Here is a 111,166-nt window from a genome sequence, read left to right on the forward strand (position 1 = left end):
AGGCCGCTGGTTCGAGTCCAGTCGCTCCGACCATTTTACAGGACGCCATAATGGCGTCTTTTATTTTTCACTTCTTAAGATATAGCCGTTAACTGGTAAAAAAAGTAACGATACAATGTAATGCAGTGGTGAGCTTTAAGTAAGAAAGGCGGGGAACATGGTGCTGGATGATATTAGTACCATGCGAAAGGCCTGGCAGCGGCGGGCTGAAATAGAAAAGCAGGCTACCATAAACCGCCGCCAGGAAGCGCTAACAAAAGCTCGCCTGGCTGCCAGCTGGTTAAAAGAGAAATACAAGGTTAGAAAAGTCTACCTTTATGGTTCCCTGGTCTGGAGTGAGTATTTTACCCCCTCATTCCGATATTGATTTATTGATAGAAGGCTTTACAGCTAAAGACCACTACTGGCGCATGTGGCTGGAGGTAGAGGCTATCACAGCACCCTTTCCGCCCAGCATAGTTCTGGCCGAAGACGCTGTAGCAGGTTTATTGTTAGAAGTCAGGCAAAAGGGATTGGAGCTATGACCGGAGAGCAATTCCTTATCTTAGAAGGCCGCATACGCCAGGAACTGGAGAATATGGCCCGCCTGGAGGCTGAACTAGCCTCCTAAAGGTTTAATAGCCAGAGGCCAGAATAACAGGATAGCTTTTCCCGCTGGCGATTCTTTTTTCCTGCGGGCAATTGGCTCGATTCTGCATGACTTTTATGTGGCGGCAGAAAATATTTTTAAAACCATTTATCCGGAAAGAAACGGCGGCTTTGTTGGACGAATACCGCGGCTTCCGCCATGTTTTTCTTAACGTTTACGGTTTCAACCTGGCAGCCGAACGGTTGGAAAGATTGGTACAGAAGCTACCGGAAACGCTGATATCCTTGCGTAAAGATATTCAGATCTTTTTAGATCGTATGCGCGAGATTATAGCCAATTGAAAAACATCCAGGGTGAGGTTATCTGAGACTAGGCTGTTTGTATATTCCATATAAATATACCTGAGGAGGTTTTATTTTGCAAATCGGCTTAATAGGCTTAGGCAAAATGGGCCTCAACCTGGCCCTCAATATGCTGGATCATGGTCACGAAGTGATAGGGTACGCCCGCACGAGGTCGACAGTGGAAAAGGCCGCCGCCCGTGGGATTAAAGGTGCTTTCAGCCTGGAAGAGCTGGTAGGCGAGTTGGTATCTCCCCGCCTTATCTGGTTAATGATCCCTGCCGGCAAAGCCGTGGACGAGGTTATTGAACAGCTATTACCCCTGCTTGCTCCCGGCGATATTATCATCGACGGGGGTAATTCTCATTACCGGGATACTTTACACCGTTATCAATTTTTAAAGGAAAAGGGTATTCGCTTCGCTGATTCCGGTACTAGCGGCGGTATAGAGGGAGCTCGCTATGGCGCCTGCTGTATGGTGGGAGCCGAAGATGAGCTCTTTACCTATCTGGAGCCTTTGTTTAAGGATATAACCGTTCCCGGGGGCTACCTGCACACCGGCCCCCCCGGCAGCGGCCACTATGTTAAAATGGTCCATAACGGCATCGAATACGGCATGATGCAGGCCATCGGCGAGGGGATGGAAGTCCTGGCAAAAGGGCCCTTTAAACTGGATCTCAGGGCGGTGGCCGGGGTCTGGCGCCACGGTTCGGTAATCCGCGGCTGGCTAATGGACCTCATGGAAAGTGCCCTTAGCAAAGACGCTACTCTGGAAAGCATAAAAGATATCGCTTATTCATCCGGTGAGGGCCTCTGGACAGTGGAGGAAGCCCTGCAACTGAAGGTACCGGCGCCGGTAATCACGGCAGCCTTGCTGATGCGCTACCGCTCCGAGCAGGAGGAAAGCTTCGCCACCAAGGTGGTGGCCGCCCTGCGCCACGAGTTCGGCGGCCACGAGGTGGCCCGGAAATATTGAAGGGCTAAAAGGCTAAGAAGCGGCATGGTTTGGTACCAGGCCGCTTCTTATAGCCTCTAAAGACAAGCCCTCAACTTTATCCGACATCTGCTGCGATTTTTAGTTGACAATAAGGGGGAGTGGGGTTACAATTGGATTTGATTGATGTCATGCTCCACTTTTATTCTGGAGGAGGAATGATAATTGCGCGCATTGGGCCGTCATGTTTTAGCTGAGGTTTATGGATGCAGCTTCGAGATCTTAAACGACATCAAAAAGGTCGAAGAAATCATGGTTAAAGCTGCTTTGGAGGCCGGTGCCGAAATCCGGGAAGTCTGCTTCCATAAATTCAGCCCTCAGGGTGTCAGCGGCGTGGTGGTCATCTCCGAATCGCACCTGGCAATCCACACGTGGCCGGAGTTAGGGTATGCTGCCGTTGATGTTTTTACCTGTGGTGAAAGGGTAAATCCCTGGGATGCCTGCAGGTACTTAACCGAGCAGTTCCAAGCAGGCGAAGTCCACGCCACCGAAATTGAACGGGGCGTAATGGAACCTCCTCGGGCGGCAGCGGTAAATCTGTAGGAGGGATATTTATTTTATTACCTACATGTAAAGGTAGTAGTGAGGGTAGGAGCTGACAGGCCTTGCAGGGAGAAAACTTGCAGGGCCTGTGGCGTTTTTGCGTTCAAATAACCAGCAGGAATATGCTTTAAAGAATAGAATATCAAATGGAATACTTATTTTTATATTTAGGAGGGCTGGATGTTGACCGCCCTGTTTAAACTATTACAACCAGAGCTAGAAATGGTTCGCCATCGCTTGCTAAGGGAAACTCGCTTGCAAGGGCGAAGGTTACCCGGGGTCACCTGGCCTGTTTTGAACCATTTAGATCAAGATTTTCTACCTGCTCTAGTTCTTTTGAGCGCCCATACCCAGGGTTACTCTGGCTCCAGGGCGCTTTCTCTGGCTGCCGTATTTCAATTTATTTTCCTGGCCTCATTGATTCATAACAATGTTAAGGATGAGGTAGCTCTGGAAACCCTGGTAGGAGATTATTTCTACACCCGTTTTTTTGATCTCCTCTGTCGCGATGGTAATCTGCAATTTTTGGCACCCCTTTCCCAATTGATTTGCCAGATACACCTGGATGCGGCCCGGCAACACGAAAAACCATCTTCATCCAAAAGTTTTCGCATGCGGGAATACCTGGCTGCCGCGGCGACTTCCCTGGGTAGCCAGTTAGGTCGGGCCGAACCCTGGTTGGCTCAGGCGTGGCAGGAGATAGGCTTACTTTTAGGCAAGCTGTGGAATGGCCAACCAGTAACCGTAAAAGCCAGCCAGGCCGTAGAAAAACTTGCTCCCGGAACAGTAAGGGAGCTCCTTGGTGAACTGGTTATTCAATTAAGCGAAGAGCTGCCTGTCGAACGGGTGATGGCCCTGTGACCAAAGAGGAATATGTACGTGGCATTTTTAACAACATTGCTCCCCGCTACGACCTGTTAAATACGATTCTAAGTTTTAATTGCGACCGGGGGTGGCGCCGCTTTACCGTAGCCCGGGCAGGTCTTGCACCTGGGAACAAGGCCCTGGATGTCTGCTGTGGCACCGGTATGCTCTCTTTAGAACTGGCCCGGGCCGTAGCCCCGGGCGGCCAGGTAGTGGGGCTAGATTTTGCTCCGGGCATGCTTGAGGTCGCCCGTCGCCGCCTGGCAGCCAGTCCCTACGGCCATTTGGTACAGCTGGTAGAAGGTAATGCCATGGATCTTCCCTTCCCGGATAATACTTTTGATTGCGCCACCATTGCCTTTGGCCTGCGCAACCTCCCTGATATCAAACGGGGCCTGGCGGAAATGAGGCGGGTGGTACGGCCGGGAGGACGGGTGGTTTCCCTGGAATTAGCCAAACCTTCTCGAACCATTTTTAAGCATATTTACTACCTGTACTTTGACCACCTGGTGCCTTTAATAGGACGCCTTGGGGTGGGAATGGATGGCCCCTATAGTTATCTGCCCCTTTCCCTTAAGGGCTATCCCCACCAGGAAGAAATATTGCAATACTTCCGTGACCTGGGCCTGGACAGGGCAAGTTATCACGAGCTGACGGGCGGCATTGTAGCCGTCCATGTGGGTATAAAGAAATAATGTTGCCCTGCTATGATAACGGCAGTATAATGAAACTAACCATAAAAGGGTTAAAAGGAGGTGGAGCGGTGGAAGATAAGTCTATGACCCTGACGGAACACCTGGAAGCTTTGCGCAGGGTACTGCTGGTGTCTATTATTGCTTTAGTGATCGCAACTATCGCTGTTTATTTTGGCTTCCGGGGCCAGCTGCTGGTTTTAATCTTGCGACCAATTAAGGAGCTAGGCATAAACCCGGTCTTTATCACTCCCTGGGAGGCCTTTTTCACGACGATTAAAATTTCCTTCGTGGCAGCTATCTTCCTAGCTCTACCGGTGATTCTCTGGGAAGTGTGGAGCTTTGTCCTGCCAGCCCTGCACAGCCATGAACGGCGGCTGATTTATATGTTAATGCCGGCATCAATAGTGCTCTTTGCCGGGGGAATAGTTTTTGGTTACCTGGTAGTTTTCCCGGCAGCCATTCATTTTTTACTAGTAAGTGCCAGTGAAGGCTTTACGCCACTGATTTCCATCTCCCGATATTTTAGTTTCTTGACCATGTTTATTTTACCCTTCGGGGCCGTCTTCCAGTTGCCCCTGGTTATTATGCTTCTCACCCATCTAGGCTTGATAACACCCCGATTTCTGGCTAAAAACCGTAAATATGCTGTCTTAATTATCTTTATACTGGCGGCCATTCTTACCCCTACGCCGGATATGATTTCCCAAACGCTAATGGCTTTACCGGTAATTGCCCTTTATGAAGTTAGCATCTGGATTTCTTACCTGGTACGACGAAGGCGGGAAGAAAAGGCCAAGGAAGAAGGTATTTAAATTTAAAAGAAACAGGTGTACAATAATCTTAACAGGAGGTGAGAAGGATGTTCGGTTTGGGAGCTCCTGAATTAATCTTGATTTTAGTGCTGGCGTTGATTATTTTTGGCCCCGGCAAGCTGCCCGAGGTAGGTCGCGCCCTGGGGAAGGGTATCAGGGAATTTAAGAATGCTACCAATTCCGTAACTGAGGAAATCAAAGAAGCGGTCAAAATAGACGAAGGCGACAGCAATGCCAGTAAAGAGAAAGCCACTAAACAGATCAGTTAAAAAAGTGGTAAGCTACGGGAGATAAACTCCCGTTTTTTACTGGGAAAATTTCCGGGGCCAGCACCAGTAAAGCGTTTTTTGTTGGAGCGAAGCTTTGCTTTACGTGGAGGTGAAGCAGCTGTGGAAGCAACACCAAGGGGGAACCGCCTGCATATTGCTATCTTTGGCCGCCGCAACGCCGGCAAGTCCAGTTTAATCAACGCCCTGACCAACCAGGAACTGGCTGTAGTCTCCAGCATTCCAGGCACAACAACAGACCCAGTCCTTAAATCCATGGAAATTTTACCCCTGGGTCCCGTCGTGCTCATCGACACGGCCGGGATTGACGACGTGGGCGAACTGGGTGCTTTAAGGATCAAAAAGACCATGGAAGTCCTGCGGCGCACTGATTTGGCCATCCTGGTCCTGGACCCGGCAGCCGGAGTTGGACCTTACGAACTGGAACTCTTGCAGCGACTAAAGGAACAAAACCTGCCCCTGGTGATAGTTTTAAATAAAATCGACCAGGGCGGCCGGGAACTATTGCCGGACCTGGAAAAAACCCTGGGACAGCGGGTCCTGCCGGTCAGCGCCCTGACCCGCCAGGGGATCGAAGAGTTGAAAGGGGAGCTGATTAAAGCCGCTCCTGCCGACTTTGAGGAGCCTTATATTGTTGCCGACCTGGTGGGGCCCGGAGAAATGGCCGTCCTGGTGGTACCCATCGACCTGGCGGCACCGAAAGGGCGGCTGATTCTGCCCCAGGTACAGACACTGCGGGACTTGCTGGATCATGACGCCATGGGCCTGGTGGTCAAGGAGCGGGAACTGAAGCTGGCTCTGGCGAAGATCCCGCCCCCCAAGATTGTTATTACCGATTCCCAGGCCTTCCTGAAGGTAGCGGCCGACACGCCGCCCGGCATCTGGATGACTTCCTTTTCCATTTTATTTGCCCGCTATAAAGGGGACCTGGTGGAGTTGGTGCGGGGCGCGAAGGCTGTTAAAAATTTGCAGGCCGGAGACAGGGTTCTCATCGCCGAGGCCTGCACCCATCACCGCCAGGCTGATGACATCGGTAAAGTGCAGATACCCCGCTGGCTGCGCCAGTACGTGGGTGGTGATTTGCAGTTTTCCTGGTATTCCGGTACTGGCTACCCGGAAGATGTGGCCAGTTACAAGGTGATAATTCACTGCGGCGGCTGCATGATCAACCGCCGGGAAATGCTCTACCGCATCCAGCTGGCCAAGGAAGCCGGCGTACCAATAGTTAATTACGGCGTCCTCCTGGCCTTTATCCACGGCGTCCTGGAACGGGCCCTGGAACCCTTCCCCCTGGCCCTGATGGCATGGCGGGAAGAAGAGTAAAATATAATTGGCAGGAGGTTGTCATTTGCTCGCAAGGCAAGAACAGAACCCCGTCCAGGTGCGTTACTGGCAGGTCAATGGCAAGCTAGGGTATGATCTCCGGGTTTTATCTCCTGAGGCCAACATAGCTGATTATATTACCGCCGTGGAAGGACTTGACCCATCCCTCCTTTACCGCCCCTATACTAACGGCGATTGTCTGGGTTGTGATCATTGCTGTGGCGGGCGTCTGCCCCTGACCAGCATTGATCTGCAGGTATTGCAACAGGGACTGGAGGAGCTTACTGGTAAAATATTCTCCCTGCCAGAAATATTGGAGGAGTACTGCCAGGTCCGGGTGAAAGGGCGGGTGGTAGATATTACTTTGCGGACTGACGCCGAAGGTTACTGTATTTTTTTAGAACCTTACCGTCGTCGGTGCCGCCTGTACAAATACCGGCCCCTTATTTGTCGTACCTATTTTTGCTGCCCCCTCACCCGTCGGGCCAGGATTTTACGGGAAACCATTGTCAACCGCGGGGAAGATGAACTGGTGCGTTACTGGCTTTCTTTGCAACCGGCGGTACCGACAGGGGTACACCGCCATGACTGGGAACCAACTCCTTTCGCCGGCTGCTTGAGTTATGCCGAAGTTCCTATAAAATCCCTTTGTCCACCGGAACTATGGCAGCAGCTTCACCAATAGAAATACAAAGCAAAATATTTGTATAGCAACAGGGAAAAATACATTTTTAGCGAATATATTTATCTAACTTCCCGAAAAACTGTAAACGGAGGATAATTGATGCGCATCGCCCTCATAGCCCACGACCGCATGAAAGACGATCTGGTCAATTTTGTCGACCAGCATAAACATATCTTTGCCAACCACCGGCTGGTAGCCACGGGAACTACAGGTGCCAGGATCATGGAACGCACCGGCCTCAAGGTCCACCGTCTTATGTCCGGGCCCCTGGGGGGAGACCAGCAAATGGGTTCCCTGGTGGCCAAAAAACGCCTGGACCTGGTAATTTTCCTGCGGGACCCGCTGACGCCCCAGCCCCATGAACCGGATATCAGCGCTCTTTTGCGCATTTGTGACGTCCACAACGTGCCGGCGGCCACCAATCTGGCCACAGCAACAATCTTTCTCGAGTATTTAAAAAGCAGGACAAAAGAGTAACATAAAAGCCGTCTCAGACGCTTTTTAACAATTTCTGCAAAGAAAGGAATTCTCCCATGGCTAAAGTAACTGTTGAATCCGGTATCTGTGGTTTTACCACCGACATTCTGGCTGAAGCACCGGATATGTTTTCCTGCAACCTGACCATCAACACTACCTGTCCCAACATCCAGAAGATTGCCGCTGAACTGAGCACCCTCAATCCCCTGGACGAGATTGGCTTCAAAGGCAACAGCCGCCTGCGGGAATTATTCTTTCAACATTGCCCCCATGCTGCCTGCCCGGTACTCCCCGGCATGGTTAAGGCCGTCGAAGTAGCTGCCGGTCTGGCCCTGCCTCGGGATGCCCATATCTATGTCCAGAAATAATTTTGTACCTCAGGAAGACACATCCAGCAAAAAGTACTAGTCGATAGGTGCTCGTTACCCTTTCATGGCGACCGGCAATTTCGATAGCCGGTCGCTCTTTACTTGTCCGTATTTCCTGACCGTCCCCGGTCTGCTACAATAGAGTCCAAAGGAAGGGATGAGCTATGTCTACCCGCCAGGAACATGATCTCCTGGGTACCAGGGAAGTGCCCGCCAGCGCCTACTACGGCATCCACACCTTAAGGGCAGCGGAGAATTTCCGCGTCAGCCGGCATCAAGTCCATCCAGAGCTAATTAAAGCCCTGGCTACCGTCAAAGAAGCGGCCGCCCGGGCCAACCTCGACCTGGGCTACCTGCCCCGGGAAAAGGGAGAGGCCATTATCGCCGCCTGCCAGGAAGTAGCCCGGGGTGAACTGGCCGACCAATTTTTTCTCGACGCCTTCCAGGGCGGGGCCGGTACTTCGACTAATATGAACGTTAATGAAGTAATCGCCAACCGCGCCCTGGAAATCCTGGGCCTTCCCAGGGGTGATTATGCCACCATCCACCCCAATGACCACGTTAACCTGCACCAGTCCACCAACGATGTCTACCCTACCGCCATGCGTATAGCGGCCATCCGCCTTTTACTACCCCTGGCCGAGGAACTGGCCAGGCTCCAGGAGGCCCTTCAGGAAAAGGAGGCTGCCTTTGCCGGGATACTTAAAATCGGCCGTACTGAATTCCAGGATGCCGTTCCGGTAACGCTGGGACAGGAATTCGGTGCCTATGCCCAGGCCGTGGCCCGGGACCGCTGGCGGCTGTACAAGGTTGAGGAGCGCCTGCGCCAGGTGAACCTGGGCGGCACGGCCACCGGCACCGGCCTCAATGCCCCCCTGAAATATATTTACCTGGTTAATGATTATTTAAGGCGCCTGACGGGGCTGGGCCTGGCCCGGGCGGAAAACATGATCGATGGCACCCAGAATATGGACGTCTTTGTGGAAGTTTCCGGTCTCGTGAAGGCCGCCGCCGTAACCATGCATAAAATTGCTGGCGACCTGCGTTTCCTTTCTGCCGGTCCCAGGGGCGGGCCGGCAGAAATCAACCTCCCCCCTCGCCAGGCCGGCTCTTCCATCATGCCCGGCAAGGTCAATCCGGTGATCCCGGAAATGGTCAACCAGGTGGCCATACAGGTCATGGCCAACGATATGGTAATCGCCATGGCCGCCAGCCAGGGCCACCTGGAGCTCAATGCCTTCGCGCCCCTCATCGCCCACGCCCTGCTGGAATCCCTGGAAATGCTGGCGGCAGCGGCCAGGATTTTCCGCACGGAATGTATCAGCGGTATAACAGCCAACGCCGGGCGCTGCCGGGAAGTGCTGGAGCAGAGTCCCGTACTGGCCACAGCTTTACTGCCCTATCTCGGTTACGAAAAAGCAACAGAGGTGGTACGGGAAGCAGAAGCTTCCGGCCGCTCGATTAGAGAAATCCTGTTAGAAAAAGGTTTTTTGACGCAGGACGAACTGGAAAGCATCTTAACCCCGGCCGCTATGACGAAACCCGGTACAGTTAAGACCATAAATAGGCTGCAACAGGGCCAGAGCTTGTGTAATTAGCAATTTACGCCATTAGCCATGGTCACCCCCGGAGCTTAAGATCAACTTAAAGCATATCTTAAAACGGGGGTGGTTTTAATGCCAAAAGTAGGTATTGATCCCGGCCACGGCGGCAGCGACCCCGGTGCCGTTGCCGCCGGCGGCCTCCAGGAAAAGGCCGTTACCCTGGCCGTGGGCCTGGCGCTGCAGCAGCTGCTTCAAGGAGCAGGCATAGAAGTTGTAATGTCCCGTACCGTTGACCAGGATGTCTTCCTGGCCGATCGGGCGGCCCTCTTCAACCGAGAAAAGGTAGACCTCGTCATCAGCCTGCACGTCAACAGTGCCGGCACTCCGGATCCCAACTATGTCAGCACCTTTATCCTGGCCCCCGGAGGCCAGGCTGAAAAGATCGCCCGCTTGATCCAGGCCGAAGTGGTGGCGGCCACCGGCTGGCCGGACGGGGGCGTCCGCCAGGCAAATTTTTACATTCTGCGGGAAACCGACGCTCCTGCAGTCCTCGTAGAAATGGGTTTTCTCAGCAACCCGGAGACGGCAGCTAAACTAGCTACGCCAGCAGTACAACAAGCCCTGGCCCGGGCCATCTTTTGCGGCCTGGCCGCCTACCTGGGCCTAAAGCCAAGCGAGCCCCGCGATATCCAGGGTCACTGGGCCGAGGCGGCCATTCGCCAGGTCATGGCGGCCGGGATTATGAGCGGCTACCCGGACGGCACCTTCCGGCCCGACCAGAATGCCACCCGGGCTGAAGTGGCTACCGCTTTGGCCAATCTTTTAGCCAGGTTAAATTTAATACCGTGTAATTTTTCATTTTAGCATGCCTGAGTACCCGGAACTAGATACCCAAACATGCTTCTATGGTATAATCAAGCCATGGAAAAAAAACAAACTACACCTCATCGTCCTGGAAGCCCGCTTTAATGCTGAAATAAGTCATTAAATTTAACCGGGTTTGCCCGGTTGACTGGGGGCACTTGGCTTGGCTTTACTTATCAAAAATGCCGAATGGATAATCACCCTTGATAGGGAGGGCCGTCGCTACCGGCAAGCCGATCTTTTAATAGAAGGCCCGGCAATCAAGACAATCGGCCGCAACTTGCCCGTCGACGAAGGTACGGAAACTATCGATGCCCGGGGCAAAGTCGTCCTCCCCGGCCTGATTAACACCCATCATCACCTCTACCAGACCCTGACCCGCAATATCCCGGCAACCCAGGATATACCCCTGTTCCCCTGGTTGGTGACCCTTTACGAAATCTGGCGTGAACTGACGCCGGAAGCAGTTCGCCTGGGAGCTATGGTGGGGTTGGGGGAATTGCTGAAGACAGGCTGTACCTGCTCCAGCGACCATCACTACGTCTTTCCCCGGGGCCAGGGAAATGAACTTATTGATATTGAAGTTCAGGCGGCCCGGGAACTGGGGATCCGCTTTCATGCCACCCGGGGCAGCATGTCCCTGGGCAAAAGCCAGGGTGGCCTGCCACCGGATGAAGTAGTTCAAAAAGAAGACGAGATATTAGCTGATAGTGAGCGCTTGATCCAAAAGTACCATGAGGCTGACCCCTTCGCCATGTGCCGTATTGCCCTGGCTCCCTGTTCACCTTTTTCTGTAACTCCCGAACTGATGCGAGATAGTGCCGCTCTGGCGCGCCGGTACGGTGTCATGCTCCATACCCATCTGGCCGAAACCCTGGATGAAGAACGCTTCTGTAAAGAAAAATTTGGCAGGCGGCCCGTGGAGTACATGGCTGACCTGGGCTGGCTGGGACCCGATGTATGGTTTGCCCATGCCATACATTTAAACGACGCCGAGGTGGCCCTGCTGGGCGAGACGAAAAGCGGGGTATCCCATTGCCCGGCTTCCAATATGAAGCTGGCTTCCGGCGTCTGCCGGGTGAAGGACCTGCTGGCTGCCGGGGCCCGGGTGGGTCTGGCCGTGGATGGCAGCGCCAGTAATGATTCCTCTAATATGTGGAGTGAAATGCGTATTGCCTATCTCTTACAAAAACTGGCTTACAGTAATGACGGCCTGACAGCAGAAGAAGTTTTGCGTCTGGCAACTGTCGGCAGCGCTGAAGTTTTGGGCCGCGATGACATTGGCTACCTGGCTCCGGGAATGGCAGCAGACCTGATCCTGATAAACTTTGAGGAACTGGGGTTTGCCGGGGGGCAGCATGACCCGGTAGCGGCTATTATCACCTGTGGTGATAGCCAGCTGGTGGATACCACCATTGTTAACGGTGAGGTCGTAGTCCGGGAAGGGCGGCTGGTGAAGGTTGATGAAACTGAAATCGTTCGCCGGGCCAACCGGATATCAGGTGAAATGCTGACCAGGGCCGGGAGGCGTACAGGTACCGATTATTATGCTTACCCCAAACGGCAGTAGCTGTTATAAGGACGGCGAAAAAAAAGAATTTGCTGGTGATAAGATAAACAGTAGCCACCCACGGATGGCGGAGCGAAGCCGCCGTTGAGTGAGGCCCTCATACCAGAACAAGTAATTTAGCGCACCCGTAGGGGCGCTTTTTTAGTCACCAAGAACTGGCCGGTTTCATACCCTATACTAGCAAATCATGCCTGCAAGGAAAGGAGACCGGCCTTATGAGTGAAGAAAGCAGGAAAGCTGAGGCAACTGTAAGTGAGGCGGCAGCCCAGCATGTCGTGCCCCCGTGTCCCCATGGCTTCCATTATACCGTTAAAAGCGGGGACACCATGTTTCTTATTGCCCAGCATTTTGGTATACCCCTGGAGGAGCTTATTGCTGCCAACCCCCAGGTAAGAGATCCCGACCTCATTTATCCCGGCCAGGTACTGTGCATTCCCAGGAAAATGCCTGTACCTTGCCCCGGCGGCTTCTATTATACTGTCCAACCAGGCGATTCCATGTACTCCATTGCCCAAAAATTTAATGTCAGCCTGGATGCCTTGATAGCCGCCAACCCCCAGGTCCAGGATCCCAACCTGATTTATCCCGGGCAGGTGCTCTGCATTCCAACCAGGCCCGCCATGCCCTGCCCCAACGGGTTTATCTATGTCGTCAAGCCCGGAGATACTTTAAGCAGCATCGCCCGCAAGTTCGGTACTACAGTGGACCAGATCCTGGCGGCCAACCCGCAAATTACAGATCCCAATTTGATTTATCCCGGCCAGCGCATCTGCATTCCCATCATGCCACCAGTAATGCCCCGGCGCCACTGTTTTATGATGCATCCCACCCATCATTGCCCCGGTGCCATGGGTATGGGTATCATTGATATAGAAAAACGGGAGCTGCTGGTTGTTGCCCGCGGGATTCCTGATCCCAGGCATTTCGGTATGGAGCATGTCGTTTTAATGGTTCGCTACCGGGAAATGGAGGAATTTAGGGTAGTTGAAATGAGGCCCATGGCCGATGGGATGATGATGAGCCATCATATGATGGATGCTGAGATGGATAAAGACCCTGTTTTGTTAATCGGCGCTGCCCGCAGGTTCCCCTTTGTCTTTGGGCCTTTATTCCTGGGTGTTGTGGTGCCAATCATTATCTAAAATCATTGCTTAAAAGGAGTATTCCTGCTGCTGGGATTTACAACGACCGCCCTGCACAAAGAAAAAAGAGGCTCAAAATTGATTACCAGCGGCCAGTCCGGCTCCAGACCGCTGATCTTGGTGAAAACCACCTGCCTGGTGGAGGGGCCCTCTGGCCCCTCTACAGCTTTAATCCGGGCCGGAAAAAAGAAATAGGCGCTCTGGGGTGGTGACCAGGTACTGCCGCCATCCTGGGAGAAGCAAAAGGCCAGGCGGTTGCTGGATGTCCAGAGGAAAAGTAAGGTTTTTTCCTTAGCCAGGAGTACCGGCCGGTCATCGGGAAGATCAACCATTGTTCCCGGGCAGAGCCTCAGCGAGGTGTTTTTTTCCGGTTCAACTACGTGTAAAAAAAGCAAGGAGTCCTTTTCCTGCCTGTGCCAGGACAAGAGGTAAAGATACCCCTGAAACCAGTAAGCATAAATTTTATTACCAGGTTCTACGCCGGTAAGGGGACGGGGCATCTGCCAGCCCGTGGCAGGATCATAAACTGTTAAAAATAAAAGCTGCCTTCCCCTGGATGCATCCTGACCGGCAAAGAAGAGCCGACCCCGGGGCAGGGGTTTAAATAGTAAGGGAGGAGCCGTAAGGTTAAAGGGTAAAAACTGCCTTTGCCAGCGGTTACCGGCCAGGTAGAGATGGACAATTTCCGGTCTATAGGATTCCTCTAATAAGAGGTGCGGTTGCCCGCGGGAATCGAGGACAAAGGCCAGGACGGAACCATTTGCCGGCAACTCCCTGCTCTCCCAGCGATGACCCTGCCAGCGGGCATAAATTAAACGCTTATTAAGCAACGTTGCCACTATATGCAAGCGACCGGCAGGGTCAATAACGGCAGTAGAGGCGCTCAGGCCAGCCATGGGCTCACCGGTAGCAGTATAACTATAGCGTAATATACCCTGGCGCAAAACTAACTGCCAGCTATCACCTGGTGTAGCTAAATAATTTACCATGGCCATCACCTTCCTGGACCAGGGCTACCTAACTAATGCATATGCTATACTGGCAGGAAAAATATAATTTTGATTGCCGGCAATAAATTATGTTTTCCCGGTAACATCCACCCGTTGAGGTCAATATTATATACCAGACATTAACCAGAAAAATTTGCTCCAAGGAGGTAGGTTTAAGCATGGCTGACGAAGCGAGCGCCAAGCAGGCCGTCGTTGCTCCCGGCCAGTGCCCGCCGGAAGGGTGTCCACCACCTACCCGTATCGAGTGTATTAAGGTTGACAAGGTTTATGATAGTTGTTTCCAGGTAGAAAGCCGTAGCCGGGATACTACTGTAACTACTGGTGTAGGTGGTGAGTTTGCTACCGGTACTTTTACCGTCGGGCAGGCCATCCCCTGTGCCCTGGCCGGGCCTATTACCTGCAACGTCATTAACCGCGTCCCGACCACCGGTAATTTTGCCACCCTGACCATTGTCATTTCCGTACCCGTCACCCTTACCAACCCCAATGCTCCCGCTGAAACTACCGACCGCGTCTTTACCTTTACCAAAATCGTTACTCTCTGCGCTCCCGAGGGAGTAACCGTCGATTGCGAAAACGACAGTACCCTGCTTTTCTGCAACTGTGTGGTTTCCGCCGTCGGTGTCGGTACTATCACCGTCACCTGCGACTTCCAGGTGTGCCTGGTCATTAAGACCATCCTTACCGTCCAGCTCCTGGTGCCCAGTTACGGCTTCTGCGTGCCGGCACCCTGCGTTGTGGCTCCCGGCGTCTGCCCGCCGGCGCCACCGGCCCAGTGTTTCTAAGAAAGCAGGAAGTACGAAGCACCGTCAAATTGACGGTGCTTCGCCGTTTAGTGGTTCTCCGGGCTGTTCCGGGGCCAGGATGGCGGCACTTAAATTTTTTAGCTCCACCAGGGTGCTATCATTATTTCCGGTCTCCGGGGCTATCGTATCCGTCGTGAGCATATCGGTCCTGATTGGGTCAAAGTTAAGTGCTGACGGTTTTGCTGCTCCTGGCTGAGGCTCCTGCCGGGCAGCGAGGCTGGCCACGTCAATATCCGCTCCGGTAGAGGACAGGTAATTACGCCATTGTTCCCCTGTCAGAAAAGTGCTCTGGAGGGGCAGCTGTGCCATACTTTCCAGTACTCCCTGGGGGAAAAAGACAGGAGCAAGGCTGGCTCCGAGCGGCCGCTTAAAGATAAACACCGGCTCGTCACCGGGAGGGGAAAATGGGTTGCCCCGGTGACGGCCTTTACCCTGCCGGGCATTCTGGATCTGCCCGGAAGGTGCCGGCGGAGAAGCCTGGCTGCTGGAAACTGTATCCTTTGCCGGCGTTGACCCTTGGTTTACGTCCCCTTCTGTTGCCAGGAGCTCATTTTGGGGTGGTATCTTTGCTTGTTCCGCTGCCTCGTCTCGCCCCTGTATTTTACCCTGCACCGGCAGTCCATCTTGCACCTGCATTGCGCTTCTGCCGGGTATGGCTGCCTCATCCCTGACCTTTGTACCTCCTGCCTCCGTTTCATCTCCAGGGTCCGTTATAGCCCTCGAGGCTGTTTTCTCCCCCATCGTCTCTCCCCGGGCCGCGACCCCTGTGGCTTCTGTTCCTGCGTCCCTCTTTTCTCCGGTCTGAATAGGGCTCTCTCCCGGCCCGGCCGGCGTCATAGCTGCCGGTTCCTCTTCCGGAGGCGCAGTTTCCTTCTTTACCTGGTTTGTTGCGGAAACCCGGTACTTCGGTTCACTTAAACAGGCATCCCGGAAGCGCTGCAACAGGGATTGAAGCTTAAAAACCGTTTCTTCCGTAAGCGGTTTCTGGAAATACCAGGTTAACCCGCCAACCAGCCACATCGTAATGTTGTGAATAAATTCCGGCTCCAGGTGAACCTGGCAAAATTCAATTAAGACCGATGGCACTTCTGCATTATTTAAAAGGCGGCGGTAGCGGAAGTTTTTAAAATACTCCCAGGCTCCGGGGATGGTATAACTAAGGGGTCTTCCTGAACGGAGCATAGCCTGTACCAGGGCGGCAATTAGACCCAGGCTTTCCTCGCGCTTTTTGGGTGCGTAAAAAAAGCGTAAAGCTGGTTCTGGAGCGGCACCATCCTTTTGCGAGAAGGCAAAAAGGACCTGGGTCTGCCATAGCCGGAAAAGCTGCCCGTCGCTGGCGGTAGCCGGAACAATTAAAACATTGGCCCCCTGTCCCTGGAGCTCCTGGCTTAAGGTAGTTAGCAGGGCCGTCAAGGTTTGATCCTGGTCGGCCAGCGGGCGTAAAACAATCGTCTTATTAGCCAGGGGCGGATTCAGGATAAAGTTTCCTTCACCATCTTCTAAGAAACTTACACCCAAACTGCGGCACAGGATTGGAAACAAGTCTTTGCTGAAAGCATCAAGCTCCCATGATGATAAGGCAATATCTCCCAAAAGGATTTTAGCCATCTTTCACCCCTCATTTCATAAAATCACTATTACAGCATATGTTGATGAAAGGTGGAATGGACCTAAACAGGCGGCAAAAAGCGAGTTGATGCATAGAATATAGGGCAGGGCTCTGGAGGTGGCAAGGACATGGAACCGAAGGTAAGAATGTGGATTGACGCCCGCCAGGAAAAATTTCAACCTGGACGGCACCAGGAAGTTACCTACATTATACCCAACCTTGAAACGCCGGTCATCCGGGAAACAGTCTATTATACCCTGGCAGCCCTGGTAAAGGAGATCCAGCTACCCCGGGAGGGCCAGGCCAATATGGTCAAAATAATCTATGACCCGGAAAGGATTACACCTTCTTTTATGGACTATTTGTTACTGCAAAAGGGGGTTGAGTTCCGGCGTCTGAGTCCCTGAGGAGAAAACGGGTGAGCAGGATGCTCATCAGTAATTTATAGTTAAAATGGTAAAAGGAGGTTAAATAGATGAGCTGGTACAGCCAGCGGGCCGCAGAAATTCTGGCCGGTTACCCCCCTGGCCTCCGGCAGGTAACCATGACCCTGATTGTAACCGATATGCGCACCGGGGAAGATGCCAAGAAAATTAGTAATGCCCTGGGCAGTCTACCCGGTGTAACTAGCGTCAATGTCGTCCTCGAACGTCGCTGGGTAGTGATTACCTATTATTTGCCCCAGATAAGCCTGGAAATCATTGGCGAGCATATCACCAAACTCGGTTACCATTATATCCATAAATCATGAAGGAGTTGTTCTTAGGGCCGGTCAGGCCCTTTTGACATTCACCTGTTACAAAGGAGGAATGACAGGGATGCGGGTTTACATATCCGCCGATATGGAGGGCGTGGCCGGGATAACTGCCTGGGAACAGGTGGAAACCATAGGAGGGGTGGAATACGCACGCTCCCAGAGACTAATGACGGCTGAAGTCAATGCCGCCATCCGTGGCGCCCTTGAAGCCGGGGCTACCAGCGTAACCGTCAATGACGCCCACGGCAGGATGCGTAACATCCCGCCGGAAGACCTGCACCCCGGGGCCCAGCTTATCAGCGGCGCACCGAAAAAACTGGGCATGATGGAGGGGATAGACAGGGGCTTTGCTGTAGCCTGTTTCATAGGTTATCATGCCCGGGCCGGCAGCCCGGGCGTCCTGGCCCACACCTACAGCGACGTAGTCCACCGCCTGGAGGTTAATGGACAGGAAATGGGGGAACTGGGCCTGAATGCCCTGCTGGCCGGTTATTTCGGTGTCACGGTGGTCCTGGTGAGCGGCGACCAGGTCCTGGCCGGTGAAGCAAGGCAAATCCTTGAAGGAGTAGAAGCCGTTATTGTTAAAGAAGCAGTTAATTTCCACGCCGCCAGGTCGCTCCCGCCCCGGCTGGCCAGGGAAAAAATCCGCCAGGGACTGGTCCGGGCCCTCAGCAGGAAAAGCTTTCAACCCCTTGCGGCACCGGCCCCGGCAACGGTAACGATTAAATTTAACGACCCGGCCCGGGCGGCGGCAGCAGCCATCTTGCCCCGCAGCCGGTTCCTCGATGCCGTTACCGTAACTTACACGGGAGCCGATTACCTGGAAGCCTACCAGGCAGCAAGGAGCCTCATTGCCCTGGCAAAAAGCAGCTAATACCGGGACAGGGTTTTCCCGGCGTTCCGAAAACGGAGTAAATTAAGGGTTCATCGGGTTATTATTCGCCATATATATTGACAGCGAATTATGATAGTAGTATTATAAAAAAGTCGAAAAGCATTTATAAAACTCAACAATGAAAGCCAGACTTACTACAGGCCAACAAGTGAAGGAGGCATTTGGCATGGATTACCAAGACATCAGCTACACCGTGACAACTGAAAAAAATTTTGACGCCGCCGTGACTGCCGTGGAAGAAGCTACTGCCGCGCAAGGCATGAAGGTCCAGCATATCCATGATGTCCAGGCCACCCTGAAAAGCAAAGGCTATGATTCTGAACCACTGAAAATTATTGAAATCTGCAATGCCCGCTACGCCCACGAAGTCCTGGCAAAAGACGTCCTTATCAGCTTGATGATGCCCTGTAAAATAAATGTCTACACCCGTGACGGCAAGACTTACATCAGCGCCCTGCGGCCCACCATGCTGGCCAAGTTTTATCCCGAAACCGGCCTGGAAGAAATAGCCTCACAGGTGGACGCTAAAATCAGGGCCATTGTGGATGCAGCCCGGTGATCAGTAAGCCTCTATCCCTCAAACACATCGTCCGCCAGGGAGCGGACTTCTTTTTTGCGCCGGGCAGTGGCTTCCGGATCCAGGACGACGGCGAGTTTAATCACGTCACCCTCTTTGGCAGACCGGGGCAGGAGGGAGCGGGGCAGGGTAAAAGTGCAGCGGCCGTATTCAATTACAGCCATGTCTTCTTCAAAGCGATCAATGACCAGCAATTCCCGGCGGGGCATTATTCTACTCCTTTCACTTTTACTTTGCATCAGGTAGGTATAAACAACAGGAATGCCTTCGGCCTAGCCGTACAATGCTAGTGTATAGTCACCTTCTGACCGTCGGAGACGGCCGTTATGGTACCATCCCGGTCGGTGCGGTAGATTTTAACCCCGGCTTTTTGTAGGCGTTGCAGGGTCTGGGCATGGGGATGGCCATAGTCATTACCTTTACCCACAGAGATAACAGCATACCTGGGAGCCACAGCTTTGAGAAAAGCAGTGCTGGTAGAATAACGGGAACCGTGGTGGGCTATTTTCAGTACATCAGCCTTAAGAGACCTGCCGCCGGCCAGCATTTCCTCCTCGGCGGTATTACCGGCGTCACCGGTAAAGAGAAAAGCCGTTTGCCCGTAGGTGAGGTGCAGGACGGCGCTATAATCGTTTAGATCCTCATAATTACTTTTCGCCGGGCTGACAAAAAGGGCCTGGAGGCCCCCTTCCATGGGCAGTGCAACACCGGCTTTTGCCTCCGTGGCCTTGAGGCCCTTATTTTTTATAGCTAGCAAGAGATCCCTGTAGGCGTCGGTATTATGGGTCGCCCGGGGTAGGTAAACCTTGCCTACCTGGAAACTATTTATTACCATATCCAGGCCGCCGATATGGTCTTCATGGGGATGGGTGCCTATTACAAAATCCAGTTTCTTAACGCTGTACTGCTTCAATTCCCGGACCACCCCCGGCCCGGCTTCACCGGTGCCACCGTCGATTAAAATGTTCTTGCCATCAGGCAACTGCACCAGGATGGCATCCCCCTGGCCGACATCCAGGTAATGGACGCGTAGCTTGCCGGTTTCAGCCGGTGGGGTTGAGGAGTCCGGAGGCTTTTCTTGAGATGTTGAGGTACCAGGCGCTTCTCCTGGTGCAGGGGAAGCTGTTTGCGCTACCGGCGGCCGCGACTGGTTGGCCGGAGAAGGGGGCTGTTCTCCGGTAAGGTTACCACAGGCAGTAGCCAAGGAGAGGGTAAAAGCGAGGACGGCATAGATGGCCAGGCGTTTGGCCTTTTTCCCGGCCCGGCGCAAAGCAAGCCACCTGGTACCAACCGCGCGGAGAACGGCAGTTAAAAATGCCAGGATGCTAATGGTTGCTATCATTATAATCACTCGCTGTTCGAAAAGTCTTCCATGTTTACCATTCCTTCTTTAGGATAACACCTTAAGACCTTATCGTCAAAAAGATCGCGCCAAAGCCTTGTGATAGAGTTACGATACCCGGCATTTTCGCTTGCGCGGCTATCTTTTTATTTTAGCAGGAAAAGGATAGGGAAGCGGCGAATGAATTTAGGTAGACATGACTTGAAAGGGGTCTGGCCATGGCACGGAGTAAAAGAAAGACAGGGGCAGCATATATAAAAAAAGCACATAGAAAAGGCAAAGTAATCCCCTTAACAAGTGCCATTAAAGGCGGAAAAAATCAAACGGTAAATAACGCTGAAAATAACCCTGATACTAATACGCGAGTAACCCCATGGCGCCGCGCCAGGGAAAAAAACAGCAGCGGGGAGCCCTTCTGGCCGGCCGGGGGCAACCAGACTTTATTTCTTCTGGCCTTTGCCGGCCTGTTGTTGCTCCTCTTTTACCCGCCTTTTTTTCGTGGCCTCTTTTTCCCGGTAGAGCAGCGCTGGACCTTACTGTTTGCCGCCGTCCTGTTTTTCCTTACTTACCTGTGGAAGTTGTCCCGCCGGGAAGTATCCTTCCTTAACCGGCCCCTGGATTTTGCAGCCGCGGCCCTGGTAGTAGTTTATATCCTGGCCGCCATCAAGCCGGCCAGTCGCAGCCTGGCCGTAGCTGAAGTAGCTAAGGTCCTCCTTTACTTTTTAACCTTCTGGCTGACTTCCCGCCTTGGCGGCCAGCGCCGTACCCTCTATCTGCTCCATGCCCTTTACCTGGCCGCAGTTGGAGCCGCTCTGGCGGCTTTGCTTACGGCTACGGAGCTTGTTTATATTAAAGATGGTTTCGTGGGCGGGCGTTTCTACTCCACTTTACAGTACCCCAATGCCCTGGCCAGTTACGTCGGTGCCGGTAGTATCATCGGTTTTTACCTCTGGGCCCAATCCGGCAGTCGCCAGCGGTATTTATACGCAGCGGCCAACTACCTGTTGCTCATGGTTTTCCTGGGGACAGGCTCCCGGGGCGCTTACCTCGTTTTCCCCCTGGTTATCTTCCTCTACTGGCTGCTGGCGCCAAAAGGCTACCGCCTGAATACCCTGGCCCACCTGGTGACCAGCGGCGCCGCCGCCCTGGTAGGCAATGCCCGGTTTATTCCCCTGGCTGTAGCCAAAGCCTATGGCCCGGCCTGGAGCTGGTTTGCCCTGGGCTTACTGGTGGCCCTTGCCGGCCAGCTAATTATCCAGGGAGCCGGCTGGAGCCTGCGGACCCCCAGGGCGCGCATGGCAGCCGTGGTGGCCGCCCTGGTCCTTCTCATTGGCGGCGGTATTTTCCTGGTCCAGCACCAGCTGGCGGTGACTCCGGTAGCAGGGGGCAGGCAACCAGCCAGTCTCCTGGCCCGCATCCTGCCGCCCCAGGTTATGGCCCGCCTCCAGGACATCAACCTGGAGACCAAGAGCAGCCGGGAACGGCTGATCTGGACGAAGGATGCGCTGAAGATGGTCCGGGAACGCCCCATCCTCGGCTTTGGCGGTGGTGGCTGGGAAGCAGCCTACCGCCAGTACCAGAGTTACTTTTATAATTCCACTCAGGTGCACAACGATTACGCCCAGGTAGCCGTAGAAACCGGGCTGGTGGGCATCGCTGTACTGGGTATTGTATGGCTGTTTTTCCTGCTGACTGCCCTGGGTAACTACCGTTCTTACCGCGGTACAGAACGCCTCCAGGCCCTGGCTATAGGTATGGCTGCCTTGAACCTCGGCCTGCATGCTGCCATTGATTTCGACCTGGCCCTGGGAGCCGTATCCATGATGCTCTGGGCCTGCTTCGGCCTGACCAGGGGGATAGAAGGACAGCGCCTGGGACCGGAGCCGGCCCTGACCGCGGCAGTATTTAAAAATAAGCAGGGGGCCTGCGTTACAGGAGCGGCTCTGGCAACCCTGGTCATCGTCCTTTTCAGCGTTTCTTACCTGGCCGGGGTATCCAGCGCCCGCCAGGCGGCTGCTGCCCTGCAGCGCAACAACCTCCGGGCTACGGCCGCTTACCTGGAAGAAGCCAGCCGTTATGACCCCTTTACGGCGGCCTACAACAGTGACCTTGCCGGTATTTACCTGAAGGAAGGGAAAACTAAGGAAGCCCTGGCCCTGGCCCTGGCTGCCAGCAATAAAGAGCCCTATAACCTGGCGGTCTTAAACCGCCTGGCCGAAGTCTACTGGCAGAATGGTGAGGTAGAGCAGGCCCTGGCGGTCATGGAACGCGCCCGGCAGGTTGCTCCCTGGGTGGGCGCCAGCTGGGAAAATCTGGGACAAGCTTATACTGCTGCTGGCATTAATTATCTTCGGGCCGGCCAGCAGGATAAGGCGCGGCTGATGTTCCAGCAGGCAGCGGCCCTACCGGCAGCCGTGAAGGAAAAAGTGGATAGCCTGGGAGAATTCAAAGACCTGCACCAGCACGGCGGGGTAGCTTTGACCCCGGCCATCCAGCTCCGGGCAGCCATTGGCCAGTATTTCTTGGGCCAGGAAAGGGAAGCAGCAACCAATCTTAACGCCGCAGCCAAAGATGCAAAAATAAAGGCTGAAGCCCAGCTCTGGCAGGCAATACTCGCCTATCACCAGGGAGATACCGGCCGGGCCAACCAGCTCCTGGCTCAGGTAGAGAAGGCCAATGCCGGCCTGGCTAAACAATTCGACCAGTTTAAAAACCTGCCGGTTCTTGCCAAATAGGACGATATATTCTAAAGGGTAAGTATCTGGTATGGAGGAAAAATACTCGGCAAGAAAAGTTACAGGTGGTATAATGTAATTATGAAAGAGTTACCCCTCTGGCAGGAGGTACAAGCTGATTTACAAGAGGTAGAGGCTGAATTATTGCGCCAGGTGGATGCTCCCGACCCGGTTTTAAGCCAGGCAGCCCGGCACCTGGTCCAGGCGGGGGGAAAAAGATTGCGCCCAGCCTTTGCCATCCTGGCAGCCAAATGCTGCGGTGCCCCCCTGGAACGGGTCCTGCCCCTGGCCGTGGCCCTGGAAATGATTCATATGGCCACCCTGGTTCATGACGATGTTATCGATGCCTCGCCAATCCGGCGGGGGCGGCCGACGGTGTGGGCCCGCTGGGGCCAGGAGCTTTCTTTGCATACGGGGGATTACCTTTTTGCCCGGTCCCTGCTCCTGGTGGCCACCTATGACGATCCCCGTATCCCTTCGATCCTGGCTTCCACCAGCGTCAAGATGGTCCAGGGGGAACTGCACCAGCTGGCCGGCGCCTTTGACCTGGAGGTTACCTTGCGGGATTACCTGAGACGTATTTACCGCAAGACGGCCTTGCTTATTGCCGCCAGCTGCCAGCTGGGGGCCATAGCTGCCGGGGCCAGGGAGGATCTTATCCGCCACCTGTACCATTATGGCCGCAACCTGGGGATGGCCTTCCAGATCACCGATGACGTCTTGGATATGGTGGCCGACCCGGAACGCCTGGGTAAGCCTATAGGAAGCGATTTGCGCCAGGGAGTTATTACTCTGCCGGCCATCTATGCTATACGCTTCTCTCCCAAAAAGCAAAAGTTAGTTTGCCTGCTGGCCAAAAGGGATAAAACTGCCATGGAAATTCAAGAAGTCATTGACCTCATTAAAAATTGTGGTGGTATTGATTATGCCCTGGGGCTGGCCGAGCGGTACCTGGCCCGGGCCAGGCAGCACGCCCTTTTCCTGCCGGAAGGGCGGGCGCGGGAGACTTTAATGGGCCTGACGCACTTTGTAAGGACGCGTGGTATATAATGGGCTTTTATTCTATTGCTGTAGAGTTAACGAACCGTCCCTGCCTGGTAGTCGGCGGCGGGCAGGTCGGTGAGCGTAAGATTTTAAATTTGCTGGAAGCAGGTGCCAGGGTTACCCTTGTAAGCCCAGAGGTCACGCGCGTCCTGGCTGACCTGGCCCTGGCCAGGCAGCTGGTATGGTGGCGGCGTGAGTACCAGCCCGGCGATATCAGGGGGATGACTCTGGTTTTTGCCGTCACCGGTGACGCCGGCCTTAATGCCCGCGTGGCTGCCGACTGCCAGCAGGCCGGTATCTGGGTTAATGTCGCCGATGCGCCGGAAAAGTGTACCTTTATAGTACCTTCGATCGTCAGGCGCGGGGATCTGCAAATAGCCATCACTACCGCAGGGAAAAGTCCGGCCCTGGCCCGCCAGTTACGCAAACAGCTGGAGGCTGAAATTGGACCGGAATACGGCCCCTGGTTGAATTTTTTAGGAGAATTGCGTCCTTTTCTTAAAAAGGCCTGGCCCCATGACCAGAAACGCCGGGAAGAAGTAATGCGGCGGCTGGCCGGGGATGAGATATTATTTCGCCTGGTAGCCCGGGGCAAAGAAGATTTAGCAAAGGAGCGGGTGAAGCAGTGTTTGTCGTTGCCGTCGGTTTAAATCATCGCACGGCGCCGGTAGAAATCCGGGAACAACTTGCTTTTGCCCGCCACAGTTTGCCGGGGGCTCTGAAACAGCTACGAGCCGAGGCCGGCGTTGAGGGTTGCGTGATTTTAAGTACCTGCAACCGGACGGAAATATATGTGGCCTGCCAGCAGGAGGAAACCGGGATCAGGGCGGGTAAAAATTTCCTTGGCCAGTCCTGGCGGATGGACCTGAAAAAACTAGAAGGCTATCTTTACACCCTGAATACGCGCCATACCGTCCGCCACCTGTTCCGGGTGGCTGGCGGGCTGGATTCCATGATTCTCGGCGAAGACCAGGTTTTGGCCCAGGTGGCCGAAGCTTACGAGATCGCCCGGGGAACAGGAACAACTAATAACATCCTCAACACCCTGTGGCAGCAGGCCATTACCGTCGGCAAGAGGGTAAGAACGGAAACACGCATCGACCGCAATACGGTATCCATCAGCTACGCTGCTGTAGAACTGGCCCGCCAGGTCTTTCACGGTAACCTCCAGGGGCGGACCGTTCTGGTAATCGGGGCAGGTAAAATGAGTACCCTGGCCGCCCGTTACCTGAAAGATAAAGGCGTGACCACAGTCCTGGTTTCCAATCGTTCATATGACCGAGCCTTAGAGCTGGCCGCTAAAATTGGCGGCCGGGCGGTGCGCCTGGACGCCCTGGAGGATTACCTGTCCCAGGCCGATATCGTAATCAGCTGTACGGCGGCCAGCCACTATATTCTTCACCGGGAACAGGTAGCCCGGGCCCGGGCGCGGGCGGCGCGGCCGGACAGTCCCCTGATGCTCATTGACATTGCCGTGCCCCGGGATATTGAGCCCTCTGCCGGCGATCTGCCAGGGGTGAAACTGTATGATATCGACGACCTGCAACAGGTGGTCCTGGCCAATCTGGAGGAACGGCAGCATGCCGCCCGGCAGGCGGAAGGTATCATTACTGAGGAAATCGATGCTTTTTTCCGCTGGCTGGGCTCCCTGTATGTGGTGCCGACCATTATTGCTTTAAAGGAAAAAGCGGAAGCCATTAAAAAGGAGGAATTGGAGCGGGCCTGCAACCGGCTGGGAGAATTGACACCAAGGCAGAAAAAAATAATCGGCTCCCTGGCCAACACCATAGTCAACCAGCTCCTTCACGACGCTGTCGTAAACTTAAAAAAGGCCGCCCTTACGCCGCGGGGCCATTTATATGCCGAAGCCCTGCACGAACTTTTTAACCTGCCTGTGGAAGAGGCCAGGTCCCGGAAAGAAACGGCGGTAGTAGAAGGAGGAAGTTAATAAAATGCGGGAAGTAAAGGTGGGCTCCAGGGACAGTGAACTGGCCCGCTGGCAGGCTCGCTGGATCATTGAGGCCCTGGAAAAAGCCTGGCCGGATCTGACCTGCCGCCTGGTTACCTTTAAAACCAGGGGCGATAAGATCCTCGATGTGGCCCTGGCGCGGATTGGCGATAAGGGCCTTTTTACCAAGGAACTGGAACTGGCCCTTCTGGACGGGGCTATCGATATGGCCGTCCACAGCATGAAGGATATGCCGACCAGCTTGCCGGAAGGCCTGATTATCGGCGCCGTGGGGCCACGGGAAGACCCGGCTGATGTCCTCATCTCCCCGGCGGGCTATACCCTGGCGACTCTACCGGTCAGGGCCCGGGTGGGGACAAGTAGCCTGAGGCGCAAGGCCCAGCTGGCCCATGTCCGCCCCGACCTGGAACTGGTGGACCTGCGGGGGAATGTCCCTACCCGCCTGGCAAAAATGGAACGGGAAGGGCTGGAGGCCATCGTCCTGGCCGCCGCTGGGGTGAAAAGGTTAAACCATGGTCGCCTGCTGGGGGAACCCATCCCCTATAACATCTGCCTGCCGGCTGTAGGGCAGGGGGCCATCGCCGTCGAGATCCGGGCCGGGGATGAGCAAATCGCGCAGCTGGTGGCCGCCATCAACCATCCGCCCACGGCAGCGGCCGTGCGAGCCGAAAGGGCATATTTACGCGCCCTGGAAGGAGGCTGCCAGGTTCCCATAGGCGCCCTGGCTATCGTGGAAGGGGAAGCCCTGGTCCTCAGGGGTATGGTGGCCAGCCTGGACGGCAGACAGGTGTTAAGGGATTTTACTTCCGGGAGCACGGCCAACCCGGAGGCCGCCGGGCAGGAACTGGCCCGGAAATTACTGGCCCGGGGCGCGGGGGCCATTTTACAGGAGGTAAGACTGAAGAGTGGCAATTCCCACAGGTAAGGTATATCTGGTCGGTGCCGGCCCCGGTGACGCCGGTTTATTAACTATCAAGGGGCAGGAATGCCTGGCCCGGGCCGACGTGGTGGTCTATGACCGCCTGATCAACCCGGGCCTCCTGGATTATGCACCGGAAGGCACCGAAAAAATCTACGTCGGCAAAGCCCCCCACCGCCATGCCCTGCCTCAGCAAGAAATCAACGAACTCCTGGTAGATCTTGCCCGGCAGGGTAAGCAGGTGGTGCGCTTAAAAGGGGGTGATCCCTTTGTCTTTGGCCGCGGTGGGGAAGAAGCCCTGGCCCTCAAGGCCGCCGGCATACCCTTTGAAGTCGTACCCGGCGTCACGGCGGCCATCGCCGTACCGGCCTACGCCGGCATCCCGGTGACCCACCGCGGCTTGGCTTCAACGGTGGCCTTCATTACCGGCAATGAGGACCCGGGAAAAGAAAGTCGTGCCATAAACTGGGAAGGACTGGCCGGGGCCGTCGATACCCTGGTATTCCTCATGGGCATGGCCAACCTGGCCACCATTGTCAGCCGGCTGCTGGCATGTGGCCGTGATCCATCCACCCCGGTGGCCCTCATCCGCTGGGGAACCAGGGCCGAGCAGGAGACCCTGACCGGTACCCTGGCCGATATTGAGGCCAGAGCCCAGGAGGCCGGCTTCAGCAACCCGGCCATTATCGTCGTCGGCCAGGTGGTCACCTTGCGCTCTACCCTGGCCTGGCTGGAAGGTAAACCCCTCTTCGGCCGGCGAGTAGTAATTACCCGTCCCCGGGCCCAGGCAGAAGCAATGGCCCGGCGGCTGGCCGAACTGGGGGCCGAAGTACTGGTCTTCCCGGCCATTGAAATCCGGCCGCCAATCGACTGGGGTCCTGTAGATGCAGCCCTGGCCAGGATTAAAGATTTCGAGTGGATAATCTTTACCAGTGCCAACGGAGTTCGTTATTTTTGCCGGCGTTTGCAGGAAAGGCAGCTTGACATCCGCATCCTGGCCGGGATAAAAATCGCCGCCATCGGCCCGGCGACGGCCAGGACCCTGCAAGAGCGGGGTTTAAACCCCGACTGGCAGCCGGGGGAATATGTGGCCGAAGCGGTGGCTGCCGGGCTGGGACCATTACTTCACGGCCGGCGCGTGCTCCTGCCGCGAGCCGATATTGCCCGTCCCTTCCTGGCTGAAGATCTCCGCCGTCAGGGGGCAGAAGTGACGGAGGTAGCTATTTACCGTACGGTTAAAATGGCGAGCGAAGCTGACACTTTGCGGGAACTGCTGGCTGCCGGGAAAGTAGCGGCCGTTACTTTTACCAGTTCCTCAACAGTTAAATCTTTCCTTGAACTACTGGGGGATAAAGCTAACGTCTTGATGGAGGGCGTCGACGTTTTTTGCCTCGGGCCCATTACAGCGGCTACAGCCAGGGAAGCGGGGCTATCGGTAACAGCTACGGCCGGGGAATATACGGAAGCAGGCCTGATCCAGGCCATGGTGGACTATTACGCCGGCCGGAAGGCAGGTGAGGAGAACTGATCAGCCTTACCAAACTGCTTTTTAACGATAGTTATTTCGGTGATACGTTGCGCTACAGCCAGGCCGCCTTTGGAGCGGCAGCAGGGGCGCGCCGGGACAGCGGGCCGGTAGTGGTCTGGAACTGCACCCGGGCCTGCAACCTGAAGTGCCGCCATTGCTATGCCGCAGCCGGACCTGTCGCGGGCGGGGAGGAGATGGATACCCTGGCCGCCCGGGATTTTCTGGAGCAGCTGGCGGCCTTCCGCGTGCCTGTCCTTCTCCTGTCCGGAGGTGAACCCCTGGTGCGGCAGGATATCTTTGATCTCATGGCCGCTGCTGTTAAGAAAGGCCTGCGGGTTACCCTGTCCACCAACGGTACCCTCATTGACCGCAGCACCGCCAGGGAGTTGAAGAAGATCGGTATCAGCTATGTAGGAATCAGCCTGGACGGCGTGGAGGAGAGGCATGATGCCTTCCGGGGGCAAAAAGGAGCCTTTGCGGCGGCCCTGGAAGGTATCCGTAATTGCCTGGCTGTCGACCAGCGGGTGGGCCTGCGCTTTACCATCAGCCGGCTCAACGTTGACCAGCTGGAAGAAATATTTTACCTCATCCGGGAAGAGAACATTCCCCGGGCCTGTTTTTATCACCTGGTTTACAGCGGCCGGGGCAGTGAGCTTGCCGGGGAAGACCTGAGCCACGAAGAAAGCCGCGCTGCCATGGATTTGCTTATCGAAGCAACCCGGCGCCTGAAGGAACAGGGCCGGGAAGTAGAAATCTTAACCGTCGATAACCATGCCGACGGCGTTTACCTTTATTTAAAACTGCGGCGCCAGGACCCGGAGCGGGCGGCGGCCGTCCTTGAGTTATTGCGCCTGAACGGGGGTAACCGCAGCGGCATCGCCATCGGTGCCGTCGACTGGGCCGGTAACGTCCACCCCGACCAGTTTACCACGCACCACACCCTGGGGAATGTCCGGGAACGGCCCTTTGGTGAAATCTGGACGGATGTAAGCCATCCCCTTTTGAAGGCCCTGCGGGACCGCAAGCCCCTGCTCAAAGGCCGCTGTTCAACTTGCGCCTGGCTGGACCTCTGTAACGGCAACTGCCGTGCCCGGGCGGAGAGCCTGACCGGCGACTTCTGGGAATCCGACCCTGCCTGCTATTTGACTGATGCGGAAATCTCAGGATAATAGTTAACTATAACTGGACCTCTCCTGGGCAGTGAGGCTAGATCATACTACTGACACTTCGGAGGTGAGTTGCCATGTCCGGTTTTCCCGTGCGCCGGCCGCGACGCCTGCGGCAGAATGAAACCTTGCGGGCCATGGTCCGGGAAACGGAAATTAACATCAACGACCTCATTTATCCCTTTTTCGTCATCCACGGCCAGGGGATAAAAAACCCGGTTCCTTCTATGCCCGGCGTTTACCAGCTTTCCATCGACAACCTGGTCAAAGAAGCCGCTGGCGTAGTCGCTGCCGGTATCCCGGCCGTCCTCCTCTTTGGCATCCCGGCGGTAAAAGATGAGATGGGCTCCGGGGCTTATGACCCCCGGGGTATTGTCCAGGAAGCCGTGCGGGCCTTAAAGGGCGCTTATCCGGAACTCCTGGTCATTACCGACGTCTGCCTGTGCGAGTATACCAGCCACGGCCACTGCGGCCTGGTGGATGACGGCCAGGTTTTAAACGATCCTACCTTAGAGCTTATCGCCAAAACAGCTCTCTCCCATGTGGAGGCCGGGGCCGATATCGTAGCTCCCTCGGATATGATGGACGGTCGGGTGGGGGCCATCCGCCGCCTTCTGGATAAAGAAGGCTTTACCCACACACCTATCCTGGCCTACGCGGCCAAGTTCGCTTCGGCTTTCTACGGTCCTTTCCGGGAAGCCGCCGCTTCGGCGCCCCGGTTCGGCGACCGCCGCAGCTACCAGATGGACCCGGCCAACAGCGACGAAGCCCTGCGGGAAGTGGAACTGGACCTCCAGGAAGGCGCCGATATGATCATGGTCAAACCGGCCCTCCCGTACCTGGATATCATCCGCCGGGTTAAAGACACCTTCAACACCCCCCTGGTAGCCTACCAGGTCAGCGGCGAGTATGCCATGCTCAAAGCCGCCGCTGCCAATGGCTGGTTGGACGAGGAAAGAACCGTGCTGGAAAGCCTGACGGCCATCAAGAGGGCCGGTGCCGATCTCATTATCACCTATTATGCTCTGGATGTAGCAAGGTGGCTTAAATAATGCTCTTATCATGGAACACCACCAACCAGTGCAACCTTTACTGCGACCACTGCTACCGGGACGCCGGCGCTAAAGTTGGGGATGAATTAAGTACGGCGGAAGCAAAAAATCTAATCGATGAAGCCGTTAAAGCCGGTTTCCGGATTATGATCTTCAGCGGCGGCGAACCCCTGTTAAGGCCCGACTTGCTGGAATTGATAGCTTATGCTGCGGCGCGCGGTTTAAGGGCAGTCCTGGGGAGCAACGGCACCCTGCTCACCCCTGACCTGGCCCGGGAATTGAAAAAGGCCGGGGCGCTGGCCATAGGCATTTCCCTGGATAGCTGCGACCCCGCCCGCCATGACCGCCTGCGGCAAAAGGATGGGGCCTGGCAGGAAGCCCTGGCCGGTATGGCGGCCTGCCGGGAGGCGGGTTTGTCCTTCCAGGTGCATACCACCGTCTTTGACTGGAACCAGGACGAGCTGGAAAAACTGACTGACCTGGCGGTGGATCTTGGCGCGAGGGCTCACCATTTCTTTTTCCTGGTGCCTACCGGCCGGGCGGCGAGCATCGAAGCGGAATCCTTACGGGCCGAGGCATATGAGAGAACCTTAAAGCGCATCTTACAAAAGCAGCAGCAGGTAAATATTGAATTAAAACCCACCTGCGCGCCCCAGTTTATGCGCATTGCCAGGGAAATGGGAATTCCCGTCCGCTACAGCCGCGGCTGCCTGGCCGGCATTGCCTACTGCATCGTCAGTCCCCGGGGAGACGTCCAGCCCTGTGCCTACCTGAATCTGCCCGTGGGCAATGTCCGGGAAACGCCCTTTAGCCGTCTCTGGCAGGAGAGTGAGGTTTTCCGTACTTTACGCACGGAAAGCTACGGCGGTAGCTGCGGCCGCTGCGGCTACAAGAAGATCTGCGGCGGTTGCCGCGCGCGGGCCTGGTATTACCACGGCGACTATATGGCTGAAGAGCCCTGGTGTCTCTACCAGGGCCGGAAGGGGATGGAGGTTGGATAACCTTGACCGCCGTTTATTAAATATGATCCAGGAAAATTTCCCCCTGACGGAAGAGCCCTACGCCGAACTGGGCCGGCGTTTGGGTCTCACGGAAAAGGAAGTCCTGGAACGCCTGGCTAAATTAAAAGAAGAAGGGATCATTCGCCGCATCGGCGCCGTCTTTGACCTGCGGCGACTGGGTTATACCAGCACCCTCTGCGCCATGCAGGTCCCTGAAGAGCGCCTGGCGGAAGTAGCGGCAGTAGTTAATAGCTTTCCGGGAGTTACCCACAATTACCTGCGGGAAGATGCTTATAACATGTGGTTTACCCTTATCGGCCCCTGCCGCCGCCAGCTGGAAAAGGTCATGGCCAGTATAGAAGCCAGGACCGGCCTGCCGGTGCTGGAGCTCCCGGCAGAAAAATCTTACAAGATCCGGGTAAACTTTAACCTGGAAGAAGGGAGCCCGTAAAATTGCCACGTCCTTTAACCGACCTGGAAAAGGAACTGGTGCGCCTGCTTCAGGGCGATATCCCCCTAATTTCCCGTCCTTTTTTACCGGTGGCTCAAAGGCTGGGCCTCAGCGAAGCTGAAGTCCTGGGGCACATCCGCCGCCTTCAGGCCGAGGGTATAATCCGCCGCTTCGGTGCCGCCCTGCGCCACCGGGAAGCCGGTATAACTGCCAACGCCATGGTCGTCTGGCAGCTGCCGCCGGAAGAATTAAAAAGGGCAGGGGAAAAACTGGCCACTTTCCCGGAAGTAACCCACTGTTACCAGCGCCGGCAACATCCCGAATGGCCCTATAACCTGTATGCTGTCATTCACTGCCGCACCAGGGAGGCCTGCGAGAAACTGGCGGCCCGCCTGGCGGCGGCCATCGGCCATAATAATTACCGCCTTATTTTCAGCACGGCCGAGCTGAAAAAAGAGAGCATGCAGTATTTTATTCAGGAACCCCCCGAGTGTCGGGAATAGAAAAGGAGGAAGTACCCGGTGATCGAAGCCTGGCCCAGATCAGCAGCTGCCTACGCCGAGGCTGTTAAACTCATGCCCGGCGGGGTGAACAGCCCCGTTCGGGCCTTTAAAGCCGTCGGCCTGACGCCGCCCTTTATCCAGCGAGGCGAAGGAGCCTATATCTATGACATTGACGGTAACCGGTATATCGACTATGTCGCCTCCTGGGGCCCCCTCATCCTGGGTCACCGCCACCCGGAGGTTATGGCCGCCCTGGAAAACACCCTGCATGACATGGGCACCAGCTTTGGCGCTCCTACCGAACTGGAAAATGAACTGGCCCGGGAAATCACCGCCGCCGTTCCTTCCATTGAGATGGTGCGCCTGGTCAATTCGGGTACGGAGGCGACCATGAGCGCCATCCGCCTGGCCCGCGGTTATACCGGCCGGGAGAAAGTCGTTAAATTTGCCGGTTGTTACCACGGCCATGCCGATTACTTTTTGATCCAGGCCGGGTCCGGGGCCCTGACCTTCGGCGTCCCCAACAGCCCCGGCGTCCCGGCCGCCACAGCCGCCAATACCATCGTTGCCCCTTATAACAATCTGGATGCCGTGGAGGCTGTCTTTAAGCAGGCTGGTGAAGAGATTGCCGCCGTCATTGTCGAACCTGTGGCCGGCAATATGGGCTGTGTCCCGCCGCAACCGGGGTTCCTGGAGGGCCTGCGGGCCATAACAAAACACTATGGAAGCCTGTTAATTTTTGATGAAGTCATGACCGGTTTCCGGGTAGCCTACGGCGGTGCCCAGAGCCGCTTTGGCGTCCGGCCTGACCTTACCTGCCTGGGTAAAATCATCGGCGGCGGCCTGCCGGTGGGAGCCTACGGCGGCCGACGGGAGATTATGGCCATGGTGGCTCCGGTGGGGCCGGTCTACCAGGCCGGGACCCTGTCCGGCAACCCCCTGGCCGTCAGCGCCGGCCTGACAACTTTGAAGGTCCTCAAGGAACCCGGGGTCTATGAGCGCCTGGAAAGCCTCTCGGCCCGCCTGGAAAAGGGCCTCAAGGAAGCTGCCGGTGAGGCCGGCGTACCCGTTACCTTTAACCGGGTGGGAGCCATGTTCACCGCCTTCTTTACCCCCGGCCCGGTGATCGATTATACTACGGCCACGGCCAGCGACACAAAGACCTTCGCCGCCTACTTCCAGGCCATGCTACGCCGGGGGATTTACCTGGCGCCGTCCCAGTTTGAAGCCGCCTTCATGTCCCTGGCCCACACGGAGGCCGATATTGACCGGACCATAGAAGCCGCCCGGGAAGCCTTCCGGGAGATCGCGGCCTAAAAATGGGATTATAAACCTTTAACTTTCCATGGTGACGCCAGAACATCCTCAAAATTTTTGGTAACCATGTATATTATTAGCCTGGAAGGTTATAATAGGAATACACACTCACTTCTTCAAAGACCTCCTTGAGCCGGCAGGGCCTTGAGCAACGACGTTCAAGGCCCTGCCGGTTTTTCGGGGTTGTCACCGGTTACCAGTTATAACGGCCGGATATCGACCCGGTGGTCGTAAAAGGTGCTGCCTTCACCCAGGTCGGTTAAATCGTCGCCAATAACGCTGTTAATGTTGCGTCCGCCGGGGGAATGCCGGCACCACCAGACTCCGGGAGCCACGGCGACACCCGGAGGAACGTCGCTGCTGGCCCGCACCTTAAGGAGACAGGAGCCGCGCTGGTTATAAACCTCAGCCAGGGTGCCATCCACCAGGCCTTTTTTACGGCAGTCATCAGGGTTGACGAGGACCTGAGGGCCCCCTTCCCGTTCCCGCAGGGAAGGTAGCTGCCCGAAATTGGAGTTGAGGGCAAAATGGGCCGGGGCCGTGAGGAGATGGAAAGGATAAAGTCTGTTCAGCTCATGATCGCCCGGCGGCTCGTATCCGGGTAGTTTGGCCCCGGCAGCCATAAGTTCGATTTTACCTGAAGGGGTGGCAAATCCCCGCGCCGGCTTTAGTTTAACAGCCCTGCCGGCAAACAGGGCTTTCCTGTCTTCCTGTTCCAAGGGAATCTCCTGGATTAAAAGCTCGACCATTTCCCTCTCGGAGCGCCGGAAAATATCTTCGTTAAAGCCCAGGGCTTGGGCCAGGAGGCAAAAGGTCTGCCAGTTGCTCTTCGCCTCACCCGGGGGTGGTAGTATCGCCGGGCTGCGCTGGAGGTAATAGTGGCCGTAGCTGCGGTAGAGATCTTCCTGTTCTATAGAAAAGGTGGCCGGCAGGATGATGTCGGCGTAGAGGGCCGTATCTGTCAGGAAGCGCTCGTGGACCACGGTAAAGAGATCCTCCCGCCTTAAACCCGCCAGGACGCGGTTCTGGTCGGGAGCCACTGTGGCTGGATTGCCGTGATAAACGTAAAGGCTCATCACCGGTGGTTCCAGCGCCTCTGTTAAAGCCCGGCCCAGCCGGACCATATTTATAGCCCGCACCGGCCGCTGCCGCAGGTCAGGCCGGGTCAGGACATCCAGCTTGACAGCGCTGCCGGTCCCGGAACTCTGCAAGGCACCGCCCCCAGGCTTAGCATAGGCTCCTACCAGGGCCGGCAGGGAGGCAATGAACCGGACGGCCATACCGCCCTGGCGGTGACGGGAAAAGCCGTAGCCGATGCGGATAAAGGGCGCCCTGGCCCGGCCGTAGGCCCGGGCCAGGTTAATAATCGTTGCAGCCGGTACACCGGTGATAGCGGCCACCTTTTCCGGAGGATAATCGGGCAGGACTTTAGCGCGAAGTTCCTCATAGCCGGAAACGTGGGCGGATATAAAGCCGCTATCGACCAGTCCTTCCGCCACCAGCACGTGCATGACGCCCAGAGCCAGGGCGGCATCGCTGCCAGGTCGAACCAGGATGACCTCATCGGCCACGGCAGCCGTCCGGGTACGGTAAGCATCGATAACAATCAACCGGGCGCCCTTCTGCCGGGCCTGCTGCACCAAGGAGAGGAAATGGATGCTGGTAGAGGCCGGATTCATGCCCCAAATGATTACCAGGTCCGCGTTAACAACCGTCTCCGGATCGCTACCCCAGGTGTGGCCTAGAACCTGCTGCCAGCCGGCCTCGGCGGCTGGTGAGCAGATAGTCCGCTGGAGTTCGGAAGCTCCCAGACGGTGGAAAAAGGCATGGCCGGCATTGCGCTGAAGCAACCCCATGACGCCGGCATAGGAATAAGGGAGAATGGCTTCGGCACCATAGGTAGCTATAATTTCCTGCCAGCGCCTGGCGATAGTTTCCAGGGCTTCCGCCCAGGAAATGGGCGTAAAAAGGCCGCTTCCCTTAGGGCCGCTCCGCTTTAAAGGTGTCAGGACCCGTTCCGGAGAGTGAATAAGCTCCGGGTAATAGCGCATTTTGGCGCAAGTATATCCCCTCGTGTAAGGGTGCTCCGGGTCGCCGCTGACTTTAGTCGCCCGGCCTTCATTAACTTCAATGAGCAAGCCGCAGGCATCGGGGCAGTCGAGGGGACAGACGGAACGATAGGTGGCCATAATTAAAATCTTCCTTTCATTGCTGGATCAGAACCATTGCTACCATACCGGTTAAAATGGTCAGAGCCATGCTGCGGGTCTTCAGGGCTACGATACCTGTGGGGATAGCCGCCAGCAGGTAGGGGTTGGCGGCTAACGATAACTTGCCATCAGGTAACAGTAGTCCCGGCACCAGCAGGGCAGCCAGGACCGCCGCCGGAACATAACTCAACCAGCGTAAAAAAACCTCCGGTAACCGGACCCGGCTTAAGACTACCAGGGGAAGCATCCGGGGCAAGTAGGTTACCACGGCGGTGCCGAGGATAATAATTAAAATTTGCCTGTCCATGGCTCTAAGATCACTCCCAGGGTGGCGGCTATGACCGTTGCCAGGATGATGTTCCAGCTGCCGGGCCAGAGGAGGGCAAAAACTACCGAAAATAAGGCCGCCAGGGTAGCAACTATGATGGTCTTCTTATCCTTTAACTGCATGACAAGCAGGATGATGAACATGGCCGGCAGGGCAAAATTGAAGCCGAAGCGGGCCGGGTCCCCCATCAAATTACCCGCCAGCCCGCCCAGCAGCGAAGCCAGCACCCAGGAAAAATGGGCCGCCAGGTTGAGGCCGAAATGATAGGGAAGATGGGCCTCGTGGTTGCTGTAGTGATTGATGGCCACGGCAAAGGTCTCATCGGTGATTTCCGCTGCCAGCAGGGCCAGGGCCCCCGGCCGAAAACGCCGCAAATGAGGTACCAGGGAGGCGCTGAAAAGCAGGTGGCGTAAGTTTACCAGGAAGACGGTGAAAATAATGGCGGCCGCTGCCACGCCGCTGCCAAACATGCTGACGGCAATAAACTGGCCGGAGCCGGCATAGAGCAGCACCGACATGAGTACTGTTTCCCAGAGGTTAAAGCCCGCCTCCCGGGCCAGGACACCGTAGGCAAAGCCGAGGGGTAAATAGCCGAGGACGATGGGCAGGGCCGCCCGGACGCCCTGCCACAAAAGGGAGGAAACAGGTACAGGAACAGCGGCTTGGCTACGAAAAACTTCATCTTGAGGTTGCATCAATAAATCTCCTCTCCGCAATGATTTTATAACACTTCCCCCGCTGGTGCAATTAGAAAACCTGCTGCCAATAACATCCTGGTAAACGTTAGCATAATTTATTATAGAAAATACTTTTTATGGAAGGAGTAATATCATGAACGGTTCTCATCATAAAACCAGGAGAGCCTTGGAAATCGACCTAGAAGAAATCAGGCTGCTGGCTGAAGCAGCGGCCTCAGCACCTTCCTTTGGTATCCGGCATACCCTGTTAAACCACATCCTGGGTGAAGTAGAAGAAGCCATGTTCTGGAACCATCACCTGGCCCATGTCATGGCCTACGAACCCCCCTATCAACCGCCTTACCCGCCACCCTATAAACCGCCCCGGCCGCCTTACTATGATGACCCTGTCCCTTACAGTGAAAAACCTGCGGAAGAAAAGAAATAGAAAGGAGAAAGTACTATGCACTGGCTGGATAAACTGCGCCAGGTCCTGCGCCTCGATGAGGAAGAGCTGACCCTCTGGCCGGAAATTGCCTCTACAGCCCCGGAGGGAGTCAAGCAAATAATTAACAGTATGCTGGAGCGAGAAAAGAAAGAAATGGATGATATCAAAAAGATACTACAGATGTACGGCAGTACGCCAGGCTATTCTGACCCCTATAGCGGCTTTGCCGAGGAAGGAAATAAATAGAGAGTGACAGTGACCCGGGTTTAAACATCCGGGTAAATTTTTGCTGTTTCCGGGCATGGCTGATTGCGACAGGAAAAGGCGACTTTTACCGGTGAAAAGGAGGATTTTATCCGGACAGGGCGAATTTTTGGGGAGGAGGTGCTGCCATGGCTGAAAGTCCGGTTTTTGCCCTGGACGTGGGGACCCGTAAAGTCGCCGGCCTGGTGCTGGTTCCCGGGAAAAAGGGTTACCACATCCGGGCGGCAGCAATAGTTGAACACCAGCAGCGCGCCATGCTGGACGGCCAGATCCATGATATTCCCCAGGTAGCCCTGGCCATCCAGGCGGTTAAAGAACAACTGGAAAAAAAGTTACATATGCCTTTAAAAGAAGCAGCGGTAGCCGCTGCCGGCCGGGCTTTAAAAACCCAGCGGGCCACCGCCGGGGAAGAAATATCGCCGGCTATGGAAATCAGCAGCCAGGATGTGCTGGCCCTGGAGGCCGCAGCCGTCCAGGAAGCTGAAAAACGGCTCCTGACGGCAGGCGAAAACCAGGCGGCTTACCACTGTGTTGGTTACAGTGTGGTAGGCTACACCCTCGACGGCCATCCCATCGGCAACCTGGTTGGCCAGCGTGGCCGGCACATGGGCACAGAAGTTATAGCCACTTTTTTGCCCAGGGTAGTGGTGGATTCCCTGGTAGCGTCCCTGCAAAGGGCTGGCCTCACCATGGCTTCCCTTACCCTGGAACCCATTGCTGCCAGCGCCGTAGCCGTACCGGCAGCCATGCGGGGATTAAACCTGGTCCTGGTAGATATCGGCGCCGGCACTTCCGACATAGCCATTACCGGCCAGGGTACCATTACAGGTTATGCTATGGTACCCTCAGCCGGGGATGAAATCACCGAAGCCCTGGCAGAGGCCCTCCTTTTGGACTTTCATACAGCTGAAGCAGTCAAGCGCCAGTTATTAAAAAATGCCAGTATAACGTTTACCGATATTGTCGGGCAAAAACGCACCCTGCCGGCAACTGCTATTACAGAGGTAATTAAACCTGCGGTAGCTGAGCTGGCCCGGCAGATTGCCAACCAGATTATCCTGCTCAACGGCCGCGCTCCCCAGGCCGTCCTGCTGGTAGGGGGCGGTAGCCTTACCCCGGGACTCCCTGAGGCCCTGGCCGGCCAGCTGGAAATACCGCCGGACAGGGTGGCCGTGCGCGGCCGGGAAGTTTTAAATGACATTAGCGGGGCGAAAAATTTGCAGGGGCCCCAGGCAATTACTCCGATAGGGATTGCCATTACAGCCTTAAAGCAGGAAAGCCTGGGCTTGGCCCGGGTAATTGTCAACGGCCGGCCGGTGCATTTCCTGGCCGGGCAGCAGGTGACTGTCACCCAGGCCCTGCTCGCGGCCGGCATCCCGGCACGAACCCTTTATGGCCGGCCTGGCAAAGGCCTGGGGGTGGAGGTCAACGGGCGTCTAACCTTTCTCCGGGGTCAACCCGGGCAGCCGGGAACTATCCTGGTAAATAATTCTCCTGCCACCCTGGATGCTACCGTAAGGCCCGGAGATGAAATCGAGGTGATCCCGGGCCGTGATGGTGCTGACGCCTGCGGAACCGTAGGCGACCTGGTACCGGAACTCGCTCCCATAACCATTACCTTTAACGGGCGCCAGGTTACCCTGGAACCTCTGATTACAATGAACGGTAACCAGGTGGATTACGATACCCCGATAGAGGATCAAGCCCGCATTACCTATGAACCTTTAGATACGGTAGCTCAGGTACTGGTCAGGTTGGGGGAACCCCTGAAAGACACCATTCTTTTAAACGGTCAGCCCGTCCGGCCTGAAGCTCCAATCAAAGATGGCGACAACTTAGTAACAGAAGTTGAAGCTGCCGGCAAGGTTATAACTATCATCTTAAATGGCCGCCCGGTCACCCTCAAAGTCCAGGCAACCGAAGTGTTATTTACCGATATTTTTAACTACCTGGATTTCCCCTTAACACCGCCACCGGGCCGGAAAAAGCTCGTGATGGAGGTTAACGGCCATCCAGCCGAATTTACTACTCCTCTGGCCGCAGGAGACCAGGTTACTTTACGTTGGGACCCTTGACAGGTAGCTGGCAGGCTGCTATAATTAGACTTGCTCCTTGAGGGAGCGACTGCGAGCGGCAGTGGCGGAATTGGCAGACGCGCTAGATTCAGGTTCTAGTCCTGGTCTACAGGGTGGGGGTTCAAATCCCTTCTGCCGCACCAATAAGCAAAATCAAGACACAGCAGGCTGGTAATAGATACCAGCCTGCTGTGTTCATTAGGGGAATTTAATAACGCTGCATCGACCCGCTCAACCTTAGATTCGGACCTTTCGACCTGGCCGTAACAGGAAGGTTGGTATATTCTCCATCGTCACGTCCCTTTGCGTTTCTAATCAGCGCCATAAACCAGATCGCCTCCCAGGAAAGTCCGCCCCGTTTTTTGGCAAGCCGTCAGGATAGAATAACTGCCTGCCGCCGGATCGACTACCACATCGCCCTGATTTGTTACTGCTTCGATGAGACGTGCTTGCAGAAGAACTGGTTTGGAGTGGGGGTGGTCTCCACTCACTTTCTCCTCCCAGACATCGGGGATATCATGTACGGCCCATACGCCCTTGGCGCGAAGCGGTCGCTTCTGCACGACAAGCAGGTATTCGCACTGCCTGCGCGTTCGATATCCCATACCCATTTTCTGCTTGTTCCAGACGACCATATCAACAATTTTGAGGTTTGCTGGTAACCAGCTGGATACACCCTCGCAGAGGTGAAATTTGTCCACCCACAGGAATAAATGGCCGCTGGGGATGAGAATGCGACTTATTTCGGCAATGAACTCTTTTATTATATCTTCCTTCATCTGCGGAAGCATGGATCTTTGCATCCCTCTGCTGACACCTTCGTTGCCGTACGCAAGCTTGTCCAAAACACCCCGATACTGGGGGTCAAAAAAAACGCAGGGAACGGAATTATCATAGATGGCTCCCAGGAGGTCCCTACCGTCGCACTTATTACGATAGTTGTATTTAAACCTGCTGTCTGCCAAGCAGTTGCAGGCACCTTCAACAAGCCTTACATTCGAGAAGACTACCATCTGTATTTGCTCCCTCCCGTAGTTGGGACAAAGACCGCAAGGCAGTATCGGTCTTCTTCAAGCCAAATCGCCGGCTAACGTAAGGCTCGTTCACTGAACCTCTCCACCGCTAAAGCCGGGATTGGCACGGCATTCTTGCACCGTCGCACACTATTTATGGTAGCAAATTTTACGGGCGCTGCGAATACCCGGGGAAGAAAGTTTAGTGGGCATATGAACGAAGGCCGGTTGATAGCAATGAGTCTGCTACCAACCGGCCTTCTTTGTCAAAACGGTTATGAAGCAACAATACCTCTGTGCACAAATGTCGAGATATAGTATAATTTGGACATCTAGATCGATTCGATTTCGATCTAGATCGACACTTTAATCAATGAAAGGATGAAGGAGAACCTAAATGCTAAAGACGTTGCTGGACCTTTTTATAGGCTTTGGCCGGGCGACCTTGCTAGGCTATGGTGGCGGACCGGCCATTGTACCCCTTTATGAACACGAGGCGGTTGACGTATACCACTGGGTAACCCAGGAAGAGTTCGGCAAGGCGCTGGCTTTCAGCAACGCTCTTCCGGGACCCATTGCCACAAAGCTAACCATGTACATTGGTTACAAAGTAGCCGGCTGGATGGGTGCTGCTGTTGCTCTGATCGCCGTAACCATCCCTGTATTTATAATCTTGATTGGTTTCTTCGCCTTTCTGGAGAAATTCAAGGATAGCCCCTTCATCAAAGGCATGGTTGCCGGTATCCGACCTGTAGTTTTCGTAATGCTGGCCATGCTGGCTTGGGACTTTGCCAAATATGCCTTTGTGGCAAAAAGCACGGGCCCCTTTAACTGGCTCCCCTTTGGCATTGCAGCCGCTTATTTTTTCCTGGTCCATTATCTAAATTTGAGCCCCCTTTTAGGGGTAGTTGCTTCCTTGATTCTCGGCGGAATTTTCCTGCGATGAAGGAGAGATTTATAACTGCACCGGTCATCCATGGATAGCTTTCAGCTGGCCGTTATGACGGCCGCGCGGTATAATATCCTGCCGCTGACTTCCAGTTGCAATTTACGCTGCCTCTTCTGCAGCCACCGCCAGAATCCTCCGGGGGTGGAAACGCGGTACCTGCCTCCTCTAAAACCGGAGCAGGTTGACACCCTCCTGGACTTTCTGGACGGTAGCCGCAAAATAGTGATTGGCGAATCGGCCACCCGCCTTATCGAAGGGGAACCCATGACCCATCCCGATTTCCTTGCGATCCTGGCCAGAGTGCGGCGGCGTTTTCCTGCAACTGTCGTAGAAATTACTACGAATGGAACTTTTTTAACCCGAGAACTGGTCAGGATCCTGGTTGATCTGGGGCCCCTGGAAATAAACCTTTCTCTCAATAGCGCCAGCCCGGCAGGCCGGCTCAAGCTCATGGGTGACAAAAAACCAACTGCGGCCCTAGAGGCTCCTTTAACCTTAAAGCAAGCCGGCATTACCTACCACGGTAGCCTGGTGGCCCTTCCCTGGATTACCGGCTGGCCGGATGTCCGGGAGACAATCCTTTACCTGGCTCGTTCCGGTGCCAGGACCATTCGCATCTTTTTGCCCGGCTACACCCGGCTGGCGCCACCGGAGTTGCGTTTCCCAGAAAATTTACGGCAACAAATAGAAGCAGAATTGGAGGTTCTCCGTAAGCAAACGGACGTCCCTTTGCTGTTAGAACCACCATGCTTAGATAATCTAATGCCGGTAGTAGAGGGGGTTATCCCTGGTACCCCGGCTGACCGGGCCGGCCTCAAAAGGGGCGATATTATCCTGGCAGTTGACGGGCGAAAACCGCGTTCCCGGGTAGAAGCCTATCGCCTCATTGCCAAACCCGGAAAACGGCACTTAGTGGTCCAACGGCAAGAAAATACCGGTTCCGGTCCATATACCTCCTCTACCGGGTGTAATAAACAAAGGTGTTCCCTTAACTTGCTGGTGACAGAGGACGGGAGCGGCCTTACCTTTAGCTGGGATTTTGACCCTGCTATTCTTAAGGAAGTTGAGCAAGCCTGCCATCGTCACCATGCCCGGCGGGTGCTTGTTATGACCTCTGAACTGGCCGGTAACGTAATAAAGGAAGCTGTGGCCTGGCTACCCTGGGAGCTGGAGGTAATAACTACTCCTAGCCAATTTTTTGGCGGCACTATCGCCTGTGCCGGCTTATTAACCTTAGGGGATTTTAAGATAGCCTGGCAGGAGTGGTCTAATAAGAATGACAACCCCGTTGATCTTATTATCTTGCCTGCCATCGCTTTTGACTACCGGGGCTTCGATTTGACGGGTCAACATTACCTTGACCTGGTGGCTGCTACCGGTGTGCCGGTAGAGCTGGTAGGCAATTAGTTATAAAAAAGCCCCGCGGACAGCGGGGTTACCTTTAAACCCTAATTATCTCCAAAGAAGAGAAGGATCAAGATCAGGAACAGGATAAAGGCAAAACTTCCACCGGGGAAATTAAATCCCAGGCTACCATCCTGTGCGCTTTTCTTCGGTCCAAATAAGCTGCCGCCTTCTTCAGCCATTGGTTACACCTCCAAATACCTTGTAGTCTAATTTAGCTTATTCCGCAGGACCTCAAGATGTCACTCCCTATAGCCAGGATAGAAGGCCAGGATTATAATATAAAAAGTAACCCTTATTCGGGAGAGGAGGAAAATCCCTTTGTTTAAAGGGAACTGTGTCATAGCTCAGTCGGGTGGCCCTACGGCTGTGATCAATAACAGCCTGGCCGGAGCCATCGAAGCAGCTTATCGCAGTGAAGCCATCGGCGAAATTTATGGTGCCCGTAACGGCATCATGGGTATTTTAGCAGAGAATTTTATTGATTTACGCCGGGAAGATGCGTCTACCATTCAAGGCCTGCGTTTCACCCCTGGAGCAGCCCTGGGCTCCTGCCGGTATCAGTTAAAGAAGAAGAAAGACTATAATAAGCTCCTGGCTGTCTTCCGTAAATTTAATATCCGGTACTTTTTCTACATCGGCGGCAATGACTCTATGGATACAGCCCATAAAGTCAACCAGCTGGCGCAGGAAGAAGGGTATGAACTCCGGGTAATTGGCATCCCCAAAACCATCGACAACGACTTGCCCCTCACGGATCACTGTCCAGGTTATGGTAGCGCCGCCAAATACCTGGCTACCATTGTCCTGGAGATGGGGATCGACATTAAAAGCATCGTCACCTCTACCAAAGTAGCTATTGTAGAAGCCATGGGCCGCAATACCGGCTGGCTGGCGGCAGCTACGGCCCTGGCCCGGCGTGCACCAGGAGAAGCTCCCCATTTAATCTACCTGCCGGAGGTAGCCTTTGACCTTGAGACTTTTATGACCGATGTGGAAAAAGCCTACCGCCAATACGGCACGGTCCTGGTAGTTGTTTCCGAAGGCCTGGTTGACAAAAATGGGAACTATATATTTAATGACACCGCTACTGTAGATGTTTTCGGCCACCAGCGCCTGGGAGGAGTGGGTCAGTTCCTTCTTAATAAAATTGAAGCTGAACTGAAAATCAAAGGCCGCGTCATCCTCCCGGCCACCAGCCAGCGCAGTGCCATGCACCTGGCCTCCCGGACCGATGCCGAAGAAGCCTATAACGTAGGCCGCGTAGCTGTTGAGGAGGCTCTGCGGGGAGCCAGCGGCCATATGGTGGCCATCAAGCGCCTGAAAGGGGAAGAGTACCGGTGTACGTATGAACTGGTAAAACTGGATGAGGTGGCCAACCGGGAGAAAAAGGTGCCGAGGGCCTGGATAAATGAGGCAGGAAACGACGTCACTATGGACTTTATCAACTACGCCCGGCCTTTGATTCAGGGTGAAGTTAATATACCTTACCATAACGGACTGCCTGCTTATGTAAACCTGGCCCAATATCCAGTCTTTAGCAAGTAAAAAAATACTAAGTTGAGGAGGATACAAAAGTGACTGCCAGGAGGATCGCCCGCGGAGCCATTATTGCTGCTCTCTACGCGGTAGTAACGATTATACTCAAGCCCATTAGTTTCGGTTATCTTCAGGTACGGGTAGCCGAAGCTTTAACCCTTTTACCGATCCTTTACCCCGAAGCAATCCCGGGGCTCTTTCTCGGTTGCCTGATAAGCAATATTTACGGCGGCCTTGGCCCCATAGACATCGTCCTGGGCAGCCTGACCACCCTGGCAGCTGCCTGGTTGACCTATATCTGGCGGCAGAGCCGCCTCGCTTACCTACCGCCCATCATCTTGAATGGCCTCATAGTTGGGGCTTACCTGTCATATTTGCTACATGTTAATATTTACCTTGCCGTAACTACCGTCGCCTTAGGGGAAGCCATCGCCGTCCTGCTTCTCGGCATTCCCCTGGTAAAGCAGCTGCGGAAATTAAATCCACAATAACTTTAGGCCCCAAGTACAATAAAAAGCCGAGGTGATAACCTTTTTATGTTTACAGGATCTAAGGTTATTACCTTGCTGAATTTCGATGATACTTTAACCCGACAGGAAGAATTGCGGCGTTTTCCCTATGAATTAATCGATATGCGGGACATCAAGGGTACCAGGCTGTATTGCGGCCAGGAGGCCCTAGACCAGATCGCCGCCAGGCTGGGGAAGGGAAAGAGGGGCATTACCTTTATCGGTAGCGGGGATTTCCACTATGTATCTTATCTTCTCGCGGCGTCCATAGCCTGCCCCTTTACGTTAATCCTTTTTGATTACCATATCGACCTGTACCAGGCCCCCCAGGGGGTGGCTATTTCCTGCGGTTCCTGGCTCGCCAGGGCTCTGGAACTGCCAACTTTGCAAAAAGCCGTTATTATCGGCCCCCGGCCGGTAAGCCTGCAGGGCATTGCTCCCCATTACCTGGCCAAGTTGGTTTACCTCCCCGGCGCCCGGTTATCCATGATCCGTCAGGCATTAAAGAAAACCGCCGGGACTGTTTATATCAGCATCGATAAAGATGTGTTAAGCCCGCAGGAGGCAATCACCAACTGGGAACAGGGGTCAATGACCCTTGGGGAGCTTTTACCTGCCCTGCGGGAAATTACACGGCAGAAAAATGTGGCCGGGGCCGACGTCTGTGGCGAACCCTGCCTGCACCCCCTAGACTATTTGCGTCCTGCCGGCCAGGAAGCCATCCGCAAAAACGCCCGCGCCAATATTATGATCCTGCAGACCCTGTTGTCAGCCCACAGCTATAAAAAGGCGTCTTGAAAGGCCGGCCACTGTTGATATGCAACCCTGTAGCCTCAGGGGCCAGAGGTAATCCGGCTCCCTTTACTAAAAATTTAAGCGGGAGAATAGAGCCGCCCGCGACGAATAAAATAGCATCGAGGGCAGGTGGTAGAGGGGGGCAATTTAATGACGGCTAAAGCCGGCATAGTTTGGACCATCCTTTTAATACTGGCAGGCGTTTTAAGCCTCGCCTTTATCTTTTTCACCCTTTTTCCGGGTAAAGTGCCGGCTGCCGCCTGGCAGTATTTCACCCCGGCCGAGGTGGAAAGGGCGCGGCATTACCAGCAGACCATGCGCCTGGTAAGTATCCTGGCCTTCCTGGCCCAGATAACCTTCCTGGTTTGGCTGGTCGCCAGTACCCGGGCAGCCGCCTGGTCGGATGGAGCTTTACGCATCACCGGCGGGCGCTATTATCCGGCCCTGGTAATCTATTTCGTCCTTATCTGGTTACTGGTGAAGGCAGTCGCTTTACCCTTTAATTTTTACAGCAGCTTTATCGTCCAGCACCAGTGGGGGTTCTCTACCCAAACCCTGACTTCCTGGTGGCTGGATTACCTCAAGGGTGGCGTCCTCGATCTAATCCTTTCCGGAACCGGGGTGCTCCTCCTTTTCTGGGCTACCGGGCGCTGGCCCCATACCTGGTGGGCCGCCGCCGGCCTCTTCCTGTCCGGCTGGCTCTTTATCTCAGCCTTCCTCTGGCCGCTTCTGGTCGCCCCGCTTTTTAACCGTTTCCAGCCCATCCCAGAAGGTCCGGTTAAAACTATGGTGACACAACTGGCCGGCCGCGCTGGGTTGAAAGTTAAGGAAGTGTTAGTAATGGATGCCAGCAGCCGGACCACCAAGGCCAATGCCTATTTCACCGGCCTGGGAACTACCAAACGCATTGTTCTTTATGATACCTTGCTGGCCGATTATCCCCTTGATGAAGTAGAAGCCGTAATCGCCCACGAAATGGCCCACTGGCAGCGCGGCCATATTCTCCGGGGATTGCTGTGGGGTATCCTGGCTAATTTCTTGCTTCTGGGATTGTTATATGCTGTCCTGAAACTAACCTTTACCTACGAAATAGCCCGGCCGGGGCCATACCCTCCCCACCTCCTGGTTGCCATGCTCCTTTTCCTCCAGCTGATGTCCTTTTTGGGCCAACCGGTGCCGAACGCCATCTCCCGCCGTTATGAAACCGAAGCCGACCGGGTGGCCCTGGAGCTTACCGGTAATCCCGGGGCCATGATCAGGTTGCAGGTGGACCTGGCCCGGAAGAACCTGGGCGACATAGCCCCGCCGCCCTTTATCGCATGGCTCACCGCATCTCACCCCTCACCTCTGGAAAGAATCCAGAATGCAGAAAGGTGGAGGGCAACACGATAATCCATGTTACTCCCGCGGGCAGTAAAAGCCGCAGGCCTGCATTTCCGGCCGGACCTTCGCCACAGCCTTGACCAGGGCTTCTTTGCCGGCCAGCCAGATAAAGTCCCGGGCCTGGAGTTCCCCCGGCACCCGGCGTTCCCCGGAAAGATAAAGATCCAGGGTGGCCAGGCAGGCCGGCTTATTTTCCTCCCGGCCCAGGATCAGGGCATAGTAGCGACAGCCCCGGCAGGTAGCCGTGGCCCGATCTTTGAGCCCCGGCAGCATCAACCGGTGGCCTTCATACAAAGCATTAGCCCCGCGCATAGAGGACACCTGCCTGAGTTAGGGATGCCGCCCGGTAGATGACCCTTTCCCCGTAGCGGTTCTTCAACCGATCGCAGGCCCGGTCCAGGCGGGCCTGTTTTTCCACCCGGCCAAAAAGGTCTTCCTGGCGTGCCGCTGACGGTACCAGCCCGGCCAGGTTCACTCCCACCAGCCGCACCGGCCTGCCGGGCGGCCAGTGGCGGTGGAGGAGCTGCCGGGCCGCGGCGTAAATATCGGCAGCCGTATCGGTATAATAGGGCAGAGTGTAAGACCGCCCTACCCAGTTAAACTCGGCGTCTTTAAGGCTGATGCTCACCGTGCGGCCCAGGTAATTTCCCAGGCGCGCCCGCCGGGCCACCAGCTCGGAAAGCTCCAGTAAAACCACCTCAATATCTTCGTGGCTGTAGTAATCCCGGGGGAGGGTGATCTGGTGGCCGACGGATTTGACTCTATCCAGGGAGTGGGGGTCCACCGGGCTGTAGTCGATGCCGTGAGCGCACTGGTGTAAAACCTGCCCCACGACACCGAAGCGCCTGACCAGTACCTCGACGGGAAAACGGGCCAGGTCGCCGATGGTATAGATGCCGAGCTTGGCCAGATGCTCCTCCATCCGGGGACCTACGCCGAAAAGCTCCTTCACCGGCAGGGGCCACATCTTTTTAGGAACGTCCGGATAATCGAGGACCGTCAGGCCGTCGGGCTTCTGCATCTCGGCCGCCATCTTGGCCAATAGCTTTGTAGGCCCCAGGCCGACGCTGGTGGTGATGCCCACCTCGTTTTTAATCCTTTCCTTCAGCCGCCGGGCGATGGTTAAAGGTGAGCCGTAAAGTTCCCAGCAGCCCCGCACATCCAGCCAGGCTTCGTCAATGGAAAAAGGTTCGACCAGGGGAGTAAAGTCCCGCATGATGCGCAAAATACGGGTGGAAAATTCGATGTACAGGTCATGGTGGGGAGGGATGAAAATGCCATCCGGGCAAAGACTCTTTGCCTCCCGGACGGTCATCCCGGTTTTAATACCGTAACCCCTTTTGGCTTCATAGCTGGCCGCCAGGACGATGCCGTGGCGAGTGCTTTCCCGGCCGGCGACGATGACCGGCCGCCCGTGTAAACTTGGGTCAAGGGCCTGGTGAACGGAGGCGAAGAAGCTGTTGGCGTCACAGAGGAGGATGGTGCAGGAGGAAGACACTTAAGCTCACCGCCGGAACAAACGTTTGGGTATATTATAACTCCGGCGTCGGGGAGAAAGCAAGGGGAAAAGAACAGATGTGCGATGGAAATTTCTGCTGGCAGGGGATACATATAGGACTCTGCCCGTTAAGCGAAGCGCCTTAAAAGGCCGATCACTTTCCCCAGGATGGTCACTTCGCGGGCTTTTATGGGCTGAATTTGGCTGTTGGCCGGCACCAGTTCAACATGGTCTTCGTAGTGGTAGAAATATTTGACGGTGGCTTTCTCGCCCAGCAGAGCAACGACGATATCACCGTTTTCGGCGACAGTTGTGGTTGGGCCTGGTTCAACGATTTCGATGGCCCGGGAGCGAGTTGGGTCCCGGCGGATGTAGCCCTTTTTCTCTAGGCGGCTTAAATGGCCGTGGACGGTAGAAGTGGAGCGCAAACCAGTGGCTCGGGACGCAATAGAGGATCATACTGAGACTCGTTCGGGCTAAAGTTGGAAAACATAAAGCCTGGTAAAGGGCCCCGGTGGTAACTACCGGGGCCTGCACCCGCAGGTCACTTTAGCGGTCTTCTCCTGAAGCAGTATTAAAAGTTGCGACACCGGCGTTATGTTGCCCCTCAATTTTCCCGGTGATAAGGCTCAAAACAACAGTGCTGATCACGGCCATTACCACGGCGGCATAGGTTTCCGTAAAGGCGGGATGGACGGGGAAATGGCCATATTTGGCCTTATAAAAGACCCAGAAGAATCCCGCCATGGCGGTGATAACCATCGCATAGACGGCTCCTTGGGGCGAGGTTTTGCGCCAGTAGATGGCAAACAGGAGGATGACAAAGAGGGAACCCCGGATGGTATAGGCGAAATAAACCATATCCAGGATGCGAGTACTGCCGTACATTAAGAGGGCCAGGAGCAGGCAGGCGATCCCGGCAGCACCGGTGCTTATCCGGGAAACCAGTAATAACTGCTTTTCATCGGCCTCCGGGTACCAGAGGCGCTGGTAGAGGTCTTTCGCAAACATCGTCCCGGCAGCCAGGATAATCGGCGCTACAGTCGAGAGGATAGCCGCCATTATAGAGGCCAGAACAATGCCGCCGACTGCCGGGTTCAAGTGCATCATTAGGGTGGGTAAAGCCAGCTTGGCATTGGCAAGCTCCGGGAAACGTACTTTAGCGGCCATGCCCAGTAGGGCGGTGAGAATACCGAAGGGGGCGACGACAAAAGCGGTAATAAAGGCCCCTTTTTGCGCTACCCGGACGTCCTTTGCCGCCAGGATGGGCTGGATGCCGGCCTGGGCGGTGCAGGCGCCGAGGACGGATGCGATAATCCAGGAAGAGATATGAGACCAGCCTATGCCGGTCCAGCTAAAGTAAGGCTGGGCGGGCAGGTGACTTTTGAGGGAGGCCAATCCACCGATGTCGGCCAAGACAAAGATCACGGCCAGGACGGCGCCACCGTACATGGCGATCAGGTGTACTAGATTGGTATAACCGATGGCCGTCATCCCCCCAGCCAGGGTGTAGGCGATAAAACCGATTCCCAGGATGACAACAGCTGTCTCGTAACTGATGCCCAGGACCGAGACGCCCATGGTGCCGGCGGCGATGACCTGAGCAGTACCGACGGCGATCATGACGAAGATAAGTAAAACGCTGGTAACGACGCGGGCGTTTACACCGAGAAATTTTTCCACAATTCCCGGTATGGTTACAGTATCCAGGCTACGGTATAATTTAGCAAAGAATAAAGCCAGGACAATGACGCCGATACCGTTAGCTATGGTATACCAGGCCCCGGAAAGGCCGGCAATAAAACCGTATTCCGAGATACCGGTAGTCGAAGTGCCGCCAAGCCACTCACCGACCCCGACGACGACCACCATCAGGACACCCAGGCCGGCCCCGTGGAAGGATCTGGCGCTGCTGGTCTTTTTCCGGGCATAGAGGCCGATAGCGATGGTCAGGGCAAAATAGGCTAGGATAATTAGTAATTGCAAGGACATAGGGTTGTTGCCCTCCTGTAATAGTGTATAAACAAGGCCCGAGATAGGGACTCAATTATGACAATTACGAAATTACTCCGCTTCCGTTCCTCTAATTAACAGGACGTTCCCCAGATTTATGAGTGCCGGGAGGCATATATATGCCTCCCGGGTCAAGAATAGCGATGAGTTAATCCACCGGCACTTCGATATCAAGAAGGGGTGCATACTGCTGGCAGCCAAATACATCGGAATCTCCCGGACTACCACTGGGCCGCTGCCGGTAGATGGTGAACTTGATGGCATAAGCCGGGTCAAATTCAACGAAATCAGCGATTCTTTCCGGGCTGATAGCATAAAGTTTGCAGATGGTTTCCGGGGTCAGGACCCCGCTTTTTTTGACCAGCTCGTAGCTTTCCTTTTCCCGGAAAATGATATCAAAGGTAATTTTATCGGTACCGGCATTTTTGCTGCGGATGGTTTTGGCCAGGTTGATCAGTTTTACGGTAGCCATTGATATTACCTCCTTACTTTCCTGCTTCCGTCAGGTAGGTGGGGAACAATTCTAACGGGTCATCCAGGGCGACGGTGTGGTTTATGGTCCATATATAGGCGGGTGACGCCGGCAGCACTTCGTCGACGACAAAGGCGACGCCGCCGGCAGTGCCTTTAACCTCCGGCAGGCGGGCATAAAACATCTGTCGGGTGCCGATCATGGCGACTTCCTCAGCCATGGCTTTTGTAGGGGCGACACCCTCGACGACGACGCAGAGTTCATGGGAGCGAATCTCTTTCACCGGTTCCAGGTCACCCATGACTCCGTTCCTGCCAAAAACATGGTAATGAAGTTCATAATCCGTATCGCCGAAACGCTCCCGGGCCTGGGCCTTCGCCCACTCAATGACCTTGTCGATGTTCTGGATGGTATAGGGGTCGCGGATCCCGGCAATGCCGATATAGCGCTCGCCCACCTTACCGGAACCCTCCAGTTTCACCCGCCATTCTTTTGAAGGAATAAACTTAGGCCCGGTAATGCGGCAGGTCTTCTCGTCATACTGCTCATAGCGGCAGTTGCTCATATCCAGCATACCACCCAGGACGTACTCGTAATAGGGATTGGATCTTTCATACATGGCGTGACCGGCCACCGAGGCCACGGTGCAGCGCTGGTCCGGGTGCATGGCCGTGACCAGGACTTCCGTTTCGGTAATGGTGCCGATGACCGTCTCCTTACCACCGTAGGGTTCAGCACAGAAAGAGGCACACTCCAGGACTTTACCCAAGTAGTAGGCCAGGTCCTCCGGGAAACCGGCGCGGATGGCCGGGGCGGCAAAAATAACACAGTCGCTGGAGCGGCCGCCGATGATGACGTCGGCACCCATATCCAGGAGTTTAATGTAGGGGTGGACGCCAGCCACAGCGACGATGCGATCAGTCTTTTCCAGCTCTTCCCTGGTCAGGTCGGGGCGGCCGTCCAGGCCCTTGATGGCTTCGCCCTTTTCCATTTTGCGGGCCAGGTAGTCCTTGCTTACTTCGGAGTAGAAGTAACCGATTTTAAATTTGGAAAGGTTATGTTTCTCGGCCAGTTCCTTAATAATGTTGACGTAGAGGTCGACACGGCTGTTGGCACCAGTGTCGCCGGCGGAACCGATGATCATCGGTACACCCAGCTTGCGGGCGGCGAGCAACATGTGCTCCAGGTCGTGTTTTTGCCATTCTAGCGGGCTGGTGGATGTATCAGCGCCCAGGGGCCCGGGGCCGATGTCATCGCTACCAGAGTCAGCTAGGATGAAATCGGGCTTCGTTGCAACTCCCCGGTAAAAACTATCCGTCTTGATGGGGGCAAATCCCAGGTGACCGTTGGGGCAGAGAAAACGCAGCGGTTTCCTTTCCATAACTCTTCCCTCCAGGATGTTATTACGTGTTATAACGAATTAATTTCTCTATTCTACACGGATGTCGTTTTTTCCTTCTGGTTAAAATAAAAAATTAAATTTTAGAGGGATAGGTTTAAAGGGCCGTTCATAAATCATCGTTGATATTGATCTTAACGCCGGATTGTGCTAGTCTTGTTATGACAACAATGTTGCAAGCTTGGAGGACCTAACTATGCCGGAAAATATATTTCCATTAGAACCCGGGGAATGGGAAATATCACCGGAAAAATCCAAACCACTTTATCAACAATTAAAAGAGGTCCTGGCAGGTCAAATTAAAAACGGCATCCTCAAGGCGGATGATCGCCTGCCTTCGGAAAAGGAACTCTGCGCCATGTATAATGTCAGCCGGATTACGGTGCGCCAGGCCCTGGCGGAACTCACCAGGGAAGGGCTTATTTATCGCAGTCACGGTAAAGGCACCTTTGTCGCCCGACCCCGCATCCAGCAGGAACTGGTAAGGGTGACCCCTTTTGAGGAAACCCTGCGTAGCAAAGGACTGGAACCTTCCACTAAATATTTAGGCGCCAGCTTTTTACCGGCCGACTACCACCTCGCCACTGTGTTGGCAATTCCCATTTCCACCGATGTGATGCGGATGGAACTCCTGGGCCTAGGAAACAATGAACCCATGGTATATTACCGTTCCTACTTCGCCAGCGAGCTGGGGCAAAAATTATGCGATCTGGCCCGCGAACTTTCCCAGCAAAGGGTTGCTTTTTCTACTTTTGATTTGTATGAAAAAGCAGGAATACCTGCGCCTGCCATGCTGACCCAATCCTTTGAGGCCATTGCCGCCAGTAGGGAACAGGCCAGAATATTGGGCGTTAAACAGGGGGAACCTCTGCTCCTGGTAACTTCCCTGGTTTATACGGCCGAAGGCCGCCCGGTAGAATACAAGCAGGCCGCCTACCGGGGCGACAAATATAGCTTTTATATAACCCGGCCGGTTAACCCGGGAAAAAGGTTATAACTGGTATTGACAATTGGGGCGATAATGGTATAATATCATTGTAAATAAAAGATTGGGCAACGAAGCCTGATTCTGGCAAAGAAGCCCCCGGAGTGCTACGAGCACCCCGGGGGCTTTATCTTTGTATATGACGTATTTCTCTGTTTCGGGATTATAAAAAAATTAAATAAAAGTTTTAAAACCAGCAGGAAAATCGAGTGGCGTATCGTATAGTTATAACAAGTTATAACAAAAAATGAAAGGGGGATATAACAATTAGATGCGTTCCACTCGTGTCGGTATTACTACCGGATGGGAGCAGGGCAATGTTGTCCCGGGCTGGTCCCTCATCTACACAGTCAAGGCCTGTGTAGAAGCGGTGGAGAAGGCTGGTGGCATTCCTTTATTGCTACCGGTAGTCAAAGACCCCGAAATTCGCCGGGAGACTTTAAACAACATTGATGCCCTTATAGCCGCTGGCGAGGTCCTCAGTGTCAAGCGCAATGTTTTAAACGGGGACCAGGCTAAAGATTTAGAAAGCCAGAACCCTCTACGCTTTGCCAATGAAAGGGACTACCTGCTGGGTGCCTTGGAAAGGAACATGCCTATCCTTGGCATCTGCCGCGGGCACCAGGTTCTAAATGTTGTTTGCGGCGGGACCATGTACCTGGATGATATCCACATGCGGCCGGAGAATAGCGGCGTTGTCCACCAGCAGGGTAGCAGGCCGCCGGCAGAAACTATTCACAAAGTAGAGATGGATGGTATCCTGGCCCGTCTTACCGGGAAGAGAGAGGCTATGGTCAACAGTTTTCACCGCCAGGCAGTCATGGAACCGCCGCCGAGATTTGCAGTTGTCGCCCGGGCGCCGGACGGCATAGTTGAAGCCATGGCTAGCCTTGAGCACGACTTTGTTTTAGGGGTGCAATTTCACCCGGAGGTTTTACAGGAGTCGTTCTGGTTGGAACTCTTTAGAGAGCTGGTTAATGCAGGTGCCAGGTAGACTCAAACAGGAAAGACGGATTAAATAATTTAAATAATCAAAAGTGGAATTTAACCTAAAGGAGGTTATTATAAGTGCCAGTCCAAACGGTTGGGCCTTTCCCCATCCAGGTATTCTGGTTAATTGAGCTGCTTATAGTTATCGCCTTGGTCTTTATAGCCTTCAAACGGCCTATTTATGAGGCCATGGCCATTGCTTTTGCCTTCACTATTGTCATGACAGGACGTTACGATCTCTTCTGGCCGGGCCTCTTGGCCCCTACCACAAGCGGCCTCTTTTATATTATCGTAGGCTTTCTGGTCTTTGCCTATATTTTAGGTCAAACCAGAGTAGTAGAAAAGTTAATTAACATTATTTTAGCGTTCATTGGCGGTCTACCAGGCGGTGCCGGTTATGTCTCCCTTTTTGGCAGTTGCGCCCTGGCCACCATGACCGGTACCGGACCGGGCAACGTCGCGGCTACCGGTGTTTTTACCATCCCGGCCATGATCCGGAGCGGTTTTCCCCGCCACCTGGCAGCAACAGTGGAAATGGCGGCCAGCATGCTGGGTAACCAGGTCGGCCCCGGTTTAAATCTGGTAGCTTTTGCCATACTCTCGACTTTATACCCCGATAAATATTCCCTTTCTACTTTCTGGCTGGGGCTATATATTGTTTTCGGCTGGTTGATTTTACAACGCTGGCTCACCCTGCTGGCCTTTTGCAAATATTACAAGGTACAGCCCGTACCTAAAGAGGAGCGGCCCAACCTGGCCCAGGCCCTTAAAGAAGGCTGGAGCGCCCTGCTAATTCCGGTTTTTATTCTGGGTCCGATTATTATCGATTCAGTTTTTAAGACTACCCTTATAGCCCGCTATGGTCCTGATGGAGCCAAGGCCTTTTCCGCTTCGGTGCTCCTGATGGCGGCAGGGTTCTGTACCTTCTACGCCATTATTGTCGGACGCAAGGAGATTCCCGGTGGCTTTAACCTGAATAGCGTTTTCGCCATGTTCCGGGATAGCTTAAAAGGGGTGGTGCCGGTTTCGGCTACTATTTACCTTGCCTATGCCATTGCCCTGGTGTTCCAGAAAGTAGAAATGAGCGAAGCAATTAAGACCTGGTTCTTGAGTTTCGGCCTGGGTAAAGCAGGCTGGGCCTTACTGATAGTCGTCTTTACCGCTTTCCTGGGGATGGTTTTACCCGGATCTTCCCAGGTAGCCATCCTGGGTTCAGCCATTATCTCTACTGGTGCGGCGGTAGGCCTCGATCCTTTCCTGGTAGCCATCGTTATGCCGGCCATTACCGGCGTAATGGAAGGTATGACCCCGCCCCTGGCCCTGGCCATGTATACGGCTATGGGGATTGCCCGGTCCAAGTTCTGGGAGACGGCTAAACTGACTTACGTCTGGGTATTTGCTCACCTTATAGTCACCTTCTTACTCCTTATCGGAGTCTTACCGATATTTATAAAATAAGCATCTGGCTGGGGGTATTGAAATGAAAAAAGTATTGGTAGACCTGTTTAACAACCTTTTTGGCATCTTTGTTTTGATTGCCGTCCTCATTGGTGCGCTGGTGGCTTTCATATTTGGTGCGGGATTTCTCATCGGCGGTCCGGCGGCCACCCAGATGGCCATGATTGGTAAAAAATCCCTCGATTACGCTATAAAAATAGCTGCTGTCGGCGTACTATTCGGGTTATTTAGCTTCTACACCAGGGGAAGTCATGAGCTAACCATAAGTAATGATCATCAAGAAAGCGAAACCAGAGAGGTAACATAGAGCAGACGCAATAAAAGAAGGCACGGTATCTACTTTCCGGGTAACATGGGGCATCGACCCTGGTTACCCGGGCCAGGTCGCCGATGGTATGGATGCCGAGCTTGGCCAGATGCGCCTCCATCCGGGGCGCCTACGCCGAAAAGCTTCTTCACCCGCAGGGGCCACATCTTTTTAGGAACGTCCGGCTAATCGAGGACCGTCAGGCCGGCGGGCTTCTGCATCTCGGCCGCCATCTTGGCCAGTAGCTTGATAGGCCCCAGGCCGACGCTGGTGATAATGCCCATCATCGCCCTGTTTGCCAAAATAATAAGGGAGATGTTAGCGGCTCCTGGCCCTGCGTGTCGCCGGTTTGGTTCAGGTTCCCTAACCCCATCTTTTAAAACTTTAGCAGGATTTTAACTGTAACAGGTCGAATTATAATTATACTTCGTATATCCTCAGCAATATGGACTGAGGGTCTCTACCAGGCAACCGCAAATTGCCCGGCTACGAAGTTAGTCCTTCGTTGCTGTGCATCGGTTGCCTTATTCTTTATAACCGACGCGAGGAGTGATTCGTATTGGCAGTTGTCGGTACTTCCCCGCCCAGGGTAGATGCCCGGGCTAAGGTCACCGGCCAGGCCATCTACCCGGCTGATCTTAATTTTCCGGGGATGATTTACGGCCAGGCCGTCCGCAGCCCCTACGCCCATGCCCGGATAGTCAATATTGATACCTCGGACGCCCTGCAGGTCCCGGGGGTCCTCTGCGTCCTGACCGCCCGGGACATCCCCGGCCATAACGGCCATGGCGTCGTCTACCAGGACATGCCCGTCCTGGCCCGGGACGAGGTGCGTTCGGTGAATGACGTCGTCGCCCTGGTAGGTGCTACCACCCCGGCCGCCGCCAGGACTGGGGCGGCTAAAGTAAAGATAACCTACGAAGAACTGCCGGCCCTTTTAGATCCTGTGGCGGCCATGCAACCGGGGGCGCCTCGGGTCCATCCCGACCGGGACAATATTATTTACCACCTACCTATCCGTAAAGGAAATATCGAAGCAGGCTTTGCCGCAGCCGATGTTGTGGTGGAAAATACCTATCGTACCCAGCTTCTGGACCACGCCTTCCTCCAGCCAGAGGCTGCCGTGGCCCGGGTGGATGAACGCGGCCACCTGGTAATTTACGTAGCCACCCAGTATGTCCACTGGGACCGGGTGGAAGTAGCCAGGGTGCTGGGCTGGAACCAGGACCGCATACGCATCGTGGCCCCGGCCGTGGGCGGTGCCTTCGGCGGCCGGGAAGATATGACCCTGCAGACCCTGGTGGCGCTGCTGGCCGTGCATACCCGGCGGCCGGCGAAAATGGTCCTTACCCGGGAAGAATCCTTCCTGGCCCATAGCAAGCGCCACCCCATGATCATGCGCTATAAGACCGGTGCCACCAGGGATGGAAAGTTAACGGCCCTGGAAGCGGAAATCATCGGCGACAGCGGCGCCTATTCTTCCTGGGCCCCTAACGTTCTGCGAAAAGCTGCCATCCATGCCACCGGTCCTTATGTCATCCCCAACGTTAAGATTGATGCCTACGCGGTCTATACCAATAATCCTTTTACCGGCGCCATGCGCGGGTTCGGCGCCACCCAGCCGCCCCTGGCTTATGAAAGCCAGATGGACGAGCTGGCCAGCCGCCTGGGGATCCATCCTTTTACCATCCGCTGGCTCAATGCCTTCCGGCAGGGGGATGTAACCGCCACGGGCCAGGTTCTGGAAAGCAGCGTCGGCCTGACGGAGACTATGCTGCAAGCGGCCCGGGCCGCCGGCTGGTCGCTGGCAGAGTTAATACCGGGAGGGATGCAGGATGAGTAAAAAACGCGGTATTGGTATGGCCTGCTTTTTCTACGGTACCGGCTACGGTAATGGTTTTCCCGATGTCGCAACGGCCACGGTAGAAATCCACGATGACGGTACGGCCACCGTGCGCAGCGGCGCTGTGGACTGCGGCCAGGGTTCTACTACCATCCTGGCGCAAATTGCCGCCGAGGAGCTGGGGGTACCCTATGAATGGATAACGGTAATCACCGCCGACACCGATACCACCCCCGATGCCGGCACGACGGCGGCCACCCGCCAGACCTATGCCTCCGGCAATGCCGTGCAAATGGCCTGCCGCCAGGCCCGGGAAGTCCTTTTTGAATACACCCGGACCCTCTTAGGGGTTAATACCATTGCCGGCCTGGCAGCCAGGGAGGGAATAATTTACGTCAAGGGTTACCCCAAGAAACAAATATCCTACCCCGAGGCAGCCGCCCGGGCCCGCCTGGCTGGCTACCGCCTGGTGGGGCAGGGAACCTTCGTCACCCATACCACGGCCGTTGACCGGGAGACCGGCCAGGGGGCACCATACTGGCCTTACGCCTTCGGTACCCAGATTGCAGAGGTGGAAGTGGATACGGAAACAGGGGAAGTGCGGGTTTTAAAGCTCATAGCCGCCCATGACGTGGGCCGGGCCGTAAACCGCCTCGGGGTAGAGGGCCAGATTGAAGGCGGTGTCGCCCAGGGCCTGGGTATGGCCCTACTGGAAAAGGTTCACCTGCAGCAGGGCCGGATCGTTAATAATTCCTTTTCTACCTATCTCATTCCTACTGCCCTGGATATACCCGAGATTCAGCCCCTGATTGTGGAAACCCATGAGCCCACCGGCCCCTACGGCGCCAAAGGAGTTGGTGAACCCGCTACCATCCCCACCGTACCGGCCATTATCAATGCTATTTACAATGCCGTGGGAGTTCGCATTACTGAATTGCCGGTTACACCGGAGAAAATCCTGGCCGCCCTGCGGGAAAAAGAAGGAGAGAAGAAATGAGTATTTTAATCAAGAACGGTACCCTGGTTACCATGAACCCCCGGAGGGAAGTTTTCCAGGGGGATATCTATATTGAAGACGACCACATCGCCGCCATCGGCAATACACCGGCCACTGCCGACCGGATTATCGACGCCACGGGCCAGCTGGTCATCCCCGGCCTCATCCAGCCCCATATTCACCTCTGCCAGTCCCTCTTCCGCGGTCGCGCCGACGACCTGGAACTCCTGGACTGGCTGCGCCTGCGCATCTGGCCCCTGGAAGGTGCCCACGACCCCGAGTCCCTTTATTACTCCGCCCTGCTGGGCATCGGTGAACTTTTCTTAAGCGGAACCACCACCATCGTCGACATGGAGACCGTCCATCATACCGATGCGGCCATTGAAGCTATTGCCAAAAGCGGCATCCGGGCCATTACCGGCAAAGTAATGATGGACTTTGGCGAGGACGTTCCGGACAGCCTTAAAGAAACAACGGCGGCCTCCCTTAAAGAAAGCGTCGACCTGCTGGAGAAGTGGCACGGCCACGCCAATGGCCGCATCCAGTACGCCTTTACGCCCCGTTTTGTCGTCTCTTGCACCGAAGAATTATTATTAGAAGTCCGGGACCTCGCCCGCCATTACGGCGTTAAAATCCACACCCATGCTTCAGAAAACCGGGGTGAATGCGCCCTGGTGGAAAAACTCCACAACCGGCGCAACGTCATTTACCTTGACGATCTCGGCCTCACCGGTCCCGACCTCATCCTGGTCCACTGTATCTGGCTCAGTGAAGAGGAGAAGGATATCCTGGCCCGCACCGGTACGAAAGTGGTCCACTGTCCTTCGTCTAACTTAAAGATGGCTTCCGGTATCTGCCCGGTACCGGATCTCCTGAGCCGGGGTACTGTGATTTCCCTGGCCGCCGACGGCGCGCCGTGCAATAACAACCTGGACGCCTTTATGGAAATGCGGCTGGCAGCGTTGATCCAGAAACCCCTCCATGGGCCCACCGCTATGCCGGCGCCTGTGGTCTTTGAAATGGCCACCCTGGGCGGGGCCCGGGCCGTGGGCATGGAAAAGGAAATCGGCAGCCTGGAAGTAGGGAAGAAAGCCGACCTGGCCTTGGTTTCCCTGGCAGGCCTCCATACCCAGCCGCAGGACGGCGTCGACGTCTACACCCAGCTGGTCTACCAGGCCAGAGGCTCGGATGTCACCCTGACCATGGTCGACGGCAAAATTGTCATGGAGGAAAGGCAATTGAAGACCATTGATGCCGGTGAAGTCCGGAAAAAGGCCAGTGAAGCCATCCTGCGTGTCGCCCGGCGAGCCGGGCTGGCATAACAACTCCTGGCAAAAAATCATCAGGAATAAGGACTTACCAAGCTACGTTAAAACCCCTGGACATCATATCCAGGTTATGCTAGAATAACATTAAAGTGAATATGTTCTAGGCAAATACGGGAAGTCAGTGCAAATCTGACACGGTCCCGCCACTGTGAGGGGGAGCGAGGCACCATCAAGCCACTGGGTAATACCTGGGAAGGCGGTGCCGGAGCAGTGATCCCGAGTCAGGATACCGGTTGCCTGGAAACCTTTACCCCTACGCCGGATAGGGGGTGGTTGGCCAAAACCATGGCAAGCATACCCTCTGCTTGTGTAGGAGCAGAGGGTTTTAAATTGCATACAGTATGGGTGCGCGGTCTCGAGAAGACCGGGCTTAAATTCAGCCGCCGGCAGGGGAGAGGTTGGGCAAATCACCGCCTGGAAGCGGGAACTTGCCGCAACCGATGATGCCAGGCCAACAGGCTAGCCTGTTCTGAGGCCACCAGGGTCTCAACCCGGGGAGGTGGTTTAGTTAGGCATGCCTGTTTTAGCGGCGCCACCGGTTTCCCCGGCAAAACAGCCGGGGATTTTTAGTTTCTACAGGGAGGACGGCGCGTTTTGATTTTAGTGGTAGGGAGTACCGGCGAGGGAAGGCAGTTAATCCGTAACCTGCGGCAGGAAGGCTACGAGGTTGCCACCTGGACTGACAGCACCTATGGCGAACAGCTGGCCCGGCAGGATGGGGCGACGTTAATTTTAACAGATCCCTTAACGGAAAGTAATCTAGCCGCCCTGAAGGTTGGCCGGGCGTTGGAAGCAGTAATAGACGCCACCCTTCCTTACCCCAACCAGCTATCCAGGACCCTGGAAGCCTGGTGCCGGCAACACTGCTTACCTTACCTGCGTTTTTTACGACCAGAAACAAAGTTGCCGGACGACCGCCTCATTTACCAGGTGGCAACCTGGGAAGAAGCCGCCCGTACTGCCGCCGGGCTGGGGGAGACTATCTTTTTAACTACCGGTACCAATAACCTGGAAGTGTTCGTCAAAAACCCCCTGCTTAAAGGTAAACGCATTGTGGTCAGGGTATTACCGGAGCACCGGGTAATTAAAAAATGCCAGGACCTTGGCTTGACACCCCGCGACATTATCGCCATGCAAGGGCCTTTTTCCAAAGAAATAAATAAAGCCATGTTTAAAGCCTATAGGGCCGGTGTTATCGTCACCCGGGACGCCGGTCCGGCCGGCGGTACCGGGTCCAAAATTGCCGCCGCCCTGGCGCTGAAGATCCCGGTAGTAGTAATCAAGCGGCCTTCCATCCAGTACCTTTATCCAGTTTACACAGTTGCCGAAGCCATCGCCCTGTTGAAAAAAATAGCAACGGCATTTCCAAGTTCAATTCCAGAGGGAGGTATATAGCGTGTTCCGCCGTATAACCATACTGGGTATGTATATCGTGCTGGCCATGGCCGTCCTGCCCCAGCCGGCCTATGCCATGCACATCGCCGAGGGCTTCCTGCCCTTCAACTGGGCCGCCTTCTGGTTTGTCGTCGTCCTACCCTTCTGGTTCTGGGGCCTGCGGTCCATCCAGCAGACCGTTAAAAGCAACCCCGGGCTGAAAATGCTCCTGGGCCTGGCAGGCGCCTATGCCTTTGTCCTGTCGGCCTTGAAAATCCCGTCAGTAACCGGTAGCTGTTCCCATCCCACCGGCGTGGGACTGGGCGCCATCCTCTTTGGCCCCTCTGCCATGAGCATCCTGGGAGGTATTGTCCTCCTCTTCCAGGCCCTCCTGCTGGCCCACGGCGGCTTGAGCACCCTGGGTGCCAACACCTTTTCCATGGCCGTCGTCGGACCCTTTGTGTCCTACGGCCTTTACCGCCTGGTACGGAGGCTCAATGGCTCAATGCCCGTAGCCGTCTTCCTGGCCGCCACCCTGGGGGACCTGATGACCTATATCACCACTTCCCTGCAGCTGGCCCTGGCCTTCCCGGCCCAGCCCGGCGGGGTGCTGGCGTCCATGCTGAAATTCATGGGCATTTTTGCCGTTACCCAGATACCCCTGGCCATTAGCGAAGGTATCTTAACTGTCATCGTCTTTAACTTGCTGGCCACTTATAATAAAAACGAATTGCTAGAGCTGTCTATTTTAGATGATAATAAGGCCTTGGTGGTGGGAGGCCGCAACCAGCAGCATATCCGGTAAAAAGGGTTAAAACGGACTTATTAACTATTGTAACTGACATCCAGTTCATGGAGGTGTACAAGTAATGAGTACCGCCCAGAAAAATATCTTTTTACTCTTGATCGTTATTCTCCTGGCAGCGGCACCCTTTTTCCTTCACCGCAGCGCTGAATTTGCTGGTGCTGACGACCAGGCGGAAGATACTATTACCCAGATCCGGCCTGATTATGAACCCTGGTTTAAACCTGTGTGGGAACCCCCCAGCGGGGAAGTGGAATCCTTCCTCTTTGCCGCCCAGGCCGCCATCGGCAGCGGCATTGTTTGCTACTTTCTGGGTTACAGCAAAGGAAAGAAACAGCGGGAGCAACAGTAAATGTTCAGCATTGATCAGTATGCCTATAGTAACCGGTTGAAGAACGTCCATCCGGGCGAAAAAATAGCCTTTGCCCTGGTAACCCTCCTGATCGCCCTGGTGGCGCCCCGGCCTTCAATTCCTGCCATTATTATTGCCCTGATGGCCGGAGCTACCATTGGATTCGCCGGCATCCCGGCCCGTTTTTACCTGCAGCTTATGCTAGTGCCCTTTTCTTTTTTACTAGCAGGGGTGATCATGATCGCCCTCACCATTACCGGCCAGCCTCAGACCGGTCTTAAGGGCGTGACCATCCTGGGGTGGACCTTTGGTGTTACCCCAGCCGGCATGCACCTGGCCGGCAAAATTTTTCTCAAGTCCCTGGGGGCCGCTGCCTGCCTTTATTTTCTGTCCCTAACAACACCCATGGTCGATATCCTTACCGTTCTCAGACAATTGCGCTTCCCGGCCCTTCTGGTGGATTTAATCAGCCTGACCTACCGCTTTATCTTTGTCCTGCTGGCGACCGTCAACGATATTTATACCGCCCAGGCTTCCCGCCTGGGCTATACTTCCCTGCGCACTTCCTATCATTCCCTGGGCCAGCTGGCGGCCAGCCTTTTTATTAAGACTTACCGCCGCTCCCAGGAACTATTCACCGCCCTGACGGCCAGGGGCTACCATGAAGAGCTGCGCGTGCTGGAGGCTGCTTATCCTTTCTCGTGGCCCTTTTTATGCCTGGCCGCCATCTTTGACCTGGCTTTAGTGATTTTAATGCTGCTTACATAATGCCGGCTGTCTTCAGACCGGCTTCTCCACTTGCCTTTTATGCCCCAGTCTATGCCGACTACTGGAGGTGGATTTTTTGGCCGCCATATTAGAAGCAAAAAAGGTTTCCTTTACTTACCCTGACGGTACCCGGGCATTGCATCATGTTACCTTGAGCATACCTGAAGGCAAGAAAATTGCCGTCCTGGGTCCCAATGGTGCCGGCAAATCGACCCTTTTCCTTCATTTCAACGGCATCTTAAGGCCCCAGGATGGTTGTATCTACTTTGCCGGGGCCAGGATTAATTACAGCCATAAAGCCTTAACAGAATTACGCCGGCAGGTGGGCATCGTCTTTCAAGACCCCGACAGCATGCTTTTTTCGGCCAGCGTTCGCCAGGAGATCTCCTTCGGACCGTTAAACCTGGGCCTGAGCAGGGAAGAGGCAGGGCAAAGGGTTGAAGCTGCCATGGCGGCAACGGGTATCACCGGCCTCCAGGATAAACCGACCCATTTCTTAAGCTATGGCCAGAAAAAGCGGGTGGCCATTGCCAGCGTCCTGGCCATGGAACCCAGGGTCATCATCTTTGATGAGCCGACGGCCTACCTGGATCCGCGTTCAACCCGGGAGGTTATGGCCTTGCTGGCAGATATCAGCCGCCAGGGAAAGACGATTATTTTATCCACCCATGATGTAGACATAGCCTATACCTGGGCCGACTATATTTACGTCCTGGCCCGCGGCCAGGTAATCGGCGCCGGGACGCCGGCCGAAATCTTTAGCGATGCCACCCTCCTGGAATCTGCTGATCTGGCCCGGCCCTGGCTGCTGGATGTTTATGAAGACCTGAAAAATAAAGGGTGGCTGCCGGCAACGGCGCCAGTACCGAAAAATAAAGAAGAGCTCCTGGGCTTCATTCCTTATCGTTCCAGGTCCAAGCTGGCCATTTGAGTCGGTCCACAGCCTGGGTCAGTAATTTTGAAATGTTGCGTTCAGTCATTTTCATCCCTGGGCGTTTTGACTTTTTTCGCCGGCAGGAGCTGTAAGGTGGCCATCTGGTTGCGCAGGCGAATATTTTCCTTGAATTCAATCAGGATTGACAGGATCTCATGGAGGAAGGGACTGCCAAAGGTAGACATCAGGCCCACGGCCACCATATTAATGAATAAATAAAGTCCAGGATAAGCAGCCTTCAGGCCGGCAAAAGCATTCAGTCCCATCAGAGCAAAGACATCAATCGCGGCCATGCCAGCTAGGAGGGCGGCAATAACGGCGTTAAATAAAATCACCCAGAGCTCCCGCTGTTTTTCCTCCCGGGGATCATTCCTGGGTTCCCCCAGCCAGGGCCAGCGGACCTTGACCTGGTCGGTAATACCTTTGGCCGCCGCAAAGACCGCCCCGATAACGGCAAAGAAGCGGCTGAGATCTTCCAACTGTATTCACCTCCTTCAGCCCGGCCGTTTATCATATCCTATGCATGGTGCCGGCCGGATGCTAAAGGGGATCCCCGCTGTTCCACCGGAGTTTATGGCTTCGTGAGCCATCCAATGTATCCCAACTAAGTAATTCTTTGCGATCAGGGAAGCAGCGAAGACTTCTTTGTTTAGAAAGAAGTAAACTCCCGGACAAAGTCTCAGAACCCAAGTTACCGCTCCGCCCCGTGAAGTTCTGCTAGGATAAGCCTGGCTTGCTAATTGCTGATAAATTTGGCGCCAAAAATCCATAACCTTAAATTTTTGACCATGTTTGTCTTTATTTGACATTGACTTTCCTTGACTATCTTTATAGAATAAAAGCGAAACAAAAAATTTAAAGGGGGGTATAGTACGATGTTTGGGTTAATACCTTTCTATAGCAGGAGAAAAGGCTTAAGGCCAATATTCTCCGATGTCGAGAATTTCATAGAACGGGTATTCAACGAAGACCTGTTTTGGGTCCCTGTATTCGGCCAACCTTTTAAGGCAGATATAAAGGAAACAGAACGCGAGTATATTGTGGAAGCCGAATTGCCGGGAATGGAAAAAGAGAATATTATAATTACTTATGACGATGGCGCGCTTAATATTTCTGTCAAACAGGATACAATAATCGACGAAACCAGGGAAAACTTCATCCGCAAAGAGCGGAGGAGTGGCAGCATTGAACGCAGGTTTTATTTAGAAGGCGTGGATGAAGAAAAAATTTCCGCCAGTTATAAAAACGGCCTGTTAACGGTAATATTGCCAAAGAAAGAGGCCGGATTAAAGCGCGGCAAACATATTCCTGTTGAATAGAGGTTATTGAGAGAGGCGGTTCTCGCAACAAGGGGACCGCCTATAGTGTTTGTGTACCCGGCATGGCACTGACTTGGTGAAAAAGTCTACTGGGGGCAAGGCGGCAACAGCCTGTTAGCTAAAGGCAAGGGTGTCCATCATGAGTTAGGATCCGGTGGAAACTGGCAGTAGAGTCACAACCTAATGAACAAGATCTCCATACGAGGGGGATAAGATTTGTTGCCCTTGTCGCCGGTTTTGGCAGGCACTATACTAGCCTACCTGGGCGGTTCCCTGGCCGGGGGGCATATTGCCGCCCGCCTTTGGCACCGGGTGGATGTGCGTCGGGTGGGCAGCGGTAACGCTGGTACCATGAACGTCCTCCGCAACCTGGGCTTGAAGGCAGGAATAGCTACTTTCCTCTGGGATACGGCCAAAGGTTACCTGCTGGCGGTCCTGGGGTGGAAGTGGGGTGGAATCGAACTTGCCGTCCTGATGTCTTTGGCAGCCGTGGCCGGGCACAACTGGCCCCTCTACTGGCAATTTCAAGGTGGAAAGGGCCTGGCCACCAGCCTGGGGGTGGCCCTGGCCATTTATCCGCCGGTAGTCCCGCCGGCGGCCATTACCCTTGGCGTGCTGGTATTCCTCACCCGCAACAGCGACCTGGCGACCGTCATTACTTTCAGCGGCCTGCCTTTTTATTTCTGGCTGCGCGAAGGACCAGGCTGGTATTTTATTCTCGGCCTGGGCCTGGCGGTGATTGCCTGGCTGCGCCACATACCTTTATTCATGAGAAGGACATAGGCGCTTATCGGTTGTATTTGCCATCAAGGAGAAGAAGTAATTTGGCCTCCTAAGTAATCATGAGCTATATTAAATTCTGTTCATATTGACCCCCGGATCCTGAAGGTGTTTTCACCTTGAGGTTTTTCATACTGGATCTTAAGTTCCTGAACATCTGCCATGGCCGGCCCATGGCGGCAGTAGTTCAGGAATTCTTTCACCCTCTCAGCCGGTCCTTCAACTACCCCTTCAACGCTGCCGTTATAGCGATTGCGCACCCAGCCGTTAAGTTGCAAAGCCGCAGCCTGCCGCAGGACAAAATAACGAAAACCCACCCCCTGGACCAGGCCCTTCACCCAGAAGTGCGCCCGCACAATGGACAAAGCCAAGACCTCCCTGGCAAAAATCTTATTAATTAAAGATAGCATAGGCCCTGGAAAAGAACAACTGATAGTTGGGCGGAAAGGTTCCCCTGTTAAGAAGGTGCGGTGGCAAAAGGTTAGAAGTCAATAAAAACCATTTCCGGTTGAGCAAGGACCTTTAAATCCTCCAGGGGGTTACCCCGGACGGCAATCAGGCAGGGTCGGTAGCCTGGTTTTACCTGCCCCAGTTCCCCGCCCAGGCCCAGGGCGGCCGCAGCTGTAACCGTAGCCGCCCGCAGCACAGCCGCCGCCGGGACGCCGGCCTGGTGCCAGTACAGCAGTTCGTCCACATAAGATTCCCCGTGGTAGACACCGGGTGCGCCGGCATCGGTGCCTATGACCAGCTTCACTCCGAGCTGGTAAGCTCTAGCAATCATCTGCTGCTGAGATTCCCGGGTCCGCTGTATAATTTCCTTTTCCCTCTCCGGGTAGAACTTTTTCACGGTGGTAGAAAGCCGGTTGGCTATAGCGGCGACAGTCGGTACCCAGTATGTACCCCTGGCCGCCATGGTTTCCAGTTGGGCCGTTGTAAGAAAATAGCCGTGTTCAATACTGTCCACCCCGGCGGCCAGGGCCAGGTCCACGCCGGGGGCCGAGTTGACATGGGCCATCACCGGCCGCCCGGACGCGTGGGCTTCCTTCACGGCAGTAACCAGTTCGGCTGCGTCAAATTCCAGGCCGCCCACCTCTCCGTAACGACGGAAGGTAACCAGGCCTGACACCACAACTTTTACCTGGTCGACGTCGCGGTTTACCAGGCCGGCAATCAGCTCCCTAATGGAGGCCGGATCGGTGATGCCGGGACCAAGAAAAGAACCGTATTTTCCTTTTTTCGTAACGGCCATCCCGGTGGCCACCACCCGGGGACCCGGGTATTTGCCTGTCCGGACCCACTCCCGCGCCTGGAGGTTGAGACACTCCCGGTCGCCGCCGTCCCTTATAGCTACCAGGCCATGCTCCAGGGATGCCCGCAGGGCCCGGGCCAGGGCGGATTCCCGGGCCGGCGGGTCCTGCCAGCGGGCCAGTGAGGCCTGAAAATCGATGCCGTCCAGGGCTAGATGGACGTGGGCATCGATCAAACCGGGTAACACCATCATTCCGGAAAGGTTGAGCTGCGGGGTATTTTTTTCTGTAACAGCCATTTTCTGTGATTGTACAGCGGCGATACGGCCCCGGCGGATGCTGATAACTACATGCTGCCGGCATTCCTCACTCTGACCGTCCCACAGGCTGCCGGCCAGAAGGTCCAGGTCTGTCTCCGGGTTAATGTAGACGAGCTTCATAGACCTCCCCCCAAACAATAACTATCCTACACCTTTAGAAGGATAGGAAGCAAGGCCGTCACCGATAAACCTTGGGAGGCAATTTGCATCCCCCAAATACCGGTGCTTACCTGCCAGCAGGATTCTCGTTTTTAACGGCGAATATTATTTTTTCATGGTAAAGTGATAGAGAGGCAGAGTAGAGAAATCATTGATTGAGGAGCCGTCATTGGCGACAAAATCAACAGGAGGAACAGGATGCTCGCAAGGATTATAGCCCCCGGGAGCTACCGCCGGGGTGCCGGTGTGATCAGGGCGTCCGGGCGGGCCTTGAGGAGCCTGGGCGCCAGGGCCTGCCTGGTAGGAGGCCACCGGGCCCTGGCGGCGGCAGCCCCGGCCCTGCGGGAGGCCATGGCTTCTGCCGGGGTGGAGCCGGTGGGTCAGGTGTGGTACGGGGGTGAATGCTGCCCGGAGAATATAGCCATGGTAGCGGCTGCAATTAAGGAAAAGGGCGCCGACTTCCTGGTGGGGGTTGGCGGCGGCAAAGCCCTGGATACCGCCAAGGGGGCTGCCTGGCAGGCAGGGGTGCCCCTGGTAACGGTACCCACTATCGCCGCTACGTGCGCCGCCTTTACATCTATCGCTATTATCTATGACCAGGAAGGGCACTTCCTGGCCATATCCCATGAAGCCGCAAACCCTTCCCTGGTCCTGGTAGACAGCCAGATAATCGCCGCTGCCCCCTGGCGCTATCTGACCGCCGGTATGGGGGACACCCTGGCCAAATATATCGAGCTCCGGGCTACCAGCACAGCAGTCTCCCCTCACCTGGCCCTGGAAGGAGCCCTGGGTTTAGCCCGCCTCTGCTATGACAGCATCCTGGCCGCCGGTCCGGGCGCCAGAGCGGCGGTAGAAAATCAAGTGGTCACCCCTGACCTGGAAAGGGTAATCGACGCTGTGATCCTCATCAGTGGTTTGGTCAGCGGCCTGGGCGGCGACGATGGGCGAACAGCCGGTGCCCACGGTATTTATGAAGGATTAACTGCCTCACCCCTGACGCGGGGTTGCTGCCATGGGGAACTGGTAGCCTTCGGCAACCTGGTCCAGCTGTTCCTGGAAGGGAGGGAAACCAAAGCCATCAAACACCTGGCCGCATTTAATCGTCAGGTCGGACTGCCGATAACCCTGGCAGAGGTGGGGTTATCTCCAGAGGATGAGCCTTCCTTGGACCTGATCAGCCGGGCAGCAGCGGAGAGCCCTGATATGGCCAATATGCCCTTTCCAGTAACGGCAGCTATGATCAAGGAAGCCCTCCTGGCGGCTGACCGCCTGGGGCAGGAGCTAGCCTGAGGCGAGTGAGGAAAGAAGTACAATTTAGTCGTAGAGAGTTATTTATAAGGAGGCCTATCATGAAAAATAAGTTCAGCAGAATCATTATCCTATTCCTGGTAGTTGCTTTGACCGGCCTGTTGTTAGCCGGATGTGGAGGCGGCAGCAAGCAGCAGGCTACTGATAAGCAGGCTGCCAGCGGCGGGGAGGAGCAACAGCTTACTACAGTCAAGCTCACCATGACCACCTGGTCGGGCTATGGACCCCTTTTTCTGGCCCGGGATAAAGGCTTCTTCAAGAAACATGGCCTGGACGTACAGCTTATTGTCATCCAGGGTCTGGGCGAACGCAAGCAGGCCCTGGCCGGTAAGCAGGTGGACGGCATTGCTACCACTCTGGATATCGTGACCCAGATTGTAGACGCTGGTATCCCCCTGAAACAGATCTGGGCGCTGGATGATTCCTACGGCGGCGACGGCATCCTCGCCAAACCGGAGATCAAGACTATAAAAGAGCTCAAAGGTAAAAATGTGGCTTATGATTTTGGCACCGCCAGCCATATCCTGCTGCTGGCCATCCTGGCTAAAAACGGTATGACGGAAAAGGACATCAACCATATCCAGATGTCCGCCAGCGACGCCGGCGCGACCTTCGTAGCCGGTAAAGTGGATGCCGCCGTCACCTGGGAACCATGGCTGAGCAAGGCCGTCAAGGAAAATAAAGGCAATCTCCTGGCAACCTCCAAAGAGACCCCTGGCCTGATTATGGATACAGTCGCCCTGCGGAGCGATTGGGCCGATAAACATCCCGAAGCGCTTCAGGCCATGGTTGATGCCCTGGCTGAAGCTATGCAGTACTGGGAAAACAATAAGGCGGAGGCCAACGCCATTATGGCCAAGGGGCTGGGAATTAAACAGGAAGAGTTTGAAAACAATCTGGAAACCCTGCGCCTCTTCAATCTGGCCCAGAATAAGGAAATGTTCGGTACAGCCGACAAACCGGGAACCCTCTATACCTCCCTGCAGCAGGCCATCGATTTCGGGTTTAACAACAAGATAATTAAATCGAAACCTGATGCTAAAGCCATGCTCGACCCAACCTTCGTCAACAAAGCCAAAATTTGAAACCAGAGATACGGTGTTGTTTAAATGCGCAAGTATCTTAAACTTAACACTCCCATTCCGGCAAAACTATATTTCAGCCTGAGCGTAGCTGCCTTTGCCCTCCTCCTGTTATTCTGGCAGCTGGGAGTAACGGTGGGGCAGCTACCGCCTTCCCATCTGCCGCCGCCCGGTGCTGTAGCCAGGGCGGCCGTCGACCTGGCGGCCAACGGTTTAATTAGCGATATTGGCATCAGCTTTTTCCGGGTTACTACCGGATTTCTCCTGGCTGCGGCTGTCGGCGTCCCCCTGGGGATACTTATGGGTAGCCTGAAGGTAGCCGAGGCTTTTTTTGAACCCTTGCTGGCCTTTTTTCGTTATATGCCGGCTTCGGCCTTTATCCCTCTTACCATAATCTGGTTGAGCATTTTTGAAGCCCAGAAGATAGGTGTAGTCTTTATAGGGATATTTTTCCAACTTGTCCTGATGATTATGGATGTCACCCAAAACGTTCCCCAGGACCTGATTGATACCGCCTATACCCTGGGGGCGCGCCCGCTGGAGGTCTTCCGGCGGGTCTTATTGCCGGCAGCTCTGCCGGGGATAATGGATACCCTGCGGGTCACCCTGGGGTGGGCCTGGACCTATGTCATCGTCGCCGAGCTGGTGGCGGCCAATTCCGGCCTGGGTTTCCTCATTATGAATGCCGGCCGGCAGCTGAGTACCCCTGATATGTTCGTGGGCATTTTAACCATTGGCGTCCTGGGGATTATCTGCGATATGGCATTTAAGGCCCTCAATCGCCTTTTATTCCCCTGGATGGAGAGGGAGGTATAACCATGGCACTGGCCGCAGCACCCGGGATATCCGGAAACAAGCTAACTGTTGTCAACCTGACCAGGGAATTTAACTTTAAGCGCCAGAAGATTACCGCTCTGGAAGGCATATCGTTGGAGGTAAAGGAAGGAGAGTTCGTTACCATCCTGGGGCCTTCGGGATGCGGCAAATCCACCCTGCTCCGCATTATTGCCGGCCTGGCAGAAGCCAGCAGCGGCCAGGTATATAAAGACGGACGTTTGATCCAGGGACCGGGGCCGGACCGGGGCATGGTCTTCCAGAGCTATACCCTCTTCCCCTGGCTGACGGTACGCCAGAATATCGAGTTTGGCCTTACCCTGAAGGGGATAGAAGCTGACCGGCGCCGGGAAATTGTCGATCACTACCTGGATATAATCGGCCTGGCGGCCTTTGCCGATGCCTTTCCCAAAAGCCTCTCCGGCGGTATGAAACAGCGGGTGGCCATTGCCCGGGCACTGGCCAACGATCCTGATATCCTCCTTATGGACGAACCTTTCGGCGCTCTGGACGCCCAGACCCGCCTGGTCATGCAGGAACTGCTTCTCAAGGTCTGGGAAGAAACCAGGAAGACCATCCTTTTTGTTACCCATGACGTGGAAGAAGCTATCTTTTTAGGGGATACTGTTTATGTCATGACGGCCCGTCCGGGCCGCCTCAAGGCGCGCATCCCCGTTCCCCTTTCCCGGCCCCGGACAATTGAAATCAAAAATTCCCGGGTTTTCCTGGAACTCAAGACCCGCATCCTGGAGCAGATCCGGGAAGAGAGCCTGAAAGCAGCTAGCATGATGCCGGCCGGGTGCGGTTAAAAAGTCACGGTGAGGGATTTACTCTTGTGAGCCACTCTGGTACAAAGCCAAAATATAAGGTTGGAGGTCACCATGGCTAACAGGCGCCTGCCCCAACAAAGTTCTGCCCGGCTGGTCTGGGAGACAAAACCGGCGGGGGAACCACGGGCGGGTGAATTTATTTTCCAGGCGCAAGAACTGGTCATACCGCAATCAGGCCGGGAAAACGTGCCTCAACAAAAAATCGCCGCAGGAAATCCAGTTATCAACCGCCTAATTTACGGTGACAACCTCCAGGCCATGCTCGCCCTCCTGGCCGGGGGGTATGAGGGTAAAATCAACTTGATCTACATCGACCCTCCTTTTTTCAGCCAGGCCAATTACAGTCACCGGGTTCCCATTGCCGGCACGGCAGACGGTCAGGAGGTCCCGGTTATCGAACGCCCGGCCTACCAGGATACCTGGGCCGGAGGCTTGGATGCCTACCTGGATATGCTCTACCCCCGCCTCCAGCTCATGAAAAAGCTGCTGGCACCGGACGGCAGTATCTATGTCCACCTGGATGCCAGCATCAGTCATTATATAAAGGTAATTATGGATGAGATCTTTGGCCCGGACGCCTTCCAGCGGGAGATTATCTGGCGGATTGGTTGGATTTCGGGCTACAAGAGCGCTGTACGCAACTGGGTCCGCAACCATGACACGCTGCTTTTCTATGTCAAAAACCCGGGGAAGTTTACCTTTAACAAAGAATACATACCCTACCCTCCTGATTACCGGCGCCGCGGCAACCAGCAAACGACGGGGAAAGGCTACCCTATGGAAGATGTATGGAACGCTAATCCCTTAGAATTTCAACTGAAAGGGGAAGAGAGCCTGGATTCTATCCAGATAAAGAGTTTCTCCCGAGAAAAGACCGGCTTTGCCACCCAGAAAAATAAAAGCCTCCTCCGGCGTATCATCAAGGCTTCCTCCAACCCGGGGGATCTGGTAGCTGATTTTTTTTGCGGTTCCGGTACCACCCTGGTAGTGGCTGAAAAGTTGGGCCGGCGTTGGCTGGGCTGCGAACTGGGCCAGGTGGGAATCCAAGTTACGCGCAAGCGCCTGGTGGCGGAAGGGGCCGGTCCTTTTCTTATCGAAACAATCAGGTCCAACCGGGTCGAAAGCAAACTGCCGCGATGCGTGACCCATACCAGAACTGCAGGCGTAACTGCATCAGACAGCAGACCCCAGCTGAGCTTAAGGAAACCCGCGGTAACCAGGCTGGCCAGTGGTCAGGTACAGATAACAGTAGGCCTGAAGGCTTATGCCCTGCCCGGCCTCCAGGATAACCACGCATATATTAAAAAGGGCGAGTGGGAGACTTTATTGGCTAAAGCTAGAGAAAACTTTGCTCTCCTTATCGATTACTGGGCCGTGGACTGGAATTACGACGGTCAAATTTTTAAAAGCCAGTGGCAGGCCTGGAGAGATTACGGCAAGGATGAACAAAACCTGCCTGTACAGGCTACGGCCATCCTGGAACCTGAACTTCCAAGGACCATTGCCGTGCAAGTAATTGATGTCTTCGGAAATGAGGTTATTGCTACTGCGACAGTAACCCAAGCATAAACAAACAGAAAGCCTCCGGGACAAATTCCGGAGGCCTTCATTTACCTGGAGCCAACGAGGGGATTCGAACCCCTGACCTACTGATTACAAGTCAGTTGCTCTACCGGCTGAGCTACGTTGGCACAAAATGCTGGTCGGGATGACAGGATTTGAACCTGCGGCCCCCTGCTCCCAAAGCAGGTGCTCTAGCCAAACTGAGCTACATCCCGTCAGCACTCATATTTTAACATGCTTGTGACCGGCAGGCAATACCTTAGCGCTCGCTTGAGGGTAAATTATCGCTCCTTACCAGGGAGGCCAGGGCTCCAGCGGCAGACAGGCAGGCACCGACAAGGAAGGCGGTTTTTAAGCCGGCCATAAAAGCCTGGGTGGCACCGGCGGGTCCCAGGACTGCCAGTTTGGCCGCCCGTTGCCAGGTAAAGACGCCGCTGCTAACGGCTATCCCCAGCACCATACCAACATTGCGGACCGTAGCCAGGACGCCAGAGCCAATCCCCAGCCGATGGCGGGGGACACTGCCCATTACAGCGCTATTATTGGGGGATTGGAAGATACCAGTACCCAAACCAAAAAGGCATAAGCGCCAGATAATATCCAGGGCCTGGGAAGTAACTTTAAGACCGGCCATCAGAAAGAGGGTCATACTGACGATAGACTGCCCTGTAAAGGCCAGCCTGCGCGTTCCCACGCGGTCCGATAAGGCCCCGCTAACAGGCGCAATTAAAAGAGTCACCAGGGGAGAAGCCGTTAAAATTAAACCAGCCTGCCCGGGACTGTAGTTCAATACTTGCTGCAAGTAAAAGGGAATTAAAAAAATAACTGCATACTGGGACATAAAATTCATTAGGGCCGCAAAGTTGGCAGCTGTAAACACCTTATTATGAAACAGGGTTAAATCCAGCATGGGTTGTTCAACTCGCCTCTCCCAGCGGATAAAGGCCCAGGTACCCGCTAAAAATACCAAACCCAGCAATAAGGTGACCGGTGATGTCCAGCCCCATTCTTCACCATAGCTACCGGCCAGCAGGAAAGCGCTCAAAGAGGAAAAACCAAGGGCCGCACCGGTTAAATCAAACCGCTGCGGCTGCAAATCTTTCGTGGCAGGTACTACCTGTCGGCATAAGATATAACTGAGGATACCAATGGGAATGTTAATAGTAAAAATGGCCTGCCACCCGGCTACCGTTACTAGCAAACCGCCCAGGGTTGGTCCCACGGCCAGGCCGGTGGCAATAATCATGCCGTTGGTCCCCAGGGCGCGCCCGCGTTCGTAAGGAGGGAAAACTGAGGTTATAATGGCCGGGCCCATGGCCATGAACATCCCGGCACCAATGGCCTGGATGGCGCGGAAGGCAATCAAGACCCAGATATTGGGGGCTAGGGCGCAAATTCCGGAAGCTACTGTAAAAATGGCAATCCCCATTAAAAGCACCCGGCGAAAACCGTACATATCCCCAAGGCGGCCGTAGGTCAAAATCAAACTTCCCAAAACTAAAAGATAGGCCATGGCCACCCAGCCTACCGTATTTAAATCGGCATTAAACACCCTGCTAATAGTTGGCAGGGCGACATTTACTACGCTGCCATCAATAGGCCCCATTATGCCGGCGGTCATGACAGCAAAAAGGATAAGCCAGCGTCGGGGGTGGGGAGCAAAAAGGGTATTATTTTGGGGGGGCAAAGCAAGAGCCTCCTTGATTACATATATTCATATTTTTTCACAACCGGTGTATCAAGTCAAGGTAACTTAAACCTTGACAGGAAGCCCCGGATAGCTTATACTCATATCAGTTACTATTATTAGAAAGGCAGGTACAAGCCATGGCAGTCTGGCAATGCACCCAGTGCGGTTATGAAAAGGATGCCCGTTGCAAACCCCGCAAGTGCCCCGAATGTGGTGCCAAAGATTCCTTTACCAAAAAAGATGCCACTACCCCTTAAGCTCCTTTAAGGAGCTTTTTTATTACCCCACCAAATTTAACCCGGACAGAATATAGTACAATAATCCGGAAGGAATAAGCTGGCACTCATCGTTAAGTTTTTTACTGGCCTGGGTGTTATATCTTGAAAACCGCAGACCCTTCTCCAGGAAATTTTTAGTAGGGAAATTAACTGCTTGCGTAAAGAATTGTTATTGCCTCAAACTATTGACACAAATAAGTTCTGCCGTTATGATTTAGTCAATATGTAATGGCAGGCTTTATATTGTGAGCGCATTCTTAATTGACAAAAATTATTCCATTTTTGCGCTAAATAGTCTATAATATTGGCCAAGTGGATAAAACATAGGATTGAAAGGAAAAAGGACAGTTAAAAAAAGTTGAATGATTTGTTGACCGGGTAGAGAAGAGAGCAAAAATTAACAACTAGTTAAAGGAAAAGATGGCAGGAAAAACGGACTTTGTGTAGAAGTTCACTAATATAACCGGAAAAATGTATGTTCACTTTTTTGAACAAAGGAGGTGTTCGAGTGAAGCTGGCCATTTCCGGGAAAGGTGGCGTCGGCAAAACCACCATCGCTGCCGGTTTAATTACGCATTTTGCCCGGCAGGGTTACCAGGTATATGCCGTCGATGCCGATCCCGATACCAGCCTGGGGATGGTCCTGGGACTTCCCGGAGAAAGGCTCGGTTCTCTTAAACCCGTTGTGGAGATGCGAGAGCTAATTGCCGAATATACCGGCGGTAGCGGTGCCTTCTTTTCTTTAAACCCGGAAGTAGATAGCCTGCTGCAGGATTACACCATTAGAAGCAATAATATTCTTTTTTTAAAAATGGGAGCCATCAAACCTGGGGGGTCAACCTGCTATTGCCGGGAAAATGCTGTCTTAAATGCCATGGTTAATTCCCTCATCCTAAAACGCCGGGAAATGGTGGTCCTGGATATGGGGGCGGGCATTGAGCACCTGACCCGGGGTACGGCCCGGGGGGTAGATCTGATGCTGATTGTTACCGAGCCCACCCTGGTCAGCATCCGGACCGCCCTGGTCGTCCAAAAACTGGCCGCAGAACTTGGTATTGAGCAAATAAAGTTTGTGGGCAACAAATTGCGTCAACCCAGGGATAAGGAATTTATCCTCAGCCACCTGCCGCCGGACGATGTCATCGGCCTGATACCCTTCCAAGCAGAAATTTTAGATCAAGCTGCTGGTTTTACCGGTGAGCAGTCTTTTACCGCAGCAGGTATTGCTGAGCTGGCTACCAGGTTGCTTAACTAACTGGATGTTGCCAGGGCATATGCAGGAGAACCGGAGTTCTCCGGAGAGATATTGTAAAAATGGAATAAAGCCAAGGAGGTAAGTAATATGCCCAGGTTCCGCGATCTCACCCACACTTCCAGGCCTTCAGGGGCCCCGCGGGTTATGGAACCCAAAAGCAGGGACCGCACGGTCGATCCGGCGGCCCTGGAAATGCTGGCTAAAAGCAGGGACGACAAGGTAATAACCGCCTTTGATCGCTTTGTTGCCCAGCAGCCCCAGTGTAAAATCGGGTATGAAGGTATTTGCTGCCGTTTTTGCCTAGCCGGCCCCTGCCGCATCAAGGCCGCCGATGGTCCCGGGAGCCGCGGCATTTGCGGCGCTTCAGCCTGGACCATCGTTGCCCGTAACGTCGGTTTAATGCTCCTTACGGGTTCCGCCGCCCACAGCGAGCACGGCAATCATATTGCCCATGCCCTGGTAGAAATGGCCAAAGGCAAAGCGCCGGACTATACCGTCAAGGATGAAGCCAAGTTAAGGGAAGTCTGCCGGCGCGTGGGTATCGAAGTAGAAGGCAAAAGCGTGATGGAACTGGCCCTGGAAGTAGGGGAAAAAGCCCTGGAAGACTTCCGCCGCCTGAAGGGCGAGGGTGAGGCCACCTGGCTGATGACAACTATAACTGAAGGCCGCCGGGAAAAATTCCGCACTCATAACGTTGTACCCTACGGTATCCATGCCTCTATTTCCGAACTGGTCAACCAGGCGCATATGGGTATGGATAACGACCCCGTGAACCTGGTCTTCAGTGCTATCCGCGTCGCCCTGGCCGATTATACCGGTGAACATATTGCCACTGATTTTTCCGATATCCTTTTCGGCACCCCCAGCCGGTGGTCAGCGAAGCCAACATGGGCGTCCTGGACCCGGATCAGGTTAACTTTGTCCTCCACGGCCATAACCCCTTACTTAGTGAAATTATCGTCCAGGCCGCCCGGGAATTGGAAGGGGAGGTCAGGGCTGCCGGTGCCAAGGGTATCAACCTGGTGGGCATTTGCTGCACCGGCAATGAAGTCCTGATGCGCCAGGGTATACCTTTGGTCACCTCCTTCGCGTCCCAGGAACTGGCAATCTGCACCGGTGCCATCGACGCCATGTGCGTCGACGTCCAGTGCATTATGCCTTCCATTAGCGCCGTGGCTGAATGTTATCATACACGGATCATTACCACTGCCGACAACGTCAAGATCCCGGGCGCCTATCACCTCGACTACCAGACGACTACGGCTCTGGATAATGCCAAAACCGCTGTCCGCATGGCCATTGAAGCCTTCAAAGAGCGCAAAGAAAGCAACCGGCCGGTTTTTATCCCTCAAATCAAAAACAGGGTGGTCGCCGGCTGGAGCCTAGAGGCCCTGAAGCAGCTTTTGGCTACCCAAGATGCTGAAAATCCCATCCGCGTGCTCAATAAAGCCATCCTTGACGGCGAGCTGGCCGGGGTGGCGCTTATCTGCGGTTGTAATAACCTGAAAGGGTTCCAGGATAACTCGCACCTGGTAGTTATGAAAGAGTTATTGAAGAATAACGTCTTTGTCATCGCTACCGGGTGTTCGGCCCAGGGAGCGGCCAAAGCCGGTTTAATGGACCCGGCCAATGTAGAAACCTATTGTGGCGATGGCCTAAGAGCTTTCCTCAACCGCCTCAGCCAAGGAGCCAATATTGAAATCGGCCTGCCGCCTGTTTTCCACATGGGTTCCTGCGTGGATAACTCCCGGGCCGCCGACCTCTTAATGGCCATGGCCAACGACCTTGGCGTCGATACGCCGAAAGTTCCTTTCGTAGCCTCGGCCCCGGAAGCCATGAGCGGCAAAGCGGTAGCCATCGGCACCTGGTGGGTATCCCTGGGTGTACCGACTCACGTCGGTACCATGCCGCCGGTGGAAGGCAGCGACCTGATCTACAGTATCCTCACCCAGATTGCCAGCGACGTTTACGGCGGTTACTTTATGTTTGAAATGGATCCCCACGTAGCTGCCCGGAAGATCCTCGACGCCCTGGAATATCGCACCTGGAAGCTGGGCGTGCACAAAAATGTTGCTGAGCGTTATGAAACCAAACTCTGCCAGGGTTACTAAAAGGGGGGGTCAGGCCATGACTGATTTCGACAAGATCTTTGAAGGTGCCATTCCCGAAGGCAAAGAACCTGTAGCCCTTTTCCGCGAAGTTTATCACGGCGCCATTACAGCCACCAGCTATGCGGAAATCCTTTTAAACCAGGCCATCCGGACCTACGGTCCCGACCATCCCGTCGGTTATCCGGATACCGCCTATTATTTACCGGTTATTCGTTGCTACAGCGGGGAAGAAGTAAAGAAACTCGGCGACTTGCCGCCCATCCTCAACCGCAAGCGGGCGCAAATAAGCCCGGTGCTTAATTTTGAAAATGCCCGCCTGGCGGGAGAAGCCACCTGGTACGCGGCTGAAATCATCGAAGCCCTGCGTTATCTTAAATATAAACCGGAAGATCCGCTCTTGCCCGAGCCCTGGACCGGCTTTATCGGCGACCCGGTCGTCCGCCGTTTTGGTATTAAAATGGTAGACTGGACCATTCCCGGAGAAGCCATTATCATGGGCCGGGCCAGGGATTCCAAAGCTCTGGCGAAGATCGTCAAGGACCTCATGGGTATGGGCTTTATGCTTTTCATCTGCGATGAGGCGGTAGAACAGCTGCTGGAGGAAAACGTCAAGCTGGGTATCGACTACATCGCCTACCCCTTGGGCAATTTCACCCAGATCGTCCACGCCGCCAACTACGCCCTGCGGGCCGGGATGATGTTCGGCGGCGTAACGCCGGGCCTGCGCGATGAGCAGCGCGACTACCAGCGGCGCCGCATCCGCGCTTTCGTCCTTTACCTGGGCGAACACGACATGGTCAAAACGGCCGCCGCCTTCGGGGCCATTTTCACCGGCTTCCCGGTGATTACCGACCAACCCCTGCCGGAAGACAAGCAGATTCCCGACTGGTTCTTCAGCGTCGAAGACTATGATAAAATAGTCCAGATAGCTATGGAGACCCGGGGTATCAAGCTGACCAAGATCAAGCTCGACCTGCCCATCAACTTCGGCCCGGCCTTTGAAGGGGAGAGTATCCGTAAGAACGATATGTATGTCGAAATGGGCGGCAACCGGAGCCCGGCCTTTGAACTGGTACGTACCGTTTCCGAGGCGGAGATTACCGACGGTAAGATCGAGCTTGTCGGCCCGGATATTGACCAGGTGCCGGAGGGCAGCACTTTACCCCTGGGTATCCTGGTGGATATTTACGGCCGTAAAATGCAGGCCGATTTTGAAGGGGTCCTGGAACGGAGAATCCATGACTTCATTAACTACGGTGAAGGCCTGTGGCACACCGGCCAGCGCGCCATCAACTGGCTGCGGGTGAGCAAAGATGCCGTGGCCAAAGGGTTCCGATTCAAGCACTATGGAGAAATCCTGGTGGCGAAAATGAAAGAAGAATTCCCGGCCATTGTTGACCGCGTCCAGGTAACCATCTTTACCGATGAAGCAAAAGTGAAAGAGTACCTGGCCATTGCCCGGGAGAAATATAAAGAGCGCGACGACCGTATGCGCGGTCTGACCGACGAGTCGGTGGATACTTTCTATTCCTGCGTCCTGTGCCAGTCCTTTGCCCCCAATCATGTCTGTATTGTCACCCCCGAGCGGGTAGGCCTGTGCGGCGCTGTCAGCTGGCTGGACGCCAAGGCTTCTTATGAAATCAACCATGCCGGGCCCAACCAGCCCATACCTAAACAAGGGGAGATTGATCCCGTTAAAGGCATCTGGAAGAGCGTCAACGACTACCTCTACACGGCTTCCAACCGCAACTTGGAACAGGTTTGCCTGTACACCCTTATGGAGAACCCCATGACCTCTTGCGGTTGTTTCGAGGCCATCATGGCCATTGTACCCGAATGTAATGGTATTATGATTACCACACGGGACCATCCCGGTATGACCCCTTCCGGGATGACCTTCTCCACCCTGGCCGGTATGATCGGCGGCGGCGTCCAAACCCCCGGCTTTATGGGCATCGGCCGCACCTATATTGTCAGCAAAAAATTTATTAAGGCCGACGGCGGTATCGCCCGCATTGTCTGGATGCCCAAAGCTTTGAAGGACTTCCTCCGTGAAGATCTGGTACGGCGCAGCATCGAGGAAGGCCTGGGCGAGGACTTTATCGATAAAATTGCCGATGAAACCATAGGCACCACCGTTGATGAAATCCTGCCTTACCTGGAAGAGGTGGGCCATCCGGCCCTGAGCTTGGATCCCATCATGTAGGCTCTACCCCCTGTTGCTGGTAAGGCCGGGTATATGCCTCTTTGTATATACCCGGCCCGGAATATTTAAATCTTGAAGGAAAGGAGTTAACAGTTATGGCTTTAACGGGATTGGAAATTTATAAGCAGCTGCCTAAAAAGAACTGTGGCGAATGCGGTACGCCTACCTGCCTGGCCTTTGCCATGAACCTGGCTGCCGGTAAAGCCAGCCTGGACTCTTGTCCCTACGTTTCCGAAGCCGCCCGGGAGGCCCTTAATGCCGCCGCGGCCCCGCCTATTGCCAAGGTGATCCTGGGCACAGGTACGGCAGCAGTAGAAATGGGGGATGAGACCGAACTCTTCCGCCACGATAAGCGCTTCTATCATGAAACGGCCATTGCCATCCAGGTAAGCGATAACCTCAGCACCGAAGAGTTAACGGCTAAAGTTGCTGCTATTAACGAGCTGCAGTTTGACCGGGTGGGGCAGCATTATACCATCCAGGCTATTGCCATCCGCCACAATGCTGATGACCCGGCCGCTTTTCAGGCAACAGTAGCTCGGGTTGCTGCCGCCACCTCGTTAAACCTTATTCTCATGGCTGACGATGCCGCTGTGATAAAACCTGCCCTGGCGGGAGTAGCCGACCGCAAGCCCCTGTTATATGCGGCCACTGCTGCCAATTACGAGGCCATGACTGCCCTGGCAAAAGAGTTTAATTGCCCCCTGGCGGTATACGGCAACGGCCTGGAAGAACTGGCCGGCTTAGTGGACAAAATCGTCGCCCTGGGCCACAAGCAGCTGGTCCTCGACCCCGGAGCCCGGGAAACTTCACGCGCCGTTGCCGACTTTACCCAGATCCGCCGCCTGGCCATTAAAAAACGCTTCCGCTCTTTCGGCTATCCCATTATTGCCCTGACGACGGCAAGCGATCCCCTGGCGGAAATCCTCCAGGCTACAAACTATATCAGCAAGTATGCCAGCCTGGTAGTCTTGCGTACCGCCGCCAAAGAACACCTGTTGCCCCTGCTGTCCTGGCGCCAGAATCTCTATACCGACCCGCAGGTACCTATCCGGGTAGAGGAGAAACTCAATGAAATAGGAGCCGTTAATGAAAATTCACCGGTTTATGTGACCACCAACTTCTCCCTGACCTATTACTCGGTAGAAGGAGAAATTGAAAGCACCAAGATACCCAGTTACCTGCTGTCCGTCGATACCGATGGCCTGTCCGTGCTGACGGCCTATGCCGACGGTAAGTTTGAGGCTGAAAAAATTGCCAGCGTGATGAAAAAAGTTGGTCTGGAAAATAAAGTCAAGCATCGCCGGATTATTATTCCCGGAGCAGTGGCCGTCCTGAAGGGCAAGCTGGAAGACCTGACCGGCTGGGAGGTACTGGTAGGACCCCGGGAAGCCAGCGGTATCGTGGCCTTTGCCCGGGCCAATTTAGCGTCCTAAATCATCTCTATTATTTAAGAAGGGGAAGAAGCCCGTGAATCAGTGTTCCGTTACTTTTTTACCCGCCGATATTACTGTTCTGGTAACGGCAGGCACCACCGTCCTGGAGGCGGCCCAGAAGGCCGGCCTCCCCTTGAAAAGTACTTGCGGCGGTGCCGGTACCTGCGGCCGCTGTATCATTAAAATTTGCCGGGGAGAAGTTCAGTTAAAAGGAGGACACCTGCCGGCCGCATTGAAGGAAGAAGGTTATACCCTGGCCTGCCAGACCATCATCCAGGGTGATGTAGCCATCGAGATCCCGGCAGAATCCCTTCTCGGCAAACATCAGGTGCTCCTCCAGGATAAGGGGCGGCTGCAGGACGGTCTGGCTGATTTACCGGGTTCCTATCCCCTGGAGGCTGCCTGTGAAGTCGTAACCCTGCATCTCGCCGAGCCTACCCTGACGGAAAACACCAGCGATGCCAGCCGCCTGCTGGCGGCTTTGCGCAGGGAAAAAGGGATGGAGGGGAAGGTAAGCTTGGCCCTGCTCCAGGATTTGCCGGAGAGCTTGCGCCAGGCCGGCTGGCAGGTTGATGTCACCCTGGCCAGGGCTGATAACCGCCTCTTACGGGTTACCCCTGCCGGGTCAGGCAGGAGCTTCGGCCTGGCCATCGACCTGGGCACCACGACGGTAGTGGTCTCCCTCCTGGACCTGCGTAACGGCCGGAGGATTGGCCAGGGCGGTAGTTATAACCGCCAGGCGGCGTATGGTGATGATGTCATTTCCCGCATCATCCACGCCACCAGTAACCATGGGGGCCTGGAGGAGCTGCGCCAGGCGGCCCTGGCCACCATTAACGAGATCAGTAATTCTTTACTGGCCAAACACGGGATTGACCCGGCGGAGGTGACGGCGGCAGCCATCGCCGGCAACACTACCATGAGCCACCTGCTCCTGGGCGTAAATCCCAAGTATATCCGCCTGCAACCCTATATCCCTGCTGCTACCGAGTGGCCGGCCCTCACTGCCGGGGAAATCGGGCTGGCCATTAATCCCCTGGCTACCGTCCAGGTCTTCCCCAGCGTTGCCAGCTATGTGGGCGGCGATATTGTCGCGGGCGTCCTTTTTACCCGCCTTGCCAGGGGAGAAGAACTGACCCTCTTCATTGACATCGGCACCAACGGGGAAATGGTCCTGGGGAATAAAGAATGGCTCATCGCTTGTGCCTGTTCGGCGGGGCCAGCCTTTGAAGGCAGCGGTATCACTTGCGGTATGCGGGCCATGGAAGGAGCGGTTGAAGGAGTAACCATCGACCCGGAAACCTGTGAAGTTGAGCTGGAGGTAATCGGCGGCGGCCGCCCGGCCGGCCTGTGCGGCAGCGGTTTAATCGACTGCCTGGCGAAGCTCAGGCGGGCCGGCATCATCGACCGGACCGGTAACTTCCAGGAAGTAGCCACACCCCGGCTAAGGCTTACTGATGAAGGCTACGAGTTTGTCCTGGCCTGGGCGGCAGAAAGCAGCCACGGCAAGGATATCGTCATTACCGCCGCCGACATCAAAAATCTCATCCGCTCCAAGGGAGCCGTCTTTGCCGGTATCCAGAGCCTGTTAAAGACCGTTTCCCTGGACCTGGAAGCAGTCGACAGGATTATCATTGCCGGCGGTTTCGGCAATTACCTGCACGTTCCCAATGCGGTCGAAATCGGCCTCTTACCCGATTTGCCGGCGGAAAAATACATTTTTGCCGGCAACACTTCCCTCAAGGGTGCCGAGCTGGCCCTCCTTTCCCGGCCGGCCTGGCAAGATGCCCTGGAACTGGGCCACAAGATGACCTATCTGGAACTTTCCGCCGGCAACCTCTTTATGGAGGAATTTGTCTCGGCCCTGTTCCTGCCCCATACCCGGCTGGAACTCTTTCCCTCTGTAACCGGGGAAACCGGTCTGGAAAGGAGGGAAGGGTAAGTGGCCCGCCATATTGCCGTTGCCGGTAAAGGGGGTACAGGAAAGACTACCTTTGCCGCCCTGTTGGTACGCTATCTGGTTTTGAACCATAAGGGGAGCATCCTGGCCGTGGACGCCGACCCCAACGCCAATTTAAACGAAGCCCTGGGCGTTAAAGTCGATACCGTTATTGCCGATATCCTTGACGCCACCAAAAACCCGCGGGCCATCCCCGCTGGCATGAGCAAGGATATGTTCATCCAATACCAGCTGGCCCAGGCCCTGGTAGAAACTAGAAGCTTTGACCTGTTAACCATGGGCCGGCCCCAGGGGCCGGGCTGTTACTGTTATCCCAACGACCTTTTGCGCAAGCACCTGGAAACTTTGAGCGCCAACTATGATTATATGGTTATTGACAGTGAAGCCGGCCTGGAGCATATCAGCAGGCGGGTTATCCAAAATGTAGGGGCTCTTTACGTCATCAGCGACGCCTCAGTGCGCGGGATTCGTTCCGCCGGGAGGGTACGGGAACTGGTCCGGGAACTGCAGCTCGATATTCCCCATATGTACCTTGTTGTAACCAAAACTACCGGTGATCCTGGTCCCCTCCGGGAAGAGATCGAGCGGACAGGATTGCCCCTGGCCGGGACTATTCCCTATGATGAACAGGTCGTCGCTTTTGACACCTACGGCAAACCCCTTTTTGACCTACCGGCAGATGCCCCGGCCGTGCAGGCAGTCAATACCATTCTTAGCAGGTGCCGTATTTAACTATTTATGCGGAAGGAGTGTTTTTCATGGCCGTCCAGATTTTACGTGAGCGCAGCCGTGCCGCGGTACAAAAAGTTGTCCTGGGTGCCACCAAAGAGCAGGGCGGTACCCGGAGCCACACCGTTGTGGTCGGCGGCGATGCCGCCCTTCCCTTCCACCATTTTGAAGGCGAGGTTAGCCGCCCCGTCATTGCCATGGAAGTCCAGGATATCGTTCCCGACTGGCCGGATGTTTTGAAGGATCCCTTTAATGATGTAATCAATGAGCCCGGCCGCTGGGCGCAAAAATGCGTAGCTGCATACGGCGCCGACCTGATTTACCTGAAACTCGACGGTGCCGATCCCGAGGGAGCCAACCGCACGGTAGACCAGTGTGTGGCTACCGTCAAGGAAGTCCTGCAGGCGGTCGGCGTGCCGCTGATTGTCGTCGGCTGCGGCGACGTGGAGAAAGACCACGACGTCCTGGAGGCAGTGGCCGAAGCGGCAGCAGGGGAAAACCTGCTCCTGGGTAACGCCGAGCAGGACAACTACAAATCCCTGACGGCGGCCTGCATGGTACACAAGCACAACATTATTGCCCGTTCACCCCTGGATATCAATATCTGCAAGCAGCTCAACATCCTCATCAACGAAATGAATCTGGGGTTGGACCGCATCGTTATCGACCCATCCATTGGCGGCCTGGGTTACGGGATAGAATACGCCTACTCCATTATGGAGCGCATCCGCCTGGGCGCCCTTCAAGGTGATAAAATGCTATCCATGCCGGTAATCTGTACGGTTGGATATGAGGCCTGGCGCGCCAAGGAAGCTGTGGCTCCGGTTAGCGAATACCCCGGCTGGGGTAAAGAGGTGGAGCGTGGTATCCTCTGGGAAGCCGTTACCGCCACCGCCCTCCTCCAGGCCGGCGCCCATATTCTCCTCATGCGTCACCCGCAAGCCGTGGCCAAAGTGAAGGAAAATATCGACCAGCTAATGGCCAGCAACGCTTATTAATAAAGTAAAAAGGAGGTCTAAAGCATGCTTATCATTGGCGAAAGGATTAACGGCATGTTCAACGACATTAAAAGAGCCATCCAGGAACGGGACCCGGCCCCTGTACAAGAGTGGGCCCGGCGCCAGGAAGAAGGCGGCGCCCGCGCCCTGGATCTCAATGTCGGACCGGCCGTCCAGGATAAGGTTAGTGCCATGGAATGGCTGGTAGAGGTTACCCAGGAAGTCAGTAGCCTGCCCCTGTGCCTGGATTCCACCAATATCGCGGCCATCGAAGCGGGTTTGAAAAAAGCCAGGAACAGGGTTATCATCAACTCCACCAATGCCGAACGGGAAAAAATAGAAAAATTGTTCCCCCTGGCCGTTGAGCACGGTGCGGCCCTCATCGGCCTCACCATGAATAAAACCGGCATTCCCAAGGACAGCGATACCCGCCTGGCCTTTGCCATGGAACTGGTAGCTGCTGCCGATGAATTCGGCCTGCCCATGGATGACCTGTATATAGACCCCTTGATTCTCCCGGCCAACGTCGCCCAGGATCACGCTCCTGAAGTTTTAAAGACCCTGCAGCAGATTAAAATGCTGGCCGACCCGGCTCCCCGGACCGTACTGGGATTGAGCAACGTGTCCCAGAACTGCCAGAACCGGCCCCTTATCAACCGGACTTTCCTGGCCATGGCCATGGCCTGCGGCCTGGATGCCGCTATAGCCGATGCTTGCGACGAAGCCCTCATGGAAACAGCGGCAGCTGCAGAAATTTTGCTCAACCAGACGGTTTACTGTGATTCTTTTGTCAAGATGTTTAAAACCAGGTAGGACTTTTATCAACAACGTCGAAGCTTATTGGGGAGGAACTCCATATAGCAGCGTTACAGGAATACGTTGATACCTGTAGGAATATGCGCGGGAAAAGAGAGAGGTACCGGCGTATTGTCTTAACGCTGGTCCTCTCTTTTTCAGGGTAGAAAGGAGGAAGGGGATTGGCTGAGCAACAAATTATACCTTCCCACCAGCTTGTTGCTGCCGTGACCAGGCAATCGGGTCAACCTGTCAGCCGCTGTTACCAGTGTCATAAATGCACAGCCGGCTGTCCGGTAACCATGGCCATGGACCTGATGCCCCACCAGGTAGTACGTTTTGTCCAGCTAGGTTTGGAAGAAGAACTTTTAAAAAGCAAAACTATCTGGCAATGTGCTTGCTGCCGGACCTGTGTATCCCGCTGTCCCAACGGTATCGACATTGCCGCCATTAATGACGCTTTGAAGCAACGGGCCCTGGCTAAAGGCGTCCGGCCGGCCCTGCCGGAAGTGGCTGCTTTCCACCAGGCCTTCCTGGCTTCGGTTAAAAGCAAGGGTCGGGTCCATGAACTGGGGATGATCATTGCCTTCAAAATGAAGACAGGTACCTACTTCCAGGATGTTCCCCTAGGGCTGAAAATGCTTAGCCGCGGTAAACTGCGGCTTTTACCCGAAGGGCTTAAAAACAAAGCTCGCTTCCGGTCCTTGTGGCAAGGGGAAAAGGGGGGACAGGTATGAAATTGAGTTATTACCCCGGCTGTTCCCTGCACGCAACGGCGGCCGAATATTCCGCCTCCACCGAAGCTGTATTTAAAGCCCTGGGAGTGGAGTTGCAGGAACTGGAAGACTGGTGCTGTTGCGGCGCCACCTCCGGCCACTCCCTCAGCAGTTACCTGAGCCATGCCTTACCGTTGCATAACCTGGTCCTGGCCGAGGCTGCCGGTAACGATCTGCTGGTACCCTGCGCCGCCTGTTATAACTCCTTAAAAGCAGCCCAAACCTTTATGGCCGGCGGCAGCCAGGAAGCCCGGCAGCTCAACCGGCAGGCAGGTCAAATCCTGGGACGGGAATACCGGGGAGAAGTGCGGGTGCGTCATGTCGTCGACATGCTGGCCGATCCCCGCATCCAGGCTCTGCTGGATGGGAAGGTAAAGAAAAGCCTGGCCGGCCTCCCCCTGGCGTCCTACTACGGCTGCCTGCTGACCCGGCCGCCGAAAGTAGCCAGTTTTGAGGCCAATCCCGAACAACCCCAGCTGATGGACCGGCTATTAGCCTGGTGTGGAGCCACTCCGATAGCCTGGACCCATAAAAACGAGTGTTGCGGGGCCAGTCTCGCCATCCCCCAGCCCCAAATCGTAGAGCAACTGGTGGGAAAAATTGTAGCCGCCGCCCGCCATGCCGGAGCTGTAGCCATAGTGACGGCCTGTCCCCTGTGCCAGACCAACCTGGACAGCCGCCAGCCGGCCGGGAAAGATCCGCTACCCATCTTTTTCATCACGGAAGTCATCGGCCTGGCCCTGGGGCTGGATGCCGCTCCCTGGTTGAAGAAACATTTAGTCGATCCCCTGCCCCTTATACGGCAGCAGGGGTTGCTGGTAGCCTCCTAGCAGAAAGGTTGTGAGACGCCATGAAGGAAAAACAGGAAAATGTCCCGGCCGTAGGTGCGGTCCTGGTCCTCGGCGGCGGTATTGCCGGTATGCAGTCGGCCCTTGATCTGGCTAATGCAGGCTACCTGGTACACCTGGTGACAGAAAGTTCTTCCATCGGCGGTCGTATGGCCCAGCTGGACAAAACCTTCCCCACCAACGAATGTGCCATGTGCTTGCTGGGTCCCCGGATGACAGATACCTTGAACCATCCCAACATCCGCCTGTATACTTGCGCCTCCCTGGAAAAGGTAGAAGGGGAAAAGGGTAATTTTACCGTCCAGATCCGTCAAAAGCCCCGCTATGTTAATATCGAGGAATGTACTGCCTGCGGCGACTGCGAGCAGGTTTGTCCGGTATCGGTACCCAATGAGTACAATCAGAATATGGGCAGCCGGAAGGCCATCCACAAGATGTTCCCCCAGGCGGTGCCCAATAAATACCTGATTACCAAAAGGGGTATACCTCCCTGCCGCAGCACTTGCCCGGCTGGTACTAATGCCCAGGGTTATGTGGCCCTGATCTCCCAGGGTAAATTTGCTGAGGCTCTGGAAGTAATCCATCGCCGTATGCCCTTTGCCGGCATCTGCGGCCGCATCTGTCACCACCCTTGCGAAACCGAGTGTAATCGGGGGCAGTTTGACGACCCCATTGCCATCGCGACTCTGAAAAGGGCGGCCTATGACTACGGCTGGGAAGCTGAAGCCGCCCGGGAGCAGGAACAGAGGCCAGAGCTTCCCGCCAGGCAGGAAAAAATAGCCATCATCGGCGCCGGACCGGCAGGACTTACGGCCGCCCAGGACCTGGCCCTGGCAGGCTACCAGGTTACTATTTATGATGCTATGAGCCAGCCCGGCGGCATGCTGCGCGGGGGCATTCCCCGGTACCGCCTCCCCCTGGAGGTAGTCGACCGGGAAACCGGGCGCATCCTTGCTTTGGGGATTAAGTTTGAACCCAATACCGTTGTCGGCAAAGATATTACCCTGGCGGAACTGCAAAAGCGGTACAACGCCATTATCATCGCCACCGGCCTGCAGCAGAGCCGCATGCTTAAGCTTGAGGGTGCCGATTTAAAGGGTATTCTACCGGGGGTAGCTTTCTTGCGGGAAACCGCCCTGGGCGGCCGGCCCGAAGTAGGGGCAAGGGTTGTCGTCATCGGCGGCGGTAATGTAGCCATCGACGTGGCCCGGACGGCCCTGCGCCTGGGGGCTAAGGAAGTTCACCTGGCCTGCTTGGAATCCAGGAATGAGATGCCGGCCCATCCATGGGAAGTCGAAGAAGCCCTGGAAGAAGGCGTTATCATCCATCCTTCCTGGGGCCCCAAACGTTTCCTCGGCGAAGGCGGCCGGGTCACGGGTATTGAACTAATGCAGTGTACCCGGGTTTTCGATGAACAAGGCCGTTTTAATCCCCAGTATAATCCCGAAGTTAACCAAACCCTTGCTGCCGACACCGTTATTCTGGCCATCGGCCAGGTTGCCGATCTTTCTTTCTTAGGCGAACACGGTAACATAGCCACCAGTCGCGGCCTGATTGCCGCTGATCCCCTGACCCTGGCTACCAGCGTACCCGGCATCTTTGCCTGCGGCGATATCGTCCGCGGGCCTGCCTCGGTAGTAGAAGCCGTAGCCAGCGGCCACGAAGCAGCGGAATCCGTGAAACGCTACCTCGAGGGTGAAGACCTGGCTGCCGGCCGTTCCCTGGCAAAGGAACCCAAGCTGGACCCGCCGCCCAATGTTATACCCTTCCCCGGCCGGCGCAAAATCCAGGCCATGGCGCCGGTAGCAGAGCGCATCCAGGATTTCCGCGAAGTCTACCAGGGCTTTACCCCGGAAGAAGCCATCGAGGAGGCCAAACGCTGCCTGAACTGCGGCATTTGCTCGGAATGTCTCCAGTGTGAAGCTGTTTGTAAAAAGAAGGCTGTGGAGCACTGGCAGCAGGAAAAGGTGGTGGAACTCAAGGTTGGCTCCCTGGTCTTGGCCCCCGGCTATGAACTCTTTGATGCCACCCTGGCCGGCGAATACGGTTACGGTTATTATGCCAATGTGGTGACCAGCCTGGAGTTTGAGCGGCTGCTCAGCGCCACCGGCCCCACGGAAAGCCACGTGGTACGGCCTTCCGATCAGCGGCCGCCCAAAAAGGTGGCCTTCATCCAGTGCGTGGGTTCCCGGGATTGCGAGGGGGAAGGCAGTCCTTACTGCTCAGCCATCTGCTGCATGTATTCCACCAAAGAAGCCATTATTGCCCGGGAACATGACGCCAATATTGAGCCGACCATCTTCTACCTGGATATCCGCGCCTACGGTAAAAACTTCGATCGCTACGTCGAGGCGGCTAAAGCCGCCGGCGTACGTTATGTGCGGGCTATGATTTCCCGGGTGGAAGAAGATCCGCAGACCAAAAACCTTACCATCCAGTACTATGCCGACGGCAGGATAACCCGGGAAGAGTTTGATATGGTGGTGCTAGCGGTTGGTGTCAGGCCGCCGGCCGGGGCGGAAAAGCTGGCGGCTGCTGCCGGTATTGAGCTTAATCTTTATGGCTTTGCTAAGACCTTGCCCTTCCAGCCGGTAGCCACTACCCGGCCGGGCGTTTATGTGGCCGGCGTCTTCCAGGGTCCCCGGGACATCCCGGAAACGGTGGTCAATGCCAGCGCTGCCGCCTCTTTAGCCGGTGCCGCCATAGCTTCGGGCCGCAACACTCTGGTAACGCCCAAGGAATACCCGCCGGAAAGGGACGTCAGCCGGGAAGAACCGCGGGTAGGTGTCTTTATCTGCCACTGCGGCATTAATATCGCTGGTGTAGTCGATGTCAAGGCAGTAGTTGAGGCTGCCGCCAAACTCCCGGGAGTGGTCCATGCCGAGGATAACCTCTACACCTGTTCCCAGGACACCCTGAACAAGATTAAAGCCGCCATCCAGGAATATAACCTGAACCGGGTGGTAGTGGCCTCCTGCACCATTCGCACCCACCAGCCCCTTTTCCGGGAAGCCTTAAAGGAGGCCGGTTTAAACCCGTTCTACTTTGAAATGGCCAATATCCGCGACCAGTGTTCCTGGGTGCACCGCAACGAACCGGCCAATGCAACTTTAAAAGCTATTGACCTGGTGCGCATGGCCGTGGCCAAGGTCAAACGCCACGAAGCCCTGCACCTGCAACCGGTACCGGTTGTCCAGAAGGCCCTGATCATCGGCGGTGGCATCGCCGGTTTGACGGCAGCATTAAATATCGCCGAGCAGGGATTTGACGCCATTATCGTCGAGCGAGAAGCCGAGCTGGGCGGGCAGGTACGGTATTTACGGAACACCCTGGAAGGGGAAGACCTGCAGGCCCTCTTAAAAGACCTGATCGCCAGAGTCCGGGCCAACCCCCGTATCCAGGTGTTCACTGGTGCCCACCTGGAAGACTTTGGCGGCCACCAGGGACACTTTACCACCACCATATCCCTTAGTGAACCCGGAAAAGAACACGTACGCCGTACCCTGCAACTGGAACACGGCGTGGTAATCGTCGCTACCGGCAGCCAGGAATTAAAAACCGACGCCTATCTCTATGGCCAGGACGAGCGGGTCGTAACAAATACCCAGCTGGAGCAGGCCCTTGCCGACGGCCACTGGGATGCCGGCAAGAACAAACAGGTGGTCTTTATCCAATGCGTGGGCTCCCGGGATGGCGAGCACCCCTACTGCAGCCGCACCTGCTGCGCCCAGACCATTAAAAACGCCCTGGCCATTAAAGCGCGTAATCCCGAGGCTTCAATTTACATCCTTTACCGGGACATCCGCACCTATGCCTTCATGGAGGATTATTATCGCCAGGCCCGGGAGCAGGGCGTCCTCTTTATCCACTATGAGCCAGAAAGACCACCTGAGGTACGCCGGCGGGACATCGGCCTGCTGGAGGTATTAGTTAAGGACCCCGACTCCGGCAAAGACCTGGTCCTCTGGCCCGATCAACTGGTCCTGGCCACAGGTGCCGTAGCCCCGGATGGGGTGGAAAAACTGGCTACCATGCTGAAACTGCCTCTAAACGAAGATAAATTCTACGTTGAAACCCATGCCAAGCTGGCGCCCATTGACTTCCCCTCGGCCGGGATTTTCCTCTGCGGTGCCGGTCATGCGCCCAAATTTGCCAGTGAAGCCATTGCCCAGGCCGAAGGTGCCGTGGCCCGGGCCTGTACAGTCTTGAGCCGGGAAAACCTGATGGTGGGCGGCGTGGTAGCCGTGGTCGATGCAAACAAGTGCGCTGCCTGCCTGACCTGTGTGCGGGTCTGCCCCTACAGCGTCCCGCGCATTAATGAACGCAACGTAGCCGAGATCAATGCCGTCCAATGTATGGGCTGCGGCACCTGCGCCGGTGAATGCCCGGCCAAAGCCATCCAGCTCCAATTCTATAAAGACGACCAGCTGCTGGCCAAGGTGGCCGGCCTCTTCGGGGAGGTGTAACCGCTTGCAGGAGTTTGAACCGAAAATTATAGCCTTCTGTTGCTTCTACTGCGCCTATTCCGCCGCCGACCTGGCCGGTTCCTTACGCCTGCAGTACCCGGCCAATATCCGGGTGATTGAAATGCCCTGTTCTGGTAAAACCGACGTCCGGGTGTTGTTGGAAGCCTTTGAAGATGGCGCCGACGGTGTCTATGTCCTGGGCTGCATGGAAGGCGATTGTCACTTCCTGAAGGGGAATTTCCGGGCCAAACGCCGGGTCCAGCAGGCGAAAAAAATCCTGGACGAGATCGGTATCGGTGGTGAGCGCTTGGAGATGTACAACCTCTCGGCGGCCATGGGACCGCGTTTCGCGGAAATTGCCCGGGAGTTTACCGAGCGTATCCGCAAATTAGGTCCCAGCCCGTTAAACAAGAATTATGCTTCCTCCAGGCAAGGAGAGGACGGCCGGCAGGCTGCAAATTCGATGAAAGCAGGTGAGCAGGAATGATTATCGCCGAGGGTAAACCCCTGGCTGAAGTTGCCGGGTTGATTCAAGGGGCCAGAAAGGTACTGGTAGTCGGTTGCGGCGGCTGCGTGACCGTTTGCCTGGCCGGTGGGGAGAAAGAAACGGGGATCCTGGCCGCCGCTTTGCGGATGCTGAGGCAAAAGGAAGGCAATCCCCTGGAGACGGTGGAGGTTACCCTGACCCGCCAGTGTGACCCGGAATATGTAGAGATGCTGGCTAAATATGTCACTGACGATGTTGAAGCCATTGTCTCCCTGGCCTGCGGTGTCGGCGTCCAGTTCCTGGCTGAACGCTATAACAAGTGGGTAGTGCCGGCCCTGAACACCAAGTTTGCCGGTGGGACCGTGGAACACGGCGTCTGGGAAGAACGCTGCGGCCTCTGCGGTGAGTGTATCCTCTATAAAACAGGGGGTATTTGCCCTATTATCCGCTGCTCCAAGAGCATTTTAAACGGTCCCTGCGGCGGTTCCCAGAATGGTAAGTGTGAAGTTAACCCGGAAATCCCCTGTGCCTGGCAGCTCATCTACGACCGGATGCAGGCCCTGGGTAAACTTGATCTCCTTATGGAAATTCAGCCACCCAAGGACTGGTCCAAGTCCCGGGACGGTGGTCCCCGGAAAGTGGTACGAGAGGATGTGAGGCTGGCATGAAAACAGAAAGCAAACTGGAAAAAATCCTTTCCCAGGGTCATTTTGTGGTCAGCGGCGAAATAGGCCCGCCCAAACATGCCAACCCCGAGGGTATTAAAAAACATACCGCCCTGTTAAAAGACTATGTTGATGCCATGAACTTGACGGACAACCAGACGGCCATTGTCCGCCTCTCGAGTATAGCCGCCGGCGTCCATGTCCTCCAGGCGGGGGGCGAGCCCATTATCCAGATGACGGTCCGGGACCGCAACCGCATCGCCCTGCAGAGCGACCTCCTCGGGGCCTATAGCCTGGGAATGCGTAACGTCCTCTGCCTGTCGGGGGACCACCAGTCTTTCGGCAACCACCCGACGGCCAAAAACGTGCATGATGTGGATTCCATCCAGCTCATTAAAATCGTCAAGGACTTGCGGGACGAGAAAAAATTTGCCTGCGGGGAAGAACTGAAGGGCAATGAACCGCGGTTTTTCATCGGCGCCGCTGCCAATCCCTTCGCCGATCCCTTTGAGTTCCGGGTCCTGCGCCTGGAAAAGAAAATCAACGCCGGCGCCGACTTCATCCAGACCCAGTGCATATTTGATATGGAGCGTTTCGAGCGCTTCATGGCTCTGGTCAGGGAGAGAGGCCTGCACAAAAGAGCCCATATCATTGCCGGCGTCATGCCCCTGAAGTCGGCTAAAGCCGCCAAATATATGCAGCAGTCGGTGGCCGGGATGATCGTTCCCGATGAGATTGTCAACCGGATGGAAAAAGCTGCCGACCCCAGGGCCGAAGGGGTGGCCATCTGTGTCGAACAGATTAAACACCTCAAGACTATTGAAGGGGTAGCCGGTGTACACATAATGGCTGTAATGTGGGAAGAGATTATCCCCACCATCGTCAAGGAAGCCGGCCTCTACCCCCGGCCCAAGGTGGAATAAATTTTGACACCGGGTTTGCACCCCGGTTTTTTTTCACCCTGCAGTTCTTTCCGGCGACCTACCCGCATATATTGTTGGGAGGAAGAGCTGCCAGGAGGTGGGGATATTGCGCAATAACCGGCTGGAAAATGAAATCCTGCAGCGTGTCGATGAACTGGTTCAGTGTGCCATATCCATAAGCCTTAAAGACGAATCCACCCGGGCCGAACAGCTGGCCCGCGGTATAGACATGGTTCAGAAAATGGGCGACTTGCTCCTGGAAGTCTTGGAAGGACGGGAGCAACATCTCCAGGCTATACTTGAGCAGCTGGTGGCCCAGCGTCTACCCGACCGTCGTATCCTGCAGAGCTTTGGCAACTTTCCCCGCGACATCCAGTATATAATCAGCGAGGGTATAGCACGTTACTTAAAGACCAGGGAAGAAAAGGAAAAGACTTCCTCTGAGGAAAGTGTACCCCTTGCACCCGGGGAAGCAGTTGATGTTGCAAATACGGCATCATCGGCCGCCCAAGCGGGGCAGATAGATACCGACCAGTTTCCGCTTGAAGCTACAGCTGGCAATATGTCAGAAGAACCGGTAAAGGAACCGGGTCTAAAACCTGAAAGTGTCGTGGAAGATAAAACGCTGCCAGTCATCAGTGAAGGTGAAGAGGGAAAGTCCTTCCCGGAGCAAACTACGGCAGCAGATCCCTTAAGTCAGGCCATGGAGACCCTGCGTCTGGCTCTCCTCCAGGCCTACCCTGACGAAGAACTTGTCATCAACTATGAAACCCGGGGAGGAAAAATTCCCTTTTTCCTGCCCCGCCTGCAGCTGGGTTTTGCACCGGCCGGTACGCACTACGATTGGCGCCATGAATTTTACTGCCGCCAGCAGGGAATAAGCATCCGCAAAGTCGCCGCCGATGAACTGGCCAATCCGGTCTACCTGGCCCGCCGCCTGCGAAGGGAAGCCGGCTGGCACCAGCTAACTTAATTTATTATTGACACCAAAGCCGGGCCGGTGCTAAAATAGCATTAAAATTTATAGCAAGTTTAAAGGCAGTGAAGGGAAGAGTAGGCAGGCCCCCTGCTCGCCAGCGAACCGGGGAGGGTGCAAGCCCGGTAGCAGACCTGTCGAAAGCCACCCTGGAGCCGCCGTCTGAAGGGGTTCCCCATTAAGGCAGGACGCTGGCCCCGTTAACGGCCAAAGCGCACTAATAAAGGCGCTACAGAGTAGGGTCGTACGACCAATGAGGGTGGTACCGCGGGAATAAACCTCCCGTCCCTTTCCGGGGCGGGAGGTTTTCATATATCATACGGAGGTTTAACCATGCGTAAAAAAATACTTGAGCTCCTGGAAAATAACGGCAAATTAAACGCTAAAGAGATAGCTATCATGCTGGCCCTGCCGGCAGACCAGGTGGCTAAAGAAATTGCCGCCATGGAGGAAGAAAAAATCATCTTGCGCTATCACACCTTGATTAACTGGGAAAAGGCCGGCGAAGAGGAGGTAGCGGCCTTAATCGATGTCAAGGTAACACCCCAGCAGGATGTGGGCTTTGACGAGATAGCCGGCCGTATCTACCGTTACCCGGAAGTAAAATCCGTTTTCCTCATGTCCGGCAGCTATGACCTTTCCGTCCTGGTCCAGGGAAAGAGTCTCAAGGAAGTGGCCACCTTTGTCTCCCAGAAGCTGGCTACCCTGGAACACGTCCAGAGTACAGTGACCCACTTTATCCTGAAAAGGTATAAACAGGATGGGGTAATTTTTGAGGATCAAGAAGCAGACCGGAGGCAGGTGTTGCAACCATGACCATTACCTGCGGTTTTGAGGCCCAGCGCTTTATTAATCCCACGGTCAAAAGTCTACCACCATCTGGTATCCGCCGCTTCTTTGACCTGGTAGCCAGCACCCGGGGGGTGATTTCCCTGGGCGTGGGGGAACCGGATTTTGTCACCCCCTGGCATATCCGGGAAGCCTGCGTCCAATCCCTGGAGCGGGGTTATACCATGTATACCTCCAACTATGGCCTGCCCGAATTACGCCAGGCTATAGCCGGCTACCTGGCGGAACGTTTTGGCTTAAGTTACGATCCCCAGAAGCAAGTCATGGTCACCATTGGTGCCAGCGAAGCTGTTGACCTGGCCTTAAGGACGGTCATCAATCCTGGCGACGAAGTCCTGATCCCCGAGCCGTGTTATGTTTCCTACCAGCCCATCGCCCAGATGGCCGGCGGCGTACCCGTCACGGTGCCCACCACCATGGAGGATGAATTTGCTATAACGGCGGCGCGCCTGGAAAAATATATCACACCCCGTACCAAGGTCCTGATCCTGTGTTTTCCCAACAATCCCACCGGTGCCGTCCTTAACGATGCCGAAATGCAGGCCATTGCCGCTCTGGTGAAGAAGTATAACCTGCTGGTAATCAGCGATGAGATCTATGCCGAGCTGCGCTATGACGGCCCGCCCCGCTCCTTTGCCGCTCTCCCGGGCATGCAGGAACGGACCATCCTGGTCAGCGGCTTTTCCAAGGCCTTTGCCATGACCGGCTGGCGGGTGGGTTATGTGGCGGCCCACCCCGACTTCCTGGCCGCTATGGTCAAGATCCACCAGTATACCATCCTCTGTGCCCCGGTGATGGGACAGATGGCAGCCCTGGAGGCCCTGCGCCACGGGCGCCAGGATGTGGAGCGGATGGTGGCCGAGTATGACCGGCGCCGTCGCTTGGTCGTCAGTCGCCTGCGGGAAATGGGCCTGGAGTGTTTTGAACCCCGGGGCGCATTCTACGTTTTCCCATCTATTAAAGTTACGGGTTTAACTTCCACCCAATTTGCCGAAGAACTCCTGAAAGAAGAAAAGGTGGCCGTGGTCCCAGGCCCGGCCTTCGGCAGCAGCGGGGAAGGCTTTATCCGCTGTTCCTACGCCACTTCCCTGGCCGAATTGATGGAAGCCATGAACCGTATGGAACGCTTTGTCGCCCGGCGCCTGGCCTTCAAGCACCGGGCCGCTGCCCACGCCTAACAAAGATTGGCGGCAGGGTAATTAGGGACCGGCAAATAATTAAAACAGGGAGAGGAAAAATGATCAATTTACATTTCTACGGGGCTGCCGGGACGGTAACAGGCTCCTGTTACCTTATCGATAACGGACGGCACCGCCTCCTTATTGACTGCGGGCTTTTCCAGGGTTCCAAAGCCATTAAAGAACGCAACTACGGCCCTTTTCCCTTTAATCCGGCCACTATCGATGCCCTGGTCCTGACCCACGCCCACATCGACCACTGCGGTCTGATCCCCAAACTTTACCTGCAAGGCTTCCAGGGACCGGTATTTACTACGCCGGTCAGTGCTGAGCTGGCCGGCGTCCTGTTGCCGGACAGCGGCCATATTCAGGAAATGGAAGTTGAACGCAAAAACCGGAAAAACAGCCGCGCCGGCCTGCCCCTTTTAACCCCTATCTATACCGCCGCCCAGGCCGCTGCCTGCCTGGAGCATTTTCATACCCTGGATTATCAAGAAGAAAAGGAGATTTTACCGGGCTTTCGCCTGCGCCTCCAGGACGCCGGTCATATCCTGGGTTCAGCGATAGCGGAAATCTGGGTGCGCGATGGGGACCAAGAAGTCAAGGTTACCTTTTCCGGCGATTTAGGTAACCCGGGACAACCCATTGTCAATGACCCGGCGCCCATTGAGTCCACCGATTATCTGGTCATGGAGTCTACTTACGGCAACCGCCACCATAACGTCCAGGGGGACAAAATTGAGCGTCTCAAAGAAGTAATTAACAAGGCCATGAAAAAGGGAGGCAACCTGGTTATCCCGGCCTTTGCCGTAGAGCGTACCCAGGACCTCCTCTATGCCCTTAATGTCCTCCTGCGTCAGGGAGCCATTAAAGTAGACAAAATTTTTCTCGATAGCCCCCTGGCAGTGGCGGCCACCGAGATCTTCTGCCGCCACCAGGATTATTTTGACGCGGAAACCAAGGAGTTAAGTAATAACGGCGCCACCTGTCCCTTCTACCTGCCGGGGCTGCACTTAAGCCGCACCGCCGAGGAATCCATGGCTATCAATAAGATCCAGGGAGGAGCCATCATCATTGCCGCTAGCGGCATGTGCGACGCCGGCCGCATCAAGCACCACCTGAAGCACAACCTCTGGCGGCCGGAAAGTACAGTCCTCCTGGTGGGCTACCAGGCAGCAGGTACCCTGGGGCGGCGCCTGCTCGACGGAGAAAAGCGGGTGCGCATCCACGGCGAAGAAATTGCCGTACGGGCTGAAATTGTCAGTCTTGACGGCTTTTCCGCCCATGCTGACCAGGCAGGTTTATTAAAATGGCTTAAATCCTTTGCCCGCCCCCCCCGCAAAGTTTTTATAACCCACGGGGAAGAAGAAGCAGCCAGGGAGTTCGCAAGGCTGGTAAATGCCGAGCTGGGCCTGGCAACAGAAGTCCCGTCATGGCTGGCTGCCGCCCGGCTCCTGCCGCTAGCGGAAAGTCTGCCGGCAGCCTCGCCGGCTACCCTGGCAGCCCGCGCTGCAGCCGCCGAAGCCGAAGCCACCTACCAGCGCATCCTGGTGCAGCTCAAAGCCCTTATAGAAGCTGGTTTTGCCCGGCAGGAATACGCCGCCGTCAATCATAAACTGCAACAAATAGCGGCTCTTTTAAACCAGGACCTGGAGGAAGAAGCCAGCTAGAGCCGGTCGCCAGCAAATTTAATCCCGCGGACCGTAATGTTGACAGCCTCAACTTCCAGGGCCGTCATATTGGTAATCATTGCTTTTACCCGTTTTTGCGCAGTCTGTAGAAGAGGGGGCCAGTAAACACCGTAAGGGGCGGCAACCTCCAGGTTTAAAACCAAATTGCCATTCCTGCTTTCCACCTGGACGCGGGGGTTGGCCAGCCCGGCAGCGGTAACAAGATAAGCGGCAAGTTGCCCCACGGCATTATGGGCAATATAGAAGTGGCCCAGGGAGTTAAAAGTCGGCCTAACGGTGGTCTGTTCCACCCAAAGGTTTTTCTTTTTACCCGGCGGTGCCTGGCGCCGGCGCAAAAAAGTTTTTAACGGTTCGATGAAAGGCCCGTTAAAACGCGGTTTGACCTCCACCGTGGGTGCCGGGATGACGTGTTTTCCAAGTTGGTTACGAATCTGCTGTGCGCGGGCAATCTCTTTCGGCGTGGCCACTTCGGTGATATCCACCCAGACGGACGGCGGCGGCAGCTGCAGGCGGCTGGTTATGCGCTCTGCCATTTCCCGGGAGGTGCTGATCACTAGGAGGCGGCGGGGAGCAATGGCCGCCAGCCTCTCCCGGACTTCCCGGGCGTGGTCAGGGTCGCTAAATAGAGCCGTTCTAATAGCCCCTACCCGCGTCGGCTGTTCTTTGGCTGAAACTCCCGCCAGAATACGACTCCCCTGGATAAGCAAGCCGTCGTCAATTATGGCTTCGGCGGCATAATCCCGGGCAACTGCCAGGGCGCGGTGACTTTTGCCGCTGCCGCTGGGACCAATGAGGGCAACAACTTCCATGGGATTTTACCTCCACTTAACTAAGATAATTATAATCCATATTTAGCTATGAGCAATGCCTTTAACAATCCCTGATTAAATTTGGCCAGAAGTATTGGTCGATGGTATAATAGAGTACTGCTAGGAGTTACCAGGGGGAGGGTAGGTATGGCTAGTAATAATAATTTCCAGACGCTGGCAACAGCCCTGTTAGAAGCAGGCAGCCTGGTTATCCCTGACCTGCTTATCAAGTTTTATGCCCGGTTGGGCCTGACAGAAGCGGAAATGATGGTTTTAATCCATCTCCTGCACTGGCGCCAGGTGGAAGATGAACGTTTTCCCACCCCGGAAAAAATCAGCCAGTACATGAACCTGGATAGTGAAGAAGTAAAGAATCTAATCGCTTCTATTATTGAAAAAAAACTCCTAGCTGTCGAACCCTATTACCATCATTCCCTGGGCCGCTGGCAAAATATCTTTTCCTTTACACCCCTCTGGACTAAATTAATTCAAGTAGCTTTGGATGATTACAACACAGTTACAGAGGTACAAAAGGAAACGACTGCCACAGCTGCCCGGCAGGGAGAATTGTACCAAGCCTTTGAAAAGGAGTTCGGCCGCCCCCTGTCTCCCCTGGAAAGCGAGCAACTGAAAGCCTGGTGCCAGGACGACCAGATACCCATTGAATTATTACAGGAAGCCCTGCGACGGGCTGTATTGCGAGGCATCCTTAACTTTCGTTATATTGACTCCATTTTAAAGGACTGGCAACGCCATAATATCCGTACCGTTGCCGAAGCTATGGCCTACGATGAAAAACTAAAAACAAAGAAAACCCGTTCTACCCGCCCTTCCAGCTCATCCACCCGGAAGGATAAATACCGTGAGCTCTACCGGCTTAACCCGTAAAGTTAAGGGAGGGGTACAGGCCAGCCCATGGAAAGGATACATATTCCCCCTCAATTAATAACTAAAAATAAAGGCCAGGAAGGACCAGTGGAGTTACCGACTTTCCAGTGCCCCCTGTGCCAGGACCGGGGCCTTATCATCCGCGACGGCCGGGCTTATCGCTGCCGCTGCATGCAGCAAAGGGCCTGGCAAAACCGCCTGCGGGCAGCCAACCTGGCACCCCAGTTGAGCAGGTATACCTTTCAAAACTTTGACCTTAAGTATTACTCCCGTACCTTAAACGACGAACTTACGGGTACCACTTACTACGAAAGCGCCCGTCGCTGCTTGGAAGCAGCCCGGCGTTTTGTCGCCACCTACCGCCAGGAAACCCGTGGTCGCGGCCTCTTTATCTTTGGACCCGTAGGGAGCGGCAAAACCTTCCTGGCAGCTGCCATTGCCAATGCTTTAACGGCTGCTGGCCGAGAAGTTCTTTTTACCGTTGTTCCTGATTTGCTGGATGCCATCCGGGCCACCTATGACCGCCGGCCCCAGGAAGGCAACCAGACGGAGCTGGAACTCATCGATACGGCCCGGAAAGTGGCTGTCCTGATCCTAGACGACCTGGGTGCCCATAATTATACCGAGTGGACATGTAATAAAATTTATTCCTTGATAAACTATCGTTTAATCAACGAACTACCGACAGTAATAACCAGCAATCTCGACTTAAAGGCTCTGGAAGATTACCTGGGGGAACGGACAACTTCCCGCCTGGTCCAGCTCTGCCAGTCCTATCACTTACCTGTGGCTGAAGACATCCGCTGTGTTATCAGCCGCGAAGGCGTCACCAAAAAGTGAGCCTTTTTCTTTGCCACCCCATTGACATTGATTCTCATTTGTCTTAAGATATTTATAGAAGCCCATTGATAATCTTTATCATTTACTCGGACAGCATCAAGCAGGGATTCGCGCATAAAAATTGGTAGCAGGGAGGGAAAGATCATGACTCTGGATGAAGCACGGGAAGGACAACGTTGTCGCATCCTGTCCCTGCCGGGGCGGGGCATTCGCGCCCAGGCCATCCGTTTCGGCATCAGTGAAGGGGAACTCATCACCTGTACCAGTGTCATTCCTGGCGGCCCCATTATCGTGGCCAAAAACCGCCAAGAAATAGCCATCGGCAGGGGCCTGGCCCAAAAGATAACCGTTGAACCTGTCTCCGCCCCGTATCCGGTCAAATCCCCGGTAAGGAGGCGTGCCTATGGCCTGCCACGATCTTAATTGTGAGTTAAATATACCCGCAGGCGCGCGCAAGATAGTCCTGGCCGGTAATCCTAATGTCGGCAAATCGGTCTTCTTCAATGCCTTCACCGGCCTTTACGTGGATGTTTCCAACTTTCCCGGCACCACCCTGGGAATCAGTCATGCCCGGATAGGGAATGACTTTATTTTGGACACGCCCGGCGTCTACGGCGTTTCTTCCTTTAATGAAGAAGAAAAAGTGGCCCGGGACGTCATCCTGGCAGCCGACATCGTCATTAATGTCGTTGATGCCGTCCACCTGGACCGGGACCTTTTCCTCACCCAGCAGATCATTGACATGGGTATTCCCATGGTAGTCGCCCTGAACATGATCGATGAAGCCGCCCGGCAGGGAATCAAGATCGATGTTCAGAAAATGGAGGAGTTGCTGGGGGTACCCGTTATCCCTACGGTAGCGATAAAAAAGCAGGGGTTTGAGGAAATCAAACAGGCCGTTGCTCGCGCCCGCAAAGGCCACAGCCTGCCCGAGCTGGAAAAAATGTTGCCCCTGCTGGAAAAGAAGACCCGCAACCGTGCGGAAGCTTTACTTATCCTTGAAGGCGACCCCTTTGTTGCCGCCCGCCACCGGGTGAAACCCATGGACAGGCAGGAAGAGATCTACCTGGCCCGGCGGCGCCGGGTTGATGCCATAGTAGCAGCAGTAGTCCAGGAAACTAACGCCGGGGCTTCCTGGAGTACCCGCCTCAGCCGCTGGATGATGCTGCCCATTACGGGTATTCCTTTGTTAATTTTAACCCTGTGGATACTCTATGAATTTATCGGCGTCTTTGTGGCCCAGACAGTGGTGGGCATCACTGAAGAGGGCATCATGCAGGGCTATTATGAACCATTTATCCGTAATTTTATTGGTTCCAGGATACCACTATCTTCCATCCTGGGAACCCTTTTAATAGGTGAATTTGGTATCCTTACCATGACGGTAACTTATATCCTAGGCCTGCTGCTTCCCCTGGTCCTGGGATTTTACCTGAGCCTGTCGGCCCTGGAGGATTCCGGTTACCTGCCCCGGATAGCCGTCCTGGTGGACCGGGTGCTCATGCGCCTGGGATTAAATGGTCGCGGGATTATTCCCATAATCCTGGGCTTTGGCTGTGTCACCGCGGCTACCATTACCACTCGTTTGCTGGCCAGTCCAAGGGAACGCCGCATTGCCACCTTCTTGCTGGCCATGGCCATACCCTGTTCAGCCCAGCTGGCAGTCATCACCAGCATGCTGGGACGCCTGGGACCCGGCTATACCTTCCTGTATGTCATCATCGTGGCCAGCATTCTGGTTCTCGCCGGGACGGTTTTAAACCGGCTTTTACCCGGCAAACCCAGTGACCTTTTTATTGACGTGCCGCCCCTAAGGTTACCCCAGCCTGTTAATGTCCTGAAAAAGACGGCAACCCGGACCAGGAACTTTATCCAGGAAGCTACCCCCTTATTTGCCGGCGGTGCCCTTCTCATCGGTATTTTGCAGGTTACCGGCCTTTTAGATACTTTGCAAAATTGGCTTTCGCCCCTTACCGTAAACTGGCTGCAACTACCCAAAGAAACGGCCACCGCCTTTATCATGGGTTTTGTCCGTCGGGATTTCGGGGCTGCCGGTCTATATAGCCTTCCTCTGACACCGCCCCAGTCCCTGGTAGCCCTGGTGACCATCACTATCTTCGTCCCCTGTATTGCCTCGGCCCTGGTCATTTTTAAAGAGCGCGGCTGGCGGGAAGGAATCATTATCTGGCCGTCAATCCTCTTCCTGGCCTTCCTGATTGGTGGACTAATATCCCAGATTTTGATTTAACCAGCCAGTAAGCCAGCCGGTAAGGAGGAATGAGATATGGTAACAAGTTGCTCCCAGAAATGCCCCCGGTGCGGCTACCCGGTGCATACCCCCCGGCTGATGCGTTGCCCCCGCTGCCGGACCCTGCTCAACGGCAACTGTCAAGGTCACTGCCAGGGTTGCATCTTAAAGGGCCGGCAAGCCAAAAAGAAGGCCACATAAATTTAAGATTGCGAATATATACCATCCCCCTTGCGTCTGCCGCCGAATGGTTCTATAATAAGGTTGAACGGTAGAATTTTAGCCTCGAATGGTTATTACGGACATCCGGGATGAGTAAGGGGGAGGAGTTAAAATGCAAAAATTCCTGTTTGAAGTGCCGGTAGGCGTATCCGGACGGCATGTGCATCTCACCAGGGAACATCTCCAGACTCTCTTTGGCCCAAGCTATGAACTAACGAAAGTAAAGGATCTGGTCCAACCGGGTGAATTTGCGTCCAAAGAAACAGTTACCGTAGTAGGACCCAAGGGTGTGCTGGAAAAAGTCCGGATCATCGGTCCCCTTCGTTCGTACAGCCAGGTGGAATTATCCCGGACCGATTGTTTTAAACTGGGTGTTAACCCTCCCGTTCGCGATTCAGGAGATCATGAAGGTTCTCCCGGATGTGTCCTAGTCGGACCAGCAGGGGTAGTAACCCTTAATCGCGGCGTCATCATGGCCCTACGCCACATTCATATGCCCACTAATGAAGCCAGGCGTTATGGTCTGAAGGATAAGGATAGGGTAAATGTACGGGTAGGAGGCGAACGCGGGCTGGTCTTCCAGAACGTCCTAGTACGTGTCCATCCCAATTACCGTCTTGAGTTCCACGTCGATACCGACGAAGCCAACGCCTGTCTGTTAAATAACGACGACATCGTTCAGGTGCTAGCCCCCGCAGGAGAAAAAGTACTAAGCATGGTGGGTTAATAGCAGCTTGACTGTAAACTTTAAATTAAGGTTCGTAAAGCTCCTTGAGAGGAGCTTTTTGTTTTTGCGGGGTTTGATAGCTACCGGCAGGAACTTAACAGCATTACAGCGAAATAAAAATAATGTAGAAGGAGGTGCGGTCAGTTATGAAGATACCAGTTTGTGACCGCTGTAAAGCCAGGAACGTGGAGGGTATTATCTGTCACCATTGCGATACTGCTTATTGTTACGACTGCCTGGAAACCAATCCCCCTGATATGCGTATCTGTCCAACCTGCGGCCAGTTCCTGTGCAACGAATGTTATGAGGGCATGATTCAGTGCGATCTTCTCACCCGCAAATAACCCGCTGTAAGCGGGTTTTTTATTTTTCTCTTGACATGTTAACCTCTAGCGAACTAAAATTAAAACATAGTGAAAACCTTTTTCATCATTTAAAAAATAACTATTGATAAGACTGCCATCATATTACTTTTAAAGGAGATCATTTAAATGGCCAGAGAAAAAAACAATGCTGAAGAGAGCAAGACCGTTCAGGCAGTAGAAAGGGCTTTAGCCATTATGGATGCCTTGGCCGAAGCCGGCGTACCCATGGCCATTAGCGACTTAGCTGATAAAGTCCAGTTAAATATAAGCACCGTCCACCGTCTACTGAGCACCCTTATCGTCAAGGGTTACATCGAGCAGGAACCAGAAACAAGCCGTTACAAACTGGGCTTAAAACTCTTTGCCATGGGTAAAACCGCCCTCTATGCCCAGGACCTGCAAACCATCGGCCGGCCCTTCCTGGAAGAACTGGTACGGCGCTGCAATGAAACAGCCAACCTGGCCATCCTCGACGGCCGGGACGTAGTTTACATCGACCAGGTGGAATCCAACAATATTGTAATTGTCCGCATGTTTGCCAGGGTGGGCAGCCGTGGTCCAGCCCACGCCACCGGTTCCGGCAAAATGCTTCTCAGTTCATTAACTGATGAAGAGCTGGATAAGCTCTTTGCCGGCGTCCAGCTGGAGCAGTATACAAGTGAGACAATTACCGATGTAGCCATCCTAAAAAAGGAACTGCAGCGCATCCGGCGCCAGGGTTATGCCATTGACCTGGGGGAAAGGGATGAAAATGTCCGCTGTGTGGCTGCGCCTATCCGTAACCATGAGGGTAAAGTGGTAGCTGCCATCAGTGTCTCCGGACCTGATACCCGGATTACAAACTATTATTTAAATAATGAGCTGGTAGATATCGTCCTTAGCGTAGCCCGGGAGATGTCTAAACGTTTGGGGTACGCAGGTAATGATTTAAAATGAAATTTGGTTTCATAGGTTAAATCAATTTTAATTTAGCTATTATGTATACAATATTCTGGGTACTTTTCTTTTTTACATAGTGAAAGAATCTTTCATTGACAAGCATGATCCCCCCTACTAAAATTAAATCCGGAGGCTGCGAAAGCGGCTTTCACCGTATGATAATTGGCATCGGAGCGGTGAAAGCAAAAAACTAATGGAAGCGGGGGATAAAAAGCGATGATTCAGTGGCCAAAACAAAATGATGTCCTGGGAACCGTTAATCGCGGTAATCCGGCAGAATCAGGTTTATGTACATTGTGCCGGGCAGATTGCCAGGGGAAATGCGAAACCTGGATGGCCAGTATTGTTGGACGCAAGCTCCTCTATCCGCGGGATTTTGGTACTGTTACGGCCGGAAGCTCAAACACAACCCATGTAGGAATTTCTTATAACTCCTTGAGAATCCTTGGATACAACTACGGCGCATACGGCCTGACACAGGGCCTCTCCAATAGTGCGGATGACTGTATTTTCCCCAATGTAAACGTGGAGACAGAATTTGGTAGTGAGGTAAAAACCAAAGTCAAAGTCCCGATCATGACGGGAGCATTAGGCTCTACCTTTATCGCCGCGAAGTACTGGGATTCCTTTTCTATCGGTGCTGCCTTAGTGGGCATCCCGATCGTTATTGGGGAAAATGTCGTCGGGATTGACAAGGAAGCCGTTATTGAAAATGGTAGGATTGTTAAAGCCCCGGAATTAGATCGGCGTATTCAGACCTATTTGAAATACTATGATGGATATGGCGCCATAATTGTCCAAATGAACGTAGAAGACACCCGCAACGGTGTTGCTGAATACGTCATTGAGAAATACGGCGATAAGGTCATTCTGGAACTGAAGTGGGGTCAGGGCGCCAAGGATATCGGCGGAGAAATTCAGGTTACCGATCTCGACTATGCTATCTTCTTAAAGAACAGGGGCTATGTAGTCGATCCGGATCCGACCGTTCCGGAAGTGCAAGAAGCCTTTAAGAGTGGAGCCCTCAAATCATTCGCCCGCCACAGCCGCCTAGGCTATACAGATCTCACCAGCTTTGACCAGGTAAGAGAAAACTTTATGGCAGCCATTGAGTACCTCCGTGGGTTGGGCTACAAGCGGATTACCTTGAAGACCGGTTCCTATGGTATGGAAGCCCTGGCTATGGCTATCAAGCTCGCTACTGATGCGAAACTTGATTTGCTTACCGTAGACGGCTCAGGCGGCGGTACCGGAATGAGCCCGTGGAACATGATGGAGACCTGGGGCGTCCCCTCCATTCTGCTTCATTCTAAAGCCTATGAATATGCCAGCCTGTTAGCTGCCAGGGGTAAGAAAGTTGTCGATATGGCCTTTGCCGGCGGATTGGCCAGGGAAGACCATATTTTCAAAGCTTTAGCTCTGGGTGCGCCCTACGTTAAGCTGGTATGTATGGGACGAGCCTTAATGATTCCTGGTTTTGTCGGGTCCAATATTGAAGGTGTACTCCATCCCGAAAGACGCGCAAAAGTCAACGGTAACTGGGAGAGTCTACCCAAAACTGTGGCTGAATTAGGTACGAAAGCTGAGGAGATTTTTGCCGGCTACTATGATGTTCAGAAGAAAGTCGGCGCTGAAGAAATGAAAAATATTCCTTACGGTGCCATTGCCTTCTGGACTCTGGCCGATAAGCTGACAGCAGGATTGCAGCAATTAATGGCCGGAGCCCGCAAATTCTCTCTGGATCAGATCACCAGGAATGACATCGCTTCTGCTAACCGGGAAACTGAGGCCGAAACCGGCATTCCTTTTATCACCGATATCCAAGATGAGTTTGCCCGAAAGATCCTGCTCAGTTAGTAGAGAATACTGCTTTGTTCGGGTTGTCCGACCGGAGTTTCTGGTTTTCTGGAAACACGGAAAGATAGTCGAAATATCTTGGATGCCGATGCGTTAATCTTCACATGGGGGGGATATACCGGTGACGAGGGTTAATAAAACAAAGGGAGTCCAGGCCGTTGACCGGGCCCTGGCCATCCTGGAAACCCTAGCCCGGGAAGGCTCCCCCATGATGCTTTCGGCCATCAGTGCCGAACTCAGGCTGAATATAAGTACTGTTCACAGGTTGTTAAATGCCCTGGCGGCCCATGGTCTGGTTGAGCAGGAACCTTACCAGGGCCGCTACCGCTTGGGAATCAGAGCCTTTGAGATTGGCAACCGCGCCCTTTACAGCCTGGACATCCGGTCCATAGCCCGGCCGGCATTACACCAGCTGGTAGACGATTTTAATGAAACGGCCAACCTGGCGATCTTAGATAAATATGAAGTCGTCTATATTGACCAGGTCGAGTCCAGTAACATCATCAAGATGCTGGCGCGGCCGGGTACCCGCGCCCCAGCTTACTGTACCGGCGCAGGAAAAGTCCTCCTCGCCTATTTAAGTGAAAACCAGTTAAATATGTTTCTCCGGGAAGTTCCCCTCTTCCCTTATACTGCCACAACAATCATCGATCCTATCCAGCTGCGGGAAGAGTTGCAAAAAATCCGCCGCCAGGGCTTTGCCCTGGATCACGGGGAGAGGGAGGAAGGGGTTCGTTGCGTTGCCGCCCCAGTATTTAACCATGAAAATAAAGTTATAGCCGCCGTAAGTGTTGCAGGTCCAGCCAACCGGATGCCGCCAGAGTTGATGGCAGGTAAACTGGCTACCGCTGTTGTTCAGGTTGCCCTGCAAATTGGCCAGCATTTAGGTTATCAACATCGATAAACTTTAATAAAGGTTTATTGCTGAGGGTATTTTACGGGCTTAATTGGGTAATACTAACATCAAACCTGAAATTATCCAGAGGAGGGTTTGATGTTAGTGGAAATTTATCGTGCCCGTCGATTTAATCGTAACGCTAGAGGTGATTTAAGCGTTTCCAGTAACGGTATCCGGCTCCGCGGTGCTGCCTTCCAGCATTTACGTGGTAGTCAATACATTATGATTGGCGTTGATGGTAAGAAGTTAATCTTAAAGAAGAGCGATGACCCGTCTAATTTAAAATTAAGGCTCGCAGCCCAAGGTAAAATCGGGGAAATAGGAGGCAAACATCTGACCCAGTGGCTGGTGGAGCGAGGATTTCACAAAGGTCAGTATCAAGTCCAGCTGGATGCAGACCAGGTTATTGTCAATCAGGAGCTGGCTTAAAGTTGCTTGGAAAAGGACCCGCAAGGGTCCTTTTCTTGTGCGCCCGGCATGGGCGTTAACTTGGTGGTGAAAGTCCACTGCAGGCGAGGCAGCACGAGTCTGCTAGCCAAAGGCAAGGGTGCCCATCGCGAGGTGGGATCCGGAGGAAGCCGGAGGCAAAGTCACGGCCCGATGAACAAGAACCCCATAGGAGGCTAGACCATCCGGATGAGCTGGCGAAACACAGCGAAATCCCAGGCTGCCAAGGGATGGTAGAGTATATGGGGCGGGCGCGGGGCGAAGGTTAACG

At 54.8% G+C, this 111,166-nt stretch carries 110 protein-coding genes, 4 tRNA genes, 2 pseudogenes, 2 riboswitches and 1 other annotated feature (1 of these 119 running past the window's edge); of the genes and pseudogenes, 94 read left to right on the top strand and 22 right to left on the bottom strand.

Going from position 1 to position 111,166, the window contains the following annotated elements; all coding sequences use genetic code 11:
* The 18 genes from FLZ89_RS13015 to FLZ89_RS13100 all read left to right on the top strand — a co-directional run.
* Positions 1 to 33 (top strand) — tRNA-Pro (locus FLZ89_RS13015) (it extends 45 nt beyond the left edge of the window).
* A gap of 127 nt (positions 34 to 160) precedes the next feature.
* Positions 161 to 367, top strand: a complete 207-nt coding sequence (locus tag FLZ89_RS13020) for a hypothetical protein (RefSeq protein ID WP_141305121.1) — start codon at positions 161 to 163, stop codon at positions 365 to 367.
* A 4-nt stretch (positions 368 to 371) separates the two neighbouring features.
* Positions 372 to 524 carry a hypothetical protein gene (locus tag FLZ89_RS13025; RefSeq protein ID WP_216363902.1) on the top strand — a complete coding sequence of 51 codons (153 nt, stop codon included), beginning with the start codon at positions 372 to 374 and terminating at the stop codon, positions 522 to 524.
* Between the two features lie 181 nt (positions 525 to 705).
* The gene (locus FLZ89_RS13030) at positions 706 to 930 is read left to right on the top strand and encodes a hypothetical protein (RefSeq protein WP_141305122.1); all 225 of its coding nucleotides are present in this window, start codon (positions 706 to 708) and stop codon (positions 928 to 930) included.
* A 76-nt stretch (positions 931 to 1,006) separates the two neighbouring features.
* Complete coding sequence (gnd, locus tag FLZ89_RS13035; protein WP_141305123.1) at positions 1,007 to 1,906, top strand: phosphogluconate dehydrogenase (NAD(+)-dependent, decarboxylating); 900 nt, start codon at positions 1,007 to 1,009, stop codon at positions 1,904 to 1,906.
* Positions 1,907 to 2,089: 183 nt separating this feature from the next.
* Complete coding sequence (speD, locus tag FLZ89_RS13040) at positions 2,090 to 2,467, top strand: adenosylmethionine decarboxylase (protein ID WP_054936805.1); 378 nt, start codon at positions 2,090 to 2,092, stop codon at positions 2,465 to 2,467.
* A gap of 180 nt (positions 2,468 to 2,647) precedes the next feature.
* The gene (locus FLZ89_RS13045) at positions 2,648 to 3,328 is read left to right on the top strand and encodes a hypothetical protein (RefSeq protein ID WP_172613620.1); all 681 of its coding nucleotides are present in this window, start codon (positions 2,648 to 2,650) and stop codon (positions 3,326 to 3,328) included.
* Positions 3,325 to 4,026: a bifunctional demethylmenaquinone methyltransferase/2-methoxy-6-polyprenyl-1,4-benzoquinol methylase UbiE gene (gene ubiE, locus FLZ89_RS13050; protein WP_141305124.1), complete on the top strand. Its 702-nt coding sequence runs from the start codon at positions 3,325 to 3,327 to the stop codon at positions 4,024 to 4,026. Before FLZ89_RS13045 ends, ubiE begins: the two co-directional genes overlap by 4 nt.
* Positions 4,027 to 4,094: 68 nt before the next feature.
* Positions 4,095 to 4,838 carry a twin-arginine translocase subunit TatC gene (gene tatC / locus FLZ89_RS13055; RefSeq protein ID WP_141264740.1) on the top strand — a complete coding sequence of 248 codons (744 nt, stop codon included), beginning with the start codon at positions 4,095 to 4,097 and terminating at the stop codon, positions 4,836 to 4,838.
* A gap of 47 nt (positions 4,839 to 4,885) precedes the next feature.
* The gene (locus FLZ89_RS13060; protein ID WP_141264739.1) at positions 4,886 to 5,107 is read left to right on the top strand and encodes a Sec-independent protein translocase subunit TatA/TatB; all 222 of its coding nucleotides are present in this window, start codon (positions 4,886 to 4,888) and stop codon (positions 5,105 to 5,107) included.
* A 120-nt stretch (positions 5,108 to 5,227) separates the two neighbouring features.
* On the top strand, positions 5,228 to 6,448 hold the full coding sequence (hydF, locus tag FLZ89_RS13065) for a [FeFe] hydrogenase H-cluster maturation GTPase HydF (protein WP_141264738.1): 1,221 nt from the start codon (positions 5,228 to 5,230) through the stop codon (positions 6,446 to 6,448).
* A 25-nt stretch (positions 6,449 to 6,473) separates the two neighbouring features.
* Positions 6,474 to 7,133, top strand: a complete 660-nt coding sequence (locus FLZ89_RS13070; RefSeq protein WP_141264737.1) for a YkgJ family cysteine cluster protein — start codon at positions 6,474 to 6,476, stop codon at positions 7,131 to 7,133.
* A 99-nt stretch (positions 7,134 to 7,232) separates the two neighbouring features.
* A complete protein-coding gene (locus FLZ89_RS13075; protein ID WP_141264736.1) occupies positions 7,233 to 7,610 on the top strand; it encodes a methylglyoxal synthase in 378 nt (125 codons plus the stop codon).
* Positions 7,611 to 7,666: 56 nt separating this feature from the next.
* Positions 7,667 to 7,978: a DUF6951 family protein gene (locus FLZ89_RS13080; RefSeq protein WP_141264735.1), complete on the top strand. Its 312-nt coding sequence runs from the start codon at positions 7,667 to 7,669 to the stop codon at positions 7,976 to 7,978.
* A gap of 164 nt (positions 7,979 to 8,142) precedes the next feature.
* Entirely contained in the window at positions 8,143 to 9,576 is a 1,434-nt protein-coding gene (locus tag FLZ89_RS13085) for an aspartate ammonia-lyase (RefSeq protein WP_141305125.1), read from the top strand.
* A gap of 78 nt (positions 9,577 to 9,654) precedes the next feature.
* The gene (locus FLZ89_RS13090; protein WP_141305126.1) at positions 9,655 to 10,386 is read left to right on the top strand and encodes an N-acetylmuramoyl-L-alanine amidase; all 732 of its coding nucleotides are present in this window, start codon (positions 9,655 to 9,657) and stop codon (positions 10,384 to 10,386) included.
* 163 nt (positions 10,387 to 10,549) lie between these two features.
* The gene (locus tag FLZ89_RS13095; RefSeq protein WP_216363903.1) at positions 10,550 to 11,956 is read left to right on the top strand and encodes an 8-oxoguanine deaminase; all 1,407 of its coding nucleotides are present in this window, start codon (positions 10,550 to 10,552) and stop codon (positions 11,954 to 11,956) included.
* Positions 11,957 to 12,171: 215 nt separating this feature from the next.
* The gene (locus tag FLZ89_RS13100; RefSeq protein WP_141264731.1) at positions 12,172 to 13,098 is read left to right on the top strand and encodes a LysM peptidoglycan-binding domain-containing protein; all 927 of its coding nucleotides are present in this window, start codon (positions 12,172 to 12,174) and stop codon (positions 13,096 to 13,098) included.
* Between the two features lie 2 nt (positions 13,099 to 13,100).
* On the opposite strand, the gene FLZ89_RS13105 is transcribed toward FLZ89_RS13100, so the two are convergent.
* Positions 13,101 to 14,087: a hypothetical protein gene (locus FLZ89_RS13105; protein ID WP_172613621.1), complete on the bottom strand. Its 987-nt coding sequence runs from the start codon at positions 14,085 to 14,087 to the stop codon at positions 13,101 to 13,103.
* Between the two features lie 179 nt (positions 14,088 to 14,266).
* Between FLZ89_RS13105 and FLZ89_RS13110 the strand changes: the two genes are divergently transcribed.
* Positions 14,267 to 14,893 carry a hypothetical protein gene (locus tag FLZ89_RS13110; RefSeq protein ID WP_141305128.1) on the top strand — a complete coding sequence of 209 codons (627 nt, stop codon included), beginning with the start codon at positions 14,267 to 14,269 and terminating at the stop codon, positions 14,891 to 14,893.
* A gap of 24 nt (positions 14,894 to 14,917) precedes the next feature.
* On the opposite strand, the gene FLZ89_RS13115 is transcribed toward FLZ89_RS13110, so the two are convergent.
* A complete protein-coding gene (locus FLZ89_RS13115; RefSeq protein WP_141305129.1) occupies positions 14,918 to 16,522 on the bottom strand; it encodes a hypothetical protein in 1,605 nt (534 codons plus the stop codon).
* A 129-nt stretch (positions 16,523 to 16,651) separates the two neighbouring features.
* Here FLZ89_RS13115 and FLZ89_RS13120 point away from each other — a divergent pair, with 129 nt between their 5' ends.
* The 4 genes from FLZ89_RS13120 (at position 16,652) to FLZ89_RS13135 (ending at position 18,734) form a co-directional block, all read left to right on the top strand.
* Positions 16,652 to 16,930, top strand: a complete 279-nt coding sequence (locus FLZ89_RS13120) for a hypothetical protein (protein ID WP_141264727.1) — start codon at positions 16,652 to 16,654, stop codon at positions 16,928 to 16,930.
* A 68-nt stretch (positions 16,931 to 16,998) separates the two neighbouring features.
* Entirely contained in the window at positions 16,999 to 17,274 is a 276-nt protein-coding gene (locus FLZ89_RS13125) for a heavy-metal-associated domain-containing protein (RefSeq protein WP_141264726.1), read from the top strand.
* 67 nt (positions 17,275 to 17,341) lie between these two features.
* Positions 17,342 to 18,154 carry a M55 family metallopeptidase gene (locus tag FLZ89_RS13130; protein WP_141305130.1) on the top strand — a complete coding sequence of 271 codons (813 nt, stop codon included), beginning with the start codon at positions 17,342 to 17,344 and terminating at the stop codon, positions 18,152 to 18,154.
* A 187-nt stretch (positions 18,155 to 18,341) separates the two neighbouring features.
* On the top strand, positions 18,342 to 18,734 hold the full coding sequence (locus tag FLZ89_RS13135) for a DUF302 domain-containing protein (protein ID WP_141264724.1): 393 nt from the start codon (positions 18,342 to 18,344) through the stop codon (positions 18,732 to 18,734).
* 11 nt (positions 18,735 to 18,745) lie between these two features.
* Here the strand turns inward: FLZ89_RS13135 and FLZ89_RS13140 are convergent, their stop codons facing one another.
* The gene (locus FLZ89_RS13140; RefSeq protein ID WP_141305131.1) at positions 18,746 to 18,961 is read right to left on the bottom strand and encodes a DUF3006 domain-containing protein; all 216 of its coding nucleotides are present in this window, start codon (positions 18,959 to 18,961) and stop codon (positions 18,746 to 18,748) included.
* 77 nt (positions 18,962 to 19,038) lie between these two features.
* Positions 19,039 to 20,094 carry a ComEC/Rec2 family competence protein gene (locus tag FLZ89_RS13145; RefSeq protein WP_253256490.1) on the bottom strand — a complete coding sequence of 352 codons (1,056 nt, stop codon included), beginning with the start codon at positions 20,092 to 20,094 and terminating at the stop codon, positions 19,039 to 19,041.
* 218 nt (positions 20,095 to 20,312) lie between these two features.
* Here FLZ89_RS13145 and FLZ89_RS13150 point away from each other — a divergent pair, with 218 nt between their 5' ends.
* The 12 genes from FLZ89_RS13150 (at position 20,313) to hemL (ending at position 33,779) form a co-directional block, all read left to right on the top strand.
* Entirely contained in the window at positions 20,313 to 22,829 is a 2,517-nt protein-coding gene (locus FLZ89_RS13150) for an O-antigen ligase family protein (protein ID WP_141305132.1), read from the top strand.
* Between the two features lie 81 nt (positions 22,830 to 22,910).
* Complete coding sequence (locus FLZ89_RS13155; RefSeq protein ID WP_141305133.1) at positions 22,911 to 23,879, top strand: polyprenyl synthetase family protein; 969 nt, start codon at positions 22,911 to 22,913, stop codon at positions 23,877 to 23,879.
* Positions 23,879 to 24,523, top strand: coding sequence for a precorrin-2 dehydrogenase/sirohydrochlorin ferrochelatase family protein (locus FLZ89_RS13160; RefSeq protein ID WP_141305134.1), 645 nt, complete (start codon positions 23,879 to 23,881; stop codon positions 24,521 to 24,523). Before FLZ89_RS13155 ends, FLZ89_RS13160 begins: the two co-directional genes overlap by 1 nt.
* A complete protein-coding gene (gene hemA, locus FLZ89_RS13165; protein WP_141305135.1) occupies positions 24,499 to 25,821 on the top strand; it encodes a glutamyl-tRNA reductase in 1,323 nt (440 codons plus the stop codon). The genes FLZ89_RS13160 and hemA overlap by 25 nt, the downstream gene beginning before the upstream one ends.
* Positions 25,822 to 25,825: 4 nt before the next feature.
* Positions 25,826 to 26,767, top strand: coding sequence for a hydroxymethylbilane synthase (gene hemC, locus FLZ89_RS13170; RefSeq protein WP_141305136.1), 942 nt, complete (start codon positions 25,826 to 25,828; stop codon positions 26,765 to 26,767).
* A complete protein-coding gene (gene cobA, locus FLZ89_RS13175) occupies positions 26,754 to 28,289 on the top strand; it encodes a uroporphyrinogen-III C-methyltransferase (protein WP_141305344.1) in 1,536 nt (511 codons plus the stop codon). Before hemC ends, cobA begins: the two co-directional genes overlap by 14 nt.
* Positions 28,286 to 29,458: a radical SAM/SPASM domain-containing protein gene (locus FLZ89_RS13180; protein WP_172613731.1), complete on the top strand. Its 1,173-nt coding sequence runs from the start codon at positions 28,286 to 28,288 to the stop codon at positions 29,456 to 29,458. The genes cobA and FLZ89_RS13180 overlap by 4 nt, the downstream gene beginning before the upstream one ends.
* Positions 29,459 to 29,532: 74 nt before the next feature.
* Positions 29,533 to 30,507 carry a porphobilinogen synthase gene (hemB, locus tag FLZ89_RS13185; RefSeq protein WP_141264716.1) on the top strand — a complete coding sequence of 325 codons (975 nt, stop codon included), beginning with the start codon at positions 29,533 to 29,535 and terminating at the stop codon, positions 30,505 to 30,507.
* The gene (nirJ2, locus tag FLZ89_RS13190) at positions 30,507 to 31,508 is read left to right on the top strand and encodes a putative heme d1 biosynthesis radical SAM protein NirJ2 (protein ID WP_141305138.1); all 1,002 of its coding nucleotides are present in this window, start codon (positions 30,507 to 30,509) and stop codon (positions 31,506 to 31,508) included. Before hemB ends, nirJ2 begins: the two co-directional genes overlap by 1 nt.
* Entirely contained in the window at positions 31,501 to 31,959 is a 459-nt protein-coding gene (ahbA, locus tag FLZ89_RS13195) for a siroheme decarboxylase subunit alpha (protein ID WP_141305139.1), read from the top strand. Before nirJ2 ends, ahbA begins: the two co-directional genes overlap by 8 nt.
* A gap of 2 nt (positions 31,960 to 31,961) precedes the next feature.
* Positions 31,962 to 32,462, top strand: a complete 501-nt coding sequence (locus FLZ89_RS13200) for a siroheme decarboxylase subunit beta (RefSeq protein ID WP_141264713.1) — start codon at positions 31,962 to 31,964, stop codon at positions 32,460 to 32,462.
* A gap of 18 nt (positions 32,463 to 32,480) precedes the next feature.
* Positions 32,481 to 33,779, top strand: a complete 1,299-nt coding sequence (gene hemL, locus FLZ89_RS13205) for a glutamate-1-semialdehyde 2,1-aminomutase (protein WP_141305140.1) — start codon at positions 32,481 to 32,483, stop codon at positions 33,777 to 33,779.
* A 200-nt stretch (positions 33,780 to 33,979) separates the two neighbouring features.
* Here the strand turns inward: hemL and FLZ89_RS13210 are convergent, their stop codons facing one another.
* From FLZ89_RS13210 to FLZ89_RS13220, 3 genes are read right to left on the bottom strand one after another with little or no spacing between them, the layout of a single operon-like run.
* Positions 33,980 to 35,968, bottom strand: coding sequence for a molybdopterin oxidoreductase family protein (locus FLZ89_RS13210; protein ID WP_141305141.1), 1,989 nt, complete (start codon positions 35,966 to 35,968; stop codon positions 33,980 to 33,982).
* 16 nt (positions 35,969 to 35,984) lie between these two features.
* Positions 35,985 to 36,296, bottom strand: a complete 312-nt coding sequence (locus tag FLZ89_RS13215; protein ID WP_141264710.1) for an AzlD domain-containing protein — start codon at positions 36,294 to 36,296, stop codon at positions 35,985 to 35,987.
* A complete protein-coding gene (locus FLZ89_RS13220) occupies positions 36,278 to 37,012 on the bottom strand; it encodes an AzlC family ABC transporter permease (RefSeq protein ID WP_141264709.1) in 735 nt (244 codons plus the stop codon). The genes FLZ89_RS13215 and FLZ89_RS13220 overlap by 19 nt, the downstream gene beginning before the upstream one ends.
* 136 nt (positions 37,013 to 37,148) lie before the next feature.
* Between FLZ89_RS13220 and FLZ89_RS13225 the strand changes: the two genes are divergently transcribed.
* From FLZ89_RS13225 to FLZ89_RS13240, 4 genes are all read left to right on the top strand, one after another.
* The gene (locus tag FLZ89_RS13225) at positions 37,149 to 37,442 is read left to right on the top strand and encodes a hypothetical protein (RefSeq protein ID WP_141305142.1); all 294 of its coding nucleotides are present in this window, start codon (positions 37,149 to 37,151) and stop codon (positions 37,440 to 37,442) included.
* A gap of 15 nt (positions 37,443 to 37,457) precedes the next feature.
* Entirely contained in the window at positions 37,458 to 37,688 is a 231-nt protein-coding gene (locus tag FLZ89_RS13230; protein WP_141264707.1) for a hypothetical protein, read from the top strand.
* Between the two features lie 146 nt (positions 37,689 to 37,834).
* Entirely contained in the window at positions 37,835 to 39,781 is a 1,947-nt protein-coding gene (locus FLZ89_RS13235) for a cell division protein FtsA (protein WP_141305143.1), read from the top strand.
* Between the two features lie 55 nt (positions 39,782 to 39,836).
* A tRNA-Leu gene (locus FLZ89_RS13240) sits at positions 39,837 to 39,924 on the top strand.
* 168 nt (positions 39,925 to 40,092) lie between these two features.
* Here FLZ89_RS13240 and FLZ89_RS13245 read toward each other — a convergent pair.
* Positions 40,093 to 40,794 (bottom strand): DNA methyltransferase, encoded by a 702-nt coding sequence (locus tag FLZ89_RS13245; protein ID WP_141305144.1) that lies wholly within the window; start codon positions 40,792 to 40,794, stop codon positions 40,093 to 40,095.
* Positions 40,795 to 41,191: 397 nt separating this feature from the next.
* On the opposite strand from FLZ89_RS13245, the gene FLZ89_RS13250 reads away from it, so the two are divergent.
* Positions 41,192 to 41,740 carry a chromate transporter gene (locus FLZ89_RS13250; RefSeq protein ID WP_141264704.1) on the top strand — a complete coding sequence of 183 codons (549 nt, stop codon included), beginning with the start codon at positions 41,192 to 41,194 and terminating at the stop codon, positions 41,738 to 41,740.
* Positions 41,741 to 41,770: 30 nt separating this feature from the next.
* Positions 41,771 to 43,150, top strand: a complete 1,380-nt coding sequence (locus tag FLZ89_RS13255; RefSeq protein WP_141264703.1) for a DUF512 domain-containing protein — start codon at positions 41,771 to 41,773, stop codon at positions 43,148 to 43,150.
* Between the two features lie 41 nt (positions 43,151 to 43,191).
* On the opposite strand, the gene FLZ89_RS15760 is transcribed toward FLZ89_RS13255, so the two are convergent.
* On the bottom strand, positions 43,192 to 43,329 hold the full coding sequence (locus FLZ89_RS15760) for a hypothetical protein (RefSeq protein ID WP_172613622.1): 138 nt from the start codon (positions 43,327 to 43,329) through the stop codon (positions 43,192 to 43,194).
* Positions 43,330 to 43,468: 139 nt separating this feature from the next.
* Here FLZ89_RS15760 and FLZ89_RS13260 point away from each other — a divergent pair, with 139 nt between their 5' ends.
* The 4 genes from FLZ89_RS13260 to FLZ89_RS13275 all read left to right on the top strand — a co-directional run bounded on the left by FLZ89_RS13260 (position 43,469) and on the right by FLZ89_RS13275 (position 47,382).
* A complete protein-coding gene (locus FLZ89_RS13260; protein ID WP_141305145.1) occupies positions 43,469 to 44,695 on the top strand; it encodes a 6-phosphofructokinase in 1,227 nt (408 codons plus the stop codon).
* A gap of 29 nt (positions 44,696 to 44,724) precedes the next feature.
* Entirely contained in the window at positions 44,725 to 45,177 is a 453-nt protein-coding gene (locus FLZ89_RS13265) for a QueT transporter family protein (RefSeq protein WP_141264701.1), read from the top strand.
* Positions 45,178 to 45,222: 45 nt separating this feature from the next.
* Entirely contained in the window at positions 45,223 to 45,993 is a 771-nt protein-coding gene (locus FLZ89_RS13270) for an arginase family protein (protein WP_141305146.1), read from the top strand.
* Positions 45,994 to 46,140: 147 nt separating this feature from the next.
* Positions 46,141 to 47,382, top strand: a complete 1,242-nt coding sequence (locus FLZ89_RS13275; protein ID WP_141305147.1) for a M48 family metallopeptidase — start codon at positions 46,141 to 46,143, stop codon at positions 47,380 to 47,382.
* Between the two features lie 6 nt (positions 47,383 to 47,388).
* Here the strand turns inward: FLZ89_RS13275 and FLZ89_RS13280 are convergent, their stop codons facing one another.
* From FLZ89_RS13280 to FLZ89_RS13305, 6 genes and pseudogenes are all read right to left on the bottom strand, one after another.
* On the bottom strand, positions 47,389 to 47,685 hold the full coding sequence (locus FLZ89_RS13280) for a hypothetical protein (protein ID WP_141305148.1): 297 nt from the start codon (positions 47,683 to 47,685) through the stop codon (positions 47,389 to 47,391).
* Positions 47,672 to 48,871 carry a DNA polymerase IV gene (gene dinB / locus FLZ89_RS13285; protein ID WP_141305149.1) on the bottom strand — a complete coding sequence of 400 codons (1,200 nt, stop codon included), beginning with the start codon at positions 48,869 to 48,871 and terminating at the stop codon, positions 47,672 to 47,674. The genes FLZ89_RS13280 and dinB overlap by 14 nt, the downstream gene beginning before the upstream one ends.
* Before the next feature lie 128 nt (positions 48,872 to 48,999).
* Positions 49,000 to 49,308: pseudogene (locus tag FLZ89_RS13290) on the bottom strand (LexA family protein); the annotation flags it as partial.
* 112 nt (positions 49,309 to 49,420) lie between these two features.
* Positions 49,421 to 50,863 carry a sodium:solute symporter family protein gene (locus tag FLZ89_RS13295; RefSeq protein ID WP_141305151.1) on the bottom strand — a complete coding sequence of 481 codons (1,443 nt, stop codon included), beginning with the start codon at positions 50,861 to 50,863 and terminating at the stop codon, positions 49,421 to 49,423.
* 169 nt (positions 50,864 to 51,032) lie between these two features.
* The gene (locus FLZ89_RS13300; RefSeq protein WP_071554468.1) at positions 51,033 to 51,356 is read right to left on the bottom strand and encodes a DUF4387 domain-containing protein; all 324 of its coding nucleotides are present in this window, start codon (positions 51,354 to 51,356) and stop codon (positions 51,033 to 51,035) included.
* 13 nt (positions 51,357 to 51,369) lie between these two features.
* Positions 51,370 to 52,737, bottom strand: coding sequence for an acyclic terpene utilization AtuA family protein (locus FLZ89_RS13305; protein WP_141264694.1), 1,368 nt, complete (start codon positions 52,735 to 52,737; stop codon positions 51,370 to 51,372).
* 214 nt (positions 52,738 to 52,951) lie between these two features.
* Here FLZ89_RS13305 and FLZ89_RS13310 point away from each other — a divergent pair, with 214 nt between their 5' ends.
* The 12 genes from FLZ89_RS13310 (at position 52,952) to FLZ89_RS13370 (ending at position 64,893) form a co-directional block, all read left to right on the top strand.
* The gene (locus tag FLZ89_RS13310) at positions 52,952 to 53,752 is read left to right on the top strand and encodes a GntR family transcriptional regulator (RefSeq protein ID WP_141264693.1); all 801 of its coding nucleotides are present in this window, start codon (positions 52,952 to 52,954) and stop codon (positions 53,750 to 53,752) included.
* 259 nt (positions 53,753 to 54,011) lie between these two features.
* The gene (locus FLZ89_RS13315) at positions 54,012 to 54,734 is read left to right on the top strand and encodes a gamma-glutamyl-gamma-aminobutyrate hydrolase family protein (RefSeq protein ID WP_141264692.1); all 723 of its coding nucleotides are present in this window, start codon (positions 54,012 to 54,014) and stop codon (positions 54,732 to 54,734) included.
* A 74-nt stretch (positions 54,735 to 54,808) separates the two neighbouring features.
* Positions 54,809 to 56,188, top strand: a complete 1,380-nt coding sequence (locus FLZ89_RS13320; RefSeq protein WP_141264691.1) for a TRAP transporter large permease subunit — start codon at positions 54,809 to 54,811, stop codon at positions 56,186 to 56,188.
* Positions 56,189 to 56,210: 22 nt separating this feature from the next.
* Positions 56,211 to 56,495, top strand: a complete 285-nt coding sequence (locus tag FLZ89_RS13325) for a hypothetical protein (RefSeq protein WP_141264690.1) — start codon at positions 56,211 to 56,213, stop codon at positions 56,493 to 56,495.
* A gap of 407 nt (positions 56,496 to 56,902) precedes the next feature.
* A riboswitch (purine riboswitch) is annotated at positions 56,903 to 57,004 on the top strand.
* Positions 57,005 to 57,054: 50 nt separating this feature from the next.
* Positions 57,055 to 58,338 (top strand): xanthine dehydrogenase family protein molybdopterin-binding subunit, encoded by a 1,284-nt coding sequence (locus FLZ89_RS13335; protein ID WP_141305152.1) that lies wholly within the window; start codon positions 57,055 to 57,057, stop codon positions 58,336 to 58,338.
* Positions 58,331 to 59,335: a xanthine dehydrogenase family protein molybdopterin-binding subunit gene (locus FLZ89_RS13340; RefSeq protein ID WP_141305153.1), complete on the top strand. Its 1,005-nt coding sequence runs from the start codon at positions 58,331 to 58,333 to the stop codon at positions 59,333 to 59,335. The genes FLZ89_RS13335 and FLZ89_RS13340 overlap by 8 nt, the downstream gene beginning before the upstream one ends.
* A complete protein-coding gene (locus tag FLZ89_RS13345; RefSeq protein WP_141305154.1) occupies positions 59,332 to 60,657 on the top strand; it encodes a 5'-deoxyadenosine deaminase in 1,326 nt (441 codons plus the stop codon). Before FLZ89_RS13340 ends, FLZ89_RS13345 begins: the two co-directional genes overlap by 4 nt.
* A 57-nt stretch (positions 60,658 to 60,714) precedes the next feature.
* Positions 60,715 to 60,915, top strand: a riboswitch (cobalamin riboswitch).
* A gap of 351 nt (positions 60,916 to 61,266) precedes the next feature.
* Positions 61,267 to 62,058: a precorrin-6A reductase gene (cobK, locus tag FLZ89_RS13350; protein WP_253256563.1), complete on the top strand. Its 792-nt coding sequence runs from the start codon at positions 61,267 to 61,269 to the stop codon at positions 62,056 to 62,058.
* Positions 62,059 to 62,086: 28 nt separating this feature from the next.
* A complete protein-coding gene (locus FLZ89_RS13355; RefSeq protein WP_172613733.1) occupies positions 62,087 to 62,842 on the top strand; it encodes an energy-coupling factor ABC transporter permease in 756 nt (251 codons plus the stop codon).
* A gap of 64 nt (positions 62,843 to 62,906) precedes the next feature.
* Positions 62,907 to 63,194: an energy-coupling factor ABC transporter substrate-binding protein gene (locus FLZ89_RS13360; RefSeq protein ID WP_141264685.1), complete on the top strand. Its 288-nt coding sequence runs from the start codon at positions 62,907 to 62,909 to the stop codon at positions 63,192 to 63,194.
* On the top strand, positions 63,195 to 63,962 hold the full coding sequence (gene cbiQ, locus FLZ89_RS13365; protein WP_141264684.1) for a cobalt ECF transporter T component CbiQ: 768 nt from the start codon (positions 63,195 to 63,197) through the stop codon (positions 63,960 to 63,962).
* 76 nt (positions 63,963 to 64,038) lie between these two features.
* Positions 64,039 to 64,893, top strand: a complete 855-nt coding sequence (locus FLZ89_RS13370) for an energy-coupling factor ABC transporter ATP-binding protein (RefSeq protein WP_141264683.1) — start codon at positions 64,039 to 64,041, stop codon at positions 64,891 to 64,893.
* A 41-nt stretch (positions 64,894 to 64,934) separates the two neighbouring features.
* On the opposite strand, the gene FLZ89_RS13375 is transcribed toward FLZ89_RS13370, so the two are convergent.
* A complete protein-coding gene (locus FLZ89_RS13375; protein ID WP_172613623.1) occupies positions 64,935 to 65,375 on the bottom strand; it encodes a hypothetical protein in 441 nt (146 codons plus the stop codon).
* A gap of 396 nt (positions 65,376 to 65,771) precedes the next feature.
* Between FLZ89_RS13375 and FLZ89_RS13380 the strand changes: the two genes are divergently transcribed.
* Together FLZ89_RS13380 and FLZ89_RS13385 are read left to right on the top strand one after the other, a co-directional pair.
* Positions 65,772 to 66,215 (top strand): Hsp20/alpha crystallin family protein, encoded by a 444-nt coding sequence (locus FLZ89_RS13380; protein WP_141264681.1) that lies wholly within the window; start codon positions 65,772 to 65,774, stop codon positions 66,213 to 66,215.
* Positions 66,216 to 66,431: 216 nt separating this feature from the next.
* Entirely contained in the window at positions 66,432 to 66,998 is a 567-nt protein-coding gene (locus FLZ89_RS13385; RefSeq protein ID WP_141264680.1) for a glycerol-3-phosphate acyltransferase, read from the top strand.
* A gap of 80 nt (positions 66,999 to 67,078) precedes the next feature.
* Here FLZ89_RS13385 and FLZ89_RS13390 read toward each other — a convergent pair whose 3' ends face one another.
* Positions 67,079 to 67,351: an acylphosphatase gene (locus FLZ89_RS13390; protein WP_253256564.1), complete on the bottom strand. Its 273-nt coding sequence runs from the start codon at positions 67,349 to 67,351 to the stop codon at positions 67,079 to 67,081.
* 125 nt (positions 67,352 to 67,476) lie between these two features.
* A complete protein-coding gene (locus tag FLZ89_RS13395; RefSeq protein ID WP_141305157.1) occupies positions 67,477 to 68,682 on the bottom strand; it encodes an amidohydrolase family protein in 1,206 nt (401 codons plus the stop codon).
* A 237-nt stretch (positions 68,683 to 68,919) separates the two neighbouring features.
* Here FLZ89_RS13395 and FLZ89_RS13400 point away from each other — a divergent pair, with 237 nt between their 5' ends.
* The 5 genes from FLZ89_RS13400 to FLZ89_RS13420 all read left to right on the top strand — a co-directional run bounded on the left by FLZ89_RS13400 (position 68,920) and on the right by FLZ89_RS13420 (position 74,344).
* On the top strand, positions 68,920 to 70,011 hold the full coding sequence (locus FLZ89_RS13400; RefSeq protein WP_141264677.1) for an iron-containing alcohol dehydrogenase family protein: 1,092 nt from the start codon (positions 68,920 to 68,922) through the stop codon (positions 70,009 to 70,011).
* Between the two features lie 59 nt (positions 70,012 to 70,070).
* On the top strand, positions 70,071 to 71,114 hold the full coding sequence (locus FLZ89_RS13405; RefSeq protein ID WP_141264676.1) for an ABC transporter substrate-binding protein: 1,044 nt from the start codon (positions 70,071 to 70,073) through the stop codon (positions 71,112 to 71,114).
* Positions 71,115 to 71,138: 24 nt separating this feature from the next.
* The gene (locus FLZ89_RS13410) at positions 71,139 to 71,927 is read left to right on the top strand and encodes an ABC transporter permease (protein ID WP_141264675.1); all 789 of its coding nucleotides are present in this window, start codon (positions 71,139 to 71,141) and stop codon (positions 71,925 to 71,927) included.
* Between the two features lie 2 nt (positions 71,928 to 71,929).
* Complete coding sequence (locus FLZ89_RS13415) at positions 71,930 to 72,754, top strand: ABC transporter ATP-binding protein (RefSeq protein ID WP_141264674.1); 825 nt, start codon at positions 71,930 to 71,932, stop codon at positions 72,752 to 72,754.
* 72 nt (positions 72,755 to 72,826) lie between these two features.
* Positions 72,827 to 74,344: a DNA methyltransferase gene (locus FLZ89_RS13420; RefSeq protein ID WP_141305158.1), complete on the top strand. Its 1,518-nt coding sequence runs from the start codon at positions 72,827 to 72,829 to the stop codon at positions 74,342 to 74,344.
* A gap of 46 nt (positions 74,345 to 74,390) precedes the next feature.
* Here FLZ89_RS13420 and FLZ89_RS13425 read toward each other — a convergent pair.
* From FLZ89_RS13425 to FLZ89_RS13435, 3 genes are all read right to left on the bottom strand, one after another.
* Positions 74,391 to 74,466: transfer RNA gene (locus FLZ89_RS13425), tRNA-Thr, on the bottom strand.
* A 9-nt stretch (positions 74,467 to 74,475) separates the two neighbouring features.
* Positions 74,476 to 74,553 (bottom strand) — tRNA-Pro (locus tag FLZ89_RS13430).
* Between the two features lie 44 nt (positions 74,554 to 74,597).
* Entirely contained in the window at positions 74,598 to 76,025 is a 1,428-nt protein-coding gene (locus FLZ89_RS13435) for an MFS transporter (RefSeq protein ID WP_253256492.1), read from the bottom strand.
* A gap of 140 nt (positions 76,026 to 76,165) precedes the next feature.
* On the opposite strand from FLZ89_RS13435, the gene FLZ89_RS16600 reads away from it, so the two are divergent.
* The 19 genes and pseudogenes from FLZ89_RS16600 to FLZ89_RS13525 all read left to right on the top strand — a co-directional run bounded on the left by FLZ89_RS16600 (position 76,166) and on the right by FLZ89_RS13525 (position 100,634).
* A complete protein-coding gene (locus FLZ89_RS16600) occupies positions 76,166 to 76,285 on the top strand; it encodes an RCKP-type rubredoxin-like domain-containing protein (RefSeq protein ID WP_373995608.1) in 120 nt (39 codons plus the stop codon).
* A 529-nt stretch (positions 76,286 to 76,814) separates the two neighbouring features.
* Positions 76,815 to 77,561 carry a P-loop NTPase gene (locus FLZ89_RS13440; RefSeq protein WP_141264672.1) on the top strand — a complete coding sequence of 249 codons (747 nt, stop codon included), beginning with the start codon at positions 76,815 to 76,817 and terminating at the stop codon, positions 77,559 to 77,561.
* A gap of 87 nt (positions 77,562 to 77,648) precedes the next feature.
* Positions 77,649 to 79,672 (top strand): annotated as a pseudogene (gene cooS, locus FLZ89_RS13445) (anaerobic carbon-monoxide dehydrogenase catalytic subunit).
* A gap of 16 nt (positions 79,673 to 79,688) precedes the next feature.
* Complete coding sequence (acsB, locus tag FLZ89_RS13450) at positions 79,689 to 81,878, top strand: acetyl-CoA decarbonylase/synthase complex subunit alpha/beta (protein ID WP_141264671.1); 2,190 nt, start codon at positions 79,689 to 79,691, stop codon at positions 81,876 to 81,878.
* 95 nt (positions 81,879 to 81,973) lie between these two features.
* Positions 81,974 to 83,314, top strand: a complete 1,341-nt coding sequence (gene acsC, locus FLZ89_RS13455) for an acetyl-CoA decarbonylase/synthase complex subunit gamma (RefSeq protein WP_141305159.1) — start codon at positions 81,974 to 81,976, stop codon at positions 83,312 to 83,314.
* A gap of 34 nt (positions 83,315 to 83,348) precedes the next feature.
* The gene (locus FLZ89_RS13460; RefSeq protein ID WP_141305160.1) at positions 83,349 to 85,256 is read left to right on the top strand and encodes an ASKHA domain-containing protein; all 1,908 of its coding nucleotides are present in this window, start codon (positions 83,349 to 83,351) and stop codon (positions 85,254 to 85,256) included.
* The gene (locus FLZ89_RS13465) at positions 85,257 to 86,006 is read left to right on the top strand and encodes an AAA family ATPase (RefSeq protein WP_141305161.1); all 750 of its coding nucleotides are present in this window, start codon (positions 85,257 to 85,259) and stop codon (positions 86,004 to 86,006) included.
* Positions 86,007 to 86,032: 26 nt separating this feature from the next.
* The gene (locus FLZ89_RS13470; RefSeq protein WP_141264667.1) at positions 86,033 to 87,001 is read left to right on the top strand and encodes an acetyl-CoA decarbonylase/synthase complex subunit delta; all 969 of its coding nucleotides are present in this window, start codon (positions 86,033 to 86,035) and stop codon (positions 86,999 to 87,001) included.
* A 24-nt stretch (positions 87,002 to 87,025) separates the two neighbouring features.
* Positions 87,026 to 87,814, top strand: a complete 789-nt coding sequence (locus tag FLZ89_RS13475; protein WP_141264666.1) for a methyltetrahydrofolate cobalamin methyltransferase — start codon at positions 87,026 to 87,028, stop codon at positions 87,812 to 87,814.
* A gap of 164 nt (positions 87,815 to 87,978) precedes the next feature.
* Positions 87,979 to 88,533 (top strand): 4Fe-4S dicluster domain-containing protein, encoded by a 555-nt coding sequence (locus FLZ89_RS13480; protein ID WP_141264665.1) that lies wholly within the window; start codon positions 87,979 to 87,981, stop codon positions 88,531 to 88,533.
* The gene (locus FLZ89_RS13485) at positions 88,530 to 89,402 is read left to right on the top strand and encodes a CoB--CoM heterodisulfide reductase iron-sulfur subunit B family protein (RefSeq protein WP_141264664.1); all 873 of its coding nucleotides are present in this window, start codon (positions 88,530 to 88,532) and stop codon (positions 89,400 to 89,402) included. Before FLZ89_RS13480 ends, FLZ89_RS13485 begins: the two co-directional genes overlap by 4 nt.
* 20 nt (positions 89,403 to 89,422) lie before the next feature.
* Entirely contained in the window at positions 89,423 to 93,886 is a 4,464-nt protein-coding gene (locus FLZ89_RS13490; protein ID WP_141264663.1) for an FAD-dependent oxidoreductase, read from the top strand.
* A 4-nt stretch (positions 93,887 to 93,890) separates the two neighbouring features.
* Complete coding sequence (locus FLZ89_RS13495; RefSeq protein WP_141264662.1) at positions 93,891 to 94,373, top strand: hydrogenase iron-sulfur subunit; 483 nt, start codon at positions 93,891 to 93,893, stop codon at positions 94,371 to 94,373.
* Positions 94,370 to 95,041, top strand: coding sequence for a methylenetetrahydrofolate reductase C-terminal domain-containing protein (locus tag FLZ89_RS13500; protein WP_141264661.1), 672 nt, complete (start codon positions 94,370 to 94,372; stop codon positions 95,039 to 95,041). Before FLZ89_RS13495 ends, FLZ89_RS13500 begins: the two co-directional genes overlap by 4 nt.
* Positions 95,038 to 95,961, top strand: a complete 924-nt coding sequence (locus tag FLZ89_RS13505) for a methylenetetrahydrofolate reductase (protein ID WP_141264660.1) — start codon at positions 95,038 to 95,040, stop codon at positions 95,959 to 95,961. The genes FLZ89_RS13500 and FLZ89_RS13505 overlap by 4 nt, the downstream gene beginning before the upstream one ends.
* A 106-nt stretch (positions 95,962 to 96,067) precedes the next feature.
* Positions 96,068 to 96,934, top strand: a complete 867-nt coding sequence (locus FLZ89_RS13510) for a hypothetical protein (RefSeq protein WP_141305162.1) — start codon at positions 96,068 to 96,070, stop codon at positions 96,932 to 96,934.
* Between the two features lie 59 nt (positions 96,935 to 96,993).
* Positions 96,994 to 97,230 (top strand) — a binding site (T-box leader).
* Between the two features lie 40 nt (positions 97,231 to 97,270).
* Positions 97,271 to 97,753: an Lrp/AsnC family transcriptional regulator gene (locus FLZ89_RS13515; protein WP_141264658.1), complete on the top strand. Its 483-nt coding sequence runs from the start codon at positions 97,271 to 97,273 to the stop codon at positions 97,751 to 97,753.
* The gene (locus tag FLZ89_RS13520) at positions 97,750 to 98,964 is read left to right on the top strand and encodes an aminotransferase class I/II-fold pyridoxal phosphate-dependent enzyme (RefSeq protein ID WP_141305163.1); all 1,215 of its coding nucleotides are present in this window, start codon (positions 97,750 to 97,752) and stop codon (positions 98,962 to 98,964) included. The genes FLZ89_RS13515 and FLZ89_RS13520 overlap by 4 nt, the downstream gene beginning before the upstream one ends.
* Before the next feature lie 59 nt (positions 98,965 to 99,023).
* Positions 99,024 to 100,634: an MBL fold metallo-hydrolase RNA specificity domain-containing protein gene (locus FLZ89_RS13525; RefSeq protein ID WP_141305164.1), complete on the top strand. Its 1,611-nt coding sequence runs from the start codon at positions 99,024 to 99,026 to the stop codon at positions 100,632 to 100,634.
* Here FLZ89_RS13525 and FLZ89_RS13530 read toward each other — a convergent pair.
* Entirely contained in the window at positions 100,631 to 101,464 is an 834-nt protein-coding gene (locus tag FLZ89_RS13530; protein WP_141305165.1) for an Asp23/Gls24 family envelope stress response protein, read from the bottom strand. The genes FLZ89_RS13525 and FLZ89_RS13530 overlap by 4 nt on opposite strands.
* 147 nt (positions 101,465 to 101,611) lie before the next feature.
* Here FLZ89_RS13530 and FLZ89_RS13535 point away from each other — a divergent pair, with 147 nt between their 5' ends.
* The 11 genes from FLZ89_RS13535 (at position 101,612) to FLZ89_RS13580 (ending at position 110,877) form a co-directional block, all read left to right on the top strand.
* On the top strand, positions 101,612 to 102,352 hold the full coding sequence (locus tag FLZ89_RS13535; RefSeq protein ID WP_141264654.1) for a DnaD domain-containing protein: 741 nt from the start codon (positions 101,612 to 101,614) through the stop codon (positions 102,350 to 102,352).
* A gap of 87 nt (positions 102,353 to 102,439) precedes the next feature.
* Positions 102,440 to 103,192, top strand: coding sequence for an ATP-binding protein (locus FLZ89_RS13540; RefSeq protein WP_253256493.1), 753 nt, complete (start codon positions 102,440 to 102,442; stop codon positions 103,190 to 103,192).
* 144 nt (positions 103,193 to 103,336) lie between these two features.
* Positions 103,337 to 103,615: a FeoA family protein gene (locus FLZ89_RS13545; RefSeq protein WP_141264652.1), complete on the top strand. Its 279-nt coding sequence runs from the start codon at positions 103,337 to 103,339 to the stop codon at positions 103,613 to 103,615.
* The gene (feoB, locus tag FLZ89_RS13550) at positions 103,596 to 105,440 is read left to right on the top strand and encodes a ferrous iron transport protein B (RefSeq protein ID WP_141305166.1); all 1,845 of its coding nucleotides are present in this window, start codon (positions 103,596 to 103,598) and stop codon (positions 105,438 to 105,440) included. Before FLZ89_RS13545 ends, feoB begins: the two co-directional genes overlap by 20 nt.
* Before the next feature lie 36 nt (positions 105,441 to 105,476).
* Entirely contained in the window at positions 105,477 to 105,641 is a 165-nt protein-coding gene (locus FLZ89_RS15765) for a hypothetical protein (protein ID WP_172613624.1), read from the top strand.
* A gap of 133 nt (positions 105,642 to 105,774) precedes the next feature.
* Positions 105,775 to 106,389, top strand: a complete 615-nt coding sequence (pduL, locus tag FLZ89_RS13555; RefSeq protein WP_141305167.1) for a phosphate propanoyltransferase — start codon at positions 105,775 to 105,777, stop codon at positions 106,387 to 106,389.
* 146 nt (positions 106,390 to 106,535) lie between these two features.
* A complete protein-coding gene (locus FLZ89_RS13560; RefSeq protein ID WP_141264649.1) occupies positions 106,536 to 106,733 on the top strand; it encodes a hypothetical protein in 198 nt (65 codons plus the stop codon).
* A 147-nt stretch (positions 106,734 to 106,880) separates the two neighbouring features.
* On the top strand, positions 106,881 to 107,690 hold the full coding sequence (locus FLZ89_RS13565; protein ID WP_141305168.1) for an IclR family transcriptional regulator: 810 nt from the start codon (positions 106,881 to 106,883) through the stop codon (positions 107,688 to 107,690).
* 219 nt (positions 107,691 to 107,909) lie between these two features.
* The gene (locus FLZ89_RS13570; protein WP_141305169.1) at positions 107,910 to 109,550 is read left to right on the top strand and encodes a glutamate synthase-related protein; all 1,641 of its coding nucleotides are present in this window, start codon (positions 107,910 to 107,912) and stop codon (positions 109,548 to 109,550) included.
* Between the two features lie 121 nt (positions 109,551 to 109,671).
* On the top strand, positions 109,672 to 110,454 hold the full coding sequence (locus FLZ89_RS13575) for an IclR family transcriptional regulator (RefSeq protein WP_253256494.1): 783 nt from the start codon (positions 109,672 to 109,674) through the stop codon (positions 110,452 to 110,454).
* 96 nt (positions 110,455 to 110,550) lie between these two features.
* On the top strand, positions 110,551 to 110,877 hold the full coding sequence (locus FLZ89_RS13580; RefSeq protein ID WP_172613625.1) for a hypothetical protein: 327 nt from the start codon (positions 110,551 to 110,553) through the stop codon (positions 110,875 to 110,877).
* The last annotated feature ends 289 nt before the right edge of the window (positions 110,878 to 111,166 follow it).

It is taken from the genome of Moorella sp. E306M, assembly GCF_006538385.1.
Lineage (GTDB): Bacteria > Bacillota > DSM-521 > Neomoorellales > Neomoorellaceae > Neomoorella.

Excerpts from the sequence above, each read along its gene's own strand:
- FLZ89_RS13030 (WP_141305122.1), top strand. The coding sequence starts at position 706 with ATGTGGCGGCAGAAAATATTTTTAAAACCATTTATCCGGAAAGAAACG.
- FLZ89_RS13045 (WP_172613620.1), top strand. The coding sequence starts at position 2,648 with ATGTTGACCGCCCTGTTTAAACTATTACAACCAGAGCTAGAAATGGTT.
- FLZ89_RS13060 (WP_141264739.1), top strand. The coding sequence starts at position 4,886 with ATGTTCGGTTTGGGAGCTCCTGAATTAATCTTGATTTTAGTGCTGGCG.
- FLZ89_RS13075 (WP_141264736.1), top strand. The coding sequence starts at position 7,233 with ATGCGCATCGCCCTCATAGCCCACGACCGCATGAAAGACGATCTGGTC.
- FLZ89_RS13080 (WP_141264735.1), top strand. The coding sequence starts at position 7,667 with ATGGCTAAAGTAACTGTTGAATCCGGTATCTGTGGTTTTACCACCGAC.
- FLZ89_RS13085 (WP_141305125.1), top strand. The coding sequence starts at position 8,143 with ATGTCTACCCGCCAGGAACATGATCTCCTGGGTACCAGGGAAGTGCCC.
- FLZ89_RS13090 (WP_141305126.1), top strand. The coding sequence starts at position 9,655 with ATGCCAAAAGTAGGTATTGATCCCGGCCACGGCGGCAGCGACCCCGGT.
- FLZ89_RS13100 (WP_141264731.1), top strand. The coding sequence starts at position 12,172 with ATGAGTGAAGAAAGCAGGAAAGCTGAGGCAACTGTAAGTGAGGCGGCA.
- FLZ89_RS13105 (WP_172613621.1), bottom strand. The coding sequence starts at position 14,087 with ATGGTAAATTATTTAGCTACACCAGGTGATAGCTGGCAGTTAGTTTTG.
- FLZ89_RS13110 (WP_141305128.1), top strand. The coding sequence starts at position 14,267 with ATGGCTGACGAAGCGAGCGCCAAGCAGGCCGTCGTTGCTCCCGGCCAG.
- FLZ89_RS13115 (WP_141305129.1), bottom strand. The coding sequence starts at position 16,522 with ATGGCTAAAATCCTTTTGGGAGATATTGCCTTATCATCATGGGAGCTT.
- FLZ89_RS13120 (WP_141264727.1), top strand. The coding sequence starts at position 16,652 with ATGGAACCGAAGGTAAGAATGTGGATTGACGCCCGCCAGGAAAAATTT.
- FLZ89_RS13125 (WP_141264726.1), top strand. The coding sequence starts at position 16,999 with ATGAGCTGGTACAGCCAGCGGGCCGCAGAAATTCTGGCCGGTTACCCC.
- FLZ89_RS13130 (WP_141305130.1), top strand. The coding sequence starts at position 17,342 with ATGCGGGTTTACATATCCGCCGATATGGAGGGCGTGGCCGGGATAACT.
- FLZ89_RS13135 (WP_141264724.1), top strand. The coding sequence starts at position 18,342 with ATGGATTACCAAGACATCAGCTACACCGTGACAACTGAAAAAAATTTT.
- FLZ89_RS13140 (WP_141305131.1), bottom strand. The coding sequence starts at position 18,961 with ATGCCCCGCCGGGAATTGCTGGTCATTGATCGCTTTGAAGAAGACATG.
- FLZ89_RS13145 (WP_253256490.1), bottom strand. The coding sequence starts at position 20,094 with ATGATAGCAACCATTAGCATCCTGGCATTTTTAACTGCCGTTCTCCGC.
- FLZ89_RS13150 (WP_141305132.1), top strand. The coding sequence starts at position 20,313 with ATGGCACGGAGTAAAAGAAAGACAGGGGCAGCATATATAAAAAAAGCA.
- FLZ89_RS13155 (WP_141305133.1), top strand. The coding sequence starts at position 22,911 with ATGAAAGAGTTACCCCTCTGGCAGGAGGTACAAGCTGATTTACAAGAG.
- FLZ89_RS13160 (WP_141305134.1), top strand. The coding sequence starts at position 23,879 with ATGGGCTTTTATTCTATTGCTGTAGAGTTAACGAACCGTCCCTGCCTG.
- hemC (WP_141305136.1), top strand. The coding sequence starts at position 25,826 with ATGCGGGAAGTAAAGGTGGGCTCCAGGGACAGTGAACTGGCCCGCTGG.
- hemB (WP_141264716.1), top strand. The coding sequence starts at position 29,533 with ATGTCCGGTTTTCCCGTGCGCCGGCCGCGACGCCTGCGGCAGAATGAA.
- nirJ2 (WP_141305138.1), top strand. The coding sequence starts at position 30,507 with ATGCTCTTATCATGGAACACCACCAACCAGTGCAACCTTTACTGCGAC.
- FLZ89_RS13210 (WP_141305141.1), bottom strand. The coding sequence starts at position 35,968 with ATGGCCACCTATCGTTCCGTCTGTCCCCTCGACTGCCCCGATGCCTGC.
- FLZ89_RS13215 (WP_141264710.1), bottom strand. The coding sequence starts at position 36,296 with ATGGACAGGCAAATTTTAATTATTATCCTCGGCACCGCCGTGGTAACC.
- FLZ89_RS13220 (WP_141264709.1), bottom strand. The coding sequence starts at position 37,012 with ATGCAACCTCAAGATGAAGTTTTTCGTAGCCAAGCCGCTGTTCCTGTA.
- FLZ89_RS13225 (WP_141305142.1), top strand. The coding sequence starts at position 37,149 with ATGAACGGTTCTCATCATAAAACCAGGAGAGCCTTGGAAATCGACCTA.
- FLZ89_RS13230 (WP_141264707.1), top strand. The coding sequence starts at position 37,458 with ATGCACTGGCTGGATAAACTGCGCCAGGTCCTGCGCCTCGATGAGGAA.
- FLZ89_RS13235 (WP_141305143.1), top strand. The coding sequence starts at position 37,835 with ATGGCTGAAAGTCCGGTTTTTGCCCTGGACGTGGGGACCCGTAAAGTC.
- FLZ89_RS13245 (WP_141305144.1), bottom strand. The coding sequence starts at position 40,794 with ATGGTAGTCTTCTCGAATGTAAGGCTTGTTGAAGGTGCCTGCAACTGC.
- FLZ89_RS13250 (WP_141264704.1), top strand. The coding sequence starts at position 41,192 with ATGCTAAAGACGTTGCTGGACCTTTTTATAGGCTTTGGCCGGGCGACC.
- FLZ89_RS13255 (WP_141264703.1), top strand. The coding sequence starts at position 41,771 with ATGGATAGCTTTCAGCTGGCCGTTATGACGGCCGCGCGGTATAATATC.
- FLZ89_RS15760 (WP_172613622.1), bottom strand. The coding sequence starts at position 43,329 with ATGGCTGAAGAAGGCGGCAGCTTATTTGGACCGAAGAAAAGCGCACAG.
- FLZ89_RS13270 (WP_141305146.1), top strand. The coding sequence starts at position 45,223 with ATGTTTACAGGATCTAAGGTTATTACCTTGCTGAATTTCGATGATACT.
- FLZ89_RS13275 (WP_141305147.1), top strand. The coding sequence starts at position 46,141 with ATGACGGCTAAAGCCGGCATAGTTTGGACCATCCTTTTAATACTGGCA.
- FLZ89_RS13280 (WP_141305148.1), bottom strand. The coding sequence starts at position 47,685 with ATGCGCGGGGCTAATGCTTTGTATGAAGGCCACCGGTTGATGCTGCCG.
- FLZ89_RS13295 (WP_141305151.1), bottom strand. The coding sequence starts at position 50,863 with ATGTCCTTGCAATTACTAATTATCCTAGCCTATTTTGCCCTGACCATC.
- FLZ89_RS13300 (WP_071554468.1), bottom strand. The coding sequence starts at position 51,356 with ATGGCTACCGTAAAACTGATCAACCTGGCCAAAACCATCCGCAGCAAA.
- FLZ89_RS13305 (WP_141264694.1), bottom strand. The coding sequence starts at position 52,737 with ATGGAAAGGAAACCGCTGCGTTTTCTCTGCCCCAACGGTCACCTGGGA.
- FLZ89_RS13310 (WP_141264693.1), top strand. The coding sequence starts at position 52,952 with ATGCCGGAAAATATATTTCCATTAGAACCCGGGGAATGGGAAATATCA.
- FLZ89_RS13315 (WP_141264692.1), top strand. The coding sequence starts at position 54,012 with ATGCGTTCCACTCGTGTCGGTATTACTACCGGATGGGAGCAGGGCAAT.
- FLZ89_RS13325 (WP_141264690.1), top strand. The coding sequence starts at position 56,211 with ATGAAAAAAGTATTGGTAGACCTGTTTAACAACCTTTTTGGCATCTTT.
- FLZ89_RS13340 (WP_141305153.1), top strand. The coding sequence starts at position 58,331 with ATGAGTAAAAAACGCGGTATTGGTATGGCCTGCTTTTTCTACGGTACC.
- FLZ89_RS13345 (WP_141305154.1), top strand. The coding sequence starts at position 59,332 with ATGAGTATTTTAATCAAGAACGGTACCCTGGTTACCATGAACCCCCGG.
- FLZ89_RS13355 (WP_172613733.1), top strand. The coding sequence starts at position 62,087 with ATGTATATCGTGCTGGCCATGGCCGTCCTGCCCCAGCCGGCCTATGCC.
- FLZ89_RS13360 (WP_141264685.1), top strand. The coding sequence starts at position 62,907 with ATGAGTACCGCCCAGAAAAATATCTTTTTACTCTTGATCGTTATTCTC.
- cbiQ (WP_141264684.1), top strand. The coding sequence starts at position 63,195 with ATGTTCAGCATTGATCAGTATGCCTATAGTAACCGGTTGAAGAACGTC.
- FLZ89_RS13380 (WP_141264681.1), top strand. The coding sequence starts at position 65,772 with ATGTTTGGGTTAATACCTTTCTATAGCAGGAGAAAAGGCTTAAGGCCA.
- FLZ89_RS13395 (WP_141305157.1), bottom strand. The coding sequence starts at position 68,682 with ATGAAGCTCGTCTACATTAACCCGGAGACAGACCTGGACCTTCTGGCC.
- FLZ89_RS13400 (WP_141264677.1), top strand. The coding sequence starts at position 68,920 with ATGCTCGCAAGGATTATAGCCCCCGGGAGCTACCGCCGGGGTGCCGGT.
- FLZ89_RS13405 (WP_141264676.1), top strand. The coding sequence starts at position 70,071 with ATGAAAAATAAGTTCAGCAGAATCATTATCCTATTCCTGGTAGTTGCT.
- FLZ89_RS13410 (WP_141264675.1), top strand. The coding sequence starts at position 71,139 with ATGCGCAAGTATCTTAAACTTAACACTCCCATTCCGGCAAAACTATAT.
- FLZ89_RS13415 (WP_141264674.1), top strand. The coding sequence starts at position 71,930 with ATGGCACTGGCCGCAGCACCCGGGATATCCGGAAACAAGCTAACTGTT.
- FLZ89_RS13420 (WP_141305158.1), top strand. The coding sequence starts at position 72,827 with ATGGCTAACAGGCGCCTGCCCCAACAAAGTTCTGCCCGGCTGGTCTGG.
- FLZ89_RS16600 (WP_373995608.1), top strand. The coding sequence starts at position 76,166 with ATGGCAGTCTGGCAATGCACCCAGTGCGGTTATGAAAAGGATGCCCGT.
- acsB (WP_141264671.1), top strand. The coding sequence starts at position 79,689 with ATGACTGATTTCGACAAGATCTTTGAAGGTGCCATTCCCGAAGGCAAA.
- acsC (WP_141305159.1), top strand. The coding sequence starts at position 81,974 with ATGGCTTTAACGGGATTGGAAATTTATAAGCAGCTGCCTAAAAAGAAC.
- FLZ89_RS13470 (WP_141264667.1), top strand. The coding sequence starts at position 86,033 with ATGGCCGTCCAGATTTTACGTGAGCGCAGCCGTGCCGCGGTACAAAAA.
- FLZ89_RS13475 (WP_141264666.1), top strand. The coding sequence starts at position 87,026 with ATGCTTATCATTGGCGAAAGGATTAACGGCATGTTCAACGACATTAAA.
- FLZ89_RS13485 (WP_141264664.1), top strand. The coding sequence starts at position 88,530 with ATGAAATTGAGTTATTACCCCGGCTGTTCCCTGCACGCAACGGCGGCC.
- FLZ89_RS13490 (WP_141264663.1), top strand. The coding sequence starts at position 89,423 with ATGAAGGAAAAACAGGAAAATGTCCCGGCCGTAGGTGCGGTCCTGGTC.
- FLZ89_RS13500 (WP_141264661.1), top strand. The coding sequence starts at position 94,370 with ATGATTATCGCCGAGGGTAAACCCCTGGCTGAAGTTGCCGGGTTGATT.
- FLZ89_RS13505 (WP_141264660.1), top strand. The coding sequence starts at position 95,038 with ATGAAAACAGAAAGCAAACTGGAAAAAATCCTTTCCCAGGGTCATTTT.
- FLZ89_RS13515 (WP_141264658.1), top strand. The coding sequence starts at position 97,271 with ATGCGTAAAAAAATACTTGAGCTCCTGGAAAATAACGGCAAATTAAAC.
- FLZ89_RS13520 (WP_141305163.1), top strand. The coding sequence starts at position 97,750 with ATGACCATTACCTGCGGTTTTGAGGCCCAGCGCTTTATTAATCCCACG.
- FLZ89_RS13525 (WP_141305164.1), top strand. The coding sequence starts at position 99,024 with ATGATCAATTTACATTTCTACGGGGCTGCCGGGACGGTAACAGGCTCC.
- FLZ89_RS13530 (WP_141305165.1), bottom strand. The coding sequence starts at position 101,464 with ATGGAAGTTGTTGCCCTCATTGGTCCCAGCGGCAGCGGCAAAAGTCAC.
- FLZ89_RS13535 (WP_141264654.1), top strand. The coding sequence starts at position 101,612 with ATGGCTAGTAATAATAATTTCCAGACGCTGGCAACAGCCCTGTTAGAA.
- FLZ89_RS13545 (WP_141264652.1), top strand. The coding sequence starts at position 103,337 with ATGACTCTGGATGAAGCACGGGAAGGACAACGTTGTCGCATCCTGTCC.
- feoB (WP_141305166.1), top strand. The coding sequence starts at position 103,596 with ATGGCCTGCCACGATCTTAATTGTGAGTTAAATATACCCGCAGGCGCG.
- FLZ89_RS15765 (WP_172613624.1), top strand. The coding sequence starts at position 105,477 with ATGGTAACAAGTTGCTCCCAGAAATGCCCCCGGTGCGGCTACCCGGTG.
- pduL (WP_141305167.1), top strand. The coding sequence starts at position 105,775 with ATGCAAAAATTCCTGTTTGAAGTGCCGGTAGGCGTATCCGGACGGCAT.
- FLZ89_RS13560 (WP_141264649.1), top strand. The coding sequence starts at position 106,536 with ATGAAGATACCAGTTTGTGACCGCTGTAAAGCCAGGAACGTGGAGGGT.
- FLZ89_RS13565 (WP_141305168.1), top strand. The coding sequence starts at position 106,881 with ATGGCCAGAGAAAAAAACAATGCTGAAGAGAGCAAGACCGTTCAGGCA.
- FLZ89_RS13570 (WP_141305169.1), top strand. The coding sequence starts at position 107,910 with ATGATTCAGTGGCCAAAACAAAATGATGTCCTGGGAACCGTTAATCGC.